The sequence below is a fragment of the Polaribacter sp. R2A056_3_33 genome (assembly GCF_019278485.1).
Lineage (GTDB): Bacteria > Bacteroidota > Bacteroidia > Flavobacteriales > Flavobacteriaceae > Polaribacter.
In genome coordinates, this window is sequence record NZ_CP058984.1 from 4,121,099 (window position 1) to 4,236,441 (window position 115,343).

At 31.0% G+C, this 115,343-nt stretch carries 78 protein-coding genes, 2 tRNA genes and 3 rRNA genes (2 of these 83 running past the window's edge); 38 read left to right on the plus strand and 45 right to left on the minus strand.

Annotated features, from left to right (window positions below; all coding sequences use genetic code 11):
• The 6 genes from hisS to nadC all read right to left on the minus strand — a co-directional run.
• Positions 1-4 carry the 5' portion of a histidine--tRNA ligase gene (gene hisS / locus H0I29_RS17495; RefSeq protein ID WP_218753707.1) on the minus strand. 1,364 nt of this gene lie to the left of the window's left edge, so 4 of the gene's 1,368 nt are visible here — the first part of the coding sequence; it begins with the start codon at positions 2-4; the stop codon falls past the left edge of the window.
• 117 nt (positions 5-121) lie between these two features.
• Positions 122-1,060: a YihY/virulence factor BrkB family protein gene (locus H0I29_RS17500; RefSeq protein WP_218753709.1), complete on the minus strand. Its 939-nt coding sequence runs from the start codon at positions 1,058-1,060 to the stop codon at positions 122-124.
• Positions 1,061-1,101: 41 nt separating this feature from the next.
• The gene (locus H0I29_RS17505) at positions 1,102-1,674 is read right to left on the minus strand and encodes a pentapeptide repeat-containing protein (protein WP_218753711.1); all 573 of its coding nucleotides are present in this window, start codon (positions 1,672-1,674) and stop codon (positions 1,102-1,104) included.
• Between the two features lie 6 nt (positions 1,675-1,680).
• Positions 1,681-2,049: a copper resistance protein NlpE gene (locus H0I29_RS17510; protein ID WP_218753713.1), complete on the minus strand. Its 369-nt coding sequence runs from the start codon at positions 2,047-2,049 to the stop codon at positions 1,681-1,683.
• A gap of 8 nt (positions 2,050-2,057) precedes the next feature.
• Positions 2,058-4,163: a M3 family metallopeptidase gene (locus tag H0I29_RS17515; RefSeq protein ID WP_218753715.1), complete on the minus strand. Its 2,106-nt coding sequence runs from the start codon at positions 4,161-4,163 to the stop codon at positions 2,058-2,060.
• A gap of 101 nt (positions 4,164-4,264) precedes the next feature.
• Positions 4,265-5,122 (minus strand): carboxylating nicotinate-nucleotide diphosphorylase, encoded by an 858-nt coding sequence (gene nadC / locus H0I29_RS17520; RefSeq protein ID WP_218753717.1) that lies wholly within the window; start codon positions 5,120-5,122, stop codon positions 4,265-4,267.
• A gap of 166 nt (positions 5,123-5,288) precedes the next feature.
• Between nadC and rlmH the strand changes: the two genes are divergently transcribed.
• The gene (gene rlmH, locus H0I29_RS17525; RefSeq protein ID WP_218753719.1) at positions 5,289-5,762 is read left to right on the plus strand and encodes a 23S rRNA (pseudouridine(1915)-N(3))-methyltransferase RlmH; all 474 of its coding nucleotides are present in this window, start codon (positions 5,289-5,291) and stop codon (positions 5,760-5,762) included.
• Positions 5,763-5,773: 11 nt separating this feature from the next.
• Here the strand turns inward: rlmH and H0I29_RS18400 are convergent, their stop codons facing one another.
• On the minus strand, positions 5,774-6,493 hold the full coding sequence (locus H0I29_RS18400) for an AraC family transcriptional regulator (protein ID WP_254712659.1): 720 nt from the start codon (positions 6,491-6,493) through the stop codon (positions 5,774-5,776).
• 954 nt (positions 6,494-7,447) lie between these two features.
• On the opposite strand from H0I29_RS18400, the gene H0I29_RS17535 reads away from it, so the two are divergent.
• The 5 genes from H0I29_RS17535 to H0I29_RS17555 all read left to right on the plus strand — a co-directional run bounded on the left by H0I29_RS17535 (position 7,448) and on the right by H0I29_RS17555 (position 12,454).
• Positions 7,448-8,029: a non-canonical purine NTP diphosphatase gene (locus H0I29_RS17535; protein WP_218730807.1), complete on the plus strand. Its 582-nt coding sequence runs from the start codon at positions 7,448-7,450 to the stop codon at positions 8,027-8,029.
• A 112-nt stretch (positions 8,030-8,141) separates the two neighbouring features.
• Positions 8,142-9,170 (plus strand): iron ABC transporter permease, encoded by a 1,029-nt coding sequence (locus H0I29_RS17540; protein ID WP_218753723.1) that lies wholly within the window; start codon positions 8,142-8,144, stop codon positions 9,168-9,170.
• A gap of 49 nt (positions 9,171-9,219) precedes the next feature.
• Positions 9,220-10,020 (plus strand): ABC transporter ATP-binding protein, encoded by an 801-nt coding sequence (locus H0I29_RS17545; protein WP_218753725.1) that lies wholly within the window; start codon positions 9,220-9,222, stop codon positions 10,018-10,020.
• A 50-nt stretch (positions 10,021-10,070) separates the two neighbouring features.
• Positions 10,071-11,102 (plus strand): M28 family metallopeptidase, encoded by a 1,032-nt coding sequence (locus tag H0I29_RS17550; RefSeq protein WP_218753727.1) that lies wholly within the window; start codon positions 10,071-10,073, stop codon positions 11,100-11,102.
• A 197-nt stretch (positions 11,103-11,299) separates the two neighbouring features.
• Positions 11,300-12,454, plus strand: a complete 1,155-nt coding sequence (locus H0I29_RS17555) for an iron-containing alcohol dehydrogenase (protein WP_218730811.1) — start codon at positions 11,300-11,302, stop codon at positions 12,452-12,454.
• 60 nt (positions 12,455-12,514) lie between these two features.
• Here H0I29_RS17555 and H0I29_RS17560 read toward each other — a convergent pair whose 3' ends face one another.
• The gene (locus tag H0I29_RS17560; RefSeq protein WP_254712660.1) at positions 12,515-13,861 is read right to left on the minus strand and encodes a lipopolysaccharide assembly protein LapB; all 1,347 of its coding nucleotides are present in this window, start codon (positions 13,859-13,861) and stop codon (positions 12,515-12,517) included.
• Between the two features lie 218 nt (positions 13,862-14,079).
• On the opposite strand from H0I29_RS17560, the gene pyrR reads away from it, so the two are divergent.
• The 5 genes from pyrR to H0I29_RS17585 are packed head-to-tail and all read left to right on the plus strand — an operon-like array spanning position 14,080 to position 17,168.
• Positions 14,080-14,619, plus strand: a complete 540-nt coding sequence (pyrR, locus tag H0I29_RS17565; protein WP_218730813.1) for a bifunctional pyr operon transcriptional regulator/uracil phosphoribosyltransferase PyrR — start codon at positions 14,080-14,082, stop codon at positions 14,617-14,619.
• A gap of 2 nt (positions 14,620-14,621) precedes the next feature.
• A complete protein-coding gene (locus H0I29_RS17570) occupies positions 14,622-15,551 on the plus strand; it encodes an aspartate carbamoyltransferase catalytic subunit (protein ID WP_218730814.1) in 930 nt (309 codons plus the stop codon).
• A gap of 41 nt (positions 15,552-15,592) precedes the next feature.
• Positions 15,593-15,925, plus strand: coding sequence for a hypothetical protein (locus tag H0I29_RS17575; protein ID WP_218753731.1), 333 nt, complete (start codon positions 15,593-15,595; stop codon positions 15,923-15,925).
• A gap of 11 nt (positions 15,926-15,936) precedes the next feature.
• Positions 15,937-16,257 carry a T9SS type A sorting domain-containing protein gene (locus H0I29_RS17580; protein ID WP_218730816.1) on the plus strand — a complete coding sequence of 107 codons (321 nt, stop codon included), beginning with the start codon at positions 15,937-15,939 and terminating at the stop codon, positions 16,255-16,257.
• A complete protein-coding gene (locus tag H0I29_RS17585; protein ID WP_218753733.1) occupies positions 16,254-17,168 on the plus strand; it encodes a ribonuclease Z in 915 nt (304 codons plus the stop codon). The genes H0I29_RS17580 and H0I29_RS17585 overlap by 4 nt, the downstream gene beginning before the upstream one ends.
• 91 nt (positions 17,169-17,259) lie before the next feature.
• Here H0I29_RS17585 and H0I29_RS17590 read toward each other — a convergent pair whose 3' ends face one another.
• Complete coding sequence (locus H0I29_RS17590; protein ID WP_218753735.1) at positions 17,260-17,622, minus strand: CoA-binding protein; 363 nt, start codon at positions 17,620-17,622, stop codon at positions 17,260-17,262.
• Positions 17,623-17,901: 279 nt separating this feature from the next.
• Between H0I29_RS17590 and H0I29_RS17595 the strand changes: the two genes are divergently transcribed.
• The gene (locus H0I29_RS17595) at positions 17,902-18,477 is read left to right on the plus strand and encodes a Crp/Fnr family transcriptional regulator (protein WP_218730819.1); all 576 of its coding nucleotides are present in this window, start codon (positions 17,902-17,904) and stop codon (positions 18,475-18,477) included.
• Between the two features lie 88 nt (positions 18,478-18,565).
• Positions 18,566-19,660, plus strand: a complete 1,095-nt coding sequence (locus H0I29_RS17600) for an alkene reductase (protein WP_218753737.1) — start codon at positions 18,566-18,568, stop codon at positions 19,658-19,660.
• Positions 19,661-19,788: 128 nt separating this feature from the next.
• On the opposite strand, the gene H0I29_RS17605 is transcribed toward H0I29_RS17600, so the two are convergent.
• Positions 19,789-20,796, minus strand: coding sequence for a 3-oxoacyl-ACP synthase III family protein (locus tag H0I29_RS17605; protein WP_218753739.1), 1,008 nt, complete (start codon positions 20,794-20,796; stop codon positions 19,789-19,791).
• Positions 20,797-20,976: 180 nt separating this feature from the next.
• Between H0I29_RS17605 and htpG the strand changes: the two genes are divergently transcribed.
• The 6 genes from htpG (at position 20,977) to H0I29_RS17635 (ending at position 26,143) form a co-directional block, all read left to right on the plus strand.
• Positions 20,977-22,881 carry a molecular chaperone HtpG gene (gene htpG, locus H0I29_RS17610; protein WP_218753741.1) on the plus strand — a complete coding sequence of 635 codons (1,905 nt, stop codon included), beginning with the start codon at positions 20,977-20,979 and terminating at the stop codon, positions 22,879-22,881.
• 227 nt (positions 22,882-23,108) lie between these two features.
• A complete protein-coding gene (locus tag H0I29_RS17615; protein WP_218753743.1) occupies positions 23,109-23,411 on the plus strand; it encodes a hypothetical protein in 303 nt (100 codons plus the stop codon).
• A gap of 167 nt (positions 23,412-23,578) precedes the next feature.
• Complete coding sequence (locus H0I29_RS17620) at positions 23,579-23,992, plus strand: hypothetical protein (RefSeq protein WP_218753745.1); 414 nt, start codon at positions 23,579-23,581, stop codon at positions 23,990-23,992.
• Between the two features lie 169 nt (positions 23,993-24,161).
• Positions 24,162-24,671 carry a DUF3124 domain-containing protein gene (locus H0I29_RS17625; protein ID WP_218753747.1) on the plus strand — a complete coding sequence of 170 codons (510 nt, stop codon included), beginning with the start codon at positions 24,162-24,164 and terminating at the stop codon, positions 24,669-24,671.
• A gap of 38 nt (positions 24,672-24,709) precedes the next feature.
• On the plus strand, positions 24,710-25,606 hold the full coding sequence (locus tag H0I29_RS17630; protein WP_218753749.1) for a neutral zinc metallopeptidase: 897 nt from the start codon (positions 24,710-24,712) through the stop codon (positions 25,604-25,606).
• Positions 25,607-25,627: 21 nt separating this feature from the next.
• Complete coding sequence (locus H0I29_RS17635; protein WP_218753751.1) at positions 25,628-26,143, plus strand: GNAT family N-acetyltransferase; 516 nt, start codon at positions 25,628-25,630, stop codon at positions 26,141-26,143.
• A gap of 73 nt (positions 26,144-26,216) precedes the next feature.
• On the opposite strand, the gene H0I29_RS17640 is transcribed toward H0I29_RS17635, so the two are convergent.
• The 11 genes from H0I29_RS17640 to H0I29_RS17690 all read right to left on the minus strand — a co-directional run bounded on the left by H0I29_RS17640 (position 26,217) and on the right by H0I29_RS17690 (position 40,211).
• A complete protein-coding gene (locus H0I29_RS17640) occupies positions 26,217-26,951 on the minus strand; it encodes a hypothetical protein (protein ID WP_218730828.1) in 735 nt (244 codons plus the stop codon).
• Between the two features lie 111 nt (positions 26,952-27,062).
• Complete coding sequence (locus tag H0I29_RS17645) at positions 27,063-28,385, minus strand: dihydrolipoamide acetyltransferase family protein (protein ID WP_218753752.1); 1,323 nt, start codon at positions 28,383-28,385, stop codon at positions 27,063-27,065.
• A 421-nt stretch (positions 28,386-28,806) separates the two neighbouring features.
• Entirely contained in the window at positions 28,807-29,247 is a 441-nt protein-coding gene (locus H0I29_RS17650; RefSeq protein ID WP_254712661.1) for a DUF5362 family protein, read from the minus strand.
• Between the two features lie 140 nt (positions 29,248-29,387).
• Entirely contained in the window at positions 29,388-30,629 is a 1,242-nt protein-coding gene (rocD, locus tag H0I29_RS17655; RefSeq protein ID WP_218753754.1) for an ornithine--oxo-acid transaminase, read from the minus strand.
• Between the two features lie 1,318 nt (positions 30,630-31,947).
• A 5S ribosomal RNA gene (gene rrf / locus H0I29_RS17660) occupies positions 31,948-32,057 on the minus strand.
• Between the two features lie 107 nt (positions 32,058-32,164).
• A 23S ribosomal RNA gene (locus tag H0I29_RS17665) occupies positions 32,165-35,049 on the minus strand.
• Positions 35,050-35,224: 175 nt separating this feature from the next.
• Positions 35,225-35,298: transfer RNA gene (locus tag H0I29_RS17670), tRNA-Ala, on the minus strand.
• 82 nt (positions 35,299-35,380) lie between these two features.
• A tRNA-Ile gene (locus tag H0I29_RS17675) sits at positions 35,381-35,454 on the minus strand.
• 85 nt (positions 35,455-35,539) lie between these two features.
• Positions 35,540-37,057, minus strand: a 16S ribosomal RNA gene (locus H0I29_RS17680).
• The 16S, 23S and 5S rRNA genes sit together here with 2 tRNA genes alongside, the layout of an rRNA operon.
• 1,449 nt (positions 37,058-38,506) lie before the next feature.
• Entirely contained in the window at positions 38,507-39,121 is a 615-nt protein-coding gene (locus H0I29_RS17685) for a LysE family translocator (RefSeq protein ID WP_218753756.1), read from the minus strand.
• A gap of 55 nt (positions 39,122-39,176) precedes the next feature.
• Entirely contained in the window at positions 39,177-40,211 is a 1,035-nt protein-coding gene (locus H0I29_RS17690; protein WP_218753758.1) for a quinone-dependent dihydroorotate dehydrogenase, read from the minus strand.
• Between the two features lie 266 nt (positions 40,212-40,477).
• Between H0I29_RS17690 and H0I29_RS17695 the strand changes: the two genes are divergently transcribed.
• Positions 40,478-41,371 (plus strand): transporter, encoded by an 894-nt coding sequence (locus H0I29_RS17695; protein ID WP_218730833.1) that lies wholly within the window; start codon positions 40,478-40,480, stop codon positions 41,369-41,371.
• A gap of 87 nt (positions 41,372-41,458) precedes the next feature.
• On the opposite strand, the gene H0I29_RS17700 is transcribed toward H0I29_RS17695, so the two are convergent.
• Positions 41,459-42,727, minus strand: a complete 1,269-nt coding sequence (locus H0I29_RS17700) for an exo-beta-N-acetylmuramidase NamZ domain-containing protein (RefSeq protein WP_218753788.1) — start codon at positions 42,725-42,727, stop codon at positions 41,459-41,461.
• Between the two features lie 4 nt (positions 42,728-42,731).
• Between H0I29_RS17700 and H0I29_RS17705 the strand changes: the two genes are divergently transcribed.
• The 4 genes from H0I29_RS17705 (at position 42,732) to H0I29_RS17720 (ending at position 53,594) form a co-directional block, all read left to right on the plus strand.
• Entirely contained in the window at positions 42,732-43,967 is a 1,236-nt protein-coding gene (locus H0I29_RS17705) for an ABC transporter permease (protein WP_218755260.1), read from the plus strand.
• A gap of 512 nt (positions 43,968-44,479) precedes the next feature.
• A complete protein-coding gene (locus H0I29_RS17710) occupies positions 44,480-48,631 on the plus strand; it encodes a hybrid sensor histidine kinase/response regulator transcription factor (protein WP_218753790.1) in 4,152 nt (1,383 codons plus the stop codon).
• Positions 48,632-49,052: 421 nt separating this feature from the next.
• Positions 49,053-52,037: a SusC/RagA family TonB-linked outer membrane protein gene (locus H0I29_RS17715; protein ID WP_254712662.1), complete on the plus strand. Its 2,985-nt coding sequence runs from the start codon at positions 49,053-49,055 to the stop codon at positions 52,035-52,037.
• Positions 52,038-52,055: 18 nt separating this feature from the next.
• Positions 52,056-53,594, plus strand: a complete 1,539-nt coding sequence (locus tag H0I29_RS17720; protein ID WP_218753794.1) for a RagB/SusD family nutrient uptake outer membrane protein — start codon at positions 52,056-52,058, stop codon at positions 53,592-53,594.
• Positions 53,595-53,842: 248 nt separating this feature from the next.
• Here the strand turns inward: H0I29_RS17720 and H0I29_RS17725 are convergent, their stop codons facing one another.
• The 4 genes from H0I29_RS17725 to H0I29_RS17740 all read right to left on the minus strand — a co-directional run bounded on the left by H0I29_RS17725 (position 53,843) and on the right by H0I29_RS17740 (position 60,378).
• Positions 53,843-55,393, minus strand: coding sequence for a RagB/SusD family nutrient uptake outer membrane protein (locus H0I29_RS17725; protein WP_218753795.1), 1,551 nt, complete (start codon positions 55,391-55,393; stop codon positions 53,843-53,845).
• A 28-nt stretch (positions 55,394-55,421) separates the two neighbouring features.
• The gene (locus tag H0I29_RS17730; protein ID WP_218753797.1) at positions 55,422-58,592 is read right to left on the minus strand and encodes a TonB-dependent receptor; all 3,171 of its coding nucleotides are present in this window, start codon (positions 58,590-58,592) and stop codon (positions 55,422-55,424) included.
• Positions 58,593-58,745: 153 nt separating this feature from the next.
• Positions 58,746-59,687, minus strand: a complete 942-nt coding sequence (locus tag H0I29_RS17735; RefSeq protein WP_218753799.1) for a FecR family protein — start codon at positions 59,685-59,687, stop codon at positions 58,746-58,748.
• Positions 59,688-59,799: 112 nt separating this feature from the next.
• Positions 59,800-60,378: an RNA polymerase sigma factor gene (locus H0I29_RS17740; protein ID WP_218730841.1), complete on the minus strand. Its 579-nt coding sequence runs from the start codon at positions 60,376-60,378 to the stop codon at positions 59,800-59,802.
• Positions 60,379-60,886: 508 nt separating this feature from the next.
• Here H0I29_RS17740 and H0I29_RS17745 point away from each other — a divergent pair.
• The 3 genes from H0I29_RS17745 (at position 60,887) to H0I29_RS17755 (ending at position 65,320) form a co-directional block, all read left to right on the plus strand.
• Entirely contained in the window at positions 60,887-61,753 is an 867-nt protein-coding gene (locus H0I29_RS17745) for a hypothetical protein (RefSeq protein ID WP_218753801.1), read from the plus strand.
• Positions 61,754-61,758: 5 nt separating this feature from the next.
• Positions 61,759-63,360: a metallophosphoesterase gene (locus H0I29_RS17750; RefSeq protein ID WP_218753803.1), complete on the plus strand. Its 1,602-nt coding sequence runs from the start codon at positions 61,759-61,761 to the stop codon at positions 63,358-63,360.
• An 85-nt stretch (positions 63,361-63,445) separates the two neighbouring features.
• Complete coding sequence (locus H0I29_RS17755) at positions 63,446-65,320, plus strand: cytochrome-c peroxidase (protein ID WP_218753805.1); 1,875 nt, start codon at positions 63,446-63,448, stop codon at positions 65,318-65,320.
• Between the two features lie 161 nt (positions 65,321-65,481).
• Here H0I29_RS17755 and H0I29_RS17760 read toward each other — a convergent pair whose 3' ends face one another.
• Positions 65,482-67,737 (minus strand): glycoside hydrolase family 3 N-terminal domain-containing protein, encoded by a 2,256-nt coding sequence (locus H0I29_RS17760; protein ID WP_254712663.1) that lies wholly within the window; start codon positions 67,735-67,737, stop codon positions 65,482-65,484.
• Positions 67,738-67,942: 205 nt separating this feature from the next.
• On the minus strand, positions 67,943-70,171 hold the full coding sequence (locus H0I29_RS17765; protein ID WP_218753809.1) for a glycoside hydrolase family 3 protein: 2,229 nt from the start codon (positions 70,169-70,171) through the stop codon (positions 67,943-67,945).
• A 252-nt stretch (positions 70,172-70,423) separates the two neighbouring features.
• Here H0I29_RS17765 and H0I29_RS17770 point away from each other — a divergent pair, with 252 nt between their 5' ends.
• Positions 70,424-72,529 carry a thioredoxin domain-containing protein gene (locus H0I29_RS17770; RefSeq protein ID WP_218753811.1) on the plus strand — a complete coding sequence of 702 codons (2,106 nt, stop codon included), beginning with the start codon at positions 70,424-70,426 and terminating at the stop codon, positions 72,527-72,529.
• A 174-nt stretch (positions 72,530-72,703) separates the two neighbouring features.
• On the opposite strand, the gene H0I29_RS17775 is transcribed toward H0I29_RS17770, so the two are convergent.
• Positions 72,704-73,228, minus strand: a complete 525-nt coding sequence (locus H0I29_RS17775; protein ID WP_068448536.1) for a YkgJ family cysteine cluster protein — start codon at positions 73,226-73,228, stop codon at positions 72,704-72,706.
• Positions 73,229-73,417: 189 nt separating this feature from the next.
• Between H0I29_RS17775 and argS the strand changes: the two genes are divergently transcribed.
• The 4 genes from argS (at position 73,418) to H0I29_RS17795 (ending at position 77,741) form a co-directional block, all read left to right on the plus strand.
• The gene (argS, locus tag H0I29_RS17780; protein WP_218753813.1) at positions 73,418-75,193 is read left to right on the plus strand and encodes an arginine--tRNA ligase; all 1,776 of its coding nucleotides are present in this window, start codon (positions 73,418-73,420) and stop codon (positions 75,191-75,193) included.
• 194 nt (positions 75,194-75,387) lie between these two features.
• On the plus strand, positions 75,388-76,776 hold the full coding sequence (gene lpdA, locus H0I29_RS17785; RefSeq protein ID WP_218730849.1) for a dihydrolipoyl dehydrogenase: 1,389 nt from the start codon (positions 75,388-75,390) through the stop codon (positions 76,774-76,776).
• Between the two features lie 173 nt (positions 76,777-76,949).
• The gene (locus tag H0I29_RS17790) at positions 76,950-77,324 is read left to right on the plus strand and encodes a LysM peptidoglycan-binding domain-containing protein (RefSeq protein ID WP_218753815.1); all 375 of its coding nucleotides are present in this window, start codon (positions 76,950-76,952) and stop codon (positions 77,322-77,324) included.
• A gap of 138 nt (positions 77,325-77,462) precedes the next feature.
• Positions 77,463-77,741 (plus strand): hypothetical protein, encoded by a 279-nt coding sequence (locus H0I29_RS17795; RefSeq protein ID WP_218753817.1) that lies wholly within the window; start codon positions 77,463-77,465, stop codon positions 77,739-77,741.
• 10 nt (positions 77,742-77,751) lie between these two features.
• Here H0I29_RS17795 and H0I29_RS17800 read toward each other — a convergent pair whose 3' ends face one another.
• A complete protein-coding gene (locus H0I29_RS17800; RefSeq protein WP_218753819.1) occupies positions 77,752-79,236 on the minus strand; it encodes a hypothetical protein in 1,485 nt (494 codons plus the stop codon).
• A gap of 149 nt (positions 79,237-79,385) precedes the next feature.
• Between H0I29_RS17800 and H0I29_RS17805 the strand changes: the two genes are divergently transcribed.
• Positions 79,386-79,988 (plus strand): hypothetical protein, encoded by a 603-nt coding sequence (locus tag H0I29_RS17805; protein ID WP_218753821.1) that lies wholly within the window; start codon positions 79,386-79,388, stop codon positions 79,986-79,988.
• A gap of 288 nt (positions 79,989-80,276) precedes the next feature.
• Here the strand turns inward: H0I29_RS17805 and rlmF are convergent, their stop codons facing one another.
• Together rlmF and bshC are read right to left on the minus strand one after the other, a co-directional pair.
• Positions 80,277-81,131, minus strand: coding sequence for a 23S rRNA (adenine(1618)-N(6))-methyltransferase RlmF (rlmF, locus tag H0I29_RS17810; RefSeq protein WP_218753823.1), 855 nt, complete (start codon positions 81,129-81,131; stop codon positions 80,277-80,279).
• A 186-nt stretch (positions 81,132-81,317) separates the two neighbouring features.
• Positions 81,318-82,910 (minus strand): bacillithiol biosynthesis cysteine-adding enzyme BshC, encoded by a 1,593-nt coding sequence (gene bshC / locus H0I29_RS17815; protein WP_218753825.1) that lies wholly within the window; start codon positions 82,908-82,910, stop codon positions 81,318-81,320.
• Between the two features lie 199 nt (positions 82,911-83,109).
• Between bshC and H0I29_RS17820 the strand changes: the two genes are divergently transcribed.
• Positions 83,110-85,587 carry a M14 family metallopeptidase gene (locus H0I29_RS17820; RefSeq protein ID WP_218753827.1) on the plus strand — a complete coding sequence of 826 codons (2,478 nt, stop codon included), beginning with the start codon at positions 83,110-83,112 and terminating at the stop codon, positions 85,585-85,587.
• Positions 85,588-85,672: 85 nt separating this feature from the next.
• On the opposite strand, the gene H0I29_RS17825 is transcribed toward H0I29_RS17820, so the two are convergent.
• The 4 genes from H0I29_RS17825 to H0I29_RS17840 all read right to left on the minus strand — a co-directional run bounded on the left by H0I29_RS17825 (position 85,673) and on the right by H0I29_RS17840 (position 89,464).
• Positions 85,673-86,398 (minus strand): diphthine--ammonia ligase, encoded by a 726-nt coding sequence (locus H0I29_RS17825; RefSeq protein WP_218753829.1) that lies wholly within the window; start codon positions 86,396-86,398, stop codon positions 85,673-85,675.
• A gap of 50 nt (positions 86,399-86,448) precedes the next feature.
• Positions 86,449-87,801 (minus strand): 30S ribosomal protein S12 methylthiotransferase RimO, encoded by a 1,353-nt coding sequence (gene rimO / locus H0I29_RS17830; protein WP_218753831.1) that lies wholly within the window; start codon positions 87,799-87,801, stop codon positions 86,449-86,451.
• Positions 87,802-87,966: 165 nt separating this feature from the next.
• Complete coding sequence (locus H0I29_RS17835; protein WP_218753833.1) at positions 87,967-88,782, minus strand: 1-acyl-sn-glycerol-3-phosphate acyltransferase; 816 nt, start codon at positions 88,780-88,782, stop codon at positions 87,967-87,969.
• A 55-nt stretch (positions 88,783-88,837) separates the two neighbouring features.
• Complete coding sequence (locus H0I29_RS17840) at positions 88,838-89,464, minus strand: CoA pyrophosphatase (RefSeq protein ID WP_218753835.1); 627 nt, start codon at positions 89,462-89,464, stop codon at positions 88,838-88,840.
• 93 nt (positions 89,465-89,557) lie between these two features.
• Between H0I29_RS17840 and H0I29_RS17845 the strand changes: the two genes are divergently transcribed.
• Positions 89,558-89,827, plus strand: a complete 270-nt coding sequence (locus H0I29_RS17845) for a hypothetical protein (RefSeq protein ID WP_218753837.1) — start codon at positions 89,558-89,560, stop codon at positions 89,825-89,827.
• Here the strand turns inward: H0I29_RS17845 and H0I29_RS17850 are convergent.
• The 5 genes from H0I29_RS17850 to cysS form a co-directional block, all read right to left on the minus strand.
• Positions 89,824-90,135 carry a DUF6787 family protein gene (locus tag H0I29_RS17850; protein ID WP_218730862.1) on the minus strand — a complete coding sequence of 104 codons (312 nt, stop codon included), beginning with the start codon at positions 90,133-90,135 and terminating at the stop codon, positions 89,824-89,826. The genes H0I29_RS17845 and H0I29_RS17850 overlap by 4 nt on opposite strands.
• 40 nt (positions 90,136-90,175) lie before the next feature.
• Entirely contained in the window at positions 90,176-93,940 is a 3,765-nt protein-coding gene (locus tag H0I29_RS17855) for a T9SS type A sorting domain-containing protein (RefSeq protein ID WP_218753839.1), read from the minus strand.
• Between the two features lie 66 nt (positions 93,941-94,006).
• On the minus strand, positions 94,007-94,864 hold the full coding sequence (gene lgt / locus H0I29_RS17860) for a prolipoprotein diacylglyceryl transferase (protein ID WP_218753841.1): 858 nt from the start codon (positions 94,862-94,864) through the stop codon (positions 94,007-94,009).
• 98 nt (positions 94,865-94,962) lie between these two features.
• Positions 94,963-95,196 carry a membrane protein insertion efficiency factor YidD gene (yidD, locus tag H0I29_RS17865; RefSeq protein ID WP_218730865.1) on the minus strand — a complete coding sequence of 78 codons (234 nt, stop codon included), beginning with the start codon at positions 95,194-95,196 and terminating at the stop codon, positions 94,963-94,965.
• Positions 95,197-95,306: 110 nt separating this feature from the next.
• Entirely contained in the window at positions 95,307-96,785 is a 1,479-nt protein-coding gene (gene cysS / locus H0I29_RS17870) for a cysteine--tRNA ligase (RefSeq protein WP_218753843.1), read from the minus strand.
• A gap of 231 nt (positions 96,786-97,016) precedes the next feature.
• Between cysS and H0I29_RS17875 the strand changes: the two genes are divergently transcribed.
• Positions 97,017-97,343, plus strand: coding sequence for a multidrug efflux SMR transporter (locus tag H0I29_RS17875; protein ID WP_218730867.1), 327 nt, complete (start codon positions 97,017-97,019; stop codon positions 97,341-97,343).
• 126 nt (positions 97,344-97,469) lie between these two features.
• Positions 97,470-98,624, plus strand: coding sequence for an MFS transporter (locus H0I29_RS17880; protein WP_254712664.1), 1,155 nt, complete (start codon positions 97,470-97,472; stop codon positions 98,622-98,624).
• Positions 98,625-98,691: 67 nt separating this feature from the next.
• Here H0I29_RS17880 and H0I29_RS17885 read toward each other — a convergent pair whose 3' ends face one another.
• The 4 genes from H0I29_RS17885 to H0I29_RS17900 form a co-directional block, all read right to left on the minus strand.
• Positions 98,692-99,276, minus strand: a complete 585-nt coding sequence (locus tag H0I29_RS17885; RefSeq protein WP_218753845.1) for an MCP four helix bundle domain-containing protein — start codon at positions 99,274-99,276, stop codon at positions 98,692-98,694.
• A 108-nt stretch (positions 99,277-99,384) separates the two neighbouring features.
• On the minus strand, positions 99,385-101,481 hold the full coding sequence (recG, locus tag H0I29_RS17890; RefSeq protein ID WP_218730869.1) for an ATP-dependent DNA helicase RecG: 2,097 nt from the start codon (positions 101,479-101,481) through the stop codon (positions 99,385-99,387).
• 218 nt (positions 101,482-101,699) lie between these two features.
• Positions 101,700-107,843 carry a T9SS type A sorting domain-containing protein gene (locus tag H0I29_RS17895; protein WP_218753847.1) on the minus strand — a complete coding sequence of 2,048 codons (6,144 nt, stop codon included), beginning with the start codon at positions 107,841-107,843 and terminating at the stop codon, positions 101,700-101,702.
• 205 nt (positions 107,844-108,048) lie between these two features.
• Positions 108,049-108,327: a hypothetical protein gene (locus H0I29_RS17900; RefSeq protein WP_218753849.1), complete on the minus strand. Its 279-nt coding sequence runs from the start codon at positions 108,325-108,327 to the stop codon at positions 108,049-108,051.
• 1,129 nt (positions 108,328-109,456) lie between these two features.
• Here H0I29_RS17900 and H0I29_RS17905 point away from each other — a divergent pair.
• Positions 109,457-115,343, plus strand: partial view of a cadherin-like domain-containing protein gene (locus H0I29_RS17905; protein WP_218753851.1) — the 5' portion only. The gene runs 6,395 nt beyond the window's last position; the window shows 5,887 of its 12,282 coding nt (coding positions 1-5,887); it begins with the start codon at positions 109,457-109,459; the stop codon falls past the right edge of the window.

Here is a 115,343-nt window from a genome sequence, read left to right on the forward strand (position 1 = left end):
TCATATAAATCAGTTATCAATGTTCATTTATCATTTTTTAATAAACCAGATTAGATTACTGATAATTGTTAAATGATAATTGCTTTTAGCGAGCGCAAATATCGTGAAAAACTTAGAAATGTTATAAAATAGAATCAATTTTATTTCTGAACCTTAAAGCATAAATAGCAGCGTTTAACTCAAAGCCTAACAATAAGATAATTGCATTTAGCCACACAAATAACATCAAGATTAAAAGAGTACCAATAGAACCGTATAATTGATTGTATTGCGCAAATTTTACCACATAAATTCCGAATAAATAAAACGTACACAAAGATACAACTGTGGTTAAAAGTGCTCCTGCAGAAAAGAATTTTGTTTGTTTTCCTTGTTTTGTTCCGTATCTAAAAAGCAACGAAACTATCGTGAAAATCATCACTAAAAAAATGAGACTTCTTCCATAATAAAACAGATCTAAATCGGATGTATCTAACCAACCTGTTTCATCAATTTTAGACAATGCAAATTGATATAAAATTAGTGAAGTTATTACTATAATTAAAAAGAATGACATTAATAAAGAAACACCTAAAGAAACAAAATAGGCTCTAAAAACATTTCTAACATCAGTTATATGATATGAATGTTCAAAACCACCAAAGATAGCATTCACACCATTTGTCATTAAAAAGATAGACAGTAAAAAACCAAAAGAAAGCAAACCTCCATATTGATTATTAATAATATCCTTTAACACAACATCTACAGCTTCGAAAGTTTGTGGTGGTAAAACTTCTTTAATAAATGAAAATAACCCTTCTTGAAAACCTTCTATTGGAATGTATGGAATTAACGTTAAGATAAACAGTAAAAAAGGAAAAACAGCCATAAAGAAACTGAATGCAATTCCTCCTGCTCTAGTTGTTAAAGCACCTTTTACAATACCAATGATGTACATTTCTATTACATCGTACAAAGACATTCCTTCTAAACCAGGAATTTTTATTCTTTTTCCAAATAGTACCAAGAAATTTACAACTGGTATTTTTTCTAGTTTTTCTTCTATCTCCCTACTCATTAGCCCTTTTGCCTTACATAAATCTCCCCAAAGGGAAAAACTTACTCAATATTAATTTTATATTCTGATAAAAGCCCAATAATATTTTCTTTACTAAACTTCCCTCCTTTTAAGCGATTCTTTTCCGGACTGATATTAAAGTTAAAAGCGGTTCTAAAGTCTGACTTTTCTAAATTAGTTTCACCAAAAATTGCGCCATTAAAATCACAATTATCAAAAATGGAATTGGTTAAAACTGCTTCTGTAAAATCGACTTCTTGTAAGTTACAATTACTGAATTTTGTATTCGGAATTTTTAATTGATAAAAAGACGAAAAACTTAATTGACAATCTTTAAAACTAAACTGTAATAAAAACGCATCGCATTCATTAAATTTCACTCCCATCATTTTACAATTGATAAAAGCAACCTCTCTAAAAGCAGTATTATTTAAAATTGCATTGCTAAAATTACAATCTATAAATTCGCATTCTACAAACTGAATATTGGACGCATGTACATTCTCAAAATTACAATTGGTAAATATACAATTGTCATACTCACCTTTGTTTATTTTAGTTTTCCTGTAATCTATTTTAGTAAATTCTTCGCTATCAAAATAAGTATCTGTCATCTAAAATTACTCTTGTTTTGTTAACTTATAATTTAATTCACTTTCAATTTTATTACCATCAATATCTAGCATTTCAATGTAATTGTCTCCAATTTCATATTTAAAAGGACTCGTTTCCAACTCTAAAATTACTTTTCCGTTTTCAACGGAATAATTTCCTGTTTTCGTAAAAACAGTATCATCACCTTGTCCCTTATATACACTCTCTAACACAAAAGTTTTATCAGAATTTAAGGTCATTTTATTATCGATTCCAGTACAACTTGCACATGGAAATTCGCCAATATAAACACCAGAAACATCTTGTGCTGTATTATTTTTACATGCTGAAAATAGAATACAAACTACCGCTATAACTTTTATAATATGTTTCATTTTATTAATTATTTTAAACCTCTTGCTTCTAACATTGGTGCTGCTTTAGGATCTCTCCCTGCAAATGTTTTATACATTTCTGCATAATCCATTGTGTTTCCTTTAGATAAAACTTGCTCACGGAATTTTTGTCCGTTTTCACGAGTTAACAAGCCATTGTCTTTAAACCAATCATACGCATCATGACTCAACATTTCTGTCCATAAATAAGAATAGTAACCAGCAGCGTAACCACCACTAAAAATGTGTGCAAAATAAGTAGAACGGTATCTTGGAGGGATTTCTTCCAAATTTAATTTCATACTTTTTAAGGCTTCTGCTTCAAAATTAGCTACATCTTCAATGGCCTCTTTTGGTGAAATTGTATGCCATTTCATGTCTAAACTAGAAGAACATAAATTCTCTATCATAGAATATCCTTGGTTAAAAGTACCCGCATCTTTAATTTTTTGCAACAATTCAGCAGGAATCACTTCTCCTGTTTTATAATGTATCGCGTAATTATTTAAAATTTCTGGATGTGTTGACCAATTTTCATTAAACTGAGAAGGAAATTCTACAAAATCTCTTGCGGTACTTGTACCGGAAATAGATGCATATTTTTGATTTCCGAAGAAACCGTGTAATGCATGACCAAACTCATGAAACATGGTTTCTACTTCATCAAAACTGATTAATGCCGGTTCTCCTTCTGCTGGTTTTAACGAATTACAAACATTATAAATTACAGGTTTTTGATTGCGTAATTTAGATTGTTTTACAAAATTACTCATCCACGCACCACCACGTTTGCTATCTCTTGCAAAATAATCTCCAAAGAATAATCCTAATTTAGAACCGTCCTCTTCAAACAACTCATACACCACAACATCTGGGTGATAAGTAGGAATATCTGTACGTTTTTTAAATGTAATTCCGTATAATTTTGTTGCCGCATAAAAAACTCCTTTTTCTAAAACGTTTGTCATTTCAAAATAAGGTTTTACATCATCTTCATTTAAGTTATATTTAGATTTACGTACTTTTTCTGCATAATGATTCCAATCGTAAGCAGCTAATTTAAAGTCTTCTCCTTCTTTATTAATTTCTGCTTGAATCTCTTTTATTTCAGATGTTGCTTTGTCTAAAGAACCAGGAATTAAGTTTTTGAACATGTTAAAAACCTTGTCTGAAGTTGCCGCCATGGTTCCTTGTAAACTCCAACTAGCATAGTTATCAAAACCTAATATCTGAGCTTTTTCTGCTCTTAACTTCGTCATTTTTAAAACAAGATCACTTGTATCATACTCACCAGCATCTGCTCTATGAATCGATTTTTCGAATAATTGTTTTCTAACTTCTCTATTTTCTAACGTTTGTAAAGAAGCTTGTTGCGTTGTATTTACTAACTGAATTTCATAGGCACCATCTTTTTTTTCTAAAGACTTTATTTTTTCATCAGAAAAACCTTTTAAACCTTCTTTATTAGTAACTGTAATTCCGCCTTTTTTACTTGCATCTAATAATTTTTTTCCAAAATCGTTAGACAAACTCGCTATTTCTGAATTGATTTCTTTTAATTTCTCTTTTTTTTCTTCGGATAAATTTGCGCCTGCTTTAGAAAAATTCTTAAAATATTCTCCAACCAAATGTTTAGATTCAGCATCTAAATTAGCTTCAGAAAGATTTTCATAAACCGATTTTACTTTTGCAAACAATTGTGTATTTAGTAAAATATCATCGTTGTGTTTAGAAAACTTTGGCGCTAATTCTTTTTGATTTTCTTTAATAGTATCATTGGTATGCGCGCCTGCCAATCCATAAAAAACAGCAGTTACATCATCTAACTTTTTACTACTTTCTTCTAAAGCTAAAATGGTATTTTCAAAATTTGGAGCCTCAGTATTCTGAGTAATTTTTTCAATTGCCTCATTTTGCAATTTCATACCTTCTAAAATAGCCGGTAAAAAATGTTTTGCTTTAATTTTAGTAAAATCTGGTGTACCATATTCTAACGTACTTTTCACTAATAAAGGATTTTTAGAAATATCCATTGTGTTTTCTTTTTTAGCTTCTTTAGTGTTGCAAGAAATCACCAATATTAAAGATGCAGCTATTGTTATATATTTTTTCATTTTTTTTTTATTTTAGTTACAAAGTTAAAAGCAGTAACAGAGTTACAAAGTCAGACTTTGTATACTGCAACTTTGTATTTTTTTCAAACTTTTTAACATTCTTAAAAAGCTTTTAAACTTAAATCTAAATTATAAACCGAATGTGTTAATGCACCAGAAGATATAAAATCTACACCACATTCTGCGTATTTTCTAATCGTTTCCTCGTTAATTCCGCCTGAAGATTCTGTTAAGCAAGTATCACCAATTAGTGCAACTGCTTTTTTAGTATCTTCATAATTAAAGTTATCTATTAAAATTCTGTAAACACCGTCGTTAGATAAAATTTCTTTAATTTCTTCTAAACTTCTCGCTTCCACAATAATTTTAATATCGATATTCTTTTCTGCTAAATATTTCTTTGTTTTGGTAATTGCAGCTGTAATTCCGCCAGCGAAATCGATGTGATTGTCTTTAATCATTACCATATCATACAATGCAAAACGATGGTTTTCTCCTCCTCCAATTTTTACAGCCCATTTTTCAATAGCTCTAATTCCTGGTGTTGTTTTTCTAGTATCTAATACTTTAGTTTTTGTTCCTTTTAATAAATTTGCAAAAAAAGCTGTTTTTGTTGCTATTGCAGACATTCTTTGCATAGCATTTAAAACCAAACGTTCTGCCATTAAAATCGATTGAGACTTCCCGGAAACATGAAAAACAATATCTCCATATTTTACATCATCACCATCATTTATAAATGTTTCTATTTCTAAATCTTTATCAACGTAAGAAAAAACTTGTTTTGCAAATTCTACTCCGGCTATAATTCCGTCTTCTTTTACCAACAATTTTGCCTTTCCTTCTGCATCGGCAGGAATACAAGAAAGTGAAGTATGGTCTCCATCTCCAATATCTTCTCTAATAGCATTTTTTATAATTAAATCTAACTCGTTCTGAAATTGTTCTTTTGATATCATAATTATTGAATTCTGATGTAAAAATAACCAATGATTTTCAACTTTTGGTCTGTTCTGTCCAATTTATGTTTTAAAACTTATAAATTTGTACCGACAATAATTGTCTCCTCGAGCGCAGTCGAGAGGTTTTTATAAGGTCTCGACTGCGCTCGACCTGACAAGAGTTATGAAAATTAAATTACTAGCCATTGGTAAAACTGACAATAAAAATTTGATTCAGTTAATTGATGAATATCAAAATAGATTAAAGCACTATATAAAGTTTGAATTAGAGATTATTCCCGACATTAAAAACGTAAAGAATTTAAGCGAAATTCAGCAAAAAGAAAAAGAAGGTGAATTGATTTTATCTAAACTGCAGAACACAGATAATTTAGTTTTGTTAGATGATAAAGGCAAACACTTTACCTCTATTGAGTTTTCTAAATATTTACAGAAAAAAATGAATGCTGGTATAAAACAATTAGTTTTAGTAATTGGTGGACCTTATGGTTTTTCTGATGCGGTTTATAAAAAGTCTGTCGGAAAAATATCTTTATCTAAAATGACATTCTCACACCAAATGATTCGATTATTTATTGTTGAACAATTGTACAGAGGTTTTACAATTCTTAAAAATGAGCCTTACCATCATGAATAAAAAATATTTTTCTATTTCTTACTTCTACTGTAATCTTGAGGTGAATGTGATGTAATACTTTTAAAGGCAATAAAAAAAGGATTATATGATGCAAATCCCGTTTTATAGGCTAAAGACTCAAAGGTTTCTGTGTTTAAAAAACCACCTTCAATAAGTTTAAGAGCATCTTGTATTCTACTATTTTTTCTATATTCTGTAAAAGAAATTTTAGAATGATATTTAAACAAATAAACAATATGACTTGTAGGTACCCCTAAAGTTTCTGCAATATCACTCTGTGAAACTTTTTGACCTCTAAAAATAAATTGTTCTGCACTTAATTTATCAACTTCTTGAATATAACTTACAATATTGGTTCTTATATTTTCTTGTAATCTATAATCTTGACTATCTTCTTTTATAGAGACTTCTATTACCCAATTATTACCTACAATGTCACTTACTGAAGCTAATTGCTCTTCCTCTTCAGGTGATACCTCATTAAATTTTAATAAAGTTTTATTAAGAATAGGAAGTCCGTATAAAATTTCTGGAGAGATTAAAATTTTAAAGAAAACGGATAACCAAAAAAGCATTGAAAAAACAGCCATTGTTTTCCCCGAAACCTTAATACCTGATTTAAACTCTAAATACAAGGAAATAAAAACCATTAAACTACAAAGTATGTTAATTACAAAAAAATAAATGGTCCAATTTTTAACCAAATTAAAATGATCTTTATTTAAAAGCATGTTTTTTCTGAACCAAACTTTATTCTTTAACAATCTAAATATTAAAACGATATAAAACAGCACAAAAATTGATATCAAATAAAAATTAGTCATTGTACCAAAATAAAATATAAAGCTATTTTGTAAAACTTCGACTGAATTGATTAGATATAGAAATATTATAAAAAAAAGATGTTTAAAATCTTTAGGGTTGTATGCTTTTTTCTGATCTACTAAATGCTTATAATATAAATATAAAGAAGGAGCAAGAATTAAAAAAAGTAAGGAATATAAACCGCTATCTGGTTTTAAAATCGATTGTAAACCTAAAACATAACTACCATGAAAAAAATAACGAAATGAAATTACACTTATAATTAAAACTAAAAAAAAATTACAAAATGGATTAGATCTATATGACCTAATCATTAAGGTAAGTGTAACAAGCCCAATAATGCCTGTAAATAAAAATAAAAAGGCTGCGATCAAACTATTTGAGGTATTTTTATTTATCAAACCTACAAAAAATTAACTAATATTCTTTTAATTTTATTACTGATTCATTAAAATTCTTACTGATTTCATTAAAATGACTAGTCCTTAAATTTTTAAATGAAGTTTACATTATTTATTTATTCTAAGTTTGAGTTGGCATATGCAAAGAAGAAAAAGAAGAAGAGTAAATAAACTTGTCAACGACAATATATGTGTTTATAGAAAATTAAAAAGTAATTTTTATGAATTTGGGGGAATAATAAAATAGTTTCTTTTGATTTTTATGTAAACACATGTTGACAAGTTTTTTATACTTACCAAAAAAAAATCGTAACCTATAACACTTTATTTTACACTTTTCACAAGAGCTCTTCCTGTTACAATAATTCCTTAATTTAAATTTTTATATTAATCAATTTCTATCGCTTAACTCTTTAAAATTTCACTGTTTAATTTCTTACATTTGCTAAAATGAAACAGATGAAATTAGTTTTCGCTACCAACAATTTAAACAAACTTGCTGAAGTTCAAGAAATGTTACCAGATTCAATACAATTATTGAGTTTAAAAGACATTAACTGTTTTGATGAAATAGAAGAAACAGAAACCACTTTAGAAGGAAACGCTAAATTAAAGGCAGATTATATTACCAAAAAATTCGGTTATAATTGTTTTGCTGACGATACCGGTTTAGAAGTAGAAAGTTTAAACGGAAAACCAGGTGTATATTCTGCACGTTTTGCAGGTGAGCCTTCTAATTCTGAAAACAATATGCAAAAATTATTGGTAGATTTAAAACCTACTGAAAATAGAAAAGCACAATTTAGAACCGCTGTTGCTTTAAACTTAAATGATGAAAATTTTCTTTTTGAAGGAATTTGCAAAGGAGACATTTTAGAAAAGAAACACGGAGAAAAAGGTTTTGGATATGACCCCATATTTAAACCAAAAGGTTATGAAAAATCTTTTGCAGAAATGACTTCAGAAGAAAAGAACACCATTTCTCATAGAGGAATTGCAATTCAGAAATTAGTGAAATTTTTATCAAAATATAATTATTAGAATCAAACTCTAGAACATTATCTTCAAGTTAAAAATATTTTAACTTGAAGATAAAAGCACAGCTTTAGAGAAATTTAAGTAAGTTTAGACTGTGCACAACCAACAAGCATCAATGGAAAACAAATCATACACAAAACACTTCCTTTTTTTATCAATTTCACTGGTAGTTTTGTTCTTTTTGAATATCAGTTTTGGATCTGTTTCTATTCCGTTTAAAGATATTTTCAACAGCCTTTTTGGCGGTAATGTAACCAAAGAAAGTTGGGAAACCATTATTGTTAATTTTAGAGTACCAAAAGCCATAACAGCTATTTTAGTAGGTTCTGGCTTGTCTATTTGCGGTTTACTCATGCAAACCTTATTTAGGAATCCTTTGGCGGGTCCTTTTGTATTGGGTATCTCTTCTGGAGCAAGTTTAGGAGTTGCTATTTTAATTTTAGGTTCTTCTGTTTTTGGTGGCTTTTTTCTAGCAAGTTCTGTATCTAATTGGTCATTACCTATAGCTGCAAGTCTTGGTGCTTTTTTAGTTTTATCTGCTGTAATTATTGCTGCAAACAAAGTTAGAAACACTATGTCTATTTTAATAATTGGATTAATGTTTGGCTCACTAACATCTGCAGTTATTAGTGTTTTAGCTTACTTTAGTGAAGCAGCCCAAATACAGCAATACCTCTTTTGGAGTTTTGGAAGTTTGGGTAATTTAACTTGGAATGAAATTACCGTTTTTACTATTATTTATTGCATCGGAATTTTAGGAACTATTACCGTTATAAAACCTTTAAACAGTTTTTTATTAGGTGAAAATTACGCAAAAAGCTTAGGCGTTAATGTCAAAAAAAGCCGAAATATTATTTTACTAATTACCAGTGTTTTAACGGGTGTAATTACAGCATTTTCTGGACCAATTGCATTTGTAGGATTGGCAGTTCCGCACATTGCAAGAATGTTATTCTCGAGCTCTAATCATAAAATATTATTGCCCGCAGTAGCTATTATTGGTGCCATTGTTTTGTTAATTTGCGACGCCATAGCACAAATGCCTACAAGTGAATTTACATTGCCTATAAATGCAATTACATCTTTATTTGGTGCACCCATTGTTATTTGGTTGCTAATTAGAAAAAAGAGATTATTTGTTTAAAAGGATAAATTAATCCTAACCTTCCTTTTGGGAAGGAGGTAGCTCATTTATGAATAAACAAGAAAATAAACATATCGTTTTAAAAACTGAAAATCTATCTATAGGTTATCAGCAAAAAAAGACCCCTAAAATTATTGCTTCAAACATCAATTTAGAAATTGAAAAAGGAAAATTAATAACGGTTTTAGGCAAAAACGGAATTGGAAAATCGACTCTTTTAAGAACACTTTCTAAGGTTCAGAAACCTATTTCTGGTGCTATATTTATTCATCAGAAAAACTTAAAAAACCTTACAGAAACCACACTTTCTACACTGTTAAGTTTAGTATTAACAGAGCGTTTACCAGAAAGCCAATTAACGGTTTACGAATTAATTGCCCTTGGTAGACAACCTTACACCAATTGGATTGATAAACTTTCTAGTAAAGACATCGAAAAAGTAGAAACTGCATTACAACAAACAGAAATAGAACATCTTAAAAATAATCGTTTTTATGAATTAAGTGACGGTCAATTACAAAGAGTTTTAATTGCACGTGCACTTGCACAAGATACCGATATTATTATTTTAGATGAGCCAACAGCCCATTTAGATATGCATCATACTATTAAAATATTTTCATTGTTAAAAAAGTTAGTTGCAGACACTCATAAAACCGTTATTATTTCTTCTCACGAAATAAACCTGTCTATTCAATTAGCCGATCAAGTAATGCTTTTAACAGAAAACACTGTTCATTTTGGTACGCCAACAGAATTGATAGCAACAAATGCTTTTGACACCCTTTTTCCTAAAGAACTTGTTAATTTTAACAAAACGTTACAACAATTTGTGATTAACAAAAGTTAAGTTTGATGTTTAATTTACAATCAACTTTATAATTTTTATTCAACCAACTCATGAAAAACACCTTTTACACTATTGGGCTATTCTTTTTAATAGCATGTAGCTCTAGTAAAACCACCACGCAAGAAGATTTAAATATCGATTATGCTGCAAAATATGCAGAATCAATTACGGCTGAAAACTTAAAAACACATTTATATATTTTTGCTTCAGATGAGTTTGAAGGAAGAAATACAGGTGAACCTGGACAAAAAAAAGCAATTAAATATTTAAAAGATTTTTACGTAAGCCAAGGTATTGCTTCACCTTTAGGTGGTGATGATTATTTTCAGGAAGTTTCTGCAGAATTTTTAAATAAAAACTCTAGAAGAGGAAACTTAAAAGATTCTGAAAATGTTTTAGCTTTTATAAAAGGCACAGAAAAACCAGATGAAATTGTTGTTATTTCTGCACATTTAGATCATGAAGGAATAAAGAATGGTGTAATTTATAATGGAGCAGATGATGATGGTTCTGGTTCTATGGCTATTTTAGAAATTGCAGAAGCTTTTCAAAAAGCAGCTAAAGCTGGAAAAGGGCCTAAAAGATCTGTGTTATTTTTACATGTTACCGGAGAAGAAAAAGGCTTATTAGGTTCTAAGTACTATACAGAAAACCCTGTTTTTCCTTTAACAAATACCGTTTGTGATTTAAATATAGATATGATTGGTAGAGTTGATAAAGCACATACTTTAGATTCTAATTATGTGTATTTAATTGGTGCAGATAAATTAAGTACAGAGCTTCACGAAATTTCTGAAAAAGCAAATACAAAATATACCAATATTAATTTAGATTATAAATATAATGACGAAAATGATCCTAATCGTTTTTATTACAGATCAGATCATTATAACTTTGCAAAACACAATGTACCTGTAATATTTTATTTTAACGGAACTCATGAAGACTACCACAAGCCTTCTGATACTCCTGATAAAATTGAATATGACTTATTAGAAAAAAGAACGCGTTTAGTGTTTCATACAGCATGGGAAGTTGCCAATAGAGAAGCAAGATTAGTTGTTGATAAAGCTGGCAAGTAATACATTTTAGTCAATAAAAAATTAAGAAAACCTCACAATATTGTGAGGTTTTTTTGTATGCATAATTAATTTTTATTGATAACAAAATGAATCATGATAATAGTCATATCTAAAAACTTATATAACCGCTAATTTTGCGAACAGAAAAACAGTGTAAAAACACCGATTTTTATTAACTACAACTAAACAAACTAAAAATGTTACAAAACAGAAGAATTTACTTACCACCATTAAGTTTAATTGGCCCAGGAGCGTTAAACGATTTAGGAGAAGAATTAAAAAGCTTACCTTACAAAAAAGCACTTTTTGTAACTGACGAGGTTTTAGTGAAAATTGGTGTTGCTCAAAAAATTATTGATGTAATGGAAGCTTCAGAGGTTGAAGTAGTCCTTTTTGATAAGGTTCAGCCAAACCCTACTTGCCAAAATGTAAACGCAGGTTTAGAATTGTTAAAAGACAATTCATGTGATTTTATCTTGACGCTAGGAGGCGGTTCTCCACAAGATTGTGGTAAAGCTATTGGTATTTTAGCAACAAATGGTGGAGATATTAAAGATTACGATGGTATTAATATATCAAAAAAAGCAGCATTACCAATTGTAGCAATTAATACAACTGCTGGTACTGCGAGTGAGGTTACTATTAATTATGTGATTACCGATGCGGAACGTCATATTAAAATGGTGATGGTCGATAAAAATTGTTTAGTTTCAATTGCTGTAAACGATCCAGAATTAATGATTGGTATGCCTGCAGGTCTAACCGCAGCAACAGGTATGGATGCCTTAACACATGCTATTGAAACGTATGTTACTAAAGGAGCTTTTGGTTGGTCTGATGCTTTGGCATTAGAGGCTATTAAATTAATTTCACAAAGTTTAGAAATAGCTGTTGTAGATGGTAAAAATATCGAAGCAAGAAGCAAGATGGCTTGGGGTCAGTTTATTGCTGGTCAAGCTTTTTCAAATGCTGGTTTAGGTTATGTGCATTCTATGGCACATCAACTAGGTGGTATGTATAATTTACCTCATGGTGTTGCTAATGCAATTCTATTACCACATGTAGAAGCTTTTAACCTACCTGCTTGTGCACATAAATTAAAAAGAGTAGCAAGAGCTATGGGAGTTGGTGTATTAGAAATGAGCGATACACAAGGTGCTAATGCTGCTATTTCTGCTATAAAAGCCTTATCTAAATCTGTTGGAATTCCTTCTGGATTAAAAGAATTAGGTGTTAAAGAAGAAGATTTTGCAGAAATGGCTAAAAATGCTTTAGCAGATGTTTGTACAGGAGGAAACCCTAGAGAAGTTACACTAGAAGATACTATTGCAATTTATAAATCAGCAATGTAATTTTTTTTTAAAATAATATTTAAAAACCTCACAATATTGTGAGGTTTTTAATTTTAGAACTTATTCCGTCGCTTTTTTATAATCAACTAAAAGCTTTTGTACTTTTTTATCATCATAGACAATTGGGTACAATTCTTTTAAAATAATATTATAATCGTAATCTATTTTTAAAGCAGTAATTAAGTGGTCAAATCCGTATTTTTCTTTATTCAGAATAAAAAATAAGCCTGCTAATCTATATTCTATTTCAGCAGCATCTTTGTAAAATTTTTGTGCTTTAATTAAAGTACTTATTGCATCGTTAAATTCACCTAAAAAAGATAATACATCCGTTAGACCAATAAAAACCTCTAAGTCAGTATCATTTAAACTTAAACATTTTACATAACCAACTACAGCTTCTTCATAGAAATTAAGTCTTAAATTAATTTCAGCATATCGTCTCCAATACAAGAAATTGTCCTCTTCAATTTTTAACGCCTTAGAAATATAATAAGCTGCTTTCTGATAGTCTTCATCTAAGAATGATAAATTAGCAAGTGACACCCAACCTTTATCTAATAAAGGATCTTCATGTACCGCTTTTTTATAAAATGAAATAGCTTCATCTAAATTTAATAATTTTTCATAACACTCACCTACCCTAAGACACACAAAAGCAGTCGCATCATCTAATTCTAAGGTAATTAAATAATTATCTATAGCTTCTTTATAACGCCCTAGTTGCTCTAAGGTTTTTGCTTTTTCTAAATAACCCCCAATAAAAGATTCATCAATTAAAACAGCATATTCAAAAGACATCAATGCCTTTTCAAACATTTCTAAAATAAAATACTGCCTTCCTAATTGATGCCAAGCAACTTCACAATATGGATTTATTTCTACATAACTGTTTAAATAGGTAATTGCTTCTTCATGTTTAGCCTCCATATCAAAACAATAGACAACATTATATAAGGCAGAATAATCTTCAAAATCTACTTCTACACACTTTATAAACGTAGAACGTGCATTATTAAAGTCGTCTAAATACAAATATTCCATGCCTAAAAGAGACCAAACATCTACTTTATCATCTGTAAAAGTCAACGCTTTTTTTAATAATTCTATAGACTCTTTATGGTTTCCTTGTTTAGAACTGATGGTTGCTTTTTGTATAAAAACTTCATCATTATTAGGCTCTAAACGCTCAATTATTTTTAATAATATGGATGCTTTATCTAACTCATCTTCAAAAACATAAATTTCTACTTGTAGTAATTTTAAATCTACAGAAGCAGGGTGTTGTTGCAACCCTAATTTTACTGCTTTTTTAGCCAAAGCATGTTTACCAGCATCTAAATAATGTACAATTATTTCTTCAAACTCAACCAGATCAAAAAAATAAACTGCGTTGGTTTTAAGCATGGATTCAAACTTTAAGAGGGACATAACTATTAGTTTTGAATTAGTATATTAAAGGTACTATAACTCCTAGTTCCCATTTAATTTAGGTTATTTTTTTTTTAACAATTTAGTTAACATTAAAGTGATTTCGTTTTTAGTTGCTATAAATTTTGCACATACATTTATTTACAGTAATTTTGATTTTCAATAACTATCAAGCTAAATTGATAGCTTTTCTTATGAGCAAAAAAAACTTACTTAACTCAAAGGATATTGAAATAATTTTACATCGATTGGCTTGTCAGTTAATCGAAAATCATAACGATTTTTCTAATACCGTATTAATTGGTTTACAACCTAGAGGTAGTTTTTTGGCTAATAGATTAGCCGATTTATTAAAAAACACCTACAACGTTAAAAACTTAAAATTAGGATTATTAGATATTACCTTTTACAGAGACGATTTTAGAAGAAGAGATGCACCTTTAGCAGCTACAGCAACTAAAATGGACTTTATAATTGAAGGTAAAAATGTAGTAATTATTGACGATGTTTTGTTTTCTGGTAGAAGTATTAGAGCTGCATTAACTGCAATGCAAGCCTACGGCAGACCAGAAAATATTGAGCTATTAGTATTAATAGACAGACGTTTTAGTAGACATTTACCAATTCAGCCAAATTATAGAGGCCGTCAAGTAGATGCTATTAACCATGAAAAGGTATTAGTTACCTGGAAAGAAACACATAAAAAAGACGCAGTTTACATAGAATCAAAATAATTATGTCAGAATTAAGTGTAGAACATTTATTAGGAATTAAGTATCTAAAAGAAACTGATATTGATCTTATTTTTAGAACTGCAGATCATTTTAAAGAGGTAATTAACAGACCTATTAAAAAAGTTCCTTCTCTTAGAGATATTACTATTGCTAACTTGTTTTTTGAAAACAGTACGCGTACAAAACTAAGTTTCGAATTGGCAGAAAAAAGGCTTTCTGCAGATGTAATTAACTTTTCTGCAGGACAATCTTCTGTAAAAAAAGGAGAAACTTTAATTGATACTGTAAACAATATATTGGCAATGAAAGTTGACATTGTTGTTATGCGACATGCAAGTGTTGGTGCTGGAGTTTTTCTATCTAAACATGTAGATGCTAAAATTATTAATGCTGGAGATGGGACACATGAACATCCAACACAGGCTCTTTTAGATTCTTATTCTATTAGAGAAAAATTGGGTAGTGTAAAGGGCAAAAAAATTGTTATTGTAGGTGATATCTTACACTCTAGAGTTGCATTATCTAACATTTTTGCGCTGCAATTACAAGGTGCTAAAGTAAAGGTTTGTGGTCCTACAACCCTTATTCCTAAATACATTTCTAGTTTGGGTGTAGAAGTAGAAACCAATCTTAAAAAAGCTTTAGAATGGTGTGATGTTGCCAATGTTTTACGTGTTCAAAATGAAAGAATGGATCTTAAGTACTTTCCTTCTACCAGAGAATACACGCAACTTTTTGGTATAAATCAGGAGATTCTAGATAATTTAGACAAGAAAATTGTAATCATGCATCCAGGACCTATAAATCGTGGTGTAGAAATAACAAGTGAGGTTGCTGACTCTAATCAATCTATTATTCTAAACCAAGTAGAAAACGGAGTTGCCGTAAGAATGGCCGTTATTTATTTATTAGCACAACAGGTTAAAAGATAAATATAAACGCGGTATACAATTCGTGTACTAAATCTGTAAACATGAAAATAGACAAAAAAGATACATATACACTTATTACAAGTGATGAAAAGTCATTCTCTGAATTCTATAATTCTTTCTTAATTGAAGAAGAAAAAAGATCTAAAGAGCATATTATTATACAAATTTCAGATAACATTAACGCTTCAATAAAAGATTTTTCACTATTTTTGAGAATAGCAGCTCAAAAAAAGGAAAATGGCACATCATTTGTATTAGTAAATTCTAGTATTAATATAGACGATTTTCCAGACCACTTCAACATTACACCTACCTTACAAGAAGCAATAGATGTAATAGAAATGGAAGCTATGGAAAGGGAACTAGGATTTTAAACAAGAAGCAAATGGTAAAAAAACTACTTTTTATTTTATTTTTATGTTACACTACAATAGGTATTTCTCAAGAAACATCTATAGATCGTTTATCTGCTGCGCCTAATCCATTTACAAATTCTACCAAAATTAGTTTTTCATCAGATGCTAACAAGACTGTTTATTTTACTGTTAAAAATGTTTTAGGAAAAACGGTATATAGAAAAAGTATTCAGATTAAATCTGGTAAAAATAACATTCCTTTTTATAAAGATAATTTAGCTACAGGTATGTACATTTATAGTATTCAGGACAATAAAAAAACCATCTCTAAACGATTTGTTATTAGATGAGTATAGCACTAACTATTTTAGGATGCCATTCTGCAACTCCTAGAAAAAACGCTTTTCCTACTTCTCAATATTTAGAAATTAACAACAGTCATTTTTTGATTGATTGTGGAGAAGGTACGCAGCGTCAAATGAGAAAATATAAAGTAGGTTTCTCTAAAATAAATCATATTTTTATTACGCATTTACATGGTGATCATTTTTATGGTTTGGTTGGCTTATTAGCTACTTTCGGTATTTTAAACAGAGAAAAAGAACTCCATATTTATGGACCAAAAGGTATTAAAGAAGTTACTTTATTACAATTGAGAGTTTCTCAATCTCACGCTAAATATAAAATGATTTTTCATGAATTAACTTCAAAAGAAAGTGAACTTATTTTTGAAGATGATAAAGTTTCTGTAACTACAATTCCTTTAAATCATAGAGTTTATACAAATGGTTATTTGTTTACAGAAAAGCAAAAACCAAGAAAATTAAACATGTTAAATATTAGCGGATATCCAGATATTGATAAAGCTGATTATTTAAATATTAAAGCAGGTAAAGATGTTGTTTTACCTTCTGGAGAAATTGTTTCTAATTTAGAATTAACAATTCCGGCAGACAAACCTTTAAGTTTTGCTTTTTGTAGCGATACTTGTTATAAACCAGACATTATACCTATTATAAAAGATGTAGACTTATTGTACCATGAAGCTACCTTTTTAGCAGATAGAGAAGATTTGGCAAAAAAGACAAAACACGCAACAACGAAGCAAGCTGCTGAAATTGCCAAACAAGCCAATGCTAAACAGTTAATAATTGGGCATTATTCTGGTAGATATAATGATATTAACGTTTTTAAAGCCGAAGCACAAGAAATATTTAAAAACACTAACCTAGCAGAACCAGGAAAAGTATTTAAAGTATAATTAATAAGTAAATTGAATTGGTTTTCTAAATTTATTAGAAAATAAAATATTTTGAAAAGGGAAGTTTAACTTTACCAATTCAATTTACTTTTTAATATTGCCCCATGCTCAACATTACTAATGTACAAGCAACTTCTACCGCTATAGAATTCTCTTCTAAAAGCTTTACAAATTCTCTATTTTCAGAACCAGGATTAAAAATTACCCTTCTAGGTTTTAATCCAATTATATAGTTATAGTATTCCTCTTGATTTTTTGGATTTAGATACAAAGTAACCGTATCAATATTATCAAACTCTTTTTTTTCGGTTTCAATGACAACACCTAAAACGGTTCCTTTTCTTATGCCTAAAGCAGCAACTGGTATTTCTTTATCTACAAGTCTTTTTATAGCAATATTAGAATATTTGTTAGGATTTGTTGATGCGCCAAGAACTAATGTTACATTTTTCATTCTGTTAATTTACGTTAAACAAATTTAATATCATAACAAATATAAACCAATCGATTAATAAAAGCTAGTAATATTAGAAATCCATTATACCTATTTAACTTCATTTTTCTAAAAATACAAAAACAGTAAATAAAATCTTAATTAACAAGAAACATAAAATAACAATAGATTTCATTGCTTAAAATAAGGTTCTAATTTCCCGTTAAAAAATACTTTCATATCATAATAAAAGACAAAGTTTCACTTTAATTAAGTAATCATTTTTAGCATCTTTGTAACATGTATCAAACTATAACAAATCATATCAATAATCATATTACTCCAACAACTATTGATTTGCAATTGTTTAATGCCATTTTAACGGAAACATCTATACCAAAAGGTCAGTTTTTACTATTACCAGGCACCATTGTAAAGCACGAATACTTTGTAATAAAAGGCTGTTTAAAAGCTTATTATATGGATGATAAAGGGAATAGGCATATCATACAATTTGCTATAGAAAATTGGTGGGTAGGAGATTTTGATGCATTTTATAATCAAACACCTTCCATATTACATATAGAAGCTATAGAAGACTCTAAATTACTATCTATAAGCTATGACAATCTTCAAAAAATTTATGATGAGGCACCTATTTTTGAACGTTACTTTAGAATTTTAACCACAAAGGCATTCATCGCGCAGCGAAAAAGAATTTTATCTACATTAGAAAAAAACACCCAAGAACGTTATCTAGAATTTTGCTCCTCTTACCCAAATATAGAAGATAGAGTACCTAATTACGATATTGCAAATTATTTAGGTGTTTCTCCAGAAAACTTAAGCCGTGTAAGGCGACAACTAAAAAGTTAAATCTTTCTTAATTGATCTAAGTCAATAATATTAGCTTTCTATTCCTTTAATTTTGTGTAGATTTAACAATAAAAAAAGTCAACATAAAATGAGCAAGCAACAATTATTAACTCCATATAATAAAAATATTAATCTAAAAAACAGGGTCGTAATGGCTCCCATGACACGTAGTAGAGCAAATAACGAAGGCAATGTAGCTACGAACGAATTACATGGTTTATATTACGAGCAACGTGCTTCTGCAGGTTTAATTATTACAGAAGGATCGCAGGTATCTAAAGATGCAGTTGGTTATATTCATACTGCAGGAATATATTCTGATGAACAGGTAGAAGGTTGGAAAAAAGTAACCAAACGTGTACATGACAAAGGAGGAAAAATCTTTATTCAATTATGGCATGTTGGTAGAATATCTCATCCAGATTTTCATAATGGTGAATTACCTCTTTCAGCATCGGCCATAAACCCAAACGCACAATCTTTTACGCCAGAAGGTTTTAAAGATACGGTTACACCAAAAGAAATGACAGTTGAAGATATTAAAACTACGGTTAACGATTTTAAAAATGCAGCTGCAAATGCAGTAAAAGCAGGTTTTGATGGCGTAGAAATTCACTCTTCTAATGGTTATTTATTTCATCAATTTTTCACAAACTGTTCAAATACAAGAACAGATGATTATGGTGGAAATATAACAAACAAAACCCGTTTCTTTTTTGAAGTTTTAGATGCAATGAAAGAAGTAATTCCTCAAGAAAAAATAGGGGTACGTTTCAATCCTTCTCTAAACGGTTTGTTTGGCATCAATTTAGACGAAGAAACCATACCAACTTTTGAGTATATTATTAAAAAACTAAATGATTATAATTTAGCATACGTTCATCTTTCAGAACCTTTTACAGATGTTTCTGATGTTCCTTTTGCTGTTACTGAAATTGCAAAACATTTCCGTCCGTTATATAATGGAACGCTAATGATTAACACTTCGTTTGATAAAGAAAAAGGAAATAAAGTGCTTGAAGATGGAGATGCTGATTTAGTGGCTTATGGTAAACCTTTTATTTCTAACCCAGATTTAGTAGAACGTTTTGAAAACAACTTAGAATTAGCTGAGTGGAATCAAGATACTTTTTATACTCAAGGACCTAAAGGTTATACAGATTACCCTAAAGCAAATAAATAAGTAGTTTTTTTAAAAAAAATAGTTTTTAATACTGTTTTAGAAACTATAATAAACAACAAATGCCAATATAAGTTTATATTGGCATTTGTTGTTACTTAAAATTTGGATTGTTATTTGCGACTAAATTATTACCACCTAATAATTACACTTCCCCAAGTAAATCCACTTCCAAAAGCAGCTAAAACAACTAAATCGTTGTCTTTTATTTTACCTTCTTCCCAAGCTTCGGTTAACGCAATAATTACAGAAGCAGCAGTTGTGTTTCCGTATTTTTGAATATTATTAAAAACCCTGTCATCAGACAATTTAAACTTCTTTTGTATAAACTGTGCGATACGTAAATTTGCCTGATGTGGAATTAACATATCAATATCTTCTTTCTCTAACTTATTTGCTGCTAAACCTTCTACAATTGCTTCAGAAAAACGTGTTATGGCGTGTTTAAAAACAAACTGACCATTCATGTAAGGAAAGTATGAAACATCATCCGGATCATTTCTTTCAATAATTCCTGGAACCCATTTTCCGGTAGACGGACCTTCTAAAACCAATTCTTTTGCATGTTTTCCTTCCGAATGTAAATGAGACGATAAAATTCCTTTTCCTGCTTCTTCACTTCTAGAGAGTACAGCAGCTCCTGCTCCATCACCAAAAATAACCGAAATATTTCTTCCTCTTGTAGATTTGTCTAATCCTCCAGAATGATTTTCAGCACCAATTACCAAAACATTTTTATACATTCCTGTTTTAATAAATTGATCTGCAACAGACATCGAATAAATAAAACCAGAACATTGGTTACGTACATCTAATGCAGGAATTGTTCCCATATCTAACATTTCTTGCACTTGCACACCACCTCCAGGAAAATACATATCCGGACTTAAAGTTGCAAATACAATAAAATCGATATCATCTTTTGTTAACCCAGCTCTTTCAATTGCTATTCTAGATGCTTTTGCCCCCATAACTGCCGTTGTGTCTTCTGTTTTAGGGTCTATCCAACGTCTTTCTTTAATTCCTGTTCGTTCTTGAATCCATTCATCTGAAGTTTCCATAAACTCTTTTAAGTCGTTATTGGTAACAACATTCTCTGGAACATAATACCCAAGTCCCGTTATTTTTGAATTATACATAATTATATATTGTTTTTTTGATTTTTTGCAAACTCTTAATACGTAAAAGTACTAATTTATAAAAATAAACGAAAGAGTTGCCATTAAAATAATATTTATGTCATCTTGTCATAAAATTCTCTTTGGTATTTTTTTTGAATAACCTTTATCAGAATAATAAATTAATAAAATAAACATAAAATGGCAAAAGGAAATATTAATGTATCAGTAGAAAATATTTTTCCACTAATTAAAAAATTCTTGTACTCAGATCACGAAATCTTTTTACGTGAATTAATTTCTAACGGAACAGATGCAACTTCTAAACTAAAGCATTTAATTGCTATTGGTGAAGCTAAAACTGAATTAGGTGATGCTAAAATTGAAATCAGCATAGATAAAGAGGCTAAGACAATTACTATTAAAGATCAAGGTTTAGGAATGACTGCAGATGAAGTTGAAAAATACATCAACCAAATTGCATTTTCTGGAGCTGAAGAATTTTTAGACAAATATAAAGACAACGAAGCTGGTATTATTGGTCATTTCGGACTAGGTTTTTACTCTGCTTTTATGGTTGCAGAAAAAGTAGAATTAATTACAAAATCTTTTAAAGATGAGCCTGCTGCTCATTGGACATGTGATGGTTCTCCAGAATTTACACTAGTAGAAAGCGATAAAGCAGACAGAGGAACTGAAATTATTTTACATGTTGCAGAAGATTCTTTAGACTTCTTAGAAGAAAGTAAAATTGGTGGTTTATTAAACAAATACAATCGTTTTAACCAAGTGCCAATTAAATTTGGAACAGAAGAAATTAACGATCCTGAGTTTACACCTGCAACTACTACAGATGCTGATGGGAAAGAAACTACAGAGCCTCATAAAAAAATTACAGTTGATAATATCATCAACAACACAGAACCTGCTTGGACAAAAGCGCCTGCAGATTTAAGTGATGAAGATTATGAAAACTTCTACAGAGAATTGTATCCAATGCAATTTGAAGAGTCATTATTCCACATTCATTTAAATGTTGATTATCCTTTTAACTTAACAGGTATTTTATTTTTCCCTAAGTTATCTACGTCAATGGATATGCAAAAGGACAAAATTCAATTATACCAAAACCAAGTTTTTGTAACGGATAATGTAGAAGGAATTGTTCCTGATTTCTTACAAATGCTAAAAGGTGTTATCGATTCTCCAGACATTCCATTAAACGTTTCTCGTTCTGGTTTACAAGCAGACGGAGCGGTAAAGAAAATTTCTGGTTACATTACTAAAAAAGTAGCCGATAAATTATCTTCTATATTCAAAAAAGACAGAGCAGATTTTGAAACAAAATGGAATGATATTAAAGTAATTATTGAGTACGGAATGTTGTCTGAAGATAAATTCTTTGACAAAGCGAAGAAATTTGCATTGTACCCAACAGTTGCAGATACGTATTTTACGTTTGATGAATTAATTGAAAAAACAAAAGATTCTCAGACTGATAAAGAAGGAAATCACGTTCTTTTATATACATCAAACAAAGAAGCACAACACAGTTATATTCAAGATGCAACAGCAAAAGGATATGAAGTATTGTTATTAGATTCTCCTATTATTTCTCATTTAATGCAGAAATTAGAAGGTGGTGATGCTAAAGTAAAATTCTCTAGAGTAGATGCAGATCACGTAGATAATTTAATAAAGAAAGACGATAACGTAATTTCTAAATTATCTGAGGATGAAATTGCAACTTTAAAACCAATTATTGAAGGTGCCGTAAATTCTAAAACATATACGGTTCAATTAGAAGCGATGGATTCTGCTTCTTCTCCGTTTATGATTACAGTTCCAGAATTTATGCGTAGAATGAAAGAAATGCAAGCTTCTGGTGGTGGTGGAATGATGGGAATGGGTAATTTCCCAGACATGTATAACTTAGTTGTAAATACAAACAGCCCATTAGTTGCAGATATTTTAAATAATAAAGATGAAGCTGAACAGAAAGGTTTAATTTCTCAAGCTTTTGATTTAGCTAAATTATCTCAAAACCTTTTACATGGTGAAGAGTTAACAAACTTTATAAAACGTTCTTACGCGTTAATCAAGTAATAAAACGTCATTACGAATGAGGAACGAATGAAGTAATCTGTTTCTTTAATTTTACAGATTGCTTAGTACCTCGCAATGACTTATAAGACCAAAACCTCTCTGTATATTCAGAGAGGTTTTTTTGTTTGATTTTGTCAGGAAAAAAGGGTAAATTCGTTTAACTTCTGATAAAATGAATTGAAACTCTCTTTATCATAATAATTGGCAGTAATAAAAAACAGAACGAATTGTCCATAATCATTGCAAAAATACAGAACAAGGAATGTTTCTTTTTTTCAGACACAAAAGTATCTATCGAAAGTGACGATTCAACAGTTTTTGGAGAACAAAAATTAAGACTAGCACCTGAAGAAGGTAGTTTGAAAGTTCATATTTTACAGAGAAGAATGTCTATCGCATTTGCAGGAACTGTCGCTATTTGTGAGGAGATAATTCAAAGTCTTTTTAAGAAACAACCTAATAAAATACCTGAATACCTTCAAGAAGAATTAATTAGAAAAATGATGATTCTGAATTTATCCTTGCTCTAGTTGATAAAGATTTTAATCCAAGATTATTCAAAATAGACCAGAAAAAATGTGAAGAAGGAAATTCATTCTGGATTGGAAACCAAAATGCATTCTCGGAATTTCAAAGTTTTTTTGTAGAGTCTGACATTAGTGATTTAAAGGAAAAAACTAGTAGGGCTTTTCAACAAATGTTAGAAAACACTAAAATCCCTACCATTGGAGACTTTGTAATTGGATGCCTTTTTACAGAGAAATATTCTTCTTTTATATATGAAGATTCAATTTCATTTGCAGGAAGTTTAAAAACCATAACAATATCTGCAAACGAATGGACACAAATTGGAAATGAAACAAATGAAGATGGAGCTTTTATAGTATCAAATTTAATCTCTGATCAAGTACAGAAACCTGCAGTATGCCTATTTTTTGAATATGGAAATGTTGCTTTTTTATACTTTCCAATAACTGAAAACCATAGAGAAACAAGACCAATAGTTATAAAAACACAAAGCCGAAATCAACTACAAAATTATGTCTTAGAAAATTTTGGATTGAATTTAATTGGATTTACATTTAAAGGAGGAAAAATAAACTATAAATAAATACTACTGCAAACACCGTATAAACTTTATTGCTGGTTTTAGCTCACTTGGGAAATTCCTCCAGAATTTCGCCGTTCGTGCTTTATTTAGTAAATTCACTGCTTAAACAACGCAACAAATCTTACACAACAACGTTAAACGAACTACTTCAATTTTCCAAAATAATAAAATGAAAAACTACACATTACTAATAGTACTTAGCTTACTGCTTTTTAATTGTACAGACAAAAAAGAAGTAAGCTCTGTAGATTTTAAAAATTGGTCTAAAAGACACTTAGCAATAAACACAAAAGATTCTTTAGAGTACGGTAAATCTTACTTGTCTGTATATTCACAAATTTACAGTGTATCAGAACATAAAACCCATAGTTTAACTGCTATGGTTAGTTTACGGAATATAAGTGACACAGACACTATCTATTTATTAAAAGCAGAGTATTACGATACAAAAGGTAAATCTGTACGTTCTTATTTTGATAAAACAATCTTTTTAGCTCCTTTAGAAACTACAGAAATTATCATTGATGAAGTTGAAAAAAATGGAGAAACGGGTTCTAATTTTATTTTCGAATGGAAAATACCAAAAGATTGCCCAGAACCTTTATTTGAAGGAATCATGAATTCTACCAAAGGTCAACAAGGATTGTCTTTTACAACACAGTCTAGAAGAATTAAATAAAAATAAATAGTAAATTTATCTTTTTAAAATGATATTTTATGAAGTGGAAAGGAAATAGAAAAAGTTCTAATGTAGAAGACAGAAGAGGTGCCTCTTCTGGCGGGAGTTCTGGTGGTTTAGGCAGTTTAAGTCCTATGATAATTGGACTTTTATTAAAATTAGTGACTTCTAAAAAAGGATTAATTTTTGTAGGTATTGTTTTGGCTGTCATGTATTTTACAGGCAATAATCCTTTAAACTTTATTACAGGAAATACTGGGAATCAAATAGAATCTTCAACTACCTACAAAGGAACAGCTAAAGAAAATGAGTTAGCAGAATTTAGTAACCAAGTTTTAAGAAGTACAGAAGATGTTTGGAACCAAATTATACAAGATTATAGAGAACCTACTTTAGTTCTTTTTACAGGCTCTGTGAATTCTGCTTGCGGAAGTGCTTCTAGTGCAACTGGTCCTTTCTATTGTCCTGGTGATGAAAAACTATACATAGATTTAAGTTTTTTTGAAGAAATGGAAAGAAACTTAAATGCTCCTGGAGATTTTGCGCAAGCGTATGTAATTGCACATGAAGTTGGTCATCACATTCAAACCATTACAGGTATCAGTAAAAAAGTACAAGCTTTACGAGGTAAAGTGAGTCAAACAGAATACAACAAATACTCTGTTATGTTAGAATTACAAGCAGATTTTTACGCTGGTGTTTGGGCGCATCATTCTCAAAAAGATAATTTAATTTTAGATGACAATGATTTAGAAGAAGCGTTAAATGCTGCAAATGCTATTGGAGACGATCGTTTACAAAAACAATCTACAGGACGCGTTGTACCAGACTCTTTTACCCACGGAACTTCTGCGCAAAGAATGCGTTGGTTTAAAAAAGGTTTTGATACTGGCGATGTTAACCAAGGTGATACTTTTAGTGCAAGTTCTTTATAACTTTTAATTTATTACTCCTATATGATTTCAATTAAAAAAGCAGCTTTAGAAGATGTTAAAGCATTAGCAAAAGTTGGTGAAAAGGCATTTTTTGTTCCACATAAAGAAGCTATCTCTAAGGAAATGATGGATGCTTATATTAGTACTAGTTTTAATGAGCAAAACTTAATTGAAGAGATAACCAATAAGAAGTTTCAATATAATTTAATTTTTAAAGGTGATGTTTTAGCTGGTTATTCTAAGATTATTATCAATTACAAAAACGAAAACATAAAGGAAACCAATGTTACAAAAATGGAACGTTTGTACTTATTGGAAGAGTTTTATGGTGCAGGTTTAGGTAAACAATTATTTACACACAATTTAGAGTTAGCCAAACAACAAAATCAAAAAGGTATTTGGTTGTATGTATGGGTAAAAAACTACAAAGCAATCGATTTTTACAAAAAAGCAGGCTTTAAAAAAATAGCAGATTATGATTTTCCTGTTTCTAAAACAGAAACGAGACCTAATGATGTTTTTTATTTAGAGTTTTAAGATTATAATAACCTCATAAAAAAAGCTTCAGAATACATATCTGAAGCTTTTTTATTTCCTTAAAATAAGAAGGTTATTTTTTAACCATTGTCATTGTAATTTTAGACTTCAATTCTTGTCCGCTTACTGACATATTCATATCAATTGTAGAGTTTTCAGGAATTCCAGAAGCTTTATCAATATTCATATTTCCAGAAATTTTTCCTGTAGCCATTCCAGAAACATCACCAGATAAGTCTAAAACAACTTTATCACTTGATATTGACTTTACAGTATATAAAAAATCCATTTTCATACCTTTTTCTTCTTTAGTCATTGTCCAAGTACTACCAACACTAACTGCTTCTGTAGGATACACAACATTACTAGATTGTTTTGCCATATCTTCTACTCCTGGGATGCTTGGCTCTACTTTTACTTCTAAAATTTCACCTAAGTTATTTCCTTTAGCATAAATAAGAGCACTTAACATTGGTCCCATTTGAGCTTTCATCATCTTACCAGTATCATCTAACTCTTCATCACTTTTAGTAGAATCAAAACTCATTGCTTGTCCACCTTGTAACATGTCCATAGTCATTTTAGTGAATTTCATTTCACTATCATAAGTATCATCCTTTACATCTAAAACTTTTATATCCATATTAATAAGCATTCCCATAGACATTACAGTTCCCATTTCTTGAGAAATGTTCATTTCAACATCATAAGTAGCTCCTTTTTCATAGTTTAATCTAAGTAATGCAGCATCTTGCGCTAAGCTTAAGTTTGCAGAAATAGCTAGAAATAAAATTAACAATTTTTTCATTTTTTAAAATTTAGTTTTATAATTATTTATATACAACGAATATAATATTTTGAAACAAAAAAACGCTCACAAATTGTGAGCGTTTTTAGTATAATTGTATTTATTTTAAAACTAGAAGTCTTGGTTTATGTCCCAAGCTTCTAAAATATCTTTTAAAGTTTTAATAAACATACCACCTAAAGCACCATTTACAACTCTATGATCATAAGAATGTGATACAAACATTTTTTGTCTAATTCCTATAAAATCACCTTCTGGAGTTTCTATAACCGCCGGCACTTTTCTAATAGCTCCTAAGGCTAAAATAGCAACCTGTGGTTGATTAATAATTGGTGTTCCCATAATAGAACCAAAACCACCAACATTTGTAACTGTATAAGTTCCTCCTTGTATATCATCTGGCTTTAAAGCATTATTTCTTGCTCTATTAGCTAAATCATTAACTGATTTGGTAATTCCTACCAAACTAAGTTGATCTGCATTTTTAATGACAGGAACAATTAAGTTTCCATCTGGTAACGCAGCAGCCATTCCTAAATTAATATTTTTCTTTTTAATAATGGTATCACCATTAACTGCAATATTAATTAAAGGATATTTTTTAATTGTAGTAGCAATTGCTTGCATAAAAATTGGTGTAAAAGTTAATTTCTCTCCTTCTCTTTTAAAGAAAGCATCTTTAACATTATTTCTCCAATTTACAATATTGGTTACATCAATTTCTATAAAAGATTGTACATGCGCAGAAGTCTGTATAGAATCTACCATGTGCTTAGAAATCAATTTCCCCATTCTACTCATTTCTATTATTTCATCTTCTCCATTTACAGAAATTGGAGCTGCTTTAGCAACCGTTTTCTCTATTTTTTTAGGAGCTTCAGCTTTAACAGGAGCTTCTGATGGTGTTTCTTTAATAACTTCACCTCTATTTTCTATATAAGAAAGGATGTCTTCTTTAGTAACTCTATCATCTTTACCCGAACCAGAAATAGATTCTAATTCGCTCATAGAAATACCTTCCGTTTGTGCAATATTTCTAACCAAAGGTGAATAAAACTTACCAGAATCAGAAACTTTAGCAATTGGTGTAGAAACGGTGTCAACAGCTTTTTCAATCGTTTTTTCTATCTCTTCCACTGGAGACTTTTCTGCATTTCCAGATGCAGCAACTGGTTCTGCACCAGAACCTTCTCCTTCTATTTCTATAATTGCAATGGTTGCTCCAACAGCAACAACATCATCTTTTTCAAATAAAATTTCTATTAATGTACCAGCAACTTCAGAAGGAATTTCTGAGTCTACTTTATCTGTAGCAATTTCTACCACAGCTTCATCTAATTCAATGGTATCTCCAACTTCTTTTAACCAAGAAGTTATCGTTGCTTCTGCAACACTTTCTCCCATTTTAGGTAATTTCAATTCAAATCTCGCCATTTTATCTAATTTTTCAGTATGCAAAAGTACTAAAAATCGTTGATTTTTTAGTGTTTTTAATCTAATAAAAAAATGAAACTACAAAACAAACTTTACATTATCCATAATAAAACTTATTTTAAATTTAATTTTGATGAATTTAATGTAACAAAAAATTAATTTTAATATATTTTATACAATATTGATTACCAATACAACTTTTATTTATGTAAACATAAAATAGGTAATCAACTTAAACAAGCTATTTTAAAAAGTTAAGTAATTAAAGATTATAATAGTATCTATAAGTTTTAAGAGAAACAAAAGAAATAAAAATGATCTTTAGCTATATAAATGTCCTTTTTAAATTTATTGATTTTCGATAATATTTAATTTCAACATTTAAATAATTCAAGAAACATAAAAATTTAAAAATACAATTCTAAAGTCCACCAAAAACTGCAGCAACAATTAACAAAGCATATAAGGACATGGTTATAATAGTAAAAACTCCTATAAACTTATAGTGAGATTTTAACATATCAAAAGCTTTAGCTAAAGTTTCATCATTTTTTGTAGACAATGCGGTTTTCATTTTATTAGAGAATTGTAATAAGTAATATACCGGAAAAAAATAAATAATGGCTAGTACCAAATAAGTTACTGTCATTGTTAATCCTAAACTCGCAGGCATACCAGGTTGCATTTTACCTGCCAATTCGAAAATAGTTGTAGCAAAAACAGCAAAAACAAGCATGATTGCAATTAAGATAAAACCAATAATTGACAAGAATTTTGCCCATTTAGCTGTTTCTTTTAAAAAATTCTTAGAAGCCTTAGTTATTGTAAGCTGTTCTAATTGAGTAATAGGATTGTGTATCATAAAATGAATTGTAAGGTTTCGTTTTTTCAAAAATAAACAAAAAAAAGAAGCCACGAATTCACAATTAAAAATTTGTGTATTCGTGGCTATAATAATATCTAAAAAATCATTCCTTTTTAGGAATAACTAATTATATTAAGTTATTTAAATTCAGAAATTGTATTTTTAATAATTGAAATACAATCCATTAATTGTGCTTTATTCATCACCAATGGTGGTGCAAAACGGATAATATTTCCATGAGTAGGTTTCGCCAATAAACCATTCTCTTTTAATTTCATACAAATATCCCAAGCTGTAGAACTATCTTCAGAATCATTAATTAAAATTGCATTTAACAAACCTTTTCCTCTAACCGATTCTACTAAATGGTTGTTTTTACAAAACTCAGTTAATTCAGCTCTAAATATAATACCTAAAGCTTCTGCATTTTCCGCTAAGTTTTCTTCTGCAACAACTTCTAATGCCGCAATTGCAACAGCTGCCGCCACAGGGTTTCCTCCAAATGTAGAACCATGATTACCAGGTCCAATAACATCCATAATATTATTATTCGCTAAAACAGCCGAAACAGGATATGCACCACCACTTAACGCTTTACCTAAAATTAAAATATCTGGTTTCACATTCTCATGATCAACTGCCAACATTTTACCAGTTCTTGCAATTCCTGTTTGCACTTCATCTGCAATAAAAAGAACATTATACTCTGCACACATTTTTTTTGCCGCAGCCAAATATCCTTCAGAAGGTACATAAACACCAGCTTCACCCTGTATTGGTTCTACCAAAAAAGCCGCAATATTGTTACTACTTTCTAAAACCTTTTGTAACTCTTGTAAATTATCATATTCAATTTTGAGGAAACCTTTCGTGTAAGGACCAAAATTCTTTCTTGCAACAGGATCATTAGAAAACGAAATAATAGTAGTTGTTCTACCATGAAAATTATTCTCACAAACAATAATCTCCGCCTTATTCTCTTTAATTCCTTTTACTTCATATGCCCATTTTCTAGCAATTTTTAAAGCAGTTTCAACCGCTTCAGCACCAGTATTCATTGGTAATAATTTGTCAAAACCAAAAAGTTCTGTAGCAAATTTCTCATACTTACCCAAAACATCATTATAAAATGCACGCGAAGTTAAAGTCAAGGTTTTAGCTTGATTCACCATTGCATCAACAATTTTCGGATGACAATGACCTTGATTTACAGCAGAATATGCTGATAAAAAGTCATAATATTTTTTCCCTTCTGCATCCCAAACATAAACACCTTCACCCCTACTTAAAACCACAGGAAGTGGATGATAGTTATGTGCTCCATATTTGTTCTCTAGTTCAATCGCTTCTTTCGAAGTTAATTTGTCTAAAACAGTCATTTTTTTTCGTTTTAAATGTTTATAATAAAATAACCATTCCTGTTCTACCTTTATCTTTTCAGCAAATACTGAAAACTCAGCGTGGGAAAGAAATCATCCCCGAAGTTTAGCAAAAGTAATCAATTAATAACTTACCTTAAAAATTATTTGGGCGTTACCTAAAGGTCGTGCTTTACACTATATCTTTTTTGTATATAGTTTATAAAAAACATACGTCAGGTAATTATTTTATTTCATTACTAATAACAACAGTTGTCAAAAAAGGATGCCGTTTCAATCACTAACGCAAAAAGATATTGAAAATTTATAATAAGTGTTTGAAAATGGAAATTAACAAAGTTATTCATTATAATGTTAAAAGTTAATTTGTCATTTCGACTTTTTAAGAAGAATCACATTAAGAATGTTAAGCATAGTATTATCAATTAAATGAAATATCATAGTTAGTACTCTTTTGTAATGATTTCACACACTGCCAGTCAAAACCTTTACGTTTAGTAAAATAAACCAAGGCTATTGATTCCAATATTAACCCCAATTTGTCTTTTCTACCTTTTAGGGGAGAAATCGCATAAGGTTTAGTAATTATTGTGTTATCACTGTTATGGGATTTCTCCTAGCATCGAAATCATAATTTAGATAATTTTATCTAATGCATAGATTACAAAAATGACAACCATTAAGATTTAGCTTGTGCTCGTTTATAACAAGTACAAATACTTCAATATAAAATCCTTAACTTTATAAGATTGACTAAGACTATCCACTCAAAGCTTTACACCCAATTTGTCTTTTCGACTTTTTAGGAGAAATCACATAAAAAAGTAAAGTATTGTGTAATCAAGCATATGAGATTTATCCTAAAATTTAAATGACAATTTAGATGATTTCATCTAATATTCAGATTACAAAAATGACTATAATTTAAGTTTAGAAAGAAACAAACTCAATTACAAAGAAAAAAGATTTACTAAAATAAGTTGAAATTAACAAAAGTGACAAGGATTAAGAATTCGCGACTGCTCGTTGCTAAGGAGTACACAATACCAAACTAAAACTTTACGGTTAGTAAAATAAACCAAGGCTTATTCTTCAAATAATTACACCTAAACTATCATTTCAACCTTTTGTAAAAAATCACCTAACAATATAAAGTAGTGTATGATCAAGAGCATAAGATTTTTCTTAACAAAATCCCATGTTAGATGATTTTATGTAATTCATAGATTACAAAAAGTGACTATGATTTGAGTTTAGGACAAAAAAAACCTCAATTCATAAGAATTGAGGTTTAGGATCTTGAATATTCAAGATTAAAGAAAGGCGGCGACCTACTCTCCCACATAAATGCAGTACCATCGGCGCGATTGGGCTTAACTTCTCTGTTCGAGATGGGAAGAGGTGAGCCCCAATGCTATAACCACCCTAAAATTTTCAGCTAAATAATTTTAACTGTATAAGTTAACATATGGTAAAATAATATCTAAATCGTCTAATAAATAAAAAGGTTCTGCTCCCGCCTTTCGGCGGGAAGCGTACATAAGTCTATGGGTTATTAGTATCACTTGGCTATGACATTACTGCCTTTACACCTATGACCTATCAACGTTGTAATCTCCAACGACCCTTTAAAGAAATCTCATCTTGTGGTGGGTTTCGCGCTTATATGCTTTCAGCGCTTATCCCTTCCCGACGTAGCTACCCTGCTATGCTTCTGGCGAAACAACAGGTACACTAGAGGTCAGTCCAACTCGGTCCTCTCGTACTAGAGTCAGATCCACGCAAATTTCTAACGCCCACAGCAGATAGAGACCGAACTGTCTCACGACGTTCTGAACCCAGCTCGCGTGCCACTTTAATGGGCGAACAGCCCAACCCTTGGGACCTTCTCCAGCCCCAGGATGTGACGAGCCGACATCGAGGTGCCAAACCCCCCCGTCGATATGAGCTCTTGGGGGAGATCAGCCTGTTATCCCCGGAGTACCTTTTATCCTTTGAGCGATGGCCCTTCCATGCGGAACCACCGGATCACTATGCTCTTGTTTCCAACCTGATCGACCTGTATGTCTCTCAGTCAAGCACCCTTATGCCATTGCACTCTACGTACGGTTACCAAGCGTACTGAGGGTACCTTTAGAAGCCTCCGTTACTCTTTTGGAGGCGACCACCCCAGTCAAACTACCCACCAAGCACTGTCCTCATCTCTGAGTTAGACTCTAGATAAGCAAAGGGTGGTATTTCAAGGACGACTCCACAACGCCTAGCGACGCCGCTTCAATGTCTCCCACCTATCCTACACATTACTTATCCAAAGCCAATACTAAGCTATAGTAAAGGTTCACGGGGTCTTTTCGTCCCGCTGCGGGTAATCGGCATCTTCACCGATACTACAATTTCACCGAGCTCATGGCTGAGACAGTGTCCAGATCGTTGCACCATTCGTGCAGGTCGGAACTTACCCGACAAGGAATTTCGCTACCTTAGGACCGTTATAGTTACGGCCGCCGTTTACTGGGGCTTCATTTCAGATCTTCGCCGAAGCTAAACCCTCCACTTAACCTTCCAGCACCGGGCAGGTGTCAGGCCTTATACATCATCTTTCAATTTAGCAAAGCCCTGTGTTTTTGATAAACAGTCGCCTGGACCTTTTCACTGCGGCCCATCCGAAGATGGGCGACCCTTCTCCCGAAGTTACGGGTCTATTTTGCCTAGTTCCTTAGCCATGAATCTCTCGAGCACCTTAGAATTCTCATCCCAACTACCTGTGTCGGTTTACGGTACGGGTTCTTATAATCTGAAGCTTAGAGGTTTTTCTTGGAAGCCCTTAGGCACACTATCCAATTGTCCGAAGACGCTTGGTACTATCACATTTCACCTAACTCTGCGGATTTACCTACAGTGCCAATAGCTACATGTTTCAACGAACTATTCCGTCAGTTCGCGGTGCTTTCATTACTCCGTCACCCCATCGCAATTATAAGAAGTACAGGAATATTAACCTGTTATCCATCGACTACTCCCTTCGGATTCGCCTTAGGACCCGACTAACCCTCAGCTGATTAGCATCGCTGAGGAAACCTTAGTCTTTCGGTGTGGGGGTTTCTCGCCCCCATTATCGTTACTTATGCCTACATTTTCTTTTGTAAACACTCCAGCATACCTCACAGTACACCTTCTACGCTGATTACAATGCTCCCCTACCACTAACGTGTCTTTCAACGTTAATCCATAGCTTCGGTAATATGTTTATGCCCGATTATTATCCATGCGAAATCGCTCGACTAGTGAGCTGTTACGCACTCTTTAAATGAATGGCTGCTTCCAAGCCAACATCCTAGCTGTCTAAGCAATTTCACCTCGTTTTTTCAACTTAACATATATTTGGGGACCTTAGCTGATGGTCTGGGTTCTTTCCCTCTCGGACATGGACCTTAGCACCCATGCCCTCACTGCTGAGAAACATTTTATAGCATTCGGAGTTTGTCAGGAATTGGTAGGCGGTGAAGCCCCCGCATCCAATCAGTAGCTCTACCTCTATAAAACTTTTACTCAACGCTGCACCTAAATGCATTTCGGGGAGTACGAGCTATTTCCGAGTTTGATTGGCCTTTCACCCCTACCCACAGGTCATCCAAAGACTTTTCAACGTCAACTGGTTCGGTCCTCCACTGTGTGTTACCACAGCTTCAACCTGCCCATGGGTAGATCACTCGGTTTCGCGTCTACTACTACTAACTAAAGCGCCCTATTCAGACTCGCTTTCGCTACGGCTCCTTGACTTAATCAATTAACCTTGCTAGAAACAGTAACTCGTAGGCTCATTATGCAAAAGGCACGCCGTCACACCATAAATGATGCTCCGACCGCTTGTAGGCGTACGGTTTCAGGTTCTATTTCACTCCCTTACTTAGGGTTCTTTTCACCTTTCCCTCACGGTACTAGTTCACTATCGGTCTCTCAGGAGTATTTAGCCTTACCGGATGGTCCCGGTGGATTCATACAGGATTACTCGTGTCCCGCACTACTCAGGGTACCACTATCTTAAATTCGCTTACTTTTACGGGACTATCACCCTCTATGGTCAGTCTTTCCAAACTGTTCTAATTCACTTATCTTCGAATATCGTGGCCCTACAACCCCAAATTTGCCGTAACAAATTTGGTTTGGGCTAATCCGCGTTCGCTCGCCACTACTAACGGAATCACTATTGTTTTCTCTTCCTCCGGTTACTTAGATGTTTCAGTTCACCGGGTTTACCCCTATTGCTAGGTGACATGTCTTCAACATGCCGGGTTGCCCCATTCGGATATCTACGGATCAAAAGGTATGTGCCCCTCCCCGTAGCTTTTCGCAGCTTATCACGTCCTTCGTCGTCTCTGAGAGCCTAGGCATCCGCCATACGCCCTTACTTAACTTATTGTACTTTTTGCTACAGTATGTTTCCATACTATAATGAACTCTTTTATATTTTTATAAAAAAATTATTTAATTAGAATATAAATATTCTAATTGTTCTCTATCTATTTGATTCTTACGATATCATTTTACCAATATGTCAATGAACTTGTGGTCTATTTACTTGAAATTGACCGTTGTGGAGAATATCGGAGTCGAACCGATGACCTCTTGCGTGCAAGGCAAGCGCTCTAGCCAGCTGAGCTAATCCCCCATTATGAAATTCAGAATAAATCCTAAATTATGAATGTAGAATCCTCTTACTTCCAGAATTTCCTTAGTACTTTAGCTTTTTGTAGTCCCGGGCAGACTCGAACTGCCGACCTCTACATTATCAGTGTAGCGCTCTAACCAGCTGAGCTACGAGACTATAATAGCTTAAAATACTTATATTATAAAATTAACAGCAAAGAGTAAAAATGACCTTTTTTTTGTAACTCACCATCTTTCTCTAGAAAGGAGGTGTTCCAGCCGCACCTTCCGGTACGGCTACCTTGTTACGACTTAGCCCTAGTTACCAGTTTTACCCTAGGCGGCTCCTTGCGGTGACCGACTTCAGGCACTCCCAGCTTCCATGGCTTGACGGGCGGTGTGTACAAGGCCCGGGAACGTATTCACCGGATCATGGCTGATATCCGATTACTAGCGATTCCAGCTTCACGGAGTCGAGTTGCAGACTCCGATCCGAACTGTGATATGGTTTATAGATTCGCTCTCTGTTGCCAGATGGCTGCTCATTGTCCATACCATTGTAGCACGTGTGTGGCCCAGGACGTAAGGGCCGTGATGATTTGACGTCATCCCCACCTTCCTCACTACTTGCGTAGGCAGTCTCGTTAGAGTCCCCAACTTTACTTGATGGCAACTAACGACAGGGGTTGCGCTCGTTATAGGACTTAACCTGACACCTCACGGCACGAGCTGACGACAACCATGCAGCACCTTGTAATCTGTCCGAAGAAAACTCTATCTCTAAAGCTGTCAGACTACATTTAAGCCCTGGTAAGGTTCCTCGCGTATCATCGAATTAAACCACATGCTCCACCGCTTGTGCGGGCCCCCGTCAATTCCTTTGAGTTTCAGTCTTGCGACCGTACTCCCCAGGTGGGATACTTATCACTTTCGCTTAGTCACTGAGCTAATGCCCAACAACTAGTATCCATCGTTTACGGCGTGGACTACCAGGGTATCTAATCCTGTTCGCTCCCCACGCTTTCGTCCCTCAGCGTCAGTACATACGTAGTAGACTGCCTTCGCAATCGGTATTCTGTGTAATATCTATGCATTTCACCGCTACACTACACATTCTATCTACTTCCATATGACTCAAGTCAACCAGTATCAAAGGCAGTTCCATAGTTGAGCTATGGGATTTCACCTCTGACTTAATCGACCGCCTGCGGACCCTTTAAACCCAATGATTCCGGATAACGCTCGGACCCTCCGTATTACCGCGGCTGCTGGCACGGAGTTAGCCGGTCCTTATTCTTACAGTACCGTCAAGCTGGTATACATACCAGTGTTTCTTCCTGTATAAAAGAAGTTTACAACCCATAGGGCAGTCATCCTTCACGCGGCATGGCTGGGTCAGAGTTGCCTCCATTGCCCAATATTCCTCACTGCTGCCTCCCGTAGGAGTCTGGTCCGTGTCTCAGTACCAGTGTGGGGGATCTCCCTCTCAGGACCCCTACCTATCAAAGTCATGGTAAGCCGTTACCTTACCATCTAACTAATAGGACGCATAGCCATCTTTTACCAATAAATCTTTAATTAAGTCTTGATGCCAAAACTCAATACCATGGAGCATTAATCTTCATTTCTAAAGGCTATTCTCCAGTAAAAGGTAGGTTCTATACGCGTTACGCACCCGTGCGCCGGTCGTCATCTGTGCAAGCACAATGTTACCCCTCGACTTGCATGTGTTAAGCCTGCCGCTAGCGTTCATCCTGAGCCAGGATCAAACTCTTCATTGTATATTTTAAATATTTTAATGAATAAGTTTCAAAAGAATTTGTTTAAATAAATCTAAACATGGTTATTCTACTCTTTAATTACGCTGTCAATTTCAATATTTTCAATGAACTTTGTTTTAATCTTAAACAGTAACCTAAAAGCTACTCCCTAAATAAAACTTTGTAGAAATGTTAGACTCGAACTAACTGACTCTTTTAAGAGTCATTCCAAATTTTCTCTGATCGTTTTCGCTGTATTTCTTAGCGGCTGCAAACATACAAACTATTTCTAATCTGACAATAAAAAATTAAACTTTTTTTTTATTTTTTATTGTTTGCTCTAAAACTAAAAAATTCTTGAACGTTTTGCCGAAAATTTCGGACTGCAAACATACAACTCTTTTTAATTATAAACCTAAGGAAATTGTTATTTTATTTTTAATAAAATTTTGACATTTTATCTAATTAAAATACTAATAATCACCTTACTTACAACTCCTCAATGAACGTTGCTAACTGTGTGATATTACTGTTAGCGGGTGCAAACTTACAACTCATTTTTAATCTAACAACTATTTTTTTACCTTTATTTTAATTTAATTTTACAATGCGTTTTAAGATACTTGTTTTTAACTGTTTATGAAGAAAGTTTTTTTGAGGGTATTTTTTGACCGATATGAACATTGAGGGTTTTTCTTAGAAAATCCCATATTTTAATCTAAACTTCATCTAAAACACCAAAAAGTTTTGGGTTGAATTTTGAAAATATCGTGTATTTATTATTGCATTCTTTTAATTCTTCTGATTAGTTACGGGTTTTTATTCTAAAAAAAAGCTCTATTATTATAATAATCGTGCCTTTTACCTCTATAGACGCTATTCATCTGTTCTATTTTTAACTTTTAATTCTTAATACTTCGTCTAAAATAGAAAAATTAGTCTTATATAAGATGTAATTCTTAAAATGATTCTAGAAATATTCTTTTTAAACACATAGCAACATAGAAAACATAGTTTTGTTCTCTCATTTATAAATAGTTTTTGAATAATTCGAATAGAGCATCGTTTAAAAACAAATAAAATCTTCGGTTAAACGAAGTCTGAACTTATTTTAAGAATCTAATAGCTCTGGACTGCGCTCGAACTGACAGTATGTTAAGATCCTTAAAAATTGGTTTTATTTACTTATCGATAAATATCTATATATAAAGTAGTCTTTTCGAAATAAAACTTAAGCTGGTACATACTCGTGTTAGGGATTGAAACGGCATCCTTTTTATATGCTTATTGATGCGATAGCAGAAATAAGCATATAAAAAGATATAGTGGAAAGCCCGACCTTTTTTTTCTAAATATTCTTTAAATTGATGTTGGTCATTAAATAAAAACGAAACTTATATAGTCTTGACTAAAAAAGGGAACACCCAAAAGAGAATATTTGTCCTTTTGAATATATGTATTCAATTAGCCTTATAATAAAATCATAAATGCAATGAAAGTAAATACAATTATTTGTCCCCATTTTAGATACACTCCTACTTTAGCGTGTTCTTTTAAATAGCTAGAAATACTGCCTGCTAAAATTGCTATGATTGTAAATACTAAAAAAGACACCACAATAAAAAGAGCGCCTAAAGTATAAAACTGAACAACGCTTGACATCGTTTTAGAAAACAAAAACTGAGGAAAAAATGCTAAAAAGAATAAAGCAACCTTAGGGTTTAATACATTCATTATAAATCCCTTTTTGAATAGTTTAAATGTAGACTCTTTTTGAATATTGGTATTGGATAAGACTATTTTAGCATTACTTTTATAGACTTTGTAGGCTAAAAAGAGCAGATAACTTGCTCCTAATAATTTAATGATCAAGAAGAGACTTTCATTTTCTTTGATGATTGCCGATACTCCGAAAGCGACTAATGTAGTGTGCACCAAACAACCAGACATTAAGCCTAAAACTGTAGCGATACCATATTTTGTTCCGTTTACAATACTCTGTGTTAATACAAAAATATTGTCTGGACCTGGAGAAATTGCTAAAATAGCTGTTGCAAAGGCAAAAGAAATCAAAGTTTCTACCATAACAATTAAGTTCTTTTAGGTAAGTAAATTGCTTTATTAAACTTTTAGTTAGACTTTAAGATTGTTTTAGAATTGCTTTATTAATTCGTTTTACCAAACTTGGTCCTTCGTAAATAAAACCTGTGTAAACTTGTACTAAATCTGCACCTGCATTTAGTTTTTCTAACGCATCTTTTTCTGAGTGAATACCTCCTACTCCGATTATAGGAAAAGCTTTTTTTGAGGTATCTGCTAAGTATTTAATTACAGCTGTACTTTGGTTTTTAACGGGTTGACCACTAACACCACCATTTCCTATTTCTGATAAACGTTCTTTTGAAACTTTTAGATTTTCTCTATTTGTAGAAGTATTTGAAGCAATCACACCATCAATTTTTGTTTCATGCACCAATTCAATAATTTCATCTAACTGGATATTATTTAGATCCGGAGCAATTTTTAATAAAATTGGTTTTTGTACTTTTTCTTTATTATTAAGATTCTGACAAGCAGAAATTAATTCTAATAAATAGTCTTTATCATTTAATTTTGCATGGCTACCTACATTTGGACAGCTTACATTTAATACAAAATAATCTACATATGGATGCAATTCTGTAAAAACCTCGCAATAATCTTGCGTATAATTTTCTGGAGTTGTTGCTGTATTTTTACCAATATTTCCACCAATAATAACTTGTCCTTTATTCTTTTTTAGGTTTTTAATGGCAGCTTCCATTCCGTCATTATTAAACCCCATTCTATTTATAATTCCTTGATCGTCTTTTAATCTAAATAACCTTTTTTTAGGATTACCAACTTGTCCTTTTGGTGTCACGGTTCCTATTTCTATAAATCCGAAACCAAAATTTGCCAATTCATTATACAAAACTGCATTTTTATCGAAACCTGCTGCCAAACCTACTGGATTCTTAAAGGTTAATCCGAATAAGGTTTTTTCTAATCGTTTGTCATCAACCACATATAAACTTCTGAATACAGAAGAAACAAAAGGAATTTTACAAAGGTTTTTGACTAAAGAAAAAGTGAAGTAATGAATTTTTTCTGGATCGAATAAAAAGAAAATCGGTCTTACAATAGATTTGTACATGCTTTACTAGAATTATTTTAAGTAGCTTATTTCTAGTTTTCAAAATTACAAATTTTATAATGATAAAACTCTAAAACCTATTTCAAATAAAAAATCAAAAAAAATTAAAAAAATTATTTAAAAAAAAAAATGATAACACACTCAAAAAGAGGTAGAAATAAAAAATATTTTCTTTTCTATTTTTCTATTTCAGAAAAGAAAAAAATCATCTTGTAATGTAAATAATTAGCATTCGACAAAGAAACCTAACTATTAAAAAACATAAAATGAAAACAAGTAAAATAGTATTAGGATTGGTTTTTGGACTAGCTTTAACAGCACAAACTAATGCACAAGGATTGTTAGATGGTTTTACTCCAAAAAAAGGTGATTTATCTGTAACAGCTTCTTATACCTCTAGTAATTATGAAAAATTTTACGCAGGAAAAACTAAAATGGATGCAGTGCCTGCACATAATGAAATTGATCAAAACATATACAGTTTATACGCAAAATACGGTATTACAAACAAATTATCTGTTGTTTTAAATGCACCTTACATTTCTGCAGAAGGAAATGGTATTGCAGATCCTTTTAACGGAACTAGTAAACAAGATGGTTTTCAGGATATTTCTGTTGGATTAAAATATAATGCGTATACTTTTGATTTTGATAAATTAAATTTAGATGTTATAACGGGTTTAAGTGTTGATATTCCTACAGGTTATGAAGCAAACGGAATTTTATCTCTTGGTAATAATACATTTTCTACGAACCTAACTGCTGGTTTACATTTACAAAATAATGATGGTCTTTTTGCTACTTTTTTAAATTCTTACCAATTTAAAGGAGATGCAGATAATACTTCTGGTGGAGCTGATTTTGATGTACCAAATGCTTATTATGCAACAACTAAAATAGGATATGCAAGTTCTTTTATTTATGTAGAAGGTTGGTTAGATTATTTAGCTTCAACTGATGGTGTAGATATTAGTGATGCTACTTTTGGAGGAAATTTTCCTGAAACTAAAGTAGAATACACAAGATTAGGTGCAACTATTTATAAAAACATTATTCCAGAATTAGGAGCTAGCGTAGGTTTTAGTAGCGTAATTGACGGTCGTAATATCGGTAAATCGACTAACTTTTCTGTTGGATTAACTTACAACCTTAACATATAGGTTTCTTTTAATACCATTAAAAAAGCTCGTAATTTCTTACGAGCTTTTTTATTTTAAACTATTTTATAACTTTTAAAGTTCTTTTTTTTACTGATAAATCAAGTACTTACTTCGAACTTCTTTAAATGCATCTAAATCTTTCTCCCAAGTTTTTCTGATGTCAGTTTCAGAGATCCCTTTTTCTATTTGTTGTTGCAGCTTTTTTGTACCTGCTAGTTTTGTAAAGAAATTATTAAAAAACTCATTAGAAGTATTCTGTTTGTAAGCTTCTATTAAAAAAGACAAGTCTAATTTATTAAGCTTTTCTGCTTCTTGTAAATTCTCTCCATAACATAATGTGTTTTTATATTTTGGATATTTTGCACCTTCATTTGCTTGTGGAATAAAAGTAAAATCGCTTTTTACTAAATACGGAGAACCATAAATTTGGAACTGCATTTCTGTTCCTCTTCCTGCAGAAACATTCGTTCCTTCGAAAAAGCACAAACTAGCATAGAGATTTATACTTTTATCATTTGGTAAATTTGGTGACGGTTTTATCGGTAAACTATACTCCGTTTGATGATTGTAATTATCTACAGGTATTACTGTTAAATCACACTTAATTCCGTTTTTAAGCCATTTTTCACCATTTATCATTTTTCCATATTCGCCAATAGTCATTCCATAAACTACAGGAACTTTATGCATTCCCACAAAAGATGTATGCTCTAGTTCTAAAACAGGACCGTCTATATAATATGCATTCGGGTTTGGTCTGTCTAACAAAATCACTTGGATTCTTTGTTCTGCGCAAGCTTCCATTACATAATGTAAAGAAGAAATATAGGTGTAAAAACGAGCACCTACATCTTGAATATCAAAAACTACAACGTCAATTCCTTTTAATTGTGCTGCAGACGGTTTTTTATTTTTACCATAAAGCGATATAATTGGTAAACCTGTTTTGGTGTCAAATCCATCTTTTACAACCTCGCCAGCATCTGCTTTCCCTCTAAAACCGTGTTCTGGTGCAAAAACTTTTTTTACATTTATTCCATTATAGTTATGTAAATAATCTACCAAATGATGCGTAACTTTTTTAGACCCCATAACATTAGGCGCTACTTCCGCTCTCTGAATAACAGACAATACAGAAGTTTGGTTTGCAACAATTGCTACATTTTTACCTTTTAATAAACTGAGATACAAATGGGTACTTTCTGCACCTACTTTAACAGTTTCCTGTTCTCTCTTACTCCCTACTTTTAAACCTGTACTTTTAATTGATGTAATTTGAGCATAACAAATCAGCTGAAAATTCAGCATTAGAAATAAGAATAAATATGTACTTTTGAAAGGTTTAAAATCTATCATCAATTTGAATTACGAGTTATTTATTGCAAAACGCATTATTGCCGGTAAAAAGTATAAAAATAGCATATCATCTCCAATAATAAAAATTGCAATCACAGCAATTGCATTGGGGATTATTATTATGCTCATTTCTGTTGCAACTGGTGCTGGCTTGCAATATAAAATTCGTGATAAAATGGCTGGTTTTAAAGGCCATGTTCAAATTATTAATTACGATGCTAATAATTCTGATGTTTCAACAGTTCCTATTGATAAAAACCAAGATTTTTATCCGAAGTTTAAAAATGTAGATGGAATTAAAAACATTCAAGTTTTTGCTAATAAAGCTGGAATTTTAAGAACAGAAACAGAATTTGAAGGCATTATTTTTAAAGGAGTTTCTACAGATTACGATTGGACTTTTTTTACCGAGTATTTAGTTGAAGGTAGAACCCCAAACTTTAATCAAGATAGAACCAAAGAAGTTTTATTATCTCAAACAATAATGAATCGTTTACAGTTGAAATTAAACGATACTGTTTTAGCTACTTTTATAAAAACCTCTACTAGTAAGCTACCATCAAACAGAAAATACACCATAGTAGGAATCTATAATTCTGGTTTTGCTGAATTTGATAAAAGCATGATGATTGGTGACATCAGAGAAGTCCAAAATCTAAATAAATGGACAGATAATGAGGTTGGAGGCTTTGAAATTATTTTAGATAGTTTTGATAAAATTGAAGAAAAAGGAGAAGAAATTTACAGTAATATTGGTGCAACTTTAAACAGTAAAACTATTTTAGACAGTTACCCAGCTGTATTTGAATGGATTGAACTTTTTGATAATAATGTGTGGTTTATTATTGCCATTATGATCTTAGTTGCAGGCATAAATATGATTACTGCCCTACTCGTTTTAATTTTAGAACGCGTACAAATGATTGGTATTTTAAAAGCCTTAGGAAGCACGAATACAAGCATCCGAAAAATATTTTTATACAACGCCTCTTACCTTATTTTAAAAGGGCTTTTTTGGGGAAACATTATTGGTTTATCTATCCTTTTTATACAATATTACTTTGAGCTAATTACATTAAATCCAGAGACCTATTATGTAACTACAATGCCTGTTTACATCTCTCTAAAAGCTATTTTATTACTAAATATTGGCACGTTAATTATGTCTTTTTTAATGCTGATTATTCCATCATATATAATTACTAAAATTCAGCCTTCTAAATCTATAAAGTTTGCTTAAATCTCTTTTTTAAAACAATATTCTTTATTTAATTTGTTTTTTAAAATTTCACAACGCTTTAATTAAATGATAATTACGGTATACTTATTTAAAATTTAAATAAGGCAAAGAGAAAAACAATAATACTTATAAATAAGTATTATTGTTTTTCTCTTTTATAAAAGATTTATACAATAAGAGTAGCACTTTTAATCCCTGTAAATCATTCCATTATATTTAATTCTAAACTAGGAAGCAACATCTCTTTCATTAGATGTTTAATTTGTTGCACTTAAATTTATTAACTAAAGCTATCTTTAGATCTAATTTGTAAAGCTTCCCCTAGTTTCAAGTTAAAGTTGATTACATTTATAATTAAATAATAACATTCCAAAAATAGATTATCTAACTACCTATTATTTAGATAAAAAAAACGGATTTTTATTAAAACATCCTCCAAATAAATAAAAAATCAACTTGAAATAATTAGGTTTAAAAATGTAATATTACAGTAACTATTAAATTATTAGTTTATGAAAAAACTCTTGGTTTTAATACTATTTTTGTCTTCCATAATTAACTATGCACAAAAATCTTATAAAGAATTTCAGTTTGTAAATATTAAGGAAGGCATACCTAAAGTGGGCGTCTCATCTATTGTACAAGACAACCAAGGGTTTATTTGGATTGGTACTACTGGAACTGGTTTATATAAATTTGATGGTATAGATTATACTCCTTATAAATTTGATTTTGAAAACACTCATTCTTTAAGCAATAATTTAGTACAATGTCTTTTTTTAGACAGTAAAAATAGACTGTGGTGCGGAACAGAAAATGGATTAAATTTATATGATAGAGATTTAGATCATTTTAAAAAAGTACAATTAAATACTAATCTTAACTATAAAGAAAATGTATTAGCTTTAGAAGAAGATGCTACAGGTAATTTGTTAGTAGGAACGGACAGAAAAGGTCTTTACAAATTAGATATTAATACACTTTTAACAGAAAGAATTTTAAATAAAAAATCTCCAGATTTATCAATTACTAGTATAAAACACACAAAGCAAGGCAAAACTTTTGTAGGTACAAACCTTGGTTTAAAAGAAATTGATTTTATACATAATAAACTAATTAATACTAGAGTTTTTGCAGGTGATGAAAAATCTATAAATCACTCAATTTCTAACCTGTATATAGATACAAAAGATAATTTATGGATTGGCTTTGAAAGAGAAAATGGTATCTACAAATGTGACCTTACTAATGATAGAAATAACAATATAATACGTTTAAATAAATTTGATATTACATCGAAAAAAATCATGAAAATAATTCAATTATCAGATAGTACATTGATGATTGGAACAGAGAATGATGGTCTTTTTCATTTAGAAGAGAATGGCGATATTATTAAAAATTATGTTTCAAATAAAACAGAAGAAAACAGTATTTTACATAACTCTATTTGGGAACTTTTTATAGATAAGAATGATAGAATTTGGATGGGTTACTTTAACAGTGGTGTTGCCGTTAGCGATAAACTCTATGATAAATTTAAAGATATAAAAAGCTTACCTAATAAAAATAATTCGTTAACAATACCCTCTGTTTCAAGTGTTGTAAAAGACAAAACTGGTAATTTATGGATCTCTACAGATGGCGGTGGTATTGATATTTACAACCCTATAAACGCTAAAATAACTCATATCAATAAAGAAAATAACACTGTTTATTCGGGACTTAATTCTAATTACATTGTGAGTTTGTTTTTAGATTCTAAAAATAATTTATGGGCAGGAAGTTGGGATAGTGGTATTTATCTTTTAAAAAATGGATCTAAAAAATTCATAAATTTTAGTAAACATAATGCTGTAAAAAACTTTAAAGCAAATACGGTAAGAAGTTTTTCGGAGGATTCTAAAGGGACCATTTGGATTGCTACTTTTTTTGAAGGACTACACTCCTACACCCCTACTACAAACACCTTTACAAAATTTAATTCTGAAGAATTTGTAGCTCATAAATCTTTATGCAATAAACTTATGGTAGTTTTTGTAGATTCAGAAGATGTTATTTGGGTAGGAACTCCCGATGGTTTGTTTAGAATAACAAGATTAGAAAATAACACCTTTAATGTTGTTTCTCTAAAAACTAGAATGCAAAAAGAATATGGGCACTTATCTGACGTCAGTCATATTTTAAGTATTTATGAATCTTCTAAAAATGAAATTTGGATTGGAACAAGAGGAGCAGGACTTTGTAGGTACAATAAAAAAGAAGACACCTATACATGGTATAATAAATCTAAAGGTTTTGAGGAAGAAAATATCGCTGCAATCATAGAAGATAATGATAAAAATATTTGGGTTAGCGGTAATTCTGGTCTTACAAAAATTAACATAGAAGAAGAAAATTTCACTAATTATACATCAAATGACGGTTTACTTTCTAATGATTTTAATTTTGGAGCAGTTTTAAAAGATGAAAAAGGTATTTTGTATTTTGGTAATTTTAAGGGGTTAGATTATTTTAATCCAAAAGAAATAGCCACAAATGCTAGCTTGCCTTCTCTACATTTTACAGATTTTAAATTGTTTAATGAAAAAGTAATTCCTCTTACTGAAAACTCTCCATTAGAAAAAGTTATTTCAGAGACAAAAAACATTCAACTTTCACACACCCAATCTGTATTTACCATTGAATATACTGGCTTGAACTATACAAGACCAGAAAAAAATAATTATGCTTATTATTTAGAAGGTTATGAAAATACATGGAATTACGTTGGACATAAAAGAAATGCGACCTATACAAATTTAGATCATGGAGATTATATTTTTAAACTCAAAGCCTCTAATAATGACGGTGTTTGGAGTAACATTCCATTAGAATTAAATATTACCATTCTTCCACCTTGGTGGAAAACCAATTGGGCAATATTAGGTTATATTATACTGTTTTTATTATGCATTTATTTACTAAACAGCTTAACTCAACAAAGAATAAAAGAAAAAGAAATATTAAAAAATGAACGTTTAGCACAAACTCAAAATGACGAATTGAATCAAAAGAAACTTCAATTTTTTACAAATATTTCTCATGAGTTTAGAACACCGTTAACACTAATTATAAACCCTATTAAAGATATTATTAGCAACAAAGAATTAGACCTACCACAAAGTGTTAAAAATAAACATGCAATCATCTACAAAAACACAAACAGACTTTACAGATTGATAAATGAGTTAATGGATATTAGAAAATTAGAGCATAATAAGATGAAAATTAGAGCCTCTAAAATTAATTTAATTGAGTTTTCTAAAAACATTGCGAACTATTTTCAAGAAGAAACAACCAATAAAAACATTTTATTGAGTGTAGATTCTGATGTACCAGATTTAAGTGTTTGGGCTGATGAAAAGATGTTAGAAAAAATCATATTCAACCTCTTATCTAATGCCATAAAGGCAACTCCAAAAGGAGGTGCTATAAATATTGATTTATTTTCTAATCACAAACGATACCTTTTACCTTTAATTGATAAAAAGCAACCGGTGGAAGTAATTGAAATAGTAATTTCTGATACTGGAACAGGATTAAACGAACAAGAAGTTGAAAAAATATTTGAACGCTTTTATCAAGTAGAAGACCAAAACAAAACCTATATCGGTGGAACCGGAATTGGTTTAGAAGTAGTAAAAAGTTTTGTATACCTCCATAAAGGAGATATCAATGTAGAAAGTAAAGTAGGTTCTGGCACCACATTCAAAATACTATTACCAACTGGTAATGCTCATTATACAAAAGATCAAATTATATATGAAAATGAGAAGAAAGTAAATATAAAAGAACAATTCTTATTAATTACCCCAGAAGACACAGAAATCCCAACTACAGAAGCATCTAAACTAACTAAAACTAAGACCATTTTAATTGTTGAAGATAATATAGAATTACTAGATTATTTAAAAGTAGAATTAAGTAAAGAATACAAGGTTTTTGTTGCTGGTAATGGTAAAGAAGGCGTTAAAATGGCAAAAGAAACCTTACCAGACGCAATTATTACAGATGTTGTAATGCCAGAAATGGATGGGTTTGAATTTTGTAAAACAATAAAAACAGATGCCTCTACAAGCCATATTCCTGTAATGATGTTAACTGCAAGAACAACCATAGAGAATAGAATTGAAGGTATAGAAAATGGTGCTGATGCTTACATGATAAAACCATTCGATTTAAAATTATTAAAACTTCGTTTGTCACAATTAATAACAAGTAGACAATTAATTTTCGATAAATTTTTTGGAGCAATAAGTGGTGCTGATGAAAAAATAAACTCTAACTCAATTGATAAAGAATTTATACAAAAACTATTAGAATATATAAATAACAATATTTCAGATTCTAACTTAAGTGTAGAGGAGTTGGCATCACAATTAAAACTAAGCAGGAGTCAATTATACAGAAAAATAAAAGCTATAACAGGTCAGACTGTAAATGAGTTTATTAGAAAAATAAGATTAGAAAGAGCCAAACAAATTTTAGACTCTGGTAGAGGTAATATTAGTGAAGCTTGTTTTAGTGTTGGCTTTTCTTCTCCCTCTTATTTTTCTAAATGCTTTAAGGCTCACTTTGGAATCTTACCTTCTGAAATAGAAATTAAAAAAGAAACTAATTAACACTATTAAAACACTTTACATCTTAAAAAAGATCCTTTTTAAGTGTACTTTATTTCTCAATAAAATAGTGCTATAAAACAATTGTTGCGCCAAATGAATTAAATGTAGCATACGTGTTAAATAAAGGTTAAATAGCTACAATTGTTTTAAAAGCTGTTTTTTTTGTGATACAAAATATTGATTTGTTCTTATAAATTTGAAGAGTACGACAATGTTTATGGAACAGAAAAAGTTTAAAAATAAAATATTTTATGAGGTACTATTAGTAATTATTATGTTATTACTATTGGTAGTATTACTTAATTTATAACACTATTTTTTAGTTGCTACATTGTTTATCAAAACAAGTATTTTAATTAACCAATTAATATGAATGATGATAAAATTTAAAGTCACGATTATTGCATGCCTAATGTTATGTATGCAGAATGTTTTTTCGCAAAGCAAGACAATTACTGGTCAGGTAACGGATTCCGCAGGAAACACTTTACCAGGAGTATCAGTTGTAATTAAGGGAACTATTAAAGGTACAAATGCAGATTTTGAGGGAAATTACTCAATAGCCGATGTTTCTCCAAACAATGAGTTAGTTTTTTCTTATTTAGGGATGAATTCTCAAACAATTCTTGTTGGAACTAGTACAAAAATAGATGTAATTTTACAAGATAACCTAGAGTCTTTAGACGAGATTGTAGTTGTTGGGTATGGTAGTAAGAAAAAGAGTTTAGTTACTGGAGCAATTTCTAGTATCGATTCTAAACAAATTAAAAGTTCTTCTAATCAAAGAGTAGAGTCTGTATTACAAGGTAGAACATCTGGTGTTACGGTATCGTCTTCTTCTGGTTCACCAGGTTCTGGAGCAAAAATAAGAATTCGTGGTGCGGGTTCTAGTGGTAATTCAGAGCCTTTATTTATAGTAGATGGTATGAAAGCATCATCTATTGCAGATATTGCTCCATCAGATATTGCAAATATCGAAATACTAAAAGATGCTGCTTCTGCTGCTATATATGGTACAGAAGGTGCTAACGGTGTGGTTATTATAACAACTAAAAGAGGACGAAAAGGAGGGTTACAAGTGACTTTTAATTCTCAAATAGGTGTTCAATTTTTAAAAACAGATATGGAGTTAATGAATGCTTCACAATTTGTTCAGTACATGAATGAAGCTGGATTAACAAGTGTAACAGACAATGGATATGATACAGATTGGATTGAAGAAACCTTCTCTCCTGCCCTTATGCACAGAAATGACATTAACCTATCTGGAGCCACAGAAAAATTTTCTTATTTTACTTCTGCCTCTCATTTAGATCAAGATGGTATTGTTGGCAATGGAAACTCTTCTTTTAAAAGATCTACTTTTAGAGTAAACTTAAAAGGTGATGTTGCTAAATGGTTAGAAGTAGGTGTTAACTCTACCTATTCATCTTCAGATAAGAGTGGGATTCAAGAAAATAGTGATACTAGAGGTGTAATTCAAAATATGCTTATTTTAGATCCACTAACACCTGTCACTTATGCTAACGGTTCCTTACCACAATCTGTTATAGACCGTTCTAACACAAATGGTGTTCCGGTATTAAAAGATGCAAATGGTAACGTTTATGGATACCCAAGTTACTCTACCGGAGAGGTTGTGAATCCTGTTGCCTATGCAAATAACATTAACAAAACTACTGTAGATGCTTATCAATTTTTAACCTCTGCTTATTTAAAATTTAAACCTTTTGAAGGCTTTTCTTTTACAACAAGATTAGGATATGACAAAAATCAATGGGACACAAGGAATATGATCAATCCATATTATGTTTCTTCAGAAGCATCTAACACAACGTATTCTGGTTCTCAAAACGTTGTAGAATCTAAAAGATGGTTATGGGAAAATTTTGCTTCTTACGAGAAAGCCTTGGGAAATCATAATTTTGTTTTATTAGCAGGGTATTCTGCAGAAGAAACAAGAGTAACAACACCCACTTCTAGAAGTGGATCTGCTTCTATTGCAGATTTTATTGGCTTTAATTTTGACTTACCAGAATTTAACACTCAAGTGAATCAAATAGATCCATCTCCAGATAATATGGTATCTATATTCGGTAGACTTTCTTATGATTATTTAGGAAAGTATTTATTTGAAGCTTCTATTAGAAGAGATAAATCAGATAAATTTCCAATAGCAAATAAAGCGGGTACTTTTCCTGCATTTTCCGCAGGTTGGGTAGCTTCAAACGAAGATTTCTGGAATAGAGAATCTAAAATAGATTATTTAAAGTTAAGAGCAAGTTGGGGGCAAAATGGAAGTAGAAGTAACTTAAATGGTAACTCAGATAAAACATATATTACCTCAATAATTAACGGACAAAATATTGATTATTTAGGAAATATAGGTGCTCAAATTACAGGATACTCAAACCTTAACTTAGTGTGGGAAACTTCAGAACAGTTAGATTTGGGAGTAGACTTAAGAGCGTTAGATAACAAGCTAACTTTCGCCGCAGATTATTACAAGAAAACAACTAGAGATGCTATTATTAACGACGGTTCTTTAATTACACCTGGTTCGGCAGGGTTTCTTTCTAATGAATTTAATTCTGGTACCATAGAAAATAAAGGCTTCGAATTTGAGTTAGGCTATGGAGATACTACACAAAGTGGACTTAGCTACAATATTAATGCAAACTTATCTACTCTACAAAACAAAGTAACAGAGATTCTATTTGTACCTGAAGGGACTTCTCTTGCAGGTGCAGGTGCTCCTCAAAACCCAGACGGAATTACAAGGTTTACAGAAGGGCAGCCTTCATGGTATTTCTATGGATACGAAACGAATGGAATTGATACTGCAACTGGTGAAGTTATAAAAGTAGACACCAATAAAGATGGAAGTATTACAAATGCTGATAAAACAAATATAGGATCACCGCATCCAGATGTTCTATTTGGAGGAAACATCAGTTTAGCGTATAAAGCGTTTGATTTTAACCTACAATTTCAAGGAACATTGGGTAATGATATTATTTCAACGTATCATCAACCGTCTAGACCAATTACCAACAAACCAGTACATTTCTTTAATGAAAGATGGACACAACCAGGTGTCGTAGCTTCCTACCCAGGAGCCGCAAATGTAATTGCCTCATATGACACAGATTTAATGGTAGAAGATGGCTCTTTTATGAGAATTAAACAAATTCAATTTGGATATTCTTTGCCAGAAAACACTATTGAAAGAATGCATATTAACAACTTAAGGTTTTACGTTTCTTTAGATGACTTTTTCACCTTTACAGGTTACAAAGGCTTAGATCCAGAAATTGGAAATTTCAACTATAATTCTATTGGTGTAGATAGAGGTTTTTACCCTACGGCAGCAAAAGTAGTATTCGGACTCTCTCTAGACTTTTAATAAAAAAACATACATATTATGAAAAAAACAATTTTAACAATTATTGGAGTTCTTTTTCTAGGGATTATATCTTGTAGCGAAGAATTTACAGAAAACCCAAGAATAAATGTTGATGATTTAGACACCTTTTTTCTTGAAGAGGAAAATGTAGAATCTGCTGTTATAGGCATCTATGATTTAATGCAATTTAATTATGCTGTAGACTGGAGTAGTGTCTTTTTAGTAAAACTACTTCCTGGAGACGATGCAAATGCTGCTGGAGGTAATGCAGACGATCAATCTCAACTGCAAGCTATAGATGATTATGTAGATGTATCTTCTTCTAATGCTTCGATAACTAGTATTTGGGATCTTTTTTACAGAACTATCTCATTATCAAACCTAGTAATAAACAACATTGCAGATAGTGATTTAAGTAACAAAGACAGAGCTTTAGCTGAAGCTAAGTTTATGAGAGCTTGGTGTTATTTTGAATTGACAACCATGTTTGGTGAAGTTCCTTTAAGATTAACAGTACCAGAAAAAGCTGAAGATTTTGGAATCGTAAAATCATCAAGAGCAGACATATATACCCAAATTGAACTAGATTTAATTGATGCTATTGCTGATTTACCCGGAAAAGGAGCGTCAGATAGTTTTAGAGCAACTAAAGAAACTGCAGAAGCATTAATGGGTAAAGTGCTCGTTTTTCAAGAAAAGTATAGCGAATCAATTCCATATTTTGAATCTGTAATTAATAATCCTGCTATCGATTTAGAAGCAAACCCCGCAGATGTTTGGAGCATTAATCATGAATTTGGAAAAGAATCATTATTCGAAATAGGATATATTTCTACAACTGCAAGAGATTGGGGTAACTTTGCTTGGGGAGGTAGAAATGAAAGTAATCTACACATTCAATTAATGGGACCAAGAGGAGACGGAATCTTTGATCTTACAGGTACAGACCTTATTAATGGATGGGGATTTAACTTACCGTCAGAAAAATTAATAAATGCTTTTGAAGATGCAGGAGACACAGACAGAAAAGCAGCAACTATTATGACAGAAGCTGAATTAATTGATGCAGGCGGAAGTGTAAATGCTTCACTAGCTACAGGAGGAGTAATTTGGGATTATGAAGGAGCTATAAGAATAAAATACGCAACAAAATCTGAAGACACAAGTGAAGACGGTATTAAAGAATTAAATTACAGCACTAATTTTAGGTTATTTAGATATGCAGAAGTTTTATTATTAGCTGCTGAAGCATATAATAAAGACGGGCAAGACTCTAAAGCAAGAACAGAATTAGATAAAGTTAGAAATAGAGCTGGTTTAAGTAATATTAATAGTAACACTAGTGGTACCGATTTATTTGATGCTATTGTCAATGAAAAATTCTTAGAATTAGCACATGAAGGTCAGCGTTTTTGGGATTTAGTGAGATGGGGAAAAGCAGCAACAGAATTGTCTGGCACAGGCTACACTTCTAAAAACGACCTATTCCCTATTCCTATTACAGAAATAGATAAAAACTCAGAATTAACAATTGCAGATCAGAACCCAGGATATTAACAATTAACAATTTTAGTCCCCCAATTTTATTCTAAGAAGAATAAGGCAGCATAAAAACTAATTTTATGCTGCTTTATTTATTAAAAAAACAAAACTTCAAGATCCTTTTTCTTCTGAAATTATCATATAAACTTCATATTATTCAATCAAAAATAATAGAGAACAAACCTTATTTTAGAAATATAATATACCTCTACCTAAAATAACTTTAAAGAGAGGTGATATTATATTAAATCTTTTTATGTTTTTTAATATCCAGAATTTTGTACAAAATTTTTATTTTTATTCATTTCATCTTGAGGAATTGGTAACAAGTATCTAAACTCATTAAAATTAGATTGAGGTTCTAATCCATCAATATTAAAAACTTCGTTTCCTAAATCTAAACGAACAATATCGTACCATCTTTTAAATTCAAAAGCAAGCTCTACACGTCTTTCTTCTATAATGGTTGTTCTTAAATTTTCTTTATTGATACTAGCATCAACATCTTCTGGATAGCTTGAAGCCATATAAACACCATAGCCACTTCCTTCAAAATTAATAGCACCTGCATTTCTTGCACGTTTTCTAATTTGATTTAAATATCCAACAGCTTCGGTAGTTAAACCTAATTCGTTAGCAGATTCTGCAGCAATCAATAAAACTTCTGCATATCTAAAAGCAACAAAATCTAAATCAGATCTCCATCCTGCAGTAGTTCTCCCTTCTCCTGGAAATCTATTAAACTTTGCTATATGTGGTCTTGCTATTTCAAAATCGGTATAAGGTCTTACAACATCAGTACCATCATCTAAGATTAGAGAATCTGCTAAACTTACTTTTAATCTGTAATCTCTAACATCCCAATTATTATAAACATTAATGTGAGGTACTAACATACTCCATCCTCTTATAGGTTTCACTCCACCTTCTACTCCATTAAATGGTCCAACTTTATTATCGTTTTCATAAGTAACCGGATTAGGGTTTTGCCCAGTTTGATTATTCGTAAAATCTATTGTAAAAATATCTTCTGTAGAAACCCACTGTTCACTATTTCTAAATATATTTTGATAATCATCTTGTAAAGCATAGTTTAATTGACCGGCATTATCAATTACCCATTTCGCATTTTCATAAGATTTCTCCCAATTACCTAGCGTCAAATATATAGACGATAAATAAGTAGCAGCTGTACCTTTAGACGGTCTAGATTTTACACTTCCTCTAGAAGTCATCTCTAAATGATTAAAAGCAAACGTCATATCTTCTATAATTTTAGCATACACTTCTTCTTTAGTAGCTTGTTTTATACTTAAAGGATCTGCAATATCTGGATTATCGATATAAGGAATGTTACCATAAAGTCTTACCAAATGATAATACAAAAATGCACGAACAAACCTTGCTTCTCCTTCTGCTAGAATTTTCTCTTCTTCATTTGTATCATTTAAAAGACCAATTCCTTTTATTGCTGTATTGGCTGTTGCAATTGTTTGATATGAAGATGCCCAAACATCGTTTACATAAGAGTTTGTTGGCGTTACTAAAAATGGACTAAACTCGGCATAATCACCAAATTCATATCCGTTATCTACCATGTCACTCATTAATTGTAACGGAACTGTAAGTCCGGCTCCGTAATAACTAGAAGAAGCCATTAAGCCATATGTACCATCTATCATTGGGTATACATCTTCTACTGTATTAAAAAATCCTTCAGGAGTTAAAGAGCCTTCTGGTGTTTCATCTAAATCTACACAACTAACCATAAAAGTTAAAACAGCTAAGGCAGATAATTTTATTATATTATTCATAATTATAATTTCAAATTTTTATTAAATACTAAAATTCTATGTTTAACCCTAAAGTGTAAGATTTAACGCTTGGGTAACTACCATAATCTAGTCCTATATTACTACTAGAATTACTATAAGATACTTCTGGATCTATCCCTTTATAATCTGTAATTGTAAATAAATTTTGTCCACTTAAATATAATCTAACAGAAGACAGATTAATTTTAGATAACAATGCTTCTGAGAAATTATATCCTAAAGAAATATTTTTTACTCTAATATAACTTGCATCATCTACCCATCTGTCTGAAGTAACAAAGCTTCTACTGACTCTTGCTTCAGGAATATCTGTATCTGTATTTGTAGGCGACCAACGATTAAGTGCTTCTGTAGTAACATTTGTTCTACCGTTTAAAGCACCTAATTCCATTAAAGTATAATTTAATATTTCTCCACCTTTAGAACCTTGGACAAATACATTAAGACTGAAGTTTTTATAACTAAAATCATTATTCCAACCCCAACTAAAATCTGGATGCGGATCTCCAATAACTGCTCTATCATCATCTGTTAAAGCGTCATCTCCGTTAAGGTCTTTAAACTTTTCACCTCCAATTTCTTCTCCACCAACAAGTACATCATCTGTAGTTTGTACAACACCATCATAAAGATATCCCCAAAATTGACCAACAGATAAACCTTCTCTTAATAACTGTGTAGTTCCTGCTCCAGACAACGGTGATGATGAATAAAATATATCATTCCCATCAGTATCATTATCAACTAGTTTTATTATTTTGTTTTTATTGAATGAAATGTTAGCGTACGTTTTCCATTTTAAATCTCCTTGTAGAATAGTTGCATTTACAGCAAATTCAAATCCTTTATTTTCTACGGTACCAATGTTTTGTAACTGCGTTAAAAAACCTGTATAATTTGGTGTTGGTACATCAAATAAAAGATCATTGGTTCTCATATTATAATAATCTAAAGTAACACCAAATCGATTTCTTAAAACCTGAAGATCTAACCCAATATTAGTTTGTGTAGTGGTTTCCCAAGTTAAATCGTTATTAGAAATTGTAGACGGCCTTATAGCTGTAACTGCACTACCTTGTACTGTAGAAAAAACATCTGTAAATGATGCTAAAGATTGATAAGGACTAATTGCCTGGTTACCAACTTGACCATAACTCATACGTAGTTTTAATAAGTTGATGACGTTTGATTCTGATAAAAATTGTTCTTCAGAAATTTTCCAACCAAAAGCTGCTGATGGAAAAAAACCATACTTATTATTTGCTGCAAATACAGAAGCTCCTTCTTGACGCCCAGTAAACGTAAATAAATATTTATTGTCTAACGTGTAATTAATTCTACCAAAGAAAGCTTCAAAAGCAGTTTCTGATAATTCTGAATCTACAGAAGCAGGGTTTGTTCCTCCTCCTAAATTCCAAAAAGAAAAAGAATCAGAAATAAAACCAGAAGCAATTATATTAGATGATTCTGATCTATCTTTTTGTAAAGAATAACCAGCCATAATAGAAAAATCATGCTTTTTACCAATAGTTTTATTGTACGTTAAATAATTTTCGTTGATAAAACTTGTACTCTTTCTTGTACTAAAAGTAGCTTCACCACCTACACTATTCCCCCTATCTAAAGTTGTTGGGTAATAACGTCCGGTTCTAGATTGATTGATACTAACACCTAAAGTCGATTTAAATTTTAAATCTTTAAAAAGTCCAACTTCTGCATATACATTACCCTGAAACAAATCTGTAATTGTCTCATTTTTATACTCTTTTGCTAAAGCATACGGATTATCAATAGGGTAACCAATGATACTTAAAGAATTGTCTCCATTTTCATCTGTAACCCCTTGTGTTGGCGAAAATTTATAAGCTCCAGAAATTACACCTGTTTGTGCTGCATCTCCTCCTTCTTGACTTTTAACTCCGTTTTTATTAGTTCTACGAACAAAAATACTTGAACCTAATTTTACAGATTCTGATACCTTTAAGTCTAGATTAGAAGTTATAGAGTATCTATTAAAATCTGAATTTTCTACAATTCCTTTTTGATCAAAAATAGAACCCGATAAATAATAGTTTACTTTTTCAGTTCCTCCAGAAGCAGATAGTTGATAATTTTGAACTCCACCTGTTCTATAGATTTTGTCTTGCCAATCTACTCCTTCTCCTGTAAATTCGGACACAAAGCTAGGGTCTAATTCTTTAATAAAAGTTGTAAACTGATCTGCGTTTAATAAATCTAAACGATTGATCTCTTCATGCGTTGAGTAAGAAGAAGAAAAACTAAATTGTGTTTTTCCCTTTGCACCTCTTCTTGTACTTATTATTACCACTCCGTTTGCACCTCTTGCACCATAAATTGCTGTAGAAGAAGCATCTTTAAGAATTTCCATCGCTTCTATATCTTCCGCCGGAGGCATAACCCCACCAATAAAACCATCCACAACAATTAAAGGATCATTACCCGCATTTATAGAAGTATTTCCTCTAATTTGAATGCTATAATCAGAACCTGGCGCACCGTTTGTAGATTGTACAGTTACACCTGCAGCTCTTCCTTGTAATGCTTGTGTTGCATCCATTACTGGAAAAGCAACCAAATCTTCTGAGTCGATAGAAGAAACAGAACCTGTTAAATCACTTTTTTTAACACTTCCATATCCTACAATTACAACCTCATCTAAACTAGATGAATCCATTATTAAACGAACAGAAATTTCTTTTTTTCCGTTTAACGGAACTTCTTGTGTTACAAAACCTAAATATGAAACTACAATTACAGCATTATTAGTAGAAACTTTTAATGAAAATAGCCCATTAAAATCTGTTGTAACTCCATTATTTGTTCCTTTTTCTAGAATAGTAGCTCCAGGTAAAGGTTCTCCCATTTCATCTACAATATTTCCCGTAATTACCACTTTTTGTAGTGGTTGTTTAGCTTCTTTTATTTTACCAATTAAAATTTCATCTCCATTTACTTTAAAATCAAACTGAGCACGTTTACCTAAGTCTTCTAAAATTAAAGTCAATGATTTATTTTTATAAACAGCACTGTATTGATTGTTATTCTTGGCAATAAAATCGCCATAAGTAATATTATAATGAGTTACATTAGCTATTTTGTTTAAAATTTTTACAAGTGTAGCTCCTTTTTCATTTAGAGTTAAATTTATTGTATTCATATTTTTAGATGCTCCAAACATCTGAATCGTACTAAAAAAACATACAAATAGTAATACTTGTACTGTTTTACTGTGATTTTTCCTCATTTAATTAAGTCTTAGTTTTTACTTTGTTATAATGTAATTCTTATGATTTTTATTTAATTATTATCTCTATTTTTTCACTATTTTAACCATATTATTATTTTTGATTAGTTTTACTTCGTTGATAAAATTGATACGCTCTATTAAATTATCTAATGTTTCATTTTTAGATAATTTTAATGAATAGAAATACTCCTCTTTAAGGTTATCTGTTTTAAAAACAAATGGAATTTTATATAACTTTTGAAGCTCTACTACTAACTCTTCAATTTTTATTTTTTCTAAAACCACTTCTTCTTTCCTCCAAAGATTTGTTACTTCTGCATTTACCTCTTTCTTATAAAGTTTATTTGTATTCTTTTTATAAATTACTTTTTGGTTAGGTTTGATAAATACAGATTCTTGTTTAGATGTTACGTTTACCAAACCTGTATTAACTACTACTTCTGTAGTATTTTTTGTTTCTCTTATATTAAAAGAAGTACCTAAAACTTTGGTTCTAATTTTACCAGATTCAATAACAAATGGTTTCTTTGGGTTTTTAGTTACATCAAAAAAAGCTTCCCCTTTTAGCTTTACTAACCTAATTGTATCATTAAAATTTTTAGGATATTCTATAGAACTATCCCCATTTAAAACAACTAAAGAACCATCTGGTAAATAAACTTTTACCTGCTCGTTCAAATGAGTTACTTTTAAAACTTGTGCTGTTTTATTCTGATTTCCGAAAAATAAAATTCCTTTATTATTACTTACAGAATAAAAGTTAAAACCTAATAGAAAAACAATAGAAGCTGCAATTGCCCAACGCCAAATTATTTTTGGCTTTTTATTTTTCTCTATTCTTTTGTAAATTTTGTTTTTAAGGGAAAGATTGTATTTAAAATCCGCAGGATTTTTTCCGCCTTTTTGCATTTCATCGAAAAAAGATTCTACACTTTCAATTTCTTTTTGCGTAGCGGTTCCTTCTTCGTATTTTTTTAAAATAATTTTAAAACTCTGTTCTGTCATAGTGTACTTATATATTGGAAAATAGATTCCTCTACTGTTAAGTACCGAGATTTTAAATATCCCCTATGTTTTTATTTGAAGTTAAAGTTTTGTTAACCTAGATAACACTTAATTAACATTGTGCAGATACAATACCTATTAACACAAATTGAAGTAACATCATTTCTGAATTATAAACTCCTGACTCTCGTAAAATTTTTAAGGCTTTGCTTATTTGGTTATCAACTGTACTTGTAGAAATATTTAATACAGAAGCAATTTCTTTGTAACTTAAACTCTCTTTAAACCGAAGTTTAAAAATCTGAAGACATCTTTCGGGCAACAAGTCGTCGGCTAAAACATCTATTTTTTTTATCAGTAATACTTTATTTTCTTCTATTTTTTCACTTTCTGCTGTATCATCAAAATTTAAAATAGCTTCCATTTTTTCTAACAAAACTTCCGTAAAAGGTTTATTACGAAGTCTTTTTGCACATTGAAATTTTACAGCTTTAAATAAATAGGCTTTATAATGTTCTATTGATAAATTGTCTAAGCGATTCCATAAATCTAAAAAAACTTCTTGCGTAACATCTTCTGCATCTTCACTAGAACGTAAAATATTATTCGCATACCCAAATAATTGATACCAATACTCATTGTAGGCCTTATTGTAGTCTTGCTTCTTACCCATAAGTTTAATTGTTATCATCTTTATATTTTACAAAAAAAAAGCATTTAACCGCAACTACTAACAAGTATATATTATCATTCCGTTAAATCATAAATTAAAAATTTTAGACAATAAAAAACACTTGTTATTAAGCTTTTTAAACACTTACAAGAACACTAATACAACAAAAAGTAATATCTTAAAATTCCTCTCTAATAAAAAAATCAGACTCTTTTAAAGTTCTAAATAAGAGTACTTAAAATAGGTTTTGTTCCTATTTTAGTTATAAATGAATATCCGAAGCATCTATAATTATAGTTTTAATAAACAACTTCAGAATAAACATTTACTTAACTAATTGTTAATCTAAACATAACAGAAAACCATAAAACACTAACTGACAGTAAGTTAAGTTAATTAGATCTAGATTAAATATTCGTTACGCCCTCTATTATCAACATGTTTAGTAGTTCATCTTTTTAATTTTTCGAAAAATCATTTGCAAATAGATTATATACATTTGCCCTTTAAAAAACCTTCCTATTCCATGGTTAAAAAATCATATTCCCTAAACTTTGGTAATCCTCTTTTTATAAGAATACTTTTTATTGTTTCCTTTTTATTATTATCTGTACAAGTATTTGCACACGGAGATTTATCTATTCAAATAGAAAAAAAGACTCTAGAAATTAAAAAAGACCCAAATAATTTTAACCTTTATTTTCAAAGAGGTTTACTATACCAACAACATACAGAATATAATAAATCATTAATCGATTATAAAAAATCTAAAACTTTAGGAAATAAAAATAATGCTTTAGAATATAGAATTGCTGAGGTAAATTATTTATCAGAAGAATATAATGAAGCTTTAAAAGCGATAACTTCTTATTTAAAAAAAGAGAAATTAAATACCAAAGCTAAAAAGCTAGAAGCCCAAATATTATTCAATTTAAAAGCCTATAAAAAATCGGTAACAGCATATAAATATGTTATTGATAATCTACAAGATATTCGCCCAGAAAATATTTTAGAATATGCAAAAATAATACTTGTAGAAAATAATAAAAATTATAAAGATGCTTTACAAGTAATAGAAGTAGGTTTAGAAAAATTGGGTACAAATACATTATCTCTTCAACTTAAAAAGTTAGATTATTTAAAAGAATCTAATCAAACAGAAAAAGTAATTACACAATACAATTATTTTATTATAGAATACAACAGAAAAGAGTTTTGGTATTATAAAAAAGCTAAGTATTTAGCAAGTTTACACCAACATCAGCAAGCAAATATAGCCATACAATTAGCTTCTATTAATATAGAAAAATTAGATGCTAAATTAAAAAAAATGAACTCTACAATTAAGTTAAAACAACAAATTAAAACTTTAGAAAACGCCATTAACAACTAAATATTATGATTAAAAAAAGCATATTTTTACTATTGACATTAATTTCTGTGTCTTTATTTTCTCAAACTTCTGTCATTGTAAAAAGAGGTCCTTATTTACAAAGCGGAACACCTACAAGCGTTATTGTAAAATGGCGAACAGATATTGCAACAGCATCTGTTGTTAATTACGGAACTAGATTAGATTCTTTATCTAACAATAAAATCAATAAAAATAAAACAACAGAACACCAAGTTGCTTTATCTAATTTACAACCAAACACAAAATACTATTTTAATATTGGTAATCAAGAGGAAGTTTTAGCCGAAAGTATTTCTGGTGATATGTATGTAATAACTGCTCCAAAAGTTGGTACAGATCAATTTGTTCGTGCTTGGATTTTAGGTGATCCTGGTACAGATAATAAAAGTCAAAGAAACGTAAGAGATGCCTATTATAAATATGTTGATACAGATTCTATAAACACAGGTAAAACAGATATGATGTTATTTTTAGGCGATAATGCCTATAGTAGCGGGACGGATATAGAGTACAAACTTGCTTTTTTTGATGTTTATAACGAGATGCTAAAAAAATCTGTTGCTTGGTCTTGTTTAGGGAATCACGATGGTTACACTGCTGATTCAGACACGCAATCTGGTCCTTATTATGATATTTTTTCTTTTCCTAAAGAAGCAGAAGCAGGCGGAATAGCTTCTGGTACTGAAGCTTATTACTCTTTTAATTATGCTAATATTCATTTTATAATATTAGATTCTCACCACTCTAGTAGAGCTGTTGGTGATGCAATGTACAATTGGGCTTTAACAGATATTCAAAATACAAAACAAGATTGGATTGTAACTTTATTCCATCACCCTGCATACTCTAAAGGTTCTCATGATTCTGATGTAGAAGATAGACTTATTGAAATGCGAGAAAATTTTATGCCTATGTTAGAAGCCAATGGTATAGACCTTGTTTTAAACGGCCATAGTCATTCTTATGAACGTTCTTATTTTTTAAACGGGCATCAAGGTTTTTCTAATAGTTTTAATCCTAAACAAACAACTAAAGGAGGTAACATTGTTGGTAAAAATGGAACTGGAGATGGAAAAATAGATGGTAATGGTGCTTACATAAAAACGAAAGAAGATACTAAAGGAGCTGTTTATATAACAACAGGGTCTGCAGGACAAATATCTGGCGGAGAATTAAACCATAAAGCAATGTATATTTCTTTAAATAAACTAGGTTCTTGTGTTATGGAGGTTGATGATGATGGTAAAGGTGGACAAAATTTAACTGTTAAATTTATACGAGATACTAATGAAATTGATGATTATTTCACCATCAATAAACCTAACATCACTATTAAATCTTCTTCTATCAAAAAAGAAATTATAAAAGATAATGAATCATTTATATATCCCATTAACGGTGTACTTACCATCAACTTAAAGCCTAAAGAAAAACTAAAAAAAGTTCAATTTTATAATAATATTGGTCAGTTGGTTAAAGAAAGTAATGACAAAGTTATCGACGTTAAAAAAATGGAATTAGGTACTTATATTTTAGAAATAACAACGGATAAGGGAACGTTTTATAAATCTGTTATTTTAAAATAATTTTAAATTCTCATTTTAATAAATTACTATTAAGGCTTTTTTATTCTGATAAAAAAGCCTTAATAGTTGATAAAACTTGTACTAAATGAAAAAAATAAGCATTTTATGTATATTGCTTTTTAGTTGCTTTTTTATCTTGTCGGGTAAAAAAACAACCGTTTATAAAACAGATTCCATTTTAAAAAATATAGTTTTTGATCATACAAAAAATTTTTACAAGTTTCAAAAGGAAGTAAACTTATTAGATGAACTTACAAATAAAAATGCTCCCTTAAAAGATATAAAAAGCCAAGTAAGAAATACAAGATTAGCTTATAAGAAAATTGAATTTATTTTTGATTATTACCAAACATTTTACAATACTACTTATATAAACGGAGCTCCGTTACCAAAAATAAGTGAATATTTTGAAGCTACTAAAGTTATAAAACCAAATGGTTTACAAGCATTAGATGAGGCTATTTTTGAAGAAAATTCTTTAGAAAACAAACAACATATTAAAAAATTAGCTAATAAATTAAAAGAACGTGTAGATTTCCTTCTAAAAAGCCACTTACCAATTCAGTTAAAATCTAGTCAAATTATAGAGTCTATTCGCTCTGGAATGGTTAGAATTTTCACTCTAGGAATTACAGGCTACGACACGCCTGGTTCTGTAAATGGTCTAGAGGAAAGTTTAGTGAGTTTGCAAAGTATGAAAACCGCTTTTTTGCACTACAAGGAAGGAATAAATCCTAATGCAATTATTAAATTTCACCATATTAAAAGACTTTTTGAAAAAGGTGAAAATTCATTAAAATTAGAAAATAATTTTAATGAATTTGATAGAATGCTCTTTTTAAAAGAAGTCGTAAATCCATTATACGGTAACTTATTAGAGTTTCAAAACCTGAATAACATCACGCTTGAACCTTATAAAAAGCATGCTCAAAATTATAAAGTAAAAAATATATTTGATGCTAATTTTATAAACAGTGATTTTTACTCTGAATTAGTTTACCTACCTTTAGATAATAAAAAAACAATTAAATTAGGTAAGTTATTGTTTAATGATCCACAACTTTCTAATAGTGGTAAAATGTCTTGTTTAACTTGCCATGATCCAAATAAAGGGTTTGCAGATGGTCTACCTAAAAGTATATCTAATAAAAAAGGGGACTTTGGAGCTAGAAATGCTCCAACCATATTAAACGCAGGTTATTCCACGGGTTACTTTTTAGACATGCGCGCTTCTAATTTAGAAACTCAAGTGGCTCATGTTATTGATAACCCCTTAGAGTTTAACACTACTTTTAACGCTATAATTAACAAACTAAATAAAGATCTCAAATATCTAGCGTTGTTTAAAGATGCTTACAAAGGAATTACCAAACAAAATATCAACCAACGTTCTATAAGTAACGCTATTGCAGCCTATGTAAATTCTTTAAAATCCTTTAAGAGTCCATTTGATAGGTATGTAAGAAATGAAACAACAAAATATCCTGAAAATGCAAAACGAGGTTTTAATTTATTCATGGGAAAAGGAACTTGTGCTACGTGCCATTTTGCTCCAATTTTTAACGGAACTACACCTCCCTTTTATTTAGAATCAGAGTCTGAAGTTTTAGGTATTACACAGGGTTTTGATTCTATAAACCCTAAATTAGACACAGACTTAGGACGTTATAATAATGGCCTTATAGGCGATAAACAACCTTATTTTAAAAATTCTTTTAAAACGGTTTCTATTAGAAATGCAGATTTAACTGCCCCCTACATGCACAATGGTTTATTTTATACTTTAGAAGATGTTTTAGAGTTTTATAACTTAGGAGGTGGAGAAGGAATGGGAATAAAAGTAAAAAATCAAACACTTTCTAACGCACATTTAAATTTATCGAAACAAGAAATTGATGATATTATCGCTTTCATAAAAACACTTTCAGATACGTCTGACTTTACAACCAATAAGAGTTAAAGACTCCATTTTAAAATAATTATGTGTCTTTTATTTTAATACATTATAATTTTACGACTCTTAATCTGGTATAAATATTTCCCTAAACAGAAGCTAGGGAAATAATATATTAAATATCTCTTTTGCTACCACAAAGAACCATTGAATCTAACTTTTAATATTTACTTTTTAAGAGAAAATGATGTTTTTAAACCTTCTGATGCATTTGGTCCAACCCAAATATTAAACACTCCTTCTTCTGCTGCTTTTATCATTTTATGATTGACAAACTCTAAATCTTTAGCCGAAATTTTAAAAGTAACTTCTTTTGTTTCTCCACTTTTTAAGAATACATGCTCAAATCTTTTTAACTCTTTAACAGGTCTAGTAATGCTGCCAACAACATCTTGTATATAGAGTTGTGCTATTTCTTTACCGTCATTTTTACCTGTATTTGTAATGGATACCTTAACCTCTAAATCTTCATTAAAGTTAATGACCTCTTTAGATATAGAAATATCTGCATATTTAAAAGTTGTGTAGGTTAAGCCATAACCAAAAGGAAAATGAGGTGTAAAACCGACATCTAAATAATGAGAATCATTACCCAGTGAACTTTGCCATGCAGCAATAGGGATTTTATCCATCGGAATAAAATTAATGCTATCCGCAGGTCTTCCTGTATTTTTATGATTGTAAAAATACGGGAGTTGACCAGCTGTTTTGGGCCAAGAAACAGGCAATCTTCCTTCAGGAGATTTTATTCCATGTACAATTTCATACAAAGCCTCACCTCCCATTGTTCCGGGGTGCCATGCCATTAAAACAGCATCTATTTTATCTATAATATTTGTAATGGTAATGGGTCTACCTGCCATAATTACTAAAACAATAGGTTTTCCTGTTTTAGCCAATTCGTTAATTAATTCTTCTTGAGCTCCTGGTAAATTAATGTTTGCTCTACTATGTGCTTCACCAGATAAAATTGCTTCTTCTCCTCCAAAAAATAAAATAATATCAGATTTTTCTGCGTTATTTATAGCTTCTTTAAACCCTTCTGTAGAGACATCTCTACTATGCCCTAATCCATTTGCGAACGTAAAATTTGCATTTGCTTTTTTATATGCATCTAAAGGTGTATTGGTGTGTTCTTTTTCTCCATCAAAAGCCCAAGTTCCTAATTGTTCGTGTGGTGCATTTGCCAAAGGTCCAATAATTGCAATATTTGTTTTCTCCGAAAGAGGTAAAATAGAATTCTTGTTTTTTAACAACACCGTACTTTCAATCGCTGCTTTTTTAGCCTCTTCTAGATGACTTTCTGCATACAAGTTACCCGTATGTTCTTTGTTTCTATGCGGATTTTCAAAAAGACCAAGTCTAAATTTAATTCGTAGAATATTACGTACAAATTCATCTAATTCTTCTATAGTTACCTTTTCTTCTTCAATCAATTCTTTTAAATGGCTTTCGTAAGCTTCACTATTCATTTCCATGTCCAACCCTGCTTTCGCAGCTAATTCTGCAGCATGTTTTTCATCACTTGCAAAACCATGAGCAATCATTTCTGTAACCGAATCCCAATCACTTACTACAAAGCCATCAAATTGTAATTCTCCTCTTAAAACATCCTTTAATAGAAACTCATGTCCTGTTGCTGGAATTCCGTTTATTTCATTAAAAGAACTCATTACAGTTGCAGCACCAGCATTTATAGCTGCTTTAAATGGTGGTAAATAAATGTTTCTTAAAAGAGGTTCACTTAAATTAACCGTGTTATAATCTCTACCTCCAATGGCAGCTCCATAGGCAATATAATGTTTTGCAGAAGCCGCAATTCTGTAAGGGTTGCTTAAATTATTTCCTTGAAAACCTTTAATATAAGCAGCACCTAAAACGGTTGCTAAATAAGGATCTTCTCCTGGAGACTCTGCAATTCTTCCCCATCGGCTATCTCTTGCAATGTCTAACATTGGGGCAAACGTCCATCGTATACCTGATGACGTAGCCTCAAAAGCAGCTATTTCAGAAGATTTTTCTACTATTTGAGTATTCCAAGTAGCGGCTAATCCCAATGGAATTGGAAAAATAGTTTTAAAACCATGAATTACGTCTCTACCAAAAATTAATGGAATTCCGTTTGAACTCTCTTCAACCGCGATTCTCTGTAATTCATCTACATAGTCTAAATTCATAATGTTTAAAAAAGCACCAACTTCTCCTTTTTTAACAGCTGATATTAATTTTTCTGGAAGTTCATTTTCTGTACTGTGCATACCTCTTAAATTGGTTTGCCCTATTTTTTCTTCTAAAGACATTTTAGAGAGTAATACTTCAATCTTTGCTTCATCCGTTGTGTCTTCTGCAGAAGACAACTTCTTGTTTTCTTTACAACTTATAGTTGTTACCAATAACAGTAATAAAAGGAATGTTTTTTTCATAATATTATTCATTTTGTTGGTTTATTTTCTATCAAAAAAGTATTTTTTGCGTCTTTAATTCATGAAAATTACAAAGGCTACTTTTTACTTTCTCTTTAGTTATGTCTACATTTTTAGTAATTATATAAAGAGTGACTCATTTTTTACTAAAAAAAAGCAGTACAAAATTAAATTCATACTGCTTTTCCACTTTAATCAACTCAAATTAAAACAAATCAAATTTTATCTTTTTCACAATATTATTGGATGCGTTACCTACGTATAAATAATAAGTTCCTTCCTCTACAGTCCAGTCTGAAATTTCTGGATTATAATAGGCTAATGTGGATGCATCAATAGTAATTATACTCGTTTTTTTAGTTCCTTTATCTAAATAAATTTTCGAAAATCCTTTTAATTCTTTTAAAGCTCTTTCTACTTTAGATTTATGTTTACCAACATATACTTGTACAACTTCTGCTCCTGCTCTATCTCCGGTGTTTGCAACATCAAAAGTTATTTTTATTTGATCATTCTTAGCATATTTTTTTTGATCGATTTTTACATCAGAAATTTTAAGATCAGTATAAGATAAACCAAATCCGAAAGCATATTGAGGTTTTATTTTTCGGGTATCAAACCATCTATATCCGACTAAAATACCTTCGCTATAATTTTGATTAACGCCATCTCCTGGATACGATATTTGTCCGAAAGCATGTGCTGCATTGTCATTTAATTCTTTTGGAAAAGAAAAAGGAAGTTTCCCTGAAGGGTTTACATCTCCACTAACAACGTCTGCTATTGCATGACCAGCCATACTACCCAAATACCAAGTTTGTAAAATTCCTTTTGTTTTAGAAATCCAAGGCATTTTTACCGCATTTCCTGTAACCAATAACAAACCTAATTTTTCATTAACTTTTTGAATTCCATTTATTAATTTTTCTTGTCCGTAAGGCAAATCAAAAACTTTTCTATCATCTCCCTCACTATCTTGGTGATGACTTTTATTTAAACCGCCCACAAAAAGAACGATGTCCGCTTTTTTTGCAACTTCAATTGCTTTTACATACAAAGAATCTTGGTCTAAATTAGCTAGTAAAATTTTATCATAAACAGAGACACCAGACTCATAGCCCATTGTATGAATAATCGTTGCATTTTTGTATCTATCTTTTATCCCTTGCAAAGGAGAAATTTCAAAAAGCGGTTTTAATTGAGAAGATCCTCCACCTTGTGTCATATCTCTTGTTGCATTTTCTCCAATAACGGCAATTGTAATTCCTTTTTTATCCTGAATAGGAAAGAAATTATCTTCATTTTTTAACAAAACAATTCCTTCTGTTGCTACTTTTCTAGCCACTTCTAGATGCTTATCTGTATTCAATTTCCCTAAAGTTCTATTCGGGTTTAAGTTTGTACGATACATCAACCTTAATATTCTACGTACTTTATTGTCTACCAAATCTTCACTTAACTCCCCATTTTTTATCGCTTTTAAAAACGGATTTGCTAAATAATAATGTTGATAATGATTATTGGTTGTAGTTCCCAAACCGTCTGTTCCTGTCCCCATTTCCATATCTACACCATATAAAGCTGCTTCTTTGGTAGAATGTACAGAACTCCAATCACTAATTACAACTCCATCAAAGCCCCAATCTGTTTTTAAAATTTTATGTAGAATTTTATTATGGGTAGTGTACTGACCTCTAAATTTATTATAAGCGCCCATTAATGCCCAAACATTTCCTTTTTGCACCGCTGCTTTAAATGCTGGTAAATAAATCTCATGCAATGCTCTATCACCTACTTCTACATTAATTTTATCTCTTAAATGCTCTTGATTATTTAGAGCAAAATGTTTTACACAAGCGGCAATACCATTGTCTTGAACCCCTTTAATATAAGGAACTACCATAGTGGAAGCTAAAAAAGGATCTTCACCTAAATATTCAAAATTTCTACCATTCATGGGCGTTCTATAAATATTTACACCAGGACCTAATAAAACCTCTTTTTCTCTATATTTTGCTTCTTCACCTAAACTAAAACCATAATTCTCTGCTAATTCTGGATTAAAAGTTGCCGCCAAACATGTAAGTGCCGGAAAAGCAGTAATAGCATCATTGGTCCAACCTGCATTCTCCCAAGCATCCCAACTAATTTCTTCTCTAACTCCATGTGGTCCATCAGACATCCAAACTTCTGGAATTCCTAATCTTGCAACTCCTTTAGTACTAAATTTAGACTGCGCATGTGTCATTGCTACTTTTTCTTCTAAAGTTAAAACAGCAATAATACTATCTATTTTGGCTTCTATAAACGCAGTAGAAACTTCATTTTTCTCTAATTGAATTTGTGGTATTTTATCTTGTGCTTTCGTATATGAAATCTGTAAGCACAAAACAAAAACGAATACAGAAATATTTTTTTTCAACGCTAGTCTCATATTTAAAGTTTATTTAATTGTTTACTATTTTTGATAAAACTACTATTTAACTAAATATATGAATAAAACTATTTGAACTAAGATTAAAACATTTGTTGCAATTACTACCTTACCACCCCATTTTATATGGCTATAACACATATGAGTTACTTGATGCTTTAGATTTTGCATCAAAAGAGTTTTTTAAATTAGAGTTTTATAATACTTTAGTCCTATTGATATTTTAATTTAATTTTTAATAAAAATAAAAGCTTGAGACTCATTACTAAAACCTTATTCTATTTATGTATAATACTCTGTTTAAGTTGTAACAAAGACAGAGAAACAGCTAGTCAAAATGAATTAGCCAACGAAACGAGTCCTTATTTGTTACAGCACGCAAACAATCCTGTAAATTGGAAAGCTTGGAATGATAAAACTTTACAACTTGCCAAAGACGAGAATAAGCTAATTATTATTTCTATTGGCTATTCTGCTTGCCATTGGTGTCATGTAATGGAAGAAGAGAGTTTTGAAAATGATTCTATTGCCCAAATAATGAACGAAAACTTTATTAATATTAAAGTTGATAGAGAAGAAAGACCAGATGTAGATAATGTGTATTTAAATGCCGTACAATTAATGACTGGTAGTGGTGGCTGGCCACTTAACTGTATAGCATTACCAGATGGAAGACCCATTTTTGGAGGAACTTATTTTACAAAAAAACAATGGCAAGAAATTTTATTAAACATCTCTAAACTGTATAAAGAAACTCCAGAAAAAGCTATAGAATTTGCAGCAAAACTTACAGAAGGTTTACAACAATCAGAATTAATTACATTAAAAGAAGACAAAGCCGAGTTTACAGATACAGAACTAAAAAAAGCAGTTTTAAAATGGCAACAAGACTTTGACACTATTTATGGTGGTGAAAAAAGTGATATTAAATTCCCAATGCCAAATTCTTATGAGTTCTTATTAAGGTACGGTTATCAATTTGAAGATGAAGGTGTAAAAAAACATTTAGAGACTACCTTAACAAAAATGGCTTTTGGTGGAATTTATGACCACATAAATGGTGGTTTCTCTAGATATTCTACGGATAAGAAATGGCACATTCCACATTTTGAAAAAATGCTTTATGACAATGCTCAACTTGTTAGTTTGTATGCCAAAGCTTATCAAAATGATAAAAAGAAGTTGTACAAGACGACGATTGAAGAAACTTTAGATTTTGTAAATCAAGAATTAACAGATAAAAATGGAACGTTCTTTTCTTCTTTAGATGCCGATAGTAAAAACATAGAGAATGAATTAGAAGAAGGTGCTTATTATTATTTTACAAAACAAGAATTGCAAGATTTAATTACTGATGATTACGCTCTGTTTGAAGATTATTATAATATAAATGATTTTGGTCTATGGGAAAAAGACAGATATGTTTTAATCAGAAATTCTACCAATGTAGCTTTTGCAAACAAACATAAAATAAGTACGGACGCACTTTCAATTAAAATTAAAAACTGGAAAACAATTCTTAAAAAAGTAAGAAAACAAAAAGTAAAACCAAATTTAGACGATAAAGTTTTAACCTCTTGGAATGCCTTAATGATAAAAGGGTACCTAGATGCTTATAAAGCTATAAAAAACGAAGATTATTTAAAAGCCGCACTTAAAAATGCAAATTTTATTTTAAACAATCAATTGCAAAAAGACGGAAATCTGTATCGAAATTACAAAAATGGAAAAAGTACTATTAATGCATATTCCGAAGATTATGCTTCGTTAATAGATGCCTTTATCAATTTATATGAAGTAACTCTTGATGAAAAATGGTTAACAACATCTAAAAAATTAATGGACTTTACTTTAGACAATTATAAAAATACAGAAAACAATATGTTTTATTTTACTTCTAATAAAAGTAAAAATTTAATATCTAGAAAAGTAAAAGTTGATGATAATGTAATTGCTTCTCCTAATTCTATTTTAGCTAACTGTTTGTTTAAGTTGAGCCTTTATTATTACGATGCAAATTACACTAAAATGGCAAAACAAATGCTTCATAATATGCACAATCACATTTTAGAAAGTCCTACGGGTTTTAGTAATTGGTTAAATTTAATGACCAATTATACCAAACCTTTTTATGAAGTTGCAATTGTAGGAAATGAAGCACAAAATATTAAAAATGAGTTATTAGATCATTATATACCAAATATTATAATTGTAGGTTCTGCAAATGAAAATGAAAATGTTCCTCTATTAAAAGATAAATTTGTAGAAGATGAAACTTACATTTACGTCTGTAATTTAGGTACTTGTAAATTACCTCAAAAAGAAACTAATAAGGCCATTGAGCTCATACAGAAATAATATACAAAACTAAAAAAACCATCTCGTTTAAGATGGTTTTTTGTTATGCTAACTAATTCAAATAATTTACACAATGAAAACAGTTTACTAGGTTGCTTTCATTTTTATATAAACAACTTCTGTGCCAAAAAATATTTGAATTTTATTTTTAGATATATTTAACAATTCCCCTAATTAACTCCTTCTTTTTTTCACTTTAGAAACCATAGGTACTGCTTTTTTTAATGCTTCTACAATAGAATAAGCAGCAGGACAAATAGCTGTATTTGCAACCGTTAAATCAGATATATTTATAAACTTCTTTCTATTTGTATGCGGATATTCAGAACAAGCTTTTGGGCGAACATCATAAATAAAACAAGTATTATCAGATTCATCAAAGAAAGAACAAGGTGCTGTTTTTAACACCATAAAATCATCTTCATCTCTTTCTAAATATTGCTCTGTAAAACCGGCAACTTTCATTTTTAAATGCTTAGAAATACGTTCTACATCTTTATCCGTAAAAATAGGACTTGTAGTTTTACAACAATTTCCGCAGGTTAAACAATCTGTTTTTTTAAATTCTGCATCATGCAATTCTTGTACAACGTAATCTAAATTTTTGGGCGTTCTTTTCTTAAGCGTCGCAAAGTACTTTAGACTTTCCTTTTTAGCTTCTTCTGCTAATTTTGGTAATTGTTCTAGACGTTTTTCCATTGTGCAAAAATACAATTTAATAGTTTAAAACAAGATTTCTAAAAAAAGGTTTCATAATTATCTTACACATCAATTACTTCTATTTTATCACTTAAAATTCATCTAATTTAAACTTGTAAATCTTTAATTGTGAAGGCTTGAATCTTTTAATCTTTTAACGTAATTTTGCATTTCAATTTTCGATACTAAATGAGCATTCAAAACATTATAGAAACCAAAGTAAAAGAAGGGTTTTTAGCACTATACAATATAGAGATTCCAACAGTAGAATTTCAGGCAACCAGAAAAGAATTTGAAGGAGATATTACAGTAGTAGTATTCCCTTTATTGCGATACAAAAAAGGAAATCCTGTACAAATTGGTGAGGATTTAGGTAAATATATAGTAGAAAATGTTGCCGAAATAACCAATTACAACGTAGTAAAAGGTTTCTTAAATCTAGTAATTGACGATAGTTTTTATACTAACTTTTTCAATTCTATTTATCCTGATTCTAGTTACGGTATGGTTTCGCCAAAGGCGGATGAAAAAGCGGTGATGGTAGAATACTCTTCTCCAAATACCAACAAACCTTTACACTTAGGGCACGTTCGTAACAATTTATTAGGATATTCTGTTGCTGAAATTGTTAAAGCTGCAGGTAAAAAAGTCTATAAAACTCAGATTATAAACGACAGAGGTATTCATATCTGTAAATCTATGTTGGCTTGGGAAAAATTCGGTAACGGAGAAACGCCAGAATCTACAGGTTTAAAAGGTGATAAATTGGTTGGTAATTACTATGTAAAATTCGACCAAGAATATAAGAAAGAAATTGCGCAATTAATTGCGGAAGGTAAAACAGAAGACGAAGCTAAAAAAGAAGCTCCGTTATTTCTAGAAGCACAACAAATGTTGTTGAAGTGGGAAGCTGGAGATGAAGAAGTTGTTGCTCTTTGGAAAGAAATGAACTCTTGGGTATATGCTGGTTTTGAGGTTACTTATAAAAGTATGGGAGTAAATTTTGACACTTTATATTATGAAAGTAACACCTACTTATTAGGAAAGGATGTAGTTGCACAAGGTTTAGAAAAAGGTGTTTTCTACAAAAAAGAAGACGGTTCTGTTTGGTGTGATTTAACCGAAGATGGATTAGACGAGAAAATCGTTTTACGTTCTGATGGAACAGCTGTTTATATGACGCAAGATATTGGTACCGCTATACAACGTGTAAAAGATTATGCAGATGTTGGAGGAATGGTGTATACGGTTGGAAACGAGCAAGATTATCATTTTCAAGTATTATTCTTAATTTTAAAGAAATTAGGATTTGATTGGGCAAAACAATTGCATCATTTAAGTTACGGAATGGTAGATTTACCTTCTGGTAAAATGAAATCTAGAGAAGGAACTGTTGTAGATGCAGATGATTTAATGGATGAAATGACGGCAACTGCCAAAGAAATTTCTGAAGAATTAGGAAAACTAGACGGTTATTCTGATGAAGAGAAAAACGAATTATACGAAACCATTGGTTTAGGTGCTTTAAAATACTTTATTTTAAAAGTAGATCCTAAAAAGAGAATCTTGTTCGACCCTAAATCTTCTGTAGATTTTCAGGGAAATACAGGTCCTTTTATTCAGTATACCTATGCTAGAATTCAGTCTATAATTAGAAAAGCAGATTTTGATTACTCACAACCTGTAAAGACAGAATTACACGAAAAGGAAAAAGAATTACTAAAACAATTAGAGTTATATCCAGAAACGGTGCAACAAGCTGCTGCCAATTATTCGCCAGCAATTATTGCAAATTATACATACGATTTGGTAAAAGAGTTTAATTCTTTTTATCAGAATGTACATATTTTAGGAGAACAAGATTTAGATAAAAAAGCTTTTAGAGTTCAATTATCTAAAAAAGTAGCTGATACTATAAAATCTGCATTTTTATTATTAGGAATTAAAGTTCCGGAGAGAATGTAAATTAGTTGAATCTTACATTGGCTGTAAGACCAAAAGTTAGTAAATTAGCAAGCGTTAGGGATTGAAGTGGCATCCTTTTGCTTTTTTAGCAAAAGATACAACGGAAAGCCTGTTAAAACGCCCAACTTCTGGATACGATTTAAAAAAATCACTAGAAGTAACATAGATAAAAATAAAAAGTTAAATATACAATTATGAAATACGACATCATTATTATTGGAAGTGGACCTGGAGGTTATGTTACAGGTATTAGAGCTTCTCAATTAGGCTTTAAAGTTGCCATTGTAGAGAAAGAAAGCTTAGGTGGAATTTGCCTAAACTGGGGATGTATACCTACAAAAGCATTGTTAAAATCTGCACAGGTTTATGATTATTTAAAGCATGTTGACCAATATGGTTTAAAAGCAGAAGCTATTGATAAAGATTTTGATGCTGTAATTAAAAGAAGTCGTGGTGTTGCTGAAGGAATGAGCAAAGGTGTTGCTTTTTTAATGAAGAAAAACAAAATTGATATTATTAACGGTTTTGGTAAAATTAAAACTGGTAAAAAAGTAGATGTTACTGCCGAGGATGGAACAGTAACTGAATATAGTGCAGACAATATTATTATTGCTACAGGTGCACGTTCTAGAGAATTACCTAATTTACCTCAAGATGGTAAAAAAGTAATTGGTTATAGACAAGCAATGAGTTTACCTACGCAACCAAAATCTATGATTGTTGTAGGTTCTGGAGCAATTGGTGTTGAGTTTGCTCACTTTTATAACTCTATGGGAACTGATGTTACTATTGTAGAATTTATGCCTAATGTAGTACCAGTTGAAGATATTGATGTTTCTAAACAATTTGAAAAATCAATTAAAAAAGCAGGTATTAAAGTAATGACAAATTCTTCTGTAGAATCTGTTGATACTTCTGGTGAAGGTGTTGTTGCTACTGTAAAAACTAAAAAAGGAGAGGAAACTTTAACGGCTGATATCTTATTATCTGCAGTTGGAATTAAATCTAACATTGAAAACATTGGTTTAGAAGATGTTGGAATTATTGTTGACAGAGATAAAATCTTAGTAAACGATTTTTATCAAACTAACATACCTGGTTATTATGCTATTGGTGATGTGGTTCCTGGACAAGCTTTAGCACACGTTGCTTCTGCAGAAGGAATTACTTGTGTTGAGAAATTAGCTGGTTTACATACAGAGCCAATCGATTACGGAAACGTTCCTGGTTGTACGTATGCTACTCCAGAAATTGCATCTGTTGGTATGACTGAAGCTAAAGCTAAAGAAGCGGGTTACGATTTAAAAGTTGGTAAATTTCCATTTTCTGCATCTGGTAAAGCAACTGCATCTGGAGCTACAGAAGGTTTTGTAAAAGTAATTTTTGATGCAAAATACGGAGAATGGTTAGGATGCCATATGATTGGTGCTGGTGTTACAGATATGATTGCTGAAGCAGTTTTAGGACGTAAATTAGAAACTACTGGTCATGAAGTTTTAAAAACAATTCACCCTCACCCAACCATGAGTGAAGCAGTTATGGAAGCTGTTGCTGACGCTTATGATGAAGTGATTCATTTATAAAATATAGATTATTAGATTTGTAGCACATTAGAAATACGAATCTGACAGAAAAAAGTAATATTATTTACGATAGTTTAATTCTAACGATAAAAACAGTACTTTTATCGAAAACCGAAGCTTCTTGCTTCGGTTTTTTTGTATCTTTAAAGTATTAACGATAACTAAAAAATAAAATGAAAACAAAATATCAAAGTGTATTAGATTTAGGAGAACAATTAGCAATTGAAAACGGTGATGTAAAAGAAGAAAATGGTGTTTTACACTTAACAGGTACTGCAAAAAACCAATATGAAAAAAACCTTCTTTGGGATAAAATAAAAGAAGTAGGTGGTGATAGCCCTACAGATATACAAGCAAATATTGAAGTTGCTGATACTTCTATTTTTGCATCTCATACTGTAAAAAGTGGAGATACTTTAAGTAAAATATCTAAAAAATATTACGGAAAGTCTGGAAAATACAATGTTATTTTTGAAGCTAACACAAATATTTTAACGAATCCTGATGCCATTCAAATAGGACAAGAATTAGTGATTCCTAATATCTAGGCATAAACGGATCATCATATTTAAACCGAAGCAAGTTGCTTCGGTTTTTTTGTTTTTATTGATTGATAAAAAAACAGTATTAAAAAACAAACTAAATTTCTTTGGTTTTATATATCTTTGAGATTATAAAAACAAAAAATGAGTTCTAAAAAATCTGCAAAATCTAAGAAAAACAACTTTATAGAGTATTGGGAAGCAAAGAGAAATAATAGAGTTAAATACGCACTGCTACAAAGTCTTTATTTTGCAATTCCTTTTGGTATTGTTTTTCAATTACTAGAAAGTGTACAAGGTTTTTTAACCCTGCAATTCGTTTCTAAAGTACTTACTATTTTTTGCGTTTATTTCCTTCTTTCTTATTATGTTTCTTTTACTATTTATGAGAAAAAATATAAAAAGTTAAAAAAACAATCATAGATTTAAGCTGTTAAATCAAAGAGTTTTGTAGTCCTTTTTCAACATTTATCCAGAAAAAATTCCAGAAAGATTTTGTGGTATCTCTTTCTACATTTTCAGTTTCTACCTTTACAATTCCGTTTTTAGAAGAATCTTTTATAAATAGATTTGCCAACCAACTTAGCACTTTATTTTTGGTTTTGTCTTTGTCTAAAACTTTAATGTTAAAGTTTTTAAAATCTAAATTTAACTTCCCATTAGAGGCAAAATCATTTCCTTCAAAATCAAAATACATTTTATCTATATAACCATCCATTTTCACATTCATGGTAGGTAATAAAAAAGAACTCATGTTTTTTGAATTCACATCAAACAAACTTCCTGTTATTCTAAAATTATCATTTTTATTATTAATATCAAATGTCCACTCAATATCCAACGGACAATGTTTCATAAAATTAGATTGAATCTTTGCAGTTGTTAACTTAGTAGCTTTATCACTACTATTATTTATATTACTTATTTGCGCCTGTAACTTGTCGAAAATTAGAATACCTGGTTTGTTGTTTTCAATTATATATTCTTCATAAACAATTTTAGAATTTTTAATATCTACATTTTTTACATCAATATTAAAAGGTAAATTTCTAAGACTTTTACTATACAAATCCTTCCTTATATTTGGGTGCTCTAAAACAGTTCCGTCTAAATATAAATTAAAAAAAACTTCATCAAATAAAATATGGTTTACACTGACGTGAAATTTTTCTTTTTCTACTATTTTTATATCAGAAATAACAACTTTTTCACTAAATAAAGTCATTAATTCTTTTTCTTGAGAAACATGATAGATATATTCTTCTCTCGACTTTAACGGCCTAATTTCTAAACTGTCTAAAGATAAATTGTCTTTTTCAAAATTTAATTTAGAAAATTTAACTTTCTGAACTTTAGAATACTGAGTTTCAAAATTACTCATTGAGATCTCTATATCATCATATAAAAAAGGAATCGTTTTATTTTGAGTATCATCCAACTCAAAACCATTCATTTCAACAGAAATGTTTTGTACAATTAAAGGATAGTTATCATTCTTAATGATATCAATTTCTATATTCTCAAACTGAATATTGTCTATTTTTAAATCTAAAGGAGCTTTTTGGGATGTACTAGTACTCTCTCCTTTTTTAGTTTTTTTACTTATTAGCTTCCCTGTAATTTTAGAATTCAGCACTTTTAAATTCCTAACAGAAATTGATTTGTTTTTTACATATTGATAATAAGAAACATCTTCAATTTCTAATTTTTCTGTTGTAAATTGAAGACTATCTTTTACACTTGCTACATTCTTTAAAGTAATATTACCAAGTAATAAATTTACTGATACAGCATCATAACTTAATTGTTGTGTTTTTAAATAAGCATCTACTTTTTTTGTAACCCGATACTCCACAATTTTATAAATAGATAAAATAGATACGACTAGTAAAAATATTTTAAACGTTTTTTTATTCATGTGAGTTTGCTTTAAAACAAATTTAACATACTAATCTATTTTTTCTTACTCCAATGCACAAAAGAATGAACTCATACCATTCAATTTAATAAAAAAAGAAGAGTTGACTCAGTTTAGAATCTTATTTTTGTCACAAAAGAAATAATACATTGATTACTAATAAAAAACTATTCTTAAAAGAAACGCTAAAAGCATTATTAAAATTAATAATTGCAGGAATTCTTATTGGTGTTTTAAAAGAATATGACGCTATAATAGCAGGTATTTTAGTTCTAAAAATTATACATAACGTTTACAAGGAAATTATTCTGCCAAAAAAAAACAAGAACTGGTTATTATTAATAGGCATGCTATTAACTGGTTTTGGTGGTATTATTGGTGAAACTTGGGGCGTTGCAAATGGTTATTGGGAATATCATGAAGTTACAAGAGAATTGCCTTTATGGCTGCCTTTTGCTTGGATGCTAGCTTTTCATTATTTGTATAAACTAGAACGTACTTTAATTCCTTTATTAAAAGAGAAAACTCAAAAAAACAAGGTTTTTCTGGCCATTTTACTGGCTTTAATTCTTCCTGCTTTTGGAGAAGTGATTACTATTTATTTAGGTGTTTGGACCTATTATTGGCCATATCAACTTTTTGGAGTGCCTTTATATGCCTTTATCTGTTTAGTTTTTGTACACATGTTGGTTTATACTCTTTTACATTTTATTTGTAAAAAGTATAAAATTAATGATGTGGTTTTTAACTAAATCTTTTTTGTCATTTCTAAATGAGCTAAATCTCATAAAAAATTACAACACCAATATTATTAAATCTTACAAAAAACACTTCAATCCATCATGAGATTCTTCTTCGTTCCTTCCTCATTCGGAATGACAAACTGTATTCCGGTTCCCAATAACAAACCGAATATCATTTAGAAATTAGATTTTTTAGCAAGTGAGAAATCTCATAAAAAAAGGTTCAATCAATTTATAAATTGATTGAACCTTTTTTAAAAATATATTTTTCCTCTGAAAAAATTAAAGAACCTTTAATTAAAACCTCCAAGCAACAATTCTGGTTACTTTATTTCCTTGGTGCATCGGAATAATTTTGAATTCAACAGCCCCTAATTTTGCAGAAGACTTTTCTAAACTCTTTACGTTTTCTTTCTTAGAAACTAAACTAGTAAACCATTTACTACTTTTAGGAAACAAAGAACTTTCATATAAATAATTATGTAAAAAAGCTTTTTCACCACCTACGTACCAAAGTTCATTGTTATTTCCGGCAAAGTTTCTAACAGCGTTATTACCTAAGTTTCTAGATTTTCTTCCATTAGCTCCTTGTGCTTCTTCTGCCGATTTGTAAAAAGGCGGATTACACATTGTTGCAGAAAATGAATCGGTATCTTTTAAAACTCCTTTTAAAATTTGCTCCTCATTTAATTGCTGACGTAATTCTATTTTATTTGTAAAATTATTATCATCCATAATATCTTGGGCAGTATCTAAAGAATCTAAATCGATATCTGTAGCAACAAAACTCCAATCATATTCTGCAATTCCTAATAATGGATAAATACCTGTAGCACCTGTACCGATATCTAAAATTTTAATATCTTTTTCTTCTGATAACAAATCTGCTAAGTGATGAATGTAATCTAAACGACCAGGTATTGGTGGACATAAATTTTTATCGCCAAAATTCCAAGTAGAAATTTTATCTAAAGAAAATAATAAAGCTTTATTCAATTCTTTTACTGCATCAGGGTTCGAAAAATCTATGGTAACAGTGTCAAATTGATTTTTAGCAACATATTGCTTTAATGCTGGGTTTATGGTACTTAATTCATCAAAGTTATAGCCTTTGTTGAATTTATTTTTTGGGTGTAATCCTTTGTCTTTCATTCTATTTGATGTAATTATTGTGTAAATAATTTACACAAATTTCACTGATTATAACAGCTTGTCAAAAGTAGGCTATATAAGCTGAATTTATAATGTAAGTTTTAAAAATTAAAAAAAAATTATGAGATTTCGCAATTGCTAAAAAAAACTCGGTGAAGCTCTGTAGCTTCTCTCATTCTCCTAATATTACAACTCTAAAATTGTAAACTCTAATTGCAATGGTTTTAATGCCATTTTTAATGCTTTTGTAAATGACGAACCATACTCTAAATAATATTCAGAAAAATTACGCTGACGTTCTTCTAAACTATGATTTGGTAAAATTTCATTTTGTAATAATATAATTCTTTCTACTAAATCTTTTTGTCTTTTTTTCTCTGCTTTTAACAAACGCTTTTGTAAATTTTGTAAACCTTTAATTTGCTTTCTTTCTTGCGCATTTACAGCATTTACAAAAGAAATATCTGTTTGTTTAGCTACTTCTTTGAGTTCTATAAATTGCTTTTCTAAAAACTGAATCTTTTCATCAAAGTTTACTTTTATATCAGAGTTTTCTTTCACTTTTTCAGATAATAAATCATGTTGATTTAAAAAAAGTTCTTCTAAAGAAATATTTAATTTCTCTAATTTTTTTGCTTGTTTTTCTGATACTACTTGTACCGAATTACGCAATAGTAAAATAGGAAATGGAATGGCTACTGCTTCAAAATAATCTTTTAATTCTAACCAATACGCCATCTCTCCTCCTCCGCCTAAATAACAAAGATTTGGTAAAATTACCTCTTGGTATAAAGGTCTCATAATTACGTTTGGCGAAAATGATTTCGGATTTTCATCTACTTCCTTTAAGATTTCAGCCTTAGAAAAAGTAATATCCGTATTGTTTACTTTGTAAACTCCTCCTTCTAAAATAATACGTTCTCTAAAATCATCACCCAAATAAAATAAATTAATTTCTCTTGGGTTTACTTGAATTTTATAATTCTTTTCTAAATCTGTAATTGTTTTAGAAACGGCTTTAAATGAAGTTTCATTTTCTAGTTCGTCTTTTACAATTGGGGTAAACGATTGTTTTAGACTAGTGTCATCTCCATCTATAATTATCAAACCATAATCGCTAAATAATTCGTTTGCAATATAACGAGTTGCATCCGCTAAGTTATTATGTTTTAAATATCCATCAGAAAATAACTCTTTTAGAAATTCAGCATTTTTAGAATGCCCTAAGTGTTCCGAAAAAACGTCAAAAACAGCAGCTAATCCTTCAGTAGAAAATCGTCCAACTGCTCCACCATCTTTTCGGTTCCAAAGCACTTTTTTTCCATCAAAATTAAAATAATTAATCTCTTCAAAATCATGATCTTCTGTCGCCATCCAATAAATGGGAACAAAATTTTGTTCAGGAAATTTTTCTGATAACTTTTCACACAAATTAATTGTTGAAAGAATTTTATATAAGAAATATAAAGGTCCTGTAAACAAATTTAATTGATGACCTGTAGCTACAGTAAATGTATTTTGCAACTTTAAGCTCTCTATATTTTCTTCCGTTTTTTTTGAAACATTAAATCCTTGATATTGATTTTTTAAAGCATCAACCAACACCAATCTAGATTGCAATCTAAATGATTTTTGCTTCTCCTCTATCTGACTATGAAAACCAGAAATATCAGGAAAATTATTATAAAATGGTTGTATAGACTCTTTCTTTTCTAAATAATCTAGCATTATCTTAGAAAAAAATCCTGTTTTTTGAAATGGTATCTGTGTTACTTTCATCTTAAATAACACTTTTTTGGCAACAATCAGATTCTGAAGTAGAATTCATTTAGTTTGATTAATTTTTGATAAAAATACGAATAATTTTTCCTTTGTCGTAAGAGCCAATCCAATCTAACAAAGTTTTAACAAGATAAAGAATCAATCTTCTGAAAAACAAAAAAATATATTCTTACTTTTGGTTTCCAAACTCTTATTTATGAAATTTAAAATCTTTTTTAGTATTGCTTTCTTAACTATAGGAAGCCTTTTTTCACAAACAGTACAATCTCCTTCCGAATTTTTAGGCTATGAAATTGGTTCTCGTTTTACCAGACATCATAAAGTTGTAGACTATTTTAAATACGTTAGCAATACTTTAACTAATGTAAAATTAGAAAAATACGGAGAAACCAACGAGCACAGACCGTTGTATTTAAGCTATATTTCTTCTCAAGAAAATATAGATGATTTAGAAAATATTAGAAAATCAAATCTATCTCAAACAGGTATTATTGATGGCAATTCGGTTAATAAAAAAGCCATTGTTTGGTTAAGTTACAATGTACATGGTAATGAAGCTTCTAGTACAGAATCCTCTATGTTAACAATTTACGAATTGGTAACCAATAAAAAAGACTGGTTAAAAAACACCGTTATCATCATGGACCCTTGTGTAAACCCTGATGGAAGAGATCGTTATGTAAATTGGTACAACCAAGTAAAAAGTACACCTTTTGATGTTGATCAAGATGCCAAAGAACATCATGAACCTTGGCCAGGAGGAAGACCAAATCATTATTTATTTGATTTAAATAGAGATTGGGCTTGGGCAACTCAAGTAGAATCTCAGCAAAGAATAAAAATGTATAACAAATGGATGCCACATGTTCATGTAGATTTCCATGAACAAGGTATTAATAGTCCTTATTATTTTGCTCCTGCAGCAGCTCCTTTTCACGAAGTTATTACAGAATGGCAAACTGAGTTTCAAACACAAGTAGGTAAAAATCACGCTAGTTATTTTGATAAAGAAGGTTGGTTATATTTTACAAAAGAAAGTTTCGATTTGTTATACCCAAGTTACGGAGACACATATCCTATTTATATGGGAGCAATTGGTATGACGTATGAACAAGCGGGTCACGGACGTGCTGGTTTAGGAATAGACACAAATGAAGGTGAAGTTTTAACTTTAAAAGCTAGAGCAACTCACCACATGACAACCGGTTTATCTACTGTAGAAATTTCATCAAAAAATGCAGAAAAATTAAATACCGAGTTTAAAAAATTCTTTAAAAACAATAATTCTGATTACAAAAGTTTTGTTTTAAAGAATGATAATGATGATAAAACAGATCGTTTAAAAAGCTTATTAGATAAACACGAAATTAAATACGAATTTGCAAACAGCGGATCTGTAAAAGGTTATAATTACAGTACTCAAAAAGAAGAAAAATTTACAACTTCTAAAGGAGATTTAATAATTCATACAGATCAACCAAAAGGAACAATGGTTCAGGTTTTATTTGAACCTAAGGCAAAATTAGTAGATTCTTTAACGTATGATATTACTGCTTGGTCTTTACCATATGCTTACGGTTTTAATGCTGTTGCTTCTAAAACAAAAGTTAGTTCTACGACTAATACAACTGCACAAAGTATTACAAATTCTATTGATAAAAACGCTTACGCTTACATTGCTAAGTGGAATAGTATTGAAGACGCTACTTTTTTAGCTGCTATATTAAAAGAAAATATGACTCCTCGTTTTGCTGAAAAGTCATTTTCTTTAGAAGGAAATTCTTACGAAAAAGGAACTTTAGTTATTCTAAGAAACGATAATAGAATGGCTAATTTTGATGATAAATTACTTGAAATAGCTAATAATAACAACAGAAAAATTCAAGCAGTTTCTACCGGTTTTGTAGACACTGGTTTAGATTTTGGTTCTGCTAGTGTAAAACCAATTAAAAAACAAAGAGTTGCTTTACTTTCTGGTGATGGAACTTCTTCTTTAAGTTTCGGAGAAGTTTGGTACTTTTTTGAACAAGAATTAAAATACCCTTTAACTGTAATAAACTCAGATTATTTTAGCAGAACAGATTTTTCTAATTACGATGTTATTATACTTCCTGATGGTCGTTACGGAAGTGTATTAAATCAAAACACTTTAGATAAATTATCAACTTTTACACGTTCTGGAGGAACTTTAATTACAATTGGTGGAGCTTTAAATAGTTTTGCTGATAAAAAAGGATTTTCATTGAAACGAAAAAAATCTAAAGAAGAAACTACAGAAAGTAATTTAACACCATATGCAAATCAAGAAAGAAAAAGTATAGGGAATTTAATTACAGGTGCAATTTTTAAGAGTAAAGTTGATGCTACACACCCTTTAGCTTTTGGTTATACTGAAGAATATTTTTCTTTAAAATTAAGTGGATCAACTTTTAACTATTTAGAGAATGGTGGAAATGTTGCTTATTTTGAAAAAGGAACCAAAAATATTTCTGGTTATGCAGGAAGTAAAGCTGTTAAAAATGTACCAGAATCTTTATTATTTGGTGAAGAAAAAATGGGTAGCGGAAGTATTATTTATATGGTAGACAATCCTTTATTTAGATCTTTCTGGGACAACGGAAAGCTTTTTGTTGCTAATGCTGTTTTCTTATTAAATTCTGATAATTTAAAATAAGTTACTTGTTAGGTTGAACGCAGTAGAAACCTATTTAAATAATCATATAGTTCTCTACTTCGCTCGAACAGATAATAGTAAAATTCTAACTCAAATCACAATACCAAAAACTCGTATCGTGATTTGAGTTTTCTTTTTTAGGTTGATGACAGTTATCGTCATCATTATCATGCAATGTGTAAGAACGTAACACTTTCTCTCCTATAGAGAACTCAATCGGATTTTTAAAGATAGGTCCATCGAAAACAAAAGTGTGAAACTCTCCATTTTCTCCGCAAACATCTACATTTTCTGGTAAGTCTTTTATAAATTGCTCATCGATAACTCTACCCACAAACTCCTCGCCTAGTAATTTTGCATTTACACAAACTGTAATTGCCTTAAAACCTAAAGCTAAAAATTCTTGCAAGACTTCTTTGGTGTCTTTTTTCCAAAGCGGATACACTCCTGTAATATCTACCTCAGCTAATTTATTATCTCTGTATGTTTTTAAATCTTCAAGAAAAATATCACCAAAAATAGTATGAGAATATTTTTTTTCTACTAAAGAATCCATGGCTTCTTTCATGATTTCTGCATACATATCCATCGTTACATCCGCAGGAAATTCTATCGTTTTTAAATCGATTCCTATAGATGCTGTTTGTTTTAATAATAAATCATTTCTAAGACCATGCATAGAAACTCTATTAAAATCTTTATTAATTGTAGTTACTAATAAATCTAAATTGTACGTAGGATCTTGTAGAATTTTATAAAGTGCCAACGCAGAATCTTTACCTGAACTCCAATTAAAATACGTTTTTTTCATAAGAACAATTTGCATAAAAAAATCCTACATAAAGTAGGATTTTTGATTCTTTATTTTCTTTTTTGATTTAAAGAAATTGTTTTTTCAACTTTAGTTACTGGTGTTCCGTATAAATCGTAATCTCCAGCTTCATGAATTTTAATATCTATAAATTCACCAATTTTAATATAATGTTCTTTTGCATCTACAATAACATCATTATCTACATCTGGCGAATCAGACTCTGTTCTTCCATAGAAAAACTCTCCGTCTTTTCTATCAAACAAACATCTAAATGTTTTTCCTATTTTTTCTTGATTCAATTCCCAAGAAATTTGAGATTGAATTTCCATAATTTCATTTACTCTTCTAAACTTAACATCTGCAGGTACATCATCTTCTAAAACATACGCTCCAGTGTTTTCTTCATGAGAATATTCAAAAGCGCCCATACGTTCAAAACGCATTTCTTCAATCCAATCTTTTAACTCTTGAAACATTTCTTCTGTTTCTCCAGGATATCCAACAATTAACGTAGTTCTGATGGCCATTTCTGGTACTTTTTCTCTAAATTTATGAATTAAAGCCGTAGTTTTTTCATGAGTTGTACCACGTTTCATAGACTTTAACAACTCTGTATTAATGTGTTGTAAAGGAATATCTAAGTAGTTACACACTTTAGGCTCGCGTTTCATTACCTCTAAAACATCCATTGGGAAACCTGTAGGAAAAGCATAATGCATTCTAATCCATTCAATTCCATCTACTTTAGCCAAAGCTTCTAACAACTGAGCTAAAGATCGTTTTTTATAAATATCTAATCCGTAATATGTTAAATCTTGCGCGATTAACATTACTTCTTTAATTCCTTTTGCTGCTAATTTTGTTGCTTCTGTAACAATATCTTCAATTGGTGTAGAAACGTGTTTTCCTCTCATTAAAGGAATTGCACAAAACGAACAAGGTCTATCACAACCTTCTGCAATTTTTAAATATGCATAATGTTTAGGAGTTGTTGTTAAACGTTCTCCTATTAATTCGTGTTTATAATCTGCTTCTAAAGCTTGTAAAAGATTCGGTAAATCGTGCGTACCAAAATATTGATCTACATTTTTAATTTCTGCTTCTAAATCTGGCTTATAACGTTCACTTAAACAACCAGAAACAAAAACTTTATCAATTTCACCAGCTTCTTTTCTTTTGGCATAATGCAAAATAGTATCAATAGACTCCTCTTTTGCTTTACCTATAAATCCACAAGTATTGATTACGACAATATTTCCATCATCATTTTCATCTTCATGAACAACCTCTTTTCCATTGGCTTTTAATTGCCCCATTAATACTTCTGAATCGTAAATATTCTTAGAACAACCTAAAGTAACAACGTTAATCTTATTTTTTTTGATGGTTTTTGTACGCATATCATTTTTTTCTGACTGCAAATATACAGCTTAATTAGGGTTTATCTATATAGTTTTTATATGGTTATTAATTACGATTTTTTAATACCAAAAATCTTGTTTTTTCCCATAAAAAAACCTCGAAAAATTCGAGGTTTAATACTTATTATTTTCTGATTAGAATTGTTAACTCCAAAATTCTCTTTTCTTATTCAATTCTTCTTCTTCTTCAGTCAATGCCTCTAACTCTTTAACAGACAAAACCTTTAAAAAAGATTTGTGTTGTTCTATAGCAAACTCAATTTTAGTTACTATATCTGCTACACTTTCATTTTCATAATCTATATCTAATGGTTCTTTAATAACCATAGACTGCAATACATTACGTTTTTTAATACTCAAGCCTTTTTTATCAAAAGACCTTCTAAATCCATCAATTACAATAGGCACTACAACTGGTTTGTAGGTTTTAATAATATGAGCTGTACCTCTTCTAATTGGTCTAAAAGGGGTTGTTGTACCTTGCGGAAATGTAATTACCCAACCATCTTTAATTGCTTTTCCTATATTAGAAATATCAGAATTTTTAACTTGTCTTTTTACATCTTTACCATCACTTCTCCATGTTCTTTCTATAGACACAGAGCCCATATAAGCAAATATTTTAGGCAATATACCAGATCTCATTGTTTCTCCTGCCGCAACAAAATATACATTTAACTTCGGTTTCCAGATATAACCTATATTCTTTATAGAATCGTCTCTACCACTTAAAGAAGCATTAAAAACATGATACATAGCAGCTACATCTGCAAAATAAGTTTGATGGTTTGAAATAAATAAAACTCCAGAATCTGGTAAGTTTTTAAGATTTTCTGAACCTTCTATGTTTAGACTATTGAATTTACGATATCTACCGTGAGATACAATTCCGAAAATTCTTATAAGCCATTTTTTTAGGACTAAAATATGGCCAAATGGATTCCTTTTAAATAAAGGCATTCTATATTCGTTTTTTAGTTAGTTTAACAAACTTACAAAACAATTAAGAAAGATGCTATTTAAAGAGTTCTTTAATTTCAGAAAGCATCATAGCTGTTGCTCCCCAAACAATATAACCATCTAATTTAAAGCAAGGTACTTCTACATCCACCATATAAGAAGTGTTCATTTTTATAGCCGTAAAATTTGTTTCACTTAACAAATCTCTTAATAAAACTTCAATTGTTTGCTCAACTTCATAATTTAGATTAAAATTTGGTTGTTGATTCGCATATCCTAAAAAAGGTGTTGCTAAAAAATTACTTGGAGGAATATAAACATCTGTTAATTCTCTAATTATTTCAATAGATGCCTCAGTTACACCAACTTCTTCAAATGTTTCTCTTAAGGCTGTTTTTTCAAGATTTTCATCTTCAATATCCTTCTTTCCCCCAGGAAAACTTATTTGCGCAGAATGTATGCCCTTATAACTTGCCCTTTGTGTTAGCAAAAAACAAGTTTCATTTTTTAAATTTGGATAAAACAAAGCCAATACTGCTGCCTTTCTTGGATTATTTGCAGTAATTTTATCGGCATCGTACTTTAATCTAATTTTTGGAGCTAATTTAAATTGTGCATTTAAACCTCCTAACTCAGTTGTTTTAAGTTGAGATATTTTATTTTTGAAATCATTAAAATTCACTTATAAAAATTTTATTTTAACAAAATTATTCATTTCTATTTTAAACAAACTGTATTTGGCAAGAATTTTGAAAGACCTTATTAAAATACAACTATGACTAAAAAATACAAAAAACTAATTTTAAGCATTGTACTAGATCTTATTGGTATCATTCCAATACCTTTTCTAGATGTTCTATGGGCACCATTATCTAGTTATTTAATGACTAAAATGTACAAAGGGAAACAAGGAAAAATTGCTGCTGTAATTAGTTTTATTGAAGAAGCTCTCCCTTTTTTAGATATTATACCAACATTTACAATAATTTGGTTTTACAGCCATGTAATTAAAAAGGAAGAAGTAGAAGAAATTATAACGCTTTAATCTTCTTTTTTAAATAAAAAACCGAGCCCTAATCTAGTTAAAAACTTTTTTTCAAAAGCCCAAAAGAATTTAAATTGCCCAAAAAACCAACCTACAATTGGAAGTGTAGCTTGGTAAATAGGAAAAATTAATAAAATTCTTAAAGGCCAAAATACCCAAGGATTTGTTGTTTCTTGAGACAGCCCAATGTAACTAGTTATAGGTTTAGCTACCCAAGTAGCAAAAGAACCGTTTATAGAAAACACTAAAATAATTGCAACAATAGACCAATTATTTTTTACTCCCCAACGTTGTTTTAATTTCTCCATATTTTTGCGAAATTACAACTAGGAAACCAATTAAGGAAATTTAGTAGACACTAATTTTTTTACTAAAACTACCATTGGAATTTCTTACTCTAATGATGTAAATTCCTTTTTTTAAATTAGTGGTATTCATTTTTATTTCAGACTGTTTTAAAGTGTTCTTTTTAGAAACAACATTTTGTCCTAATAAATTATATATTTTAACTTCATCTAAAATTTCTTTTGATGAAATAATAAGGTCTTTATCCTGTTTTTTAACAGTAAATTTATTTGTTGCATTAATTTCTAAACCAAGGGTTGTTTTATTAAAAGTTATAAAAAAACGATTATCATAAACACCTACATCAAGGTTTACTATTGCATTCTTCGAAGTAATATCGAAATAATCTTGAGTTACACTATCATATAAATAAACATCAGAATCTATATCTGTCATGTCATCTATTTTAAAAGTAACATCTCTATTTAAATTGGTTTGCACTTTTAAAGGTATTACTAAAGATTTATTAAAATCTTCTATACCTGTAATAGCATATGGTAAATTTTTTCCTTCTATTTCTAAAGCCATATCCGTAGATTTATAATCCCACATTTCTGCTTCATACCCATCTTCATACTCAGCCGTAAGTCCTCTAAATCCTATACTTACTTGTCTGTGATACGTTTGGTCTGTTAACAAAAATTCAAAACCTATTCTTAAAATAGGGAAAGATATTTTCTTAGCAACATCTTTATTTTTATGAAATACTTCTGTTGCAGCCCCAGAAACATCAAAAACTCTTTGTGCGTTATTAAAACTGACAGTACCTCCAGATGCTGATGCCTCTACAAAGAAACCTTGACCTATATCTATATTCTGATTTGGAGTCTTCGTCCCTATTCCTCCAATACCAGATGCTGGAGCTCCTATACCTGAGGTTCTCGTTGCATAACCTCCTAAATACTCTCCTCTTACATGAGATGTATCATCACCAGACTCATAAAAATAAAGAGTTCCAACAATAACACCAGAATTATCGGTTATAAAAGTATCTGCATTTATTGGTGTTGGATACGGATTTCCTAAAACGCTCCATGTACCAGATCCGTAAGCTGCTATTTCACTCGTGTAATCTCCATCATTTGGTCTACCTACAAATGTATAATTTTGACCTGTTGCATTTCCTGTACTTTTTTTAGTAAAACCTTCTACAGGATTTAATAACGTTGTAGACTCATCTATCTGCCTTGTCCAATCATTATTATTTACAAACTTAGCCAACCATCTTCTACTTAATGTTATAGGAGAAGTACTATTATCTCCATTATAATTATCTGTAAAAGTAATGTCTAAAGGAGTACCCGTTGCTGCTAATGGAGTTGTACCGTCCTTTAAAACTCCTTTTATATTGTATGTTTCTCCGTCTGTTGTTAATGGTGATGACCAATAACTTGTTTGATAAACGTTAGATAAATTTCCTTGTACATCTTTATAAAGATTTCCAGAACCTGAAGCATTTTTAACACCTGTATGTGTTTGATTTAATTGAGAAGTTCCCAATAAACGGATATCTCCTATTAATTCTAAAGAGTTAGAAACGTTTAACTCTAAACCTGTTGTTACCGATAAAGTATTTCCAGATTCCACATTTAAACAAAAACAATCTACATCTTCATTTAAAGTTACATCAGATTGAATGCGAATTCCTTTTGTTACATCTGCTACTGTTGGCTGTCCACTAGCTCCGCTTCCTCCAGACCAAGTTCCATTATAAATAATATCATTATAACAACTTATAAAATTGACACCAACAAAACCTGAAAATGCTACTGCATTAGTAACTGTTGCTGCACTAGATGACGTAAAAGCTGCATCTGTAAAATTAAAAACTAAATCTGCAACATCATCTGTATCTAAATGAGATTTTGCTACTCCTATAAAAGAAAGTGTTGCCACGGTATCTCCATCAGACAAGGTAAAAACAGGTGTTAGTCCTTCTGGTAAATTGGTAATTGTAAATTCTGTAGTTTCATCTAGTAAATTATCTCCGTCTATATCTGCAAAAGTATCTCCACTAATAGTTACAACTAAAGGATTAGAAGCACTTATTGTTCCGTTATTTGTTACTGCTACTTCTGGTAAAAAACCTTTTGTTAGATTAAATTCATTAATATTATCGTTCTGTAAACCAACTAGATACATTTTAGAACCTGTATTATTAAAGGTAATGCCTGTGGGTCTATTTTCTATTGAAGATATTAAATATTCATTTGTTAAAATTGGTGTCCTGCTAATTAAATCGAATGGCGTTATTAAAGTATATTCAAAAACTTTTTTAAATTCATCACCTGTAATAAAAAACTTTGTACCATCATTATTAAAAGCTAAACCTGTTGGCTCATTATCATCTACATTAACAGAAAAACTACCTATAGCACCAGAAGCAATACCAGATAAATCGTAATTAGTAGAAAGGGCATATATGATTACTCTATCTGTAGTGTTTCCTAAAACAAATAACAAACTACCATCATTATTAAAAGTAAAACTAGATGGATTTGAATCATCTGAATTTACATCATAACTCCCTAAATGAGTAACTGTAGAAGATAAATCAAAAGGTGTAGAAACAGCATACTCTTCTACATCATCAGATTGTGAGCCAATAATATAAAACCGATCTCCAATATTATTAAATTGTATACCTCTAATAAATGTTTCTTGACTACTAATGGATAAAGCATCTTCAAAAGTTATTGTTGAAATATCATACGGAGTAGATAAGGAAAACTGTGACACTGAATCTAAAATATCTCCTGCAACATACATCTTAGTACCATCAGCATTAAACAATACATCATGTGTTGTTTTTTCTATTATTTCTATTTTATAGCTATCTAAATAAGTTACAGTAGATGTAAAATCGAAATTAGTAGATAATGTATATTCATCTACATCTATTCCATCTGTTCCAATAATGTAAAACTTAGAACCTATATCATTAAAAATCACTTCTTGGGGTTCTTTTTCATGGGTTTGAATGGAAAAATTAGAAGAGTAACTAGCTAGTGATAAATTAAATTCACTCCCTGACGGAAAAGTGTAAGTATTTATGTCATCACCTGTCATACCAATAACATATAGTTCACTTCCATCATTATTAAAAGCAAGTCCTCTTGGATTTCTTTCTTGACTAGAAACATCTAAATCTACAACACCCGTTGAACTTGCTGAAGAAACATCATAAACAGTAGTTAAATTAAATGCGTAAACTTTATCGGTATCTCTTTCTAATACATACAGTTTAGAACCGTCATTATTAAAAGTAATACCATGAGGTCTTGTTCCTGAAAGACCGTTGTAAGCAAATATAGCTGCAGAAATATCAAAAGTATCATTAATTATAGCAGAAGAAACATCCCAATTTATAGGTAAATCAAACTCTGTAATATCAGCATCGTCTTCTCCTGTAATGTACATTTTAGAGCCAGATGCATTAAAAGTTATATCTTCTGGATTATTATCTACACTCGATTCTATAAAGTAGTTTTTATCTAAATGAGACATTGTAGATAAATCATAAGGAGTGGTTAAGTTAAATTGACTAATAAAATTTGAACTAGAACCAACCACATAAAATTTTGTTCCTCCATCTCCAAATGCCATACCATTAGGAGTTGTTTCATAAGAAATAATACCATTTGTAGCTCCTACAAAATCGACTTCTGTAATATCAAAATAATTAGGGCCACTATATTTTAAACTTTGGGCATTAATAGTTATTTGCAGTAATACAAATAGAAAAAATAAAGGGGATGTAAATTTCATAGTTGAGTTAATTCTATTAGGAATTGAAAAAACTGAACAATAAACTTACAAAAAAATACTTATTATTTAGATATGAAACTTTTTTTTCTTCCTTAACATTAACCATAAACCAATTAAAACTAGCGGTATACTTAAAACCTGACCTGTATTTAAAGAGTTTAAAATCCAATCTTCTCTACCATCTACTTGTGCTTCTTTTAAGAACTCTATAAAGAATCTTAAAGACCAAAGTACTACCATAAAAAGACCGAAAAGATAACCTGTTTGTTCTTTTTTATCTGTTTTCCAAAATAAATGCCACATCACAAAAAACAATGCTAAATAACTAAATGCTTCATATAACTGTGTTGGATGCCTTGGTACCGTTTCTCCTGCTGCTTTAAAAATTACTCCAAAGCTAGAACCTGTTTCTTTTCCATAAATTTCTGAATTGAAAAAGTTTCCAAAACGGATAAAGAAACCTGCTAAAGCAACCATAATGGCTAATCTATCTAAAATAAATAACCAAGGTTTTTGTAAGTGTTTCTTTGCATAAAAATACATCGCGATAGGAATTCCAATTGCGGCTCCATGACTTGCAAAACCAGTAAAACCAGTAAATTTCCAACCTTTTATAATTCCTAATAAAGAATCGTTTGCACTTTCTTTAATAGGTAAAAATATCTCTAATAAGTGGTTTTGATAATAAGACCAACTATAAAAAAATACATCTCCCAAACGCATACCAACAAGCATAGAAACAAAGACATACATAAATAATACATCTAATTTTTCTTGAGGAATTTTATCTTCAACATAAATTTTCTTCATTAGTCTTAAACCTAATAAGAATGCCGCTACAAACATTAGACTGTACCAACGTACGATAAAAAAACCTAAATCTATTCCTATTGAAGGATCCCATGTAATTGCTAAAAAGCTCATATATTTCTTATTCTATGTTGGTCGATCGCAGTCGAAACCTCATTATAAAATCTACTATTATAAAAATATCTCGACTGCGCTCGAGATGATAATTTAATTTATTCTTTTTTATCCGGAACAGGATCATAACCGCTTCCTCCCCAAGGATGACAACTAAATATTCTCTTTAACGCTAACCATCCACCAGAAAACAAACCATGTTTTTGCAATGCCTCAATGGTGTAATGTGAACACGTTGGGCTGTATCTACAAGTAGCTGGTGTAAATGGTGAAATTGCTACTTGATAAAAACGAACTAGCAATATAAATGGAAAAGATAATATTTTTTTCAATGATTAAAATTTAAGAATTAAATGAATAAATCTTGATGATGAGATTTCTCTATCGTTTCTCTTTCGAAATGACAATTACACTCAAAAACTTGAAATTTATAATTACCTTTTTAATTTATTAAAAAAGTGGTACCTTCTTTTCCGTCTTTTAATTGAATTCCTAATGCAATTAGTTCATCTCTAATTTGATCTGACAAGGCCCAATCTTTATTTTCTCTGGCTTCTTTTCTTAATTTAATCAACAATTCTACAACACCGTTTATTTTTTCTGAATTGTCTTGAGAATTTTCATTCATCAACCCTAAAACATCAAAAACAAATGCATTTACTGTAGTTTTAAATTCGGCTAAATCTTCTGCTTTTAAACTTGCTTTATGTTCTTTTATTTGATTGATAACTTTTACAGCTTCAAACAATTGTGGAATTAACATTGGTGTATTAAAATCGTCATTCATGGCAGCATAACATGCTTTTTTCCATTCTTGAACATTAAAAGTAGATGTTTTTCCTGCTTCAATCTTGTCTAAGAAATTAACAGCTTCCATCAATTTAGAATGTCCTTTTTCTGACGCTTCTAATGCATCTCCAGAAAAATCTAAAATACTTCTGTAATTGGCTTGCATGTTAAAAAAACGAACTACACTTGCAGAAAATGGTTTTGGTAAAATAGTATTTTCTCCTGTTAAAATTTCATTAGGTAAAATAAAATTCCCAGTAGATTTAGCCATTCTCTGTCCATTTAAAGAAAGCATATTTGTGTGCATCCAATAATTTACAGGCGTAACACCACTACATGTTTTAGATTGTGCAATTTCACATTCGTGATGCGGGAATTTTAAATCCATTCCACCACCATGAATATCAAAACTTTCGCCTAAATACTTTGTGCTCATTACGGAACATTCTAAATGCCATCCTGGAAAACCATCGCTCCAAGGAGAAGGCCAACGCATAATATGTTTTTCATCTGCTTTTTTCCAAAGTGCAAAATCTTGTGGATTTTTCTTATCAGATTGACCGTCTAAAGTTCTTGTATTATTTAATAAATCTTCGACTTTTCTACCAGAAAGAATTCCGTAATTTTCTTTTTTGTTATACTCATGTACATCAAAATAGACAGAACCATTTACCTCATATGCAAAACCTTTTTCTATGATTTCTTTAATCATTTCTATCTGCTCAACAATATGTCCTGTTGCAGTAGGTTCTATACTTGGTGGTAGAAAATTATAGTTTTTTAAAACATCATGAAAATCTACAGTATAGCGCTGTACAACCTCCATCGGTTCAATTTGTTCTAAACGTGCTTTTACAGCAATCTTATCTTCGCCTTCATCCGCATCGTTTTCTAAATGGCCTGCATCGGTTATATTACGCACATAACGCACCTTGTAGCCTAAATGCAATAAATATCTATACACAACATCAAAGAACATAAAGGTTCTAACATTTCCTAAATGTGCGTTGCTATAAACGGTTGGACCACAAACGTACATACCCACGTATCCGTCTGTTATAGATTTAAAATTCTCTTTTTTCTTTGTTAAAGAGTTGTATACTTTCAGTTGATTTTCTTTGTACAGTTCCATTAAATAAGTGACTAATTACAGCGGATAAAGATAGACACTTTAAAAAGAATAACGAAATGGATTTTGTTAGAAGTTTACTAACTTTTAAAGTTGGTTAAAATAAATATGAAAGTTATTCCTTTACTAAGATAAAGTTCTTTAAAAATTATAATTAAATTTACACTTTTATTCATGGAAGATACAAATTTTGTAACATCATGAATAGCTAGTATCAAAAAACATACCTTATAAATGAATTGGATTCTATTAATTATAGCAGGACTTTTTGAAGTTGCTTTTGCTGCTTGTCTAGGTAAGGCAAAAGAAAGTACAGGTACAGAAACCACTTATTGGTACATTGGTTTTTTAGTATGTTTATTTATTAGTATGTTTCTACTTTTAAAAGCTACACAAGAGGTACCAATTGGAACCGCGTATGCCATTTGGACCGGAATAGGTGCTGTTGGAACAGTTTTATTAGGAATTCTTGTTTTTAAAGAACCTGCTACTTTTTGGCGACTTTTTTTTCTTTCTACTTTAATCTTTTCTATCATTGGGTTAAAAGTGGTGTCTAATTAAATGTTTTAGTTTTGAGAATAAAAAATAACATTAAAATTAAATAAAACTATTCTATAACATGCTTCTAAGAAGTAGAACAAATAGTACTTTTGCCAAACTTTTAAAAAAGGATGTCAAAAAAATTATATGATTAAAAAGAGTTTATTATCACTAGCATTAGGAACATTTGCCATAGGAATGACAGAGTTTACAATGATGGGTATTTTACCTGATATTGCTAAAGACTTAAATATAGATATTCCTTCTGCAGGACATTTAATTTCTTTATATGCACTAGGCGTTGTTATTGGTTCTCCCATTTTAGTTCTATTTACCGCTAAATATTCACCTAGAAAAGTATTAATTTTTTTAATGCTATTGTTTGCTGTTTTTAATGCATTATTTGCTGTTTCTCCAATATATTCCCTTTTACTCGTTTCTAGATTTATGGCAGGTTTGCCACATGGTGCGTTTTTTGGAGTTGGCTCTGTAGTGGCTGCAAAATTTGCAGACCCTGGTAAAAAAGCACAAGCAATTGCTATTATGGTTACCGGTATGACCATTGCAAACCTTATTGGAGTTCCTTTAGGTACTTATATTGGGCATCATTTCTCTTGGAGATACACGTATTTAATAATAAGTTTATTTGGTTTATTATCGATGCTTTCGATATACTTCTGGATCCCTAAAATGCAACCACTTTCACAAGTTAGTAAGAAAAGTCAGTTAGCATATTTTAAAACAAAAAAAGCATGGGTTATAATCGGTATGGTTTCTATTGGAACCGGTGGTTTATTTGCTTGGTTAAGCTATATAGCACCTCTTATGACAGAAATCACCAAAATTAATGAAGATGGAATTCCGTTTGTAATGGTTTTAGTTGGTTTGGGAATGATAATAGGAAACCTTTTAGGCGGAAAATTAGCAGATATTATTACGCCACAAAAAACAGTTACGGTTTCTTTTATATTTATGATGCTCTGTTTAATAATCATCTATTTTACAGCCCACATTCCGTTTATGAGTTATTCAATGGCATTTATTACGGGGGTTGCTGCTTTTAGTTGTTCATCTCCAATACAAATGCTTTTAATAGATTCTGCAGAAGGATCAGAAAGTATTGCCGCTGCCGGAGGTCAGTCTAGTTTTAATTTAGGAAATACCATGGGTGCTTTTTTCGGCGGATTGCCAATCACCTATGGTTATGCTTATAATTCGCCTTTGCTTATTGGAGTTGGTATGGTAGCAATAGGTATTTGTTTTTCTTATTACTATTTAGTTTTACTAAAAATAAAGGATTAATATAAATGCTATTAAAAAAATAAATCAGATTTATTATTCTGCCTTACAAATTTAAAATTGAGTCTACTTATTTTTCTTTAGGTTTATAAATTACAATAACCTGAACTACAACACCTAAAAAAATTAATACGTATATTTCTAGTTGTGTAAAAAGCTCTATTGAATCAATAGCCCTCTTACTTATAGACATTTGCCTTTTTCCTTCATTCATTTGAATTTCAGACAATGCATATAAGTTTTCTTTTACATTTAATATCTTACTATTATAAGAACTTTTTTCAAAAGGTGTGGAGTTTTCTGACTCTATTAAAACTGCTAAATTATTTTTAAAATCATTAAAAACTTTAGCTTCTTTTTTGGTTAATTTTGTTCCTTCAAAGGTATTAATAGCCTTTTCAATATCTACATTTACTTGTTTATTTCTACCTAAATAAAACGTAGAGTCCAATTTAGCTAGTGCCAATTCTTTTTCTTGAACAGATTTAGAAATTTTAAAAATTAAATCTTTAGCAACAAGCCTATCTTCATAAATAGTTTCTAAAGAATCTTTTATTCTTACAAAATTATTTCTATCGATTAGATTCGTAGCAATAATTAAAATAAAAATCATTAATATTCCAAGAACCCATTTTACTTTTGTATACAATTTCATTTTTTTTTAGATTAAAACAAACAATATCAAATATACGAAAAATAACAGGTAAAAAAAGCAACTATCCAGATTACAACCGCATCCAACACTTAAAAATGCAATAAAGCACTAACTAATATTAGACCAAATTTTAGAATTTTTAGACAATTCTAAATAGGCTGTTTTAATATTTTTATTTTCTGGTTTCGATAAATTACCATCTTCTTGCAAAATTGCAATTGCTGTATTTCTTGCAGCAACTAAAATTTTAGAATCTTTTACAACATCGGCAATTTTAAGGTTTAAAACACCACTTTGCTGGGTACCCATTAAATTTCCTGGGCCTCGCAATTTTAAATCTACCTCAGCAATTTTAAATCCGTCTGTGGTATCTACCATGGTTTTTAAACGTGTTTTTCCTTCTTCGGATAGCTTATAACTAGACAATAAAATACAGTAACTTTGGTCGGCACCTCTACCAACCCTTCCTCTTAATTGATGTAATTGTGAAAGCCCGAATCGTTCTGAACTCTCAATAATCATTACACTGGCATTAGGTACATTTACACCAACTTCTATTACAGTTGTTGCTACCATAATTTGTGTTTCTCCTTTTACGAAACGCTGCATTTCATGTTCTTTATCTGCAGGTTTCATTTTTCCATGAACAATACTTATTTGATATTTTGGTGTTGGAAAATCTCGAGAAATACTCTCATAACCATCCATTAAATCTTTATAATCCATGGCTTCAGATTCTTGAATTAACGGATAGACAATATACACTTGCCTTCCTTTTTCAATTTCATCACGCATAAATTTAAAAACCGACAATCTATTTTTATCAAATCGATGTACTGTTTTTACTTCCTTTCTTCCAGGAGGTAATTCATCTATTACAGAAATATCTAAATCTCCATATACAGACATTGCCAAAGTTCTTGGAATTGGTGTTGCCGTCATTACTAAAATATGGGGCGGCAAAGAATTTTTAGTCCACAATTTAGCCCTTTGTGCAACTCCAAATCGATGTTGCTCATCAATAATTGCAATTCCTAGGTTTTTAAATTTCACTTTATCTTCTAACAAAGCGTGTGTTCCAATCAAAATATGTAAAGTTCCGTCTTCTAAATTCGCATGGATTTCTCTTCGTTTTTTTATTCTAACCGATCCTGTTAATAAATCGATATTAATATCCATGTCTTTCAACATCTCTGAAATAGCATGATAATGTTGGGTTGCCAAAATTTCTGTTGGCGCCATAATAGTTGCCTGAAAACCATTATCTATAGCTAAAAGCATGCTTAATAAAGCAACAATCGTTTTACCAGAACCAACATCTCCTTGTAAAAGACGATTCATATGCGCACCTGAAGCAACATCTTTTCTAATTTCCTTTAAAACTCTTTTTTGAGCATTTGTTAAATCGAAAGGTAAATGATCTTTATAAAAAGTATTAAAATAATCACTTACGTTTTCAAAAACAAAGCCTTTTATTTTTGTTTTATTAATGAGTTTCTTTCTCAATAACTGCAACTGAATAAAAAATAATTCTTCGAACTTTAAACGATTTTGGGCTTGAGCTAAGTTTTCTTGATTTTTAGGAAAATGTGCATTCAGCAAAGCATCACGCTTAGACATCAACTTAAAGTCATCTATTATTTCTTGTGATAATGTTTCTGTAAATACTTCAAAAAACTGCTGTAATACATACTGAACATAACTACGCATTAATTTATTTGAAACACCAGAGTTCACTAATCTTTCTGTTGATGGATATACAGGCTGCATTTTAGATTGCAACTTTTTCTTGTATTCCGTAACCAATTCTAACTCTGGGTGTGGAATACTAAAATTGCCGTTATAATGGTTCAACTTACCGTAAACCACATAGAGTTCATTAATTTTTAAAGAGTCTTTAATCCATTTTTGACCTTTAAACCAAACCAATTCCATAGAACCTGTAGCGTCTTGAAAAGTTGCTACTAGCCTACTTCCTCTTTTTTGAGCTACCGATTTTACGCGTGTAATTTTCCCTACAATTTGTACTTCAGAAGAATTGGGCTGTAAATCTTTTATAGCATAAAAAGCTGTTTTATCTATATATCTAAAAGGAAAAAAGTTGAGTAAATCATTACATGTTTTTATACCTAATTCGGTGTACATAAGCGCTGCTCTCTGTACACTAATTCCTTTAATATATGTTATTGGATAGCTTAAATTCAACTGATAGAAATATAAAAAACGAAAATACAGAAATCTACAGGAATAAAAGAAAAAATAATACTTTTTGAAGGTTCTTGTATTTCACAACAAAAGCAATCGTTGATATTCTTACAAAAAAATAGCCCCATTGATTTTTGTAATAAAAACCAATAGAACTATTTAAACAAATAATTAATCCCAACGTTTGCTATTTACAAAACGTCATTTCTCCCCACTCACTAATTTAATATAACTTTTTTAGAAATTTTTCCTTTTTCTGTTTCAACATTTATGATATAAATCGCTTCAGATAATTTATTTGTTTTTAACCTCTGTTGCGTAGTTGTTTGATCTAAATCTTTCCAAGAACCAATTGTTTGACCTAATAAATTAAATAGTTTTACGCTTTTCAGTTGAACATTATTCTCGTTATTAATAACGATTTCTTGCGTATCATTATCCATGAAAACAGTAATACTTTTGTTTAGTATTGCTATATCGTCTACAACATCCAGAGTACTGTTTGTACTTTGTTGAAATGTTAAGAAAAAACGATCTGTATAACTTCCGCTTGAAAGGGTTAAAGAAAAACGACCATCACTAATTAAGTACGTCACATTTGTTAATTTATCTTTTATATAAACTTCTCTATCAATAGCTTCCCATTCATCAATACCTATAGTTACCGTTCCGTCATGAGCTAATGACAAGTATAAAGGAACTTCTAAATCATCGGAAATATTTTGTACTCCTGCAATAGCGTATTTACCTTCATCATTAGAGAATTTCCAATAAAAATCGGTTTCACCAACATCTAACATTGCTGCATCATACCCTTTTTCAATCTCAAAAGAATTACCATTTTTAAAAGAAATACCTATCTGTCTATGTAGTCCTAAACCTTCTTCATTTATATAATCCATCCCTAATTTAATAATAGCAAGTTTGCTTACCGCTTTTACACTTTCTTTTTTAGAATGAGTATCACTTTTAAAGAAAATGGACTCACTTCCTTCTTTCACATACTCTCTTTGACTATTATTAAATTCGATTGAACCTCCATCTGAATCTCCTTCAACAAAGAACCCTTGCCCCATAGCAATATATGGCCCAGGTATTTGATATTCTCCAGTTCCAACTGATGGAGCCCCTTCATTTACAACACGTCCTTTTAAAGTAAACGCATCTAAATATAAACTTACAACAGTATTACTTGAGTATTTCACCTTTACAGTATCTCCTACTTTAACATCTGTAAGAGACTGAATCTCTAAATACATATCTGCACCTGAAGAAGCTAATTGAAGCTCTTGAATATCTCCTTGATTCACTTGAATACTTAATGAAATACCACCAACACTCTTATACTTTAAAATAAATTTATCTGCATCAATAGAACTCTCGAAAGAAACACCTTCATTATAGGCAGTTAGACGCGCACCACTAACTCCTATATTAACAGGATCAGTATAAACTATTGCTCCGTTAAGGTGAACACAAGTTTCTGCTTCAACTAAACTTAAAACCGAGTCCGAACCATTATTAGAGGAAACCTGATTAGCAGCCAATCCCATAGAAATATTTCTAAGAGCATAACCTCCAACATAACCTCCATAATTATGCCCTGCAGTACCCCATCCACTTTGTTCAGCTGCATGTTCCCAGAAGTATAAATTACCAGTAATAGAACCTGTTCCACTTTCTGTATTGTCTTCTATAAACTTCTTTGCACTAATTGCTCCTGCAAAAGGATTCCCTACTAAATAAGATTCATCAGTTCCCACTGTTGAACTCATATCTCCATCTTTTGGAGTACCTACAAATGTATAATTTTGCTTTTGATCAGGTCCTTTAAAAATAAAACCATCCGTTTCAGAAATTGTTTGATTTTTGTACTTATGCTCCCAATTAGACCTATCTCCTGCTCCATTAGCATAGGTATACACCCAGTAATCTGCTATAGATATAGGATCTGTACTCCATGTACCATTATAACCACCAATAAAAGTTATGTTTTTTGCAATATCAGTCGGTCCTTGACCAATTACACCTCCATGACTTAAGACATTGCTACCGTCTTTTAGAACACTTTCTATGGTATAATTAGTTTCTCCAACAGTATTTACAGGAGAACTCATGTAATTATATCTATACATACTAGGTACCATAGATTTTTGATCTACCAATAATTTACCAGAACCTGTAATTTGTTTTACTCCATCATGTGTTTGTACCAGTTGTGCTTTATTAGTATCATCTGTACTAACTAATCTAATTTCTCCGTCTAAAACAATGTTATTAGTTACAACTAATAAATGATCTGTAACACTAAACACAGTATTACTTTTAACTTCTAATTTACGAGCACTTAATTTCTCTATATGTTCGTAACTTTCCGAAACAACCACTTCTCTAGATCTATCTGGATAACCATTAGACCAATCTCCACTTATTCTATTTGTAAAACCAAATCTATGTAATCCTGGTTTTATGTTAGCCTCAATATTTGCAGAAGCAATCTCAGATAACAATGGATCATGAGCATGACGTTCTATAGAAGCATCACTTTCTAAATCTGTATAGGTAGTAATATCATCATTTATAAAAGCAATCCATTCTTTCGATTCAAAGTTTGTATTTGGTACAGATACAGAATCTATGCGCACATAACTTGTGCTATCTGCAATGTTTCTTATTACATCTGTTCTATTAACCCAAGCTTTATAATCAATGTCTTTTGTTAATACAATAATATCATTTTCACCACTAAAGTCTGTAACGTCTGTATTTACATGCTCCGTTGCAGTAGATAATTTATTTGTAACAGACCCCATGGATATTAATATAGACTTCCCTCCATCAATACTACTTGTATTAGCAAATGCAGCGGTTGGAGACAATGAGCCTGATGGATCTAATGTTCTGTCTTTATAGAAAGCAACATTAGCTGTATTTGGAGCAACTATATTATTAGGATCTATGTTTGTTATTTCTATCCAACGCTCTCCATCTGACTGAAATACTTGCGTTATCATTGCTGTTCCACAGCCATTAATATTATTATTTAATGCATAAGTTAAATAATTGGAAGGATAAGTTGTAATTGCCCTTGCAGTATCATCGGTTTCTATACTTGCTACTAAACCGTTACTACCCACAGATTGACCAGAAGCTGCAATATCTAAAATAGCATTATCTGTAGGTTCGCTAATATTCGCTGAAGCATCTGTTCCGTTTCCATTAGTTACATTTGTTGTCTTTAATACACCAGGTACTCCTGCCTCCATAACATCTGGACAACCATCTCCGTCTGAATCTAAATCTAAACTATTAATAATACCATCATTATCTTCATCATTAAATTCTGCTGGACATTGTAAAACACTAAAAACAATATTATCTACCCCAACATCATTACCTGCACCACCATTGGGTTGGTCATTATAAATTACAATATCTACTTCATCTGTAGTACCTGTAAAATCTAAGTTTACTCTTACCCAAGTATCATTATTAGTAACCCCCAATGAACTTGAAGAAACCGTTTGTAAAACGTTTCCACTTGTATCTTGTACTTCTAATCTGAATATAGGAGCATCTGCACAACCATTACATAAACCCGCCATATCTAATCGAAATCTATAATCTGCCCCAATAATTAAATTATTCAATCTATGACGATAAAACTCAGTGTTACCTGTATTTATCATATTAATAGATAAGTATCTACCACTTGTAGAACCACCTGCAGGTCCTGTAAACTCATCTATATTTGCATCTATATCTCCAATTTGATCTGTACGGTTGTAAGCAGGTAAACCAGGAGCGTTAGAAGAAACAATAGCATAAGAACCATCTGGTATGGCACCATTAGTATCATAAAGATGATTTTCTACATACGGATTACTTGATCTTCCTGTACCCGTACCAAAATCTTCACTATACAATTCGACAATTTCTACCTTATCTTCAATAGGACAATTACCGTTCTCTATAATATCTATAATACCATCATTATCATCATCAATATCTAAACTATCATCAATTCCATCATTATCTGTATCTATTAAACAAGTTGCAAAACTTCCTTCTGTAGCTCCTCTTGTATCTACGAAAGCGCCATAAACCTTAATTTCATTATCTAAAGCTACACCTACCAATGCGGAAGCTGAAATTTTTATTCCAGAATAAGCCTGTGTCGTTTTAAAGCCAAGATTAAGATCACCAGAACCAGATATTCCAATAATATTTGTCAACAAATCTAACCCTATTAAATTACCAACGGTACTAGACTCTAACTCTGCCCCACTAGAACTTAAAGTAGTAATAGTTAAACTGTTTTGTAAAATACTTAAACTAATTAAAGCATCATCATAATTGATTGAGAAACCAGCATATGATCCAGCAGGGAAACTATTCGTTGCATCTCTTACAGCTAAACTAGCAGAGCCTCCGACACTTGCTAAAACATTAATTGTTGCATAATCTGTATCGTCACTTGTTATTACATTACCTGCATTAACAACACTACAACCTACACATGCTAATCCCGAAACACCTGTCTGTTGAAAATCTATATACGTTGAAAATGTTGGAGAACTTAAATTGTAAGACGTATTACATTCTAACGTTGTACTGCACATTTTTTGAATGACACTATTATATATTTTAATAATCCCTAAATCTACAGCAGCAACTGGTGCTGCAAACTTAATTCTCACCTCATCAAAAGTTCCCGTAGCAGGAAAACCAATAGTTTGCTTGTTTTCTGCAGCTAACAAAGGAGCACCTACCAAAAGAGTACCTCCTGACTTAGACTCTACCAAAGTTCCATTTAGATAAGTAGAAATAGTAGTATTACTTAATACATCTATTGCCACAAGTGATTCTGACTCCATTACAAAACCTACATAATAAGGATTCGCTGTTGTAGCTGTATAACTATCTAAAACATCATATACACCTATTTCTAAAGCTTCTAAAACATCTATATTTAAACCTAATTTTGCAAAGTCATCTGTATCTGAATTTATAATATTATTTAAATTAGTTACACTACCACCTGCACTCAATAAACCTGTACTTGCGGGTGTATGCACCTCTACCGGATAATCTGTATTTGTCCACGCTACTTGTTCATTACAAGTTAAAGCCGCTGCCAAACAGTATTCTTTTATAATAGGATGGTTAACAAAAAAATCACCTAAACTTACACCAACAGTATCTGAAAGTTCAACTTTAATTTCATCATAAGGTTTAGATGTATCTGTAACAAAACCTACATTTCTCGTTGCACTTGTTAAAAGCGGAAGCCCCACTAGAGCATCAGTAACATTTATAGTTTCTTGTGGTGAATCATTTAAATAAGTAGTAATTGTTAACGTGCTTAATGCACTTAAATCTACAAGAGCATTTGTCGTTATATTAAACCCTGCATAGGTACCTCCTGCAAAAGGAACTACTGTAGCAGCCTGAAAATCTCTTTGTTTTTTCACGGATAAATACACGGTTCTTAACACTCCTGCCGAAAGAACACCACCTGTTAAATTTGCGTGAGTACTTGAACTACCATCTAATACATTTTCTGGATTAATACCTGTTGACCCCAAAAGATTAAGACTAACACCAGTAGTACCAACATCATCTATTTCCATCGCATAACCTGTACCTAAAGAAGCTTCTGAAATTGTGTTACAAACTAATGCACTACTTGTATCTTCATAAATTTTTACAAACGGATAATTAACAGCTAAAGTACTAATTACACCGCTAATAGTAATCCTCATCTCATCAAAAGCAACCGGTGATATAAAACCTATATTTGCACTTGAGCCAAAACCTAAGTTAAGCGATAAGATATCACTAGAAGGGGTATAAGTAGCCACCTCAGTTGAGTTACCATCTTTATACAATTTAATTGTGATTGTACTTGCTACATTTAATCCAGTACCAATATTAAAACCAGCATAAGTTCCTGCAGGAAAATCACCCAATGCAGAAGGCGCTGTAATTGTTAATGTAGCACTAGGGTTTAACAAAGCTACAGTAGTAGCTGATGTAGAATTAGTTAAACTAGCATCTATAGCATCCTCACTACTACTAAATTCGTCTAATCCTAAATATTTAGTACTACTCACACTAACCCCAGTAAAATCTATAGTCCCAGAGGGATTAGTTTTATAATTATTTACCAAGGGTACAATTTCATTTTTAGGCAAATCTGCAAGAGTGTTTACTGCAAGTAATTTTGTTGGTGAAATTTTTGTTGTTTTTGTCTTAGGCGGACCTTCAAGACCATTTGCCTTATCATTTGTAGCATAAATATTTATTATACTTAAAACGAACAATAGGGTGAACCATTTTTGAGTTGTTGTTGTTTTCATTTTTCGGGGAATTAAAAAATTTATAAACTTTTTGTATGCTATTCTTCTAGGATAAAATTATATATATATAATCTTATCCTCAGAATAATTATTCTAAACATTGTGTTTGTTATGAATTTTAATAAAATAATAAATAGGGTAATTTTTTACAGGACTATACTATACTATACTATACTATACTATACTATACCTAGTCAATTACCTATTACGCTACCTTTAGATTTCTACGCTTTGTCTTATCAACTTGCAATAGACGGTATTTGCTATTCACCTTCATAACCATATTAAAACAAGTATGATTATTCATTAAAGTTACTACTTGGTTCTCCGGAGGTTTACCAATAGTATCAACAATAAGTATTGTTTTAGTAGCTGTAGACTTGTTAGTAAGTCTTTTCACCTCCTTATTATTCTCTGCAGAAGTATTTAAAATACTTAGAACGAATAAAAGAGTGAACCATTTTTGAGTTGTTTTTCTTTCCATTTTTACGGGGGATTAAAAAATTCATAAACTTATTTATAATATTATTTAGGGGCAAAAAATATAACTCTTACCTAAAATAACTTCACAATGATGTTTGTTCCTATTTTAGTAAAATAACATAGCAATTATCTTAATAATTAATTTATCTAAAACTCTAAAAACTAATTTAGTAGATTTCAATAAACATATCAATAATATAATTTTTTATTCATAAAAACAAACTTTTACCTATTAAATATCTATTTTTTTATCAAAAAACATAAACATAACCTTAGCAATACATTAAATAAACAAACAATTATGCAAAAGAGTATTCCCTACCCTTTTTCAAACTTTCCTATAGGTAAAAAATAAGACTAAAATATCAAGTAGTAACTTTAAAATAGTGAAAAATTATCACTGTTTTTTATTTCCTCTATTTTTATGAACTCTATTTTAAGCAACAGAAATAACAATTGTCTCATTCAAATTATAAGAGAAATTTCAATACAAAACAGAACCTAATAATTAAACTGTAAGTTATGAAGCCTGAAATGTCACTCATAAATTTGTGTTGCATCTTTTTTATATCCTTTATTTGTAAAATATAGCACTTCAAATCAAAATAATTGTAATAAATACAGTTTCACGCGACTCAGAAAAAACAAACCAAAAGCTAAAAAAAGACTGTGCTTATTTAAATAATTTCAACTAAAAAAAGGTACCATTTTTTCTTTTTAAATACCCTCAAAGAACAATTTTAATAATTAATTTTAAAATAAATTGAGTCCTACATTTTACAAATAAACACAATAAAATTGCCAATATCTATAAGAAAACATCGAGTGAGTAGTAAGTGCGTAGTGATATTGAAGAGGTTTGAAGAAAATACTTTTTTAAATTAATTTCTATTTAAATTACTATATATAATTTTGCTTTACTATTTAATAATGTAGATAGAAAGGTCCCCACAAAATATTTTCCCCCAAAAAAAACACACCTTTAAAATGGTGTAAAAACAGCTACGAAAAAAATATCCATATTCATCATTAATTTGGTTATGATTTTACGTGCTAAAATAAATTTCTGTTCATGGTTTTAAATTATGAAATATAAAAACTAATCAAGAAAAAAAAGAATTTAAAAAATTATGAAACAATTTTATTCTAACAAAGTTAGTAGTATTTCTTTTAAAATTACTTCTAAGTGTAGCTTACTAAATTTAATCCGTAATACCTTTTTGGTTTTTACAATGTTTGCTTTTCAAAATTTAGCTGCACAAAGTATAAGTTCAACAAATGATGTAAAATCGAAACATGCACGTCACTTAAAGAATAAAGCAAGACTTCAAACAACTAACAATAATGTAAATGTTAACAAAGACACCAATACTACTGAAGTAGAAAACAACATAAACACTTCTACAAAAACGGTATCTACTCCACTTATTTACAGAAATAACACTTCTATAGAAGCATTCAATTTTAATTCTTCTATTGACTTTTTGAGAAATAAAAGCATAAAATCAAAAACAGCAGCTTCCACACAAACTACAGCTGTAAAACAACTTTACCTAACAAGTACAAATGCATTAGATAGAGTAGACCCCGTAGCTACTAATGATGCAACAACCGCTACTTCTGCTAGTATTTCACATACAATACCTGCTGTTTCTGTAGCTAATAAAACAACGTACACCAATACAACGGATAAAAAAAATAACCATTCATTTACACATAATACCACCGCTGCCAATCAATATTTAATTGTTGCAGTGTCTCATGAAAGTGATGGCTTTGATTCTCATATCACATCAATGACCTATAACAGCATCCAGATGGATTTTTTATATTGGGAATATACAGACAATGAAAAATATAAGGTTGAAATGTGGGGAATAGCAAATCCAGTCATAGGAACCCATACTGTAGCTTTTTATATTGCAGATGATGGAAGTAAATTAGCTGCTGCTGGGGCCATTAGTTTTAATAATGTAAATTTAAGCAACCCTACAAGCTCATATAATAGAAACTATGGTGATGCTACTTCTTTTTCTTCACCCGTTACCGTGCCAACAAATGGAATGGCACTAGATGCTATTGTTTGGAAAAAAGACTATCACGACCACACACACTTTGCAGGGAGTGGACAAACAACTCAATGGGACTTAGGCCCTGATAATAATGACCTAATTGGTGCAGCAAGTACGGCAACAGCACCCGCTAACGGTACCATGTCTTGGTCTGGTGGTGAGGACGAATATGCGCAAGTATCACTTGTTTTAAACCCATTATCTACCTCAAATTCAAAAACGGTATCTTTTACTCAAACCCCAGCATTATGTAGCCCTTTAGGTATAGACGCAGGTACTCCAATAGGTGTATCAACTTATGTAAATATAGATAGTGGTACTATGCCAGCAAACCCTAACATAACAGCTATTTTACAGTATGGGACTACTAATATTGTAACCTTAACAAACCCTAGTTATAGTGGTGGTATCTTAAATTGGAGTGGCTATTTGAGTTCTAATGCAATCATACCTGCAGGACAAGCAATCACTTTAAAAATAACTACAGCTCAGCCTAATGTTACGTTTAAAATAGATTACGATAGCCAAACAAAACCTTCAAAAATAGATTTACCTCTTTCTACGTATATAGACATTTCATCCTATGCTGTTTATGACGCACCTTATCCAGGTGGTAACATCATTACAGGAGCTAGTGCAGGTACTCCAACTTATCTAAGAGCAACAGTAACAAGTCCGTTTGGATATAATGACATTACGGGTTTAAAAATTAATATTTTAGGAGCCCCAGTAACAGCAACTTCTGTAGCAACAATAGATTGTACAAGAACGTATGAATACGTGTGGAACACTACAGGATTAGGAGGCACGTACTCAATTCCTGCAACTGCAGAAGAAGGATTCGAAGGTACAGGAACAGCCACAAAACCACTTAGTTTTGATATCTGCTCACCGCTTATTGAAGCTCCAGTATTTAATTTAGGCGCAACCTCTACACGCTGTCAAGCTGCCGAAAATAAAGCTTATACAGCTACAGCTGCGAACGCAACAAACATTAGTTATAGTCTAGACACAGCAAGTATAACAGGTGGTAATACTATAAACTCCACTAATGGAATAGTTACTTATGTTGCCGGTTGGTCAGGTATATCAATAATAACTGCTAACGCAACAGGTTGTGGAGGGCCAACAACTTCCACACATACAGTTACAACAAACCAATCTGTAGAAACACCAGTTTTTTCGGCTGCCATTTCTACGAGTAGATGTAAAGGTGCTGCAACAACAACTTATGCAGCTACAGCAACTCATACAACAGGTATTACTTACTCATTAAGTCCGCTTCTTGCAGGATCAATTAATTCTGCAACAGGAGCAGTTACTTGGAGTGCCCTTTTTAATGGAAACGCAACAATTACCGCTACAGCAGCCGGTTGTAATGGTCCTAAAACCAAAAACTTAATAATTTCTAGTACAGCTATAATTGCAAATGCAGATGCTGTAACAGGGCTTCAAGGAAGACCTATTCCGGTTAATGTTTTAGCCAATGATGAATGTGATATAGATATTACTACCGTATCCATAACCGTTCCGCCTGTAAATGGTAACGTACAAGTAGATGATAACGGAAAAGTTTTATACTTGCCTAATGGTAACTTTGCTGGTACCGAAACCTTTACTTACCAAGTTTGTAGTAATGGCCCAAATGCAGTTTGCGATACAGCCGTGGTAACTGTTACAGTAGAAGCAGTAACGGGAGACCCATGTTTGGAAGCAACGAATAATAAAACATTTTATTTACCTTTTCCGGAAGATTCAAACATGTTAAGAGAATCGCTTATTAGTGCTGCTAGTACTAATTATATGAATAGTACTAATCATGTAAGAACCATACTTAGTATTAAATTCCCATACCCTAATACTACCTTAACCTACGATCATTGGGAGGATGGCTATGAAACAGATATTAATATACCTAGTCAATCTACAACCCAAACATGGGGAGATGGAGATCTAACTAATGGTGCGGCTCCAGGATATCCAACGGATATAATTCCAGCAGGTGGATACATACTTATAGATGAAACATTTGCTTATAACCCAAGAAATTCAGTAGAAATTAAGTATGATGGAAAAGACAAACTGTTAACTTCGTCTGACGTTGCCATATCAAAAATATCTGGAGACACCACTCCTCAGGGTGGAAATGCTCAATTATTTGATGTTCAAAATGCAAAAACAAATGTATTTGATACAAGTCGTTTCGGTGAACTTTTTGTGATTCCTTTTGGAGAAAACATTACATTAGGTAGCACATCCGCATTTAAATACACTGCTTTATTTATTAGAGCAGCAACCGATGGTACTGTTGTTAGCTTAGATTACGATGGTGACAATACGGTTGACTTAACACGCACCCTAAATGAAGGAGAAGTTTGGTTTTATGACGGAACTGCTTCTACACCTGGAAAAGCTAGTGACATAAACAAGGCTAACGATATTAAATCTGGTGCCATTGTTACCGCAACCCATCCTGTAGGGATTGATTTACTATTTGGAGGAATTGACACTTATGGAACACGTAACCTAGCACTTTTACCTGGTGAATATTATAGTGATACCTATTACACACCTGTATATACTACATTAGACTCAGCACCAGTTTATGTCTTTTTTACGAATAGTTTAGACACCCCTATAACCGTAAACTATACTTCTGGAACAAATGCCTCTGGTAGTGTTGTGTTACCAGCTAATGGTTCTAATTATTTAGCGTTACCAAGAGTAGCCACTGGTTATAAATTTAAAAGCGCAAGTGGTCAAGCTTTTACTGCTATTTCAGTAACCGATGCTGACTCTTCAGGATCTACCTATGATTGGTCTTATAATCTTATTGCAAGTAATCGCTTAACAACCTTTGCAAGTGTTGCTTGGGCACCTGGATCTAATGATTTATCAGGCAATTATAATCCAATTTGGATTACACCTACATCAAATACCACCATCTACATAAAATACAACGGAAACGTAACAACTGCTCCAAATACACCCGCAAATGGTTGTAATCTGCCTTATGATTTGGCAGTTCCGTTAAACGCACTCCAATCCTATCAAATTTTTGATAACACAGATAATGATCAATCCGGAATAGCTGTTTATACTTGTGACGATGTCTCTTTTGCTGCTGTTTGGGGGCAAGACCCTAATGCTAATGGTAGTGTAACACCAGGAGGATCACCTTCACAAGATGTAGGATATGTGATGGAACCAAGATGTTTACAACAAATTTTATTCGCAAATGATGACTTAAAAGGAACCTTAATTAACACACCTGTAACTATTGATCTTGATGATAATGATGTCGGTTTTTTATGTACTATAGATCCCTCTTCAGTTTCAACATTAGGCGTATTACAACCTACTAATGGAACCGTAGTTACCAATGGAGATGGTACAGTTACCTATACCCCAAACCCTGGTTTTTCTGGTGTAGATGAGTTTGAATATAGAATTTGCTCTAGCGATTTTCCAGATATCTGTGATGTTGCTAAAGTAAGGGTACCAGTAGGTTGTTCTATTGCTAGTGCAGGAAAAAACAAAATAAGCGGTACTGTGTTTATGGATGATTCCTTAAATGCTAATTTTGATACTGGTGAAAAAGGTAAAAATGGTATCACTATAAATTTATATGAAGACACTAATAAAAATGATTTAGTTGATGCTGGAGAACCTCTAAAAAGTACAAGCATAACAGATGCTAATGGAAATTATTCCGTAGAATTAACAATACCAACAGGTACTGTTAATGCTGTTTCTAAGAGGGTTTCACAAAGTTCTGATGATGTTGAGGAAGATTCAGCTGGAGGAACACCACTTCTTACAAGTACCAGTCTAGATTTAGGAACCTTTAGTGGAACTGCACGAACTGTAGGTATGAGATTTCAAAACATGGATATCCCTAAAGGTGCAATTATAACCAATGCTTATATAGAATTTACAGCAGAAACATCTAATAGTGGATCTACCAACCTTGTTTTTTCTGCAGATGCTGTAGATAACGCTCCTATATTTACTACTGCAACAAATAACACTTCATCACGTACTAAAACGACGGCTACTGTACCTTGGACTTCCGTTCCATCTTGGACTGCTAATTCAACTTATAACTCACCTAATATTAGAGCCATTATCAAAAAAATAGTAGATAGACCTAATTGGACTCCAAATAATACTATTGCAATTTTAGTGGTAGGTGACGGAACTAGAGTAGCTCAATCGTTTGATCGTAGCTCAAGCAAAGCACCACGCCTTGTAGTAAATTATCGATTACCAATAACTACAAATTATCTTGTAAAAGTTAATGAAACAACTTTACCAGCCGATTATTCTATAACTACATCAGCTACCAAGAACGCTATTTTTAACGATTCAGATGTTTCTGATTGTGAAAATAATTTTGGAATTGCAAACTATTGTACTAACCCTAATTTACCAGATACAGATAATGATGGTATAAATGATATTTGTGATAATGATGATGATAACGATGGTATATTAGATACCGTTGAAGGACAATGTATAGAGATCTTATCTAATGATTGGACTAGAACTCCAATTGAAACTGTTTCTCCAACTTTAACAACTCCCGTAACAAACCCTCATCCTTTTGGAACCACTACTTTTAATGCTGCTATAGTATCTGCAGCGACATTAGCAGATGATACAAATACATCAAATGGAAGCGATGGAACTGGATCTAATTTTTCGGGATGGCGTATAAGACATAATGGTCAAACAGCTGGAATACCAGTTATTGCAACCATAGATTTTGCAGAAAACGTAAATAATCTTGCTTTTCAAATAGGAGATTTAGATGAAGGTACGTCAGGTTCTGGAAAAAGTGAACAAGTTACCATAGATCTAATATTATCAGATGCTACAACTTATATTTTAAAAGCTTCCGATTTTACCATTCCAGAAGGTTATACCTACTTAGGTAATAATG

Bases quoted from the DNA above. Each gene is read 5' to 3' on its own strand.
- nadC (WP_218753717.1), bottom strand. From the start codon at position 5,122: ATGATATCAAAAGAACAATTTCAGAACGAGTTAGATTTAATTATAAAA.
- H0I29_RS17585 (WP_218753733.1), top strand. From the start codon at position 16,254: ATGAGTATAGCACTAACTATTTTAGGATGCCATTCTGCAACTCCTAGA.
- H0I29_RS17640 (WP_218730828.1), bottom strand. From the start codon at position 26,951: ATGAAAAAATTGTTAATTTTATTTCTAGCTATTTCTGCAAACTTAAGC.
- H0I29_RS17625 (WP_218753747.1), top strand. From the start codon at position 24,162: ATGAAAAACTACACATTACTAATAGTACTTAGCTTACTGCTTTTTAAT.
- H0I29_RS17710 (WP_218753790.1), top strand. From the start codon at position 44,480: ATGAAAAAACTCTTGGTTTTAATACTATTTTTGTCTTCCATAATTAAC.
- rlmH (WP_218753719.1), top strand. From the start codon at position 5,289: ATGAAAATTAAATTACTAGCCATTGGTAAAACTGACAATAAAAATTTG.
- H0I29_RS17775 (WP_068448536.1), bottom strand. From the start codon at position 73,228: ATGGAAAAACGTCTAGAACAATTACCAAAATTAGCAGAAGAAGCTAAA.
- H0I29_RS17580 (WP_218730816.1), top strand. From the start codon at position 15,937: ATGGTAAAAAAACTACTTTTTATTTTATTTTTATGTTACACTACAATA.
- H0I29_RS17605 (WP_218753739.1), bottom strand. From the start codon at position 20,796: ATGTATAATTCAAAAATAACGGGACTTGGGTATTATGTTCCAGAGAAT.
- H0I29_RS17825 (WP_218753829.1), bottom strand. From the start codon at position 86,398: ATGAAAAAAACGTATTTTAATTGGAGTTCAGGTAAAGATTCTGCGTTG.
- H0I29_RS17510 (WP_218753713.1), bottom strand. From the start codon at position 2,049: ATGAAACATATTATAAAAGTTATAGCGGTAGTTTGTATTCTATTTTCA.
- H0I29_RS17685 (WP_218753756.1), bottom strand. From the start codon at position 39,121: ATGGTAGAAACTTTGATTTCTTTTGCCTTTGCAACAGCTATTTTAGCA.
- H0I29_RS17650 (WP_254712661.1), bottom strand. From the start codon at position 29,247: ATGATACACAATCCTATTACTCAATTAGAACAGCTTACAATAACTAAG.
- H0I29_RS17795 (WP_218753817.1), top strand. From the start codon at position 77,463: ATGAGTTCTAAAAAATCTGCAAAATCTAAGAAAAACAACTTTATAGAG.
- H0I29_RS17835 (WP_218753833.1), bottom strand. From the start codon at position 88,782: ATGCCTTTATTTAAAAGGAATCCATTTGGCCATATTTTAGTCCTAAAA.
- H0I29_RS17755 (WP_218753805.1), top strand. From the start codon at position 63,446: ATGAAAAAAATAAGCATTTTATGTATATTGCTTTTTAGTTGCTTTTTT.
- bshC (WP_218753825.1), bottom strand. From the start codon at position 82,910: ATGAAAGTAACACAGATACCATTTCAAAAAACAGGATTTTTTTCTAAG.
- H0I29_RS17740 (WP_218730841.1), bottom strand. From the start codon at position 60,378: ATGATAACAATTAAACTTATGGGTAAGAAGCAAGACTACAATAAGGCC.
- H0I29_RS17845 (WP_218753837.1), top strand. From the start codon at position 89,558: ATGACTAAAAAATACAAAAAACTAATTTTAAGCATTGTACTAGATCTT.
- H0I29_RS17700 (WP_218753788.1), bottom strand. From the start codon at position 42,727: ATGATAGATTTTAAACCTTTCAAAAGTACATATTTATTCTTATTTCTA.
- H0I29_RS17570 (WP_218730814.1), top strand. From the start codon at position 14,622: ATGTCAGAATTAAGTGTAGAACATTTATTAGGAATTAAGTATCTAAAA.
- pyrR (WP_218730813.1), top strand. From the start codon at position 14,080: ATGAGCAAAAAAAACTTACTTAACTCAAAGGATATTGAAATAATTTTA.
- H0I29_RS17880 (WP_254712664.1), top strand. From the start codon at position 97,470: ATGATTAAAAAGAGTTTATTATCACTAGCATTAGGAACATTTGCCATA.
- H0I29_RS17620 (WP_218753745.1), top strand. From the start codon at position 23,579: ATGTTAGAAAACACTAAAATCCCTACCATTGGAGACTTTGTAATTGGA.
- argS (WP_218753813.1), top strand. From the start codon at position 73,418: ATGAGCATTCAAAACATTATAGAAACCAAAGTAAAAGAAGGGTTTTTA.
- H0I29_RS17765 (WP_218753809.1), bottom strand. From the start codon at position 70,171: ATGAGACTAGCGTTGAAAAAAAATATTTCTGTATTCGTTTTTGTTTTG.
- H0I29_RS17855 (WP_218753839.1), bottom strand. From the start codon at position 93,940: ATGAAATTTACATCCCCTTTATTTTTTCTATTTGTATTACTGCAAATA.
- H0I29_RS18400 (WP_254712659.1), bottom strand. From the start codon at position 6,493: ATGCTTTTAAATAAAGATCATTTTAATTTGGTTAAAAATTGGACCATT.
- cysS (WP_218753843.1), bottom strand. From the start codon at position 96,785: ATGGAACTGTACAAAGAAAATCAACTGAAAGTATACAACTCTTTAACA.
- H0I29_RS17760 (WP_254712663.1), bottom strand. From the start codon at position 67,737: ATGAAAAAAACATTCCTTTTATTACTGTTATTGGTAACAACTATAAGT.
- H0I29_RS17790 (WP_218753815.1), top strand. From the start codon at position 76,950: ATGAAAACAAAATATCAAAGTGTATTAGATTTAGGAGAACAATTAGCA.
- H0I29_RS17725 (WP_218753795.1), bottom strand. From the start codon at position 55,393: ATGAATAATATAATAAAATTATCTGCCTTAGCTGTTTTAACTTTTATG.
- H0I29_RS17600 (WP_218753737.1), top strand. From the start codon at position 18,566: ATGAGCAAGCAACAATTATTAACTCCATATAATAAAAATATTAATCTA.
- lpdA (WP_218730849.1), top strand. From the start codon at position 75,388: ATGAAATACGACATCATTATTATTGGAAGTGGACCTGGAGGTTATGTT.
- H0I29_RS17505 (WP_218753711.1), bottom strand. From the start codon at position 1,674: ATGACAGATACTTATTTTGATAGCGAAGAATTTACTAAAATAGATTAC.
- rocD (WP_218753754.1), bottom strand. From the start codon at position 30,629: ATGACTGTTTTAGACAAATTAACTTCGAAAGAAGCGATTGAACTAGAG.
- H0I29_RS17635 (WP_218753751.1), top strand. From the start codon at position 25,628: ATGATTTCAATTAAAAAAGCAGCTTTAGAAGATGTTAAAGCATTAGCA.
- H0I29_RS17555 (WP_218730811.1), top strand. From the start codon at position 11,300: ATGTTACAAAACAGAAGAATTTACTTACCACCATTAAGTTTAATTGGC.
- H0I29_RS17885 (WP_218753845.1), bottom strand. From the start codon at position 99,276: ATGAAATTGTATACAAAAGTAAAATGGGTTCTTGGAATATTAATGATT.
- rlmF (WP_218753823.1), bottom strand. From the start codon at position 81,131: ATGAAAGACAAAGGATTACACCCAAAAAATAAATTCAACAAAGGCTAT.
- H0I29_RS17750 (WP_218753803.1), top strand. From the start codon at position 61,759: ATGATTAAAAAAAGCATATTTTTACTATTGACATTAATTTCTGTGTCT.
- H0I29_RS17745 (WP_218753801.1), top strand. From the start codon at position 60,887: ATGGTTAAAAAATCATATTCCCTAAACTTTGGTAATCCTCTTTTTATA.
- H0I29_RS17535 (WP_218730807.1), top strand. From the start codon at position 7,448: ATGAAATTAGTTTTCGCTACCAACAATTTAAACAAACTTGCTGAAGTT.
- lgt (WP_218753841.1), bottom strand. From the start codon at position 94,864: ATGAGCTTTTTAGCAATTACATGGGATCCTTCAATAGGAATAGATTTA.
- H0I29_RS17800 (WP_218753819.1), bottom strand. From the start codon at position 79,236: ATGAATAAAAAAACGTTTAAAATATTTTTACTAGTCGTATCTATTTTA.
- H0I29_RS17545 (WP_218753725.1), top strand. From the start codon at position 9,220: ATGAATAAACAAGAAAATAAACATATCGTTTTAAAAACTGAAAATCTA.
- H0I29_RS17820 (WP_218753827.1), top strand. From the start codon at position 83,110: ATGAAATTTAAAATCTTTTTTAGTATTGCTTTCTTAACTATAGGAAGC.
- H0I29_RS17560 (WP_254712660.1), bottom strand. From the start codon at position 13,861: ATGCTTAAAACCAACGCAGTTTATTTTTTTGATCTGGTTGAGTTTGAA.
- H0I29_RS17500 (WP_218753709.1), bottom strand. From the start codon at position 1,060: ATGAGTAGGGAGATAGAAGAAAAACTAGAAAAAATACCAGTTGTAAAT.
- H0I29_RS17550 (WP_218753727.1), top strand. From the start codon at position 10,071: ATGAAAAACACCTTTTACACTATTGGGCTATTCTTTTTAATAGCATGT.
- H0I29_RS17715 (WP_254712662.1), top strand. From the start codon at position 49,053: ATGCAGAATGTTTTTTCGCAAAGCAAGACAATTACTGGTCAGGTAACG.
- H0I29_RS17645 (WP_218753752.1), bottom strand. From the start codon at position 28,385: ATGGCGAGATTTGAATTGAAATTACCTAAAATGGGAGAAAGTGTTGCA.
- H0I29_RS17630 (WP_218753749.1), top strand. From the start codon at position 24,710: ATGAAGTGGAAAGGAAATAGAAAAAGTTCTAATGTAGAAGACAGAAGA.
- H0I29_RS17720 (WP_218753794.1), top strand. From the start codon at position 52,056: ATGAAAAAAACAATTTTAACAATTATTGGAGTTCTTTTTCTAGGGATT.
- H0I29_RS17595 (WP_218730819.1), top strand. From the start codon at position 17,902: ATGTATCAAACTATAACAAATCATATCAATAATCATATTACTCCAACA.
- H0I29_RS17735 (WP_218753799.1), bottom strand. From the start codon at position 59,687: ATGACAGAACAGAGTTTTAAAATTATTTTAAAAAAATACGAAGAAGGA.
- H0I29_RS17695 (WP_218730833.1), top strand. From the start codon at position 40,478: ATGAAAACAAGTAAAATAGTATTAGGATTGGTTTTTGGACTAGCTTTA.
- H0I29_RS17575 (WP_218753731.1), top strand. From the start codon at position 15,593: ATGAAAATAGACAAAAAAGATACATATACACTTATTACAAGTGATGAA.
- htpG (WP_218753741.1), top strand. From the start codon at position 20,977: ATGGCAAAAGGAAATATTAATGTATCAGTAGAAAATATTTTTCCACTA.
- H0I29_RS17515 (WP_218753715.1), bottom strand. From the start codon at position 4,163: ATGAAAAAATATATAACAATAGCTGCATCTTTAATATTGGTGATTTCT.
- H0I29_RS17900 (WP_218753849.1), bottom strand. From the start codon at position 108,327: ATGGAAAGAAAAACAACTCAAAAATGGTTCACTCTTTTATTCGTTCTA.
- rimO (WP_218753831.1), bottom strand. From the start codon at position 87,801: ATGCGTACAAAAACCATCAAAAAAAATAAGATTAACGTTGTTACTTTA.
- H0I29_RS17850 (WP_218730862.1), bottom strand. From the start codon at position 90,135: ATGGAGAAATTAAAACAACGTTGGGGAGTAAAAAATAATTGGTCTATT.
- H0I29_RS17895 (WP_218753847.1), bottom strand. From the start codon at position 107,843: ATGAAAACAACAACAACTCAAAAATGGTTCACCCTATTGTTCGTTTTA.
- H0I29_RS17590 (WP_218753735.1), bottom strand. From the start codon at position 17,622: ATGAAAAATGTAACATTAGTTCTTGGCGCATCAACAAATCCTAACAAA.
- H0I29_RS17540 (WP_218753723.1), top strand. From the start codon at position 8,142: ATGGAAAACAAATCATACACAAAACACTTCCTTTTTTTATCAATTTCA.
- H0I29_RS17730 (WP_218753797.1), bottom strand. From the start codon at position 58,592: ATGAATACAATAAATTTAACTCTAAATGAAAAAGGAGCTACACTTGTA.
- H0I29_RS17690 (WP_218753758.1), bottom strand. From the start codon at position 40,211: ATGTACAAATCTATTGTAAGACCGATTTTCTTTTTATTCGATCCAGAA.
- H0I29_RS17875 (WP_218730867.1), top strand. From the start codon at position 97,017: ATGAATTGGATTCTATTAATTATAGCAGGACTTTTTGAAGTTGCTTTT.